Genomic DNA, 88,876 nt, shown 5'->3' on the forward strand with positions numbered 1-88,876 from the left:
TAATAAGTTCATATAATTAAGTGGGGGTGAAATTTATGAAATTTAGGGTAATATTCCTAAGTAAAAGACATATTTACTTTTTATTGTTGTTATTGTTAATTATATTTCTATCTATAATTTTCATATCGTCCAGAAGTTCTTCTCCTTCATTTAACACTATTTCCAGCAGCAGAAAAATAAAAGCAGATCTCAATGGAGACGGAAATAATGATATATTGTATATTGTTCGAAACGGAAATAACTATTTGATAAAAGCTACCATAGACAGCAAAACTTTCAATTTAAGCACCAGTAAAAATTCTCCTGTAATACAGAGCTATTCGCCCTATTGGCCTCTGAGAATAACTCTTATGGACATATCCAGAAATAAAGTTCCTGAAATATTCATACAGGGTTCAGTGGAGAATAAATCTGTTCAGCGTATTTTTATGTACAATGGTACTGATTTTAAAAACATTATGTCAAATTCCAGCAACATACTTGGATTTATGGACTGCAAGAACAACAAAACTCCGAAGATCATCTCAGGCAATCTGGGAAAAAATTCTATATATCTCTCCAATTACATATTTTTAAACAACAAGCTTAAAAATTATAATTATGAATACAACAGTACATTTATGGGTCAGGATACCATTTATTCATTTGTAAAGCTTGTAGAAGGACTCCCTGAGAGCGAACCCTACAAGCCTAAGGATATATTTTCACCTAACATATCCAAGGAAAATCTAGCTCTGATAGGTAACTTGACAGGGGAAAATAATTCCTATCTATTTCAGGACGGCTTTTTCATGGAAAATAATTATGATAAAGATGGTAATGTTTCCGAGATATCCTGGTTCTTGAATTTTAAAGGCATTTCCAGAGCGGATAAAAATATGATAAAAAATTATACATTGAATCTGATTCTAACACGGGATAACAGCAGCACTAAAAATTATCTTTTCAAAATCACCTCAATGTATAGAAGCAGATAAAAAAGGGACCGTATAAGCGGTCCCAAGGGGGATGGGGGGTTATCACATCAAACAATATTTTATGTTATTTGATGCTAGGGAGAATTTTATCCGGCGGCATACTATTTCCAACACTTACAGTTGGGATATACAATCGTAAGCCTCTGGATACGCTTTTCCAAGATATAACGGAGAAAAATACTGCCTTCCGACAGACTCCCGTGCATCCTAGAATCACTTTATATCTCCCAATTACATTTATTATATTATCCTAATAAAGATAAATTATTCATATAAATTGAAATTTTTAATATTTTTTATACAATTCCTCTAATTCCAATTTTATATTTTTTCTCAATTTTTCAGGTTCAATTACCTCCGCATTTCTTCCAAAACCCATTACCCACTCTTTTACATCTTCAACATCATCCACATAAAAACTGAGAAGTACATTTCCATTTTCCAATTCAGCTACATTCTGATTTACAGTCCATTGTACCTCCTTTATAAAGCTGGATATATTTCTATTAAATTTTACTACTACCTTTATATTGCCCTCCATAAATAATTCCCAATGATCCCGCAGGTAATCTTTCAGTGAAAAGTTGTGAGGTCTGATATAGATATCACTGCTCACCTCTAAACTTTTTATTCTATTCAATTTAAAACTTTCCACGTCATCTTTCATATGACAATATCCTATTATGTACCAGTCTCCCTGTTTGAATATCAAGTTATATGGATCTACTTTTCTCATAGTCAGGTTGCTCTTATTTATTGAAAAATAATTTATATTCAAACTTCGGCCTTTATTCATAGAATAATTCACCTTGGATATTTTATTTTCTAAATTTTCCGTATTACCTATGTAATCCATCGAAAAATTTCCTGTATCATCAATATCATTTAAGTCCATTTTTGAATTTACACAGACATTTTTTATTTTATAAACTGCACTTTTAAGCTCTCTTTCATATACAAATTCATTTTGTGTTGTAAGCATTTCCGAGGCCATAAGAAGCGCTGTAAGTTCTTCTTTAGTTAAATCAACAGGTTTCATATAAAAATTTTTATCTATATAGAACCCGCCATATCTTCCCTTTTTAGTATAAACGGGTATATTAGCCTTATTCAAGCTACTTATATATCTATATACGGTTTTCTTATCAACTCCTAAGGTCTGAGCCAATTCCGATGCAGTAGTCAATCCTTTATACTGTATTATCATTATCATTTCTAATAAATTAGAAATTTTGGACATACTTTTTACCCCCAGTACAAATTTATAGTGATATTCACTTATATCGTTATTTTTCATGACTTTTTTAGTACAATTTTATATGAAATTAAATCATCATACTAACCCATAATGCTTTTGCATATATACACACTCATTTTTGTATCAAATTTATACCTTCTGAATAATATATAGTATAAATCCATTTATGACATGTATATAAATATAATTTACAAATTCTATTTAAAAAACAGGAAACATTAAAAAATGAGGTGAATATAAATGTCAAAACACCATCGAAATTATAACAATGGTTTCAATATAGCTGATATTTTAAATAATATAGATATACCCCAGCTTCTATCAATAATATCTTCATTGGGCGGTAACAGAAATTTTTCCAATGATCAGCTTGGATCTCTCATGGATAATCTGAATTCCTCCAAAGGATCCCAGAATACTTCTGCATTCAACGATTCCAATATAAAATCACAACTAGCAGCATTAGAGGATAGGTTATCAAAAATAGAAAGTGGGGGGACTATAAAAGAAGATCTGCTTCAGGCAATAAAAGAACTGAAAAATTCACCTGATGCGGCTAAGATATTAAATGAATATATAAACTCTAACGATTCCCGTAAAAACACACATAGGTGATAAATAAAATTACATTTAAAAAACACTATCAAAATTGTAGTTTCATTTTAATTCTGATAGTGTTTTTTAACTTATGAAGCTTAACTTAATTTTTGTAACAGCAGTGCCGCTATGGTTATAGAATTAAATACACAGTGGTTGAATACTGCATACCAATACCCCTTTTTATTCATCAAATAGCAATTATACAAGCCAATCCACAGTATTATTGGAAATGCATCAAGGCTAAAATGAATTATAGCAAATAAAAGACTGCTAAGAAAGGCTGCTAAATAAATTCCCACTTTTTTTGCAAATATCTTTTCAAATATAAGCCACCTAAATACAAACTCCTCCAGCACAGGTGCAAATATTATCACTATAGGGATCATTATCAAAAACTTTTCCAGAGGCATATTCGCCATATGTGTGACTATCTCCTGTTGTTTTAATTCCACTCTAAAATTGGAAAGTATTACATTCTCAACTGCAGATATGAAAAAGGATGCCAGATAGAATATAAATACCATTTTCAGAGCTTCAGGAATTTTAAAATTTTCAAAACTGAATCTGTAAGATTCATCTGTGTGTTTTATATACCATAAATTAATAATCACAAAAATAAACGGTATAAAATTTTCTGTAAATATGGAAAGTGCTATGTAAAATACACTGATAAGAATCAAGACTGCACTATTTCGCTTACTCTGCCTCCAGAACCTGGCAAACACCAAAAGTGGCGGTAGATAAACAATTACAAAGACCAGAATATTTTTTATAATATCAAATCCAAACATTATCAATTCTCTCCTTGTCACTTTTGATCCCACAGCTGCTGCTATCCCTGTCAAACCGACCTCCATAAATACAGTAAAACTCAACTCTAGGAAATAAAATCAAGCATGGAATCCAGAGTATTCCAGATTTCTTCTTTACCCTGTTTATTTAAAGCAGAAAAAGTCAATATTCTATCATCCTTTTCCAATTTCAAAGTATCCCTTATGATTTTTAAATTACCGTACAATTTATTTTTAGAAACTTTATCAATTTTAGTTGCCACTATAATGATTTTATAATCATAGTGCTTTATCCACTTATACATAGTTATGTCATCAGCGGTTGGTTTATGTCTGCAATCTAAAATAAGGACTATTACCTTAAGCTGTTCTCTATCATGAAGATATTCTTCTACTATGTTTCCCCAGCTTTCTATTTCTCTTTTAGAAACTTTAGCATAGCCGTAACCGGGTAAATCTACAAAATAGAATTGCCTGTTTATCAAAAAAAAGTTGATTAATCTAGTCTTGCCTGGAGTACTGCTGACTTTAACTAAGTTCTTTCTATTTACAAGTGAATTTATAAGGGAGGATTTTCCCACATTGGATCTTCCAACAAAAGCTATTTCCTCCCTGTTGTCTCTGGGGTACTGACTTGCATGAACTGCTGAAGTTATAAATTCTGATTGTTTTATTTCCATAAATAATATCACCTAATCTCTGTTTAAAAGCGAATTTTTTAATACCACATCTATATTGTCCGCCAATATATATTTCATTTTATTTTTAACTGTATTCGGAATTTTCAACAGATCCTTTTTATTTTTTTCAGGAATTATAACCGTATCTATACCAGCCCTATAAGCTGCCAGGCTCTTTTCTTTCAGCCCTCCTATAGGAAGTACTCTTCCCGTCAAAGTTATCTCACCTGTCATAGCCACATTGTGCTTTATCTTTCTCTTACTCAGAGCAGATATCATGGCTGTTACCATGGTCACTCCCGCCGAAGGTCCATCCTTGGGTACTGCACCTTCCGGAACATGTATATGCATATCATAATCTTTATAAAAACTGCTTTCAATACCGTACTTGTGTGAATTGGCTCTGATATAACTGTACCCGGCTCTAGCAGATTCCTGCATCACATCTCCCAGCTGGCCTGTCAATTGCAGTTTACCATTTCCAGGCATAATAGTTGCCTCTATAGGCAGGGTATCTCCTCCATATCCTGTCCATGCCATTCCCATAACCACTCCAACTTTGTCTTCCTCATTTGCCTTATCATAGGTAAATATTTCGGATCCCAGATAATACTTGACCTTGGTAACAGTTATATTTATGGAACTTTTATCCTTCTCCATCATTTCCGATATAGCCTTTCTTATGAGAGATGCAACTCTTCTCTCCAGGCTTCTGACTCCAGACTCTCTAGTGTAATTATCTATTAATTTATATATGGAGGAATCCGAGAAGGTAATCTCATTATTTTTAACCCCATTTTCCTCCAATTCTTTAGGTATCAGATACTTCTTACATATGTTGAATTTTTCTTCAGAAGTATATCCAGATACCTCTATTACCTCCATTCTGTCAAAAAGAGGCCTTGGAATAGTTTCCAAAGTATTTGCAGTAGTTATAAACATCACATTGGACAAATCAAAATCCAATTCAAGATAATGATCCCTAAAAGTACTATTCTGCTCGCTGTCTAAAACCTCTAAAAGCGCATCTGCAGGATCTCCTCTGAAATCATTGCTCATTTTATCTATTTCATCCAGTAGAAACAATGGATTCTTTGACTTTGCCTGCCTTATTCCATATATAATCCTTCCCGGAATAGCTCCTACATAAGTCTTTCTATGTCCCCTAATCTCAGCTTCATCCCTCACTCCACCCAGTGACATTCTCACAAAATTCCTATTTAGAGCATGGGCTATGGATTTGGCAATAGAAGTTTTACCCACTCCAGGAGGTCCTACAAGACAAAGTATGGGACCTTTAAGTGATTTGCTCATTTTCTTAACTGCTAAATATTCAATTATCCTGTTTTTGACATCCTTCAGTCCATAGTGATCCTTTTCCAGTATTTCTCTTGCCAGCTTTATGTCTAAATTATCCTTTGTTTCAGTATTCCACGGTAAACTCAATATCCAATCCAGGTAAGTTCTTATTACTCCTCCTTCTGAAGAATAGGGGCCTGTATTTTTCAGCCTATCCAGTTCATATAATGCTTTGTCTTTTACACTTTTAGGCATTTTAGCCCTGGTTATTTTATTTTTATACCTCTTTATCTCCCTTTTATCCTCGTCCTCTTCTCCCAATTCTTCCTGTATAGCTTTCAGCTGTTCTTTAAGGTAGTATTCCTTTTGAACTTTATCTATTTTATTTTTTACTTTAGTTCCTATTTTTCTTTCCAATTTCAAAATCTCTATTTCATTTGCCAGTATAGAAAGCAGTTTTTCAAGCCTTTTCACTACATCATAACATTCCAGAAGTTCCTGCTTTTTTTCCTGTTTAAGCATCAAATATGAGCTTATAGTATCGGCTAACCTTCCCGGGCTGTTCAGTTCATCCATGCTGATTATAGTTTCAACCGGTATACTGCCAGATAATTTCATATACTCATCAAAATTTTTTTCTATAGCCCTCACAAGTGCTTCACAATTTTTATTTTCACCATAATCCTTATCTTCTATTATTTGAATTTGAGCTTTGAAAAAAGGATCTTTGCTGACATATTCTTTAAGTTCCGCTCTGGATTCGCCCTCTACAAGCACTCTCACTGTATTTCCCGGCAATTTTAATATCTGTTTTATATTACAAATTGTCCCTGTTTTCAATATATCTTCTTCACCGGGTTCTTCGATCTTTGCTTCTTTTTGTGCAGTTAAAAATATCCTCTGATCTGCAAGCATAGCATCTTCCAGCGCAAGTATTGATTTTTCTCTGCCTACATCAAAATGCAAGACCATATATGGAAATATAGTAATACCTCTCAACGGAATTAGAGGAAGAATTTTTAAATTTTTGTCCATATACCTCTCCTCCTTTTAAAGGATTTTATAGTACAACAATAATCTTTACCAATAAACAGATTAATCTATTATAACTGTAAAATATATTTTTTTCAATTGCCATTCCTTTACTAAATAATAATTTTATATCATTAAATATAAGCAATCTAAAACTTACTCAAAAAAGAGTACCGAAATCAGTACTCTTTTTTTACATGAACCTATGCAGTTTCAGGACCCTTTCGCGTTCTTGATTTCTTTAGCTTAATGGGAGTCCTTTTTCCATTCTCTGCATTTATAATCTTAGGAGACCCTTTTCCCACTGCATCTTTATCTATTATCACCTTTGATATTTCTTCCTTTGAAGGAATATCAAACATTATATCCTTCATAGTCTCCTCTATGATAGCCCTGAGACCTCTCGCGCCCGTATTTCTCTCTAATGCCTCCTGTGCAATTGCTTCCAGTGCATCATCTTTAAATTCAAGTTCCACATCGTCAAATTCAAAAAGTTTTTTATACTGCTTAACAAGGGCATTTTTAGGTTCCTTTAAAATACTTATAAGCGCGTTCTTATCAAGGGCATCAAGAGTCACTATGATAGGAATTCTACCTACAAATTCAGGTATAAGACCATATTTCAGGAGATCTCCCGGCATTATATTCTTTAAAAGCTTTCCTATGTCCTTTTCCTTTTTAGACTGTATATTTGCACCAAATCCAAGAGTACTTATTCTAGTCCTTCGCTCTATTATACTGTCTATGCCATCAAAAGCACCCCCGCATATAAACAATATATTAGTGGTATTTATTTGAATAAATTCCTGATGTGGATGTTTTCTACCACCTTGAGGAGGTACCGAAGCTACCGTACCTTCCAATATTTTTAAAAGAGCCTGCTGGACACCTTCTCCTGATACATCTCTAGTTATAGATGGATTCTCTGACTTTCTGGCTATTTTATCTATTTCATCTATATAAACTATTCCATGTTCGGCCCTCTCTATATCATAGTCCGCATTTTGTATGAGCTTCAGCAATATATTTTCTACATCTTCTCCCACATAACCAGCCTCTGTAAGCGTAGTGGCATCTGCAATGGCAAAAGGCACATTTAAAAATTTTGCCAAAGTCTGAGCCAACAGCGTTTTACCGGAACCTGTAGGACCAAGTAAAAGTATATTGCTTTTCTGCAACTCTATATCATCATTATCCTTATTGGAATTTATCCTTTTGTAATGGTTATAAACTGCTACTGACAGTGATTTCTTTGCATCCTCCTGTCCTATAACATATTGATCCAGATAATTCTTTATTTCTATAGGTTTTGGAATTGAAGTCATGTCTATTTGTACATCTTCCTCAAATTCATCACTTATTATTTCGGAACAAAGTTCTATACATTCATCACAGATATACACGCCCGGTCCCGCAATCAGCCTTCTAACCTGATCTTGTGTCTTACCGCAGAATGAGCATTTAAGCTGCTTTTTTTCATCATTTTTTGCCATTTCTACACCTCACCAAAGGTTATTTCTTTTTTGTAATAACTTCATCTATCAAGCCATAATTTTTAGCTTCTTCTGCTGACATAAAATTGTCTCTCTCTGTATCATTTTCAACTTTTTCAAGTGGCTGGCCTGTTCTTTCACTTATTATGGTATTTAACTTTTTCTTTATCTTCAGTATTCTATTTGCATGAATTCCTATATCGGTAGCCTGCCCCTGAAATCCACCCAGAGGTTGATGTATCATTATCTCCGCATTTGGAAGTGCAAATCTCTTTCCCTTTGCACCAGCTGTAAGCAAAAATGCACCCATGGAAGCCGCCATGCCTATGCATATGGTGGACACATCTGACTTTATATACTGCATTGTATCATAAATTGCCATTCCGGAGGTTATGGATCCTCCTGGGCTATTTATGTAAAGATATATGTCTTTGTCAGGATCCTCAGCTTCTAAAAACAACAATTGTGCTACTACAAGACTGGCCGTTACATCATTCACTTCTTCACTTAACATTACTATCCTATCTTTTAAAAGCCTAGAATAAATATCGTAAGACCTTTCCCCTCTATTTGTCTGTTCTACAACTACTGGCACTAAACTCATAAATCTCTCCTCCTTTATACCATCTTTTATGATTAATATATATTAAAATAATTTATATCATCCCATATAAGGATACAAAACATTTTAAACCATTTGTACATTGAAAATCAACTGCTGAAAAATTTTCTCCTGCTCATTTCAAAATATAATCAATCTTCTGCCTTACCGCTGTCTGTCAATGCCTCACTGCTGTCTACCAGCATTTTTATTACTTTTCCATTTATTACGTCTGTCCTCAAATATTCCTTCTGGCTGTCAAAAATCAATTTTGACATCTTCTCGTTTTCTTTACTATTATATTGCTTAGCCATGTCTTTTGCTCTTTCTAAAAGTTCCTCATCTTCTGCCTTTATATCCTCTGCTTTAGCTATTTGGGCAACAACTAAATCCGTTTTAACTCTTTTTTCCGCTGTTTCTCTCATATAATCCCTGACTTTTTCTTCTGTATTATTTGTATATTTATAATAAGTATCCAGATCCAGTCCCTGATATTTTAATTTCATCTCCAAATCCTTCAACATATTGTCTACTTCTTTTTTGATCATGACTTCCGGTATATTTACCTCTGCGTTTGAACAAACTGCGTCTAAAACTGCTTCCTCATATTCTCTTTCTGCTTTTAATTGATTTGCCTCCTGTTTCTTGCTCTTTATATCTTTTTTAACTTCCTCTAAAGTATCAAATTCAGATATTTCTTTTGCAAATTCGTCATCAAGAGCCGGCAGTTCTTTAATCTTTATTTCCTTGACTGTAACTTTAAATACAGCTTCCTTCCCATTTAAATCTTCTCTTCCATATTCCTGTGGAAATGTTACATGAACATCCTTTGAATCTCCTGTTTTGAGTCCAATCAATTGATCCTCAAAATTGTCTATGAAGGTACCGGAACCAATCTCCAATTGATAATCCTTTCCCTCTCCGCCTTCAAATTCTTTTCCATCAACAAATCCTTTGAAATCTATTATGGCAATATTTCCACTTTCTACATTTCCATCCTCTTTTGTCTCTATTCTAGCATTTTTCTGCTGCATTGTCTCTAATTCTTTTTCAACTTCTTCATCTGTTACATCATATGTATTTTTTTTCACCTGCAGGCCCTTGTATTCTCCAAGTTTTATCTCTGGAAGTACGGTCACAGTTGCTGTATACACAAAATCTTTATCATTTCCTATCTGAACTATATCAATTTTAGGATAATCTACAGGCTTTACATTGTTTTCTTCCAGTGCCTCGGGATATGTATCATCACAACAGAAATTTATGGCATCTTCATAAAAGACTCCTTCACCATAGTATTTCTTTATTATATTCATAGGGGCCTTGCCCTTTCTAAAGCCCGGTATATTAAACTTCTTAGCATTCTTGGCAAATGCCTTTTTCATAGATTCATTAAATTTTGATGATTCCACGGTTATTTCTAGTTTTACAACATTTTCTTCTATCTTTTCCTTCTTAACATTCATTACAAAATTCCTCCCACTAATTACTCTATATGCTTATATCAACTATGCTATTATACCATATATCCATACACATTCATATATGATACCCTGCACTTTTATTCCTTGATAATAATTTAATTACAATACTGAAAATGAATTATTGATTATAGACTCATATTATATAGTTTATCACTAAAATTATATAGTTCTCAACTATTACAGATATTATAAATATAATCCCCAGCTTCTCTAAGCTGGCGGTAATTTTTATAATTATCACTATATACTTCAATTATACCCACTTTATTATATCCTATTTCCTTTAATTTACAAAGTATTTTTTTGTAATCCACCTCGCCCTTTCCCGGAAGAAGGCAGGAATTTTCATCATTCTTATCATTCAAATGCAGATTTTCCACATCATTTCCCATAATATCTATATACTCCTCAGGTGTTCTACCTGACCTATAGGCCTGTTTTATATCCAGAGTAAAATATATTGGATTAGTACACTTTTCCCTAAGCTCATACAAAAAATCAGTATCGCTGGACAAACACCAGAATACATTTTCCTGGCATAATTTTACTCCCTGTTCTCCTGCTGTATCTATAAGCTTATCATATATATCAAAGACAAAACTCCTATTGATTTCATGAAATTTTGTACTTCTCATACCATGAAAAGTATAACACCTGGCTCCCAGCAATCCAGCTATTTTACATACTTTTTTAAATCTTATAAAAGCATCTTCCCTTCTCCTCTTGTATCTATCAAATAGATAGGGTTCAAAAGAAGAAGAAAAAGCATGAATTGAATTTACAACAAAATCATTTTTCAACTTTTGTTCCAAGAGCATTTTTCCAAAATCCACTTCATATTCACTGTCGCTGTTTAAAAATATCTCTCCCAATTTAAAACCCAGGCTTTTCATTAAAGCTATGCTGTTTTCCGTATTCACATAGGGATAAAAACTGGCAGAAGACAATCCTATATCCATAATACCTCCACATTTATATTGCTGATATATGCTCTACCATAGAATTACTTGATAAGCAGTTGCTAAAATACCCAGCAGAAGACCTATGCCTCTACTGGGTGACAGAACCTGATGCATTTACATAAACAGCTACACCATCCTCAATTACCGTAAGCCCTTTCTCAGTTAATCCTTGAAATTTTATATCCTCTCCCTGTATATTCTGAACCATAATATGATTTTTACTCTGTATATTTTCTATCCATACATACTTTGAGGTCTTACCTATCCACGGCAGCTGACTTATATAGGCAATGTTATTGTCATCCAAAAATTTCGGTGAAGAACACCATATATAAGAAGGATTGGCAGCTATCTGAGCATCTTTTGTTATTACAGAACCACTAGTGGATACATACTGTGTATTTGTTACATCCTGTTTGTTCCCATTTATATCCACTAAAAGCATGCTTTGAGATTTGCTGTCAAACAGTACTACATTTTTAGCAGATGGGCTTATGTCATAGGCTACACTTCCATCTCCAGGAGTAACACTTTTATATTTCTTGTCATTACCGTCACCCTGATATACCAAATTCACACTTTTTCCATCACTTAATTCTATTTTATAGTTTTTCCCTTTCTGTGTATTTTTATCTGCTGATTTGGATTTATCTATTGAAGATGTTTTTTTATTCTCATCATTATTTTTCACATTTTTATTTTCAGTAGAAATGCTGCTTTTTATTTTGTCAGTTCCATTTACTACATCTTTAAATGCTCCTCTTACATAAATTGCAGCCAAAGCTATAGCCAATAAGCATGCTATAACAAGTATAATCAAATTTCTCTTGCGTCGTCGCATTTTTCTCTCATATTCTTTGCTAAAAATACTTGGCTTAACCACTCAAAAATTCCTCCTATACTCAGTATTGAAATTATAAATTCAAATGATTATTTATAATAACACAGGCATTCATCATTTATTATAACTCAAATTTCTAAGAAATAGTACTAATTTTTTGTGAACCTTTCCAGATATCTTCCACATAAAAAGATACATTTAAAAACCTACTTGAACACCCTGCTTCCGGGTTTTACATAATCAAGCCCGGCTTTGCACATAGGACACTCCTCCGCATCATAAGTGCTTATATCCAGCTTCACCGCACTGTATACGGGATATGGTATCTTTACATCCTTCGTCCTTCTGTCAACTATGCAGCATATTCCTATAACCTTGCCTCCAAGTTTTTCTATTACCCGGGCAACTTCCAAAGATGACTTCCCTGTAGTTACCACATCTTCTGAAATCAGAATTCTTTCTCCCGGATTTATTTCAAATCCTCTCCTTATAGTCATGTCTCCATTCTGTCTCTCTGCAAATATTCCGGGTTTTCCAGTTTGTCTTGCAAGTTCATAGGAAACTATCACACCGCCCATTGCAGGTCCCACTATTTTATCAAAGTCCACATCCTTCAGTTTATCCGAGATGACAGCAAGTACTTTTTCAGCTTTGTCCGGATACTGCAGAAGTTTGGCACATTGACAGTATTTATTGCTGTGCTTACCTGAAGAGAGCAAAAAATGTCCCTCCAGAAGTGCTCCCGCAGCTTTTAAAGTATCTATAACTAAATTATCCATAACTTTCCTCCTAAATTATTCCTCTTATTTCATTCAAGTCCTCTATATTTTCCTTCTCCATATATCCTTCTATGCCATTTATTATGTCCAGACATATGTCGGGTTTAATAAAATTTGCAGTTCCAATCTGCACTGCAGTAGCCCCTGCCATAATGAATTCCACAGCATCCTGCCAGCTGCATATCCCTCCCATTCCAATTACGGGAACTTTTACAGCCCTCGAGACTTCATATACCATTCTAAGCGCTATGGGCTTTATTGCGGCACCTGAAAGTCCCGCAGTTATATTGTTAAATACCGCCTTTTTATTTTTTATATCCACCGCCATAGCCTTGAATGTATTTACAAGAGATATGCTGTCTGCACCTGCCTGACAGCAGCTGCAGGCCATATCCACAATATCTTCCGCATTGGGAGACAATTTTACCATGAGAGGTTTCCTACAGCTTTTTTTAACGGCTTCCACCGTCTTATAGGCTACTTCAGATTTTATTCCAAAGGCCATGCCTCCGCTCTTTACATTGGGACAGGATATGTTGAGTTCTACAATATCCACCTCTGAAGCATTCAACTTTTCCACGGCCTCAATATATTCTTCTAAAGTACTTCCTCCAAGATTGGCTATGACAACCGTATCAAGTTTCTTCATTTTGGGCAGTTCAACTTCTATGAAATGATCCACTCCCGGATTCTGAAGTCCCACACTGTTTAATATACCGCCCGTAGTCTCAAAAACTCTAGTGCCGTTATTTCCCTCTTTTTTATGTAACGTGATACCCTTGGAGCATATTGCTCCCAATTTGGATACATCATAGATTTCGTTATACTCTTCTCCAAATCCAAAAGTTCCCGATGCCGCAATTACAGGATTTTTTAAATTCACACCGCATATATTAAGCAACTGATCAAGCTCCTTTCAACTTCACCATATTATTTCCCTGCCGGGGAAAACCGGTCCATCTTTGCATACTCTTTTATTTCCCTTTACCGTACTGCAGGTACACCCCAAGCAGGCTCCAATTCCACAGGCCATATGCTCTTCCATGGATACATATACTTTTACATTCTTTTTTGCGCATTCTTCCACAACTTTTTTTATCATGGGTCTTGGTCCGCAGCAAAATACAACATCGTAGGTTTCAGGCTGGAATTTATCTGTAACATATCCTCTGCTGCCCTGACTTCCAGTTTCTGTTGAAATATATACATTGTCAACATAAGGCTTAAATTTTCCTACAGAATACACATCATCTCTAAATCCTGAATACAAATCCAGTTCATAATCCTCCCTGTTTCCGCCGGCATTAAAATTTTGATTCTTCATATCCGCCGCAAGGTAAAACATTGGGGCAATTCCTATTCCACCGGTTACTACAGCAATTTTACCTTTTGGAACTTCTCTTTTAAATCCGTTTCCAAGAGGACCCAGCAGATTGATTTTATCGCCTTTTTTTAACCTGCGAAGTTTTTCTGTCCCTTTTCCTACCACCTGGTATAAAAAAGTTATTCTGCCTTCTTCCAGATCATGTATGCTTATAGGCCTTCCCAGCACAAGTTCCATATCCCAGCATCTCAGCATGTAAAATTGACCCGGGATTCCTTCAAAATTTCCCTCAATCTCAAGAGAGTATATATTGTGGGATATTTTTTTATTTTCATATACCTCTTTTGTCACATACTTTAAATTATTTTCCAATATATTTCTTCTCCATTCCTGTTAATTATCTCAATTTCCATATGTCATCTCTCATTTTAATACACTGTTTTCTCGCACATTCCCCATAATTTTCTTCGCCATTTTCTTCATTCCTATAAGCAAGGAGTATTCCTCTTGAAGAATTTACCACACCGCCATTTCCATCTTTAAGATAAATTGAAATATCCTCTGCAGTTCCACCTTGAGCTCCATATCCGGGTATCAAAAAAAATGTGGTATTCAAACTGCTTCTAAGTCTGCTGCCCTCCTCCTGGTGAGTACAGCCTATTACTCCTCCAATGGCACTATAGCCACAGTTTCCCATATATTTTTTCCCCATCTCATTTATCTTTTCTCCCACTACATGGTATAATTTTTTGTTTTTTTCCGTATTTAAGAATTGAAGATCCCTGGCACCTCTGTTGGAAGTTCGTATAAGTACAAATAACCCTTTATTTCTATTTGTCACGTAGGGTATATAAGGCTCTATGGTATCAAAACCCATGTATGGATTTACCGTTATGAAATCACTTTCAAAATCACCTTCAAAATGAGCTTTTGCATACATTTCGGCTGTTTTTGCGATATCGCCCCTTTTAATATCTGCAATGGCTATAGAATCTCTGCTTTTTATATATTTTAAAGTTCTGCTGTAGGCTCTAATACCCTCCATGCCCAGAGCTTCATAATATGCAATCTGCACCTTGTAGCAGGCTGCCACATCGCAGGTGCTGTCTATTATACTTCTGTTGAACTCAAATACTGCATCCCCCGTGCTTCCACAGGATTTAACCACATTGTCAGGTATATATTCCAGAGCCGTATCCAGACCTACGCATACATTTCCCTTTTCCTCTACTCTATCATATAATTTATCTATGATCACAAGCAATCCCTCCTAAAACATCAATTTTTCCGTTCAAACACAATCTTTCCTGCTTTTATGGTCTTAAGCACCCTTCCAAATACTTTGAAGCCTTCAAAAGCAGTATTCTTGCCTCTGGATTCAAATTCACTTCCATGTATTGTATAACTGTCATCTAAATCCACCAGTATCAAATCTCCATCATATCCCGGAGCTACAAGTCCTTTTTTCACCTGTAATATTTCAGCGGGGTTTTTAGACATCAATTCAGAAAGTCTATTTAATGTTATGTGCCCTTCTTTTACAAGTTTTGTATAACACAGGCTAAAGGCGGTCTCTATGCCGGATATTCCTGCAGCACCTTTATTCTTATCCTCTCTGGTATGGGGGGCATGATCCGTACTTATAGCATCCACCCATCCCCTTTTTATGCTGTTCACCAGATAATCCACATCGCCTTTATCCCTGATGGGTGGATTCACCCTGTAATTGTCTCCTGAAAGTATTATATGATGAGGTGTGACCTCACAGGTTACATTTACTCCCATGCTCTTTGCCTTTATTATATATTCCATGGACTCCCTTGTGCTCACATGAGCTATATGGACAGGGCATCCCGTATAATCGGAAAATTCTATATTCCTCCAGGTCATCATATTTTCAGCAAGTCTCATATCTATGTCCGAAAGTGAATGTTCTTCTGAATGGCACATTACTATCTTTCCCAACTTTTTAGCCTTAATCATGGCTTTCAGCATAATTTTTCCGTTCATAACATCTTTTCCGTCTTCGGATATTATTTTTACCTTTTCATCCAGCTTATCTAAATGGCTTATATCCTCTCCATCAAAATTATTGGTTATGGTAACACACTGATGTGCATCTATAAGTCCTACTTTTTTCACCTTTTTCAGTACATAATCTACAATTTTCATACTGCTGCAGGGAGGATTGGTATTTGCCATGAGATTTACCATGGTATAGCCTCCTTTAACTGCAGCCCTGCATCCACTTTCTATATCTTCTTTATATGTAAATCCCGGATCTCTGAAATGTACATGCAGATCTATCAGGGAAGGCATGAGAGTCAATCCATCCGCATCTATAACTTCACAATTTTCCTCCAAATTCTCCCCGATTCTGCTTATAGTCCCATTTTCTATATAAACATCCCCTTGAAAGCATCCGGAAGAATCCACTATCCTTGCATGTTTGATGAGAAGTTTCATTATATACCACCCTTTCATGTCAAGATTTCAGTTTTCACTTTACAAAGATGAATCCTGATATATCTGATCACAGTATGCACACCTGTATTCTCCAGTCTTTTCATCCACAAGATTGAAAATATGAGGTATATTCTTTTCCACTGAAGTCACGCATCTTGGATTTTTGCATTTTATTATGTTTTCAACCCTGGTAGGCAATTTTAATTTTATCTTCTTATATATCTTTTCGTCTTTTATAATGTCAATAGTTATATTTGGATCTATAAATCCCAGTACGGCAAAATCCATTTCCAGGTTGTTCTCTATCTTAATTATATCTTTTTTCCCCAGCTTGCTGCTTTCTGCATTCATTATGAGAGCCACAGAATAATCAGCCTTATCAAGTTCAAGATATTTATATATTTTCATACCGAATCCAGCTTTTATATGATCAATTACAATTCCATTTTTTATACTGTTTATAGTAAGCATTCTTTTCCCTCCTATTTAATTCCCAGTAATTCCATTATAAGTGCCATTCTCACGTACATCCCGTATTTCACCTGTTTAAAATAACAGGCTCTTGGATCCTGGTCAATTTCATGAGAAATCTCATTCACCCTGGGCAGAGGATGAAGAACTATCATATTGTCTTTTGCCCCGGTCATCTTTTCTTTATCCAGTATATAGCTGTCTCGCAATCTTACATAATCCTCTTCATTGAAAAATCTTTCCTTTTGAACTCTGGTCATGTAGAGTACGTCTAAAGAGCCTATGGCAGCTTCCAGGCTGCTGGTTTCAATGTATTCAATATTTTTATTATCCAATTCTTTTTTCACATAATCGGGAATCTTCAGTTCTCTGGGAGATATCAATGTAAAATTATTATTTTCATATCTGGACATGGCTTTGATAAGAGAATGTACTGTTCTTCCAAACTTTAAATCTCCACAGCATCCTATTTTTAGATTGGACATGGTTCCTTTCATGGATTTGATGGTTAAAAGATCTGCAAGCGTCTGAGTAGGGTGTTGGTGTCCACCATCTCCTGCATTTATAACCGGTATGCTGGAATACATGGAGGCAATTTTAGGTGCCCCTTCTTTGGGATGTCTCATGGCAGCTATGTCCGCATAGCAGCTAATTACCCTTATGGTGTCCACTATGCTCTCACCTTTTGAAACGGAGCTTGAACCTGCATCTGAAAATCCTATCACTTTTCCGCCCAGCCTCATCATGGCCGACTCAAAACTCAATCTGGTTCTGGTACTGGGTTCATAAAATAACGTAGCCAAAAGCTTTCCCCGGCACACCTGAGAAAATTTTTCCTCATCCGAAATTATCTCATTGGCCAATCCAAGTATCTCATCAAGTTCCTCTGTTGAAAAATCCATTATGTCAATCAAATGTCTTCCTTTTAACATTTTTATTCCTCCTTCTCAGTATCTCTGTACTAAAATTTAAAGGCTCAAAAAAAGTGTCTCCGCATCGGGAGGCACTTTGATACCATACTACAATAATATTTCAAACCACTACAGGCCTTCCCAGCTTCTCAGAACTAGTTTTAAAGGACTTTAAAGTATTTAATTTCACTGTAGCCTAGGATAGCATAATTTTAATTTAAAGTCAACAGTTTAATTTGTTATTTATTGCTAATAGGGAAAGGTGGTTCCTTTGCAACAGAACCTATTATATCAGACGCAGTTAAAAGTTGTGCATCTGTACCGGTAACCGCAATCCAATAACTACCTTCTGCACCATAAACCCCTCCTGCAGCAACAAGTTGTCCGGAAGCTCCTGTAAGAATTTCAATGGCTTCAAGCTCCGTTATGATGTTGCCGCTTATAGGAAGCAGCCTCAATCCAGTAGTAGATGGTGAATTCACCTTGGCTGCAATTTCTCCTATATTTCCGAAAACTCGTTTTTCCAATCCAACAGGAATTATAAGTTCTGTACGCTTTCCCATAACGGTTTGCAGAATAGGTCCGCTTGTCCCAAAAGTTGGGTTCGCAACCTGGATACCAGCCAATTTTCTTTCAGCATCAATGGCATTAGCACCTTTAAGTATAATATCTCCAAGTCCAAGATCTTGCACAACATCAAATATGGTCTTTCCCCTAATCCATTTTCCTTTTTCAATAACTATATCCATATTGAAATAAAACTCACCTTGGGTATTTATTTTTTTACCCGTCCCCAGGTTAACTCCACGGAAAAAGAATTCTTTGGAAAAATCTCCCCTTTGTCCCATTAATGATAATAATTCCTCGGCAACATAACCATTTGTAGTTCCTCCGACAATAACAATAGTATTGCTTTCCAATGCTTTTTGTATTTCTTCAAGAGAAACCACTGCCTTGGCAATCAATCTCTTGCCTGCAGGGACTGTAATTAGAAATTGTTTTGTCTTTAATTGATCACTTGACATCTTAATCCTTCTTCCCATATATTAATTTTTAAAAATAGAAACCGTATACTTATAAATACTTCTATTTTCCTCCAAGTTTTCTAGAAATCTCATTTGCTGCATCAAACAGATGCCCAACAATGGTTTCCTTATTTGAAACTATCCTTGCTTTTAATCCGGATATACTAATAGCTGCTTCTATGTTCTTATCCACAGTAGAAATTGTCGTGGCAATACAATATAACCCGTATTCACTTTCTTCATCATCAACAGCATAACCCTGGCGTTTGAATTGTTCTAGCTGTCTAATGAGCACATTCCTATCTGTAATAGTATGTTCGGTAACTGGAGTCAATTTAATATTGGATAGGATTTCATGCTGCTCCCTTTTATTCATAGATGCTAAAAAAGCTTTTCCTAACCCAGTATCATATAAAGGTCTATGATATCCAGGCTGAGCAGTTGTATTAACAGATCGATTTGAATCAATCTTTAATATATATACAACCTCATTCTGGGCACGGATAGCCAAAAAAGCTGTTTCCTGAACCTCTTTCACTAACTCTTGCAATATTGGCTTTGCCACAGCACTTATATCAAAGGATTCCATAGCCACTGATCCCAATTGAATTAACCTTACTCCAAGAACATATTTCTTTGCTTCATCTCGTGCAACATATCCTGAATTATATAACGTTTTAATCAAATTGGAAGTGCTGCTTTGTGGAATATCCAATTTCTTACTTATATCTGCTATAGACAATCCACTCTTATTTTTTGATAATAATTCAAAAATTTCTAATACTCTATGCGCTGATTTAACTGCCATTTTTTTCTCCTAAATTTAATATATTTTAATAATTCTACTCAAAGTAAAATAAATTTTTCGTATTTAAACCTAGCAAGGCAATAAGATAACTCTATTTTATTATTATACATGATTAAATTTAAAATTGGCAAATTAACTAAATATTCTATAATTATTATCAATAAAATGCATAAACAATATACCTGGATTTCATTTAAACAAATCCAGGTATATAAAAAAATTATATTTTCTCCCTATTCTAATCTACTAAGATTTTCACCAGTATTTTTTTTACTACTTGTGAATCATCAACTTCAATACCCGGCATATGTGCATCCTTTGGTGTAAATAATGCAAATTCGCCCTCATATATAGTTAAGAAATCACCTTGTCCATCCATAAATAGGATATCTTTTTTTTCATCATATTCAATTGTAGTTTTCATATAGTCGCTGCAGCAATAACCCATTTTTTCCTTTCCAGAAACAATACATTGTATATCAATATACTTTCTATGAGCTTCCCATAATCCTTCTTTGAGAGATTTTGTTTTATACTCAGAGACAACAGCAAAAACTTTATCATCTTCAATTGCATATTTTCCAGGTTTTATATCTGTTAAATCCGTATTTCGAATATATTTAAAGGCTTTTTCAATTCTAGGTGAAAGTTTGTAATACTGTTCAGCATTAACCACCTTATCTACTATCATAATTATTCCTCCAATACTTATTTTAATTATATTGTTCCGGGTTCGTCTTTTATTTCAATTTTTTTCTTTAAAAATACTCCATAAGTAATAGCACTTATAATTAACATCATGGAAGCTACAACAAATACAAGATTATATGATCCTGTCTTAGAAATAATTACTCCAGTTATTATAGGTGCTATAGTTCCTCCTAAATAGCCGGCAAAATTTTGAATGGCTCCCAAGGATCCCACTAGTTTTTCAGGTGCCACATCCGTAGCCAATGTCCATACAACTCCATTTGGCATACTGGAAAACAGAAAACCAATAGTCAATAATATTACGGATAAGGAGCCACTCTTGACATATGCAACTGGTGCAACAACAATAGAAGCTGCAATAACTGCTATTACCAACACTGTTTTACGTGCTTTAATAGGTTTAAAACCTTTTTTATCTATTAAATAATCAGATAAATATCCTCCCAGAGGCACACCAATAATTCCTGCAAAAAACGGAATTGCCGCAAGCCATCCAGTTTTCATCAGGCTAAATCCACGAGCAGTTTTTAAATAGGTAGGAAGCCATGTAAGATAAACCCAAAATACATATATTAGTCCAAAGTTACCTATCATCATCGCCCAGGTTGAAGGATGCTTTAGCAGCACAGCCCAGGAAACCTTTCCATTATTTTTATTCTCGGATGATTTAATATCTACCCTCTTCACTTTAGGATTGGATTTTTCTCTATAAAATGTAAGCCAAAGAAATGTAACTACAAAACCAACTAGGCCAAGACCCACAAACATTGATCTCCACCCAAATGATATCAATATAACTGTCAACAATGGAGGTGCAATTGCATTTGCAATAGGCGGTCCCATATTGATTACAGAAGTGGCCAATCCTCTGTTCCTGTCATCAAACCATTTTTTAGTTATCTTGGCACCACAGATAAAAAAAGGTGCTTCTGCAATACCTAACAATACCCTGGATGTATATAGAGATGAGTAAGTCTTGGAAAATCCTGCTGCCAGAGTGGCTATTGACCATACTATAGTTGCTATAGTAAATATTTTTTTTTCACCATATTTATCTGCAAGCCACCCTGCCGGTAGATTAGATATGGAATAAGGAAGTAACATTGCTGAAAATAATAATCCCATTTTTATTGGATTTATGTGAAATTCTCCTGAAATGGTAGTACCTGCTATACTTAAATTAACACGATCCAAATAGTTAACAACTGCTCCAAACAACATAATCCCTACAAGAATCCAGCCATAATTTATTTTTCTTTTTTCAATGTTCTCGTTTACATTAAAAGTTGACATAATTCTATCCTCCCCATCATATGGAATTTGTTTGATTTAAATTACATTTATTTACTTTATTCACAAATTCGGAAGCCTTCACTGTAAGTTCTTTTAAATATGCCTCATTAACAGTAATTTTTGAATTTACAAGAGAACCTCCAACACCTGCACCCGCTGCCCCATTTTTTATATAAGAATCTATGTTATCTAAATTTATACCTCCTGTAGGTAACAGTGGTATTTGATTAAGAGGTCCTTTAATATCTTTTATATAAGAAGGTCCAACAGAAGATGCGGGAAAAACTTTTATGATATCCCCTCCATTGACAAATGCATTTAAAATTTCAGTAGGTGTAAAGGCTCCTGGAATACTTACAGCGCCATATCGCTTTGTCATTTTAATGGTTTCTTTATCAACAGTAGGTGATAAAATAAATTTTGCACCAGCAATCAACGCATTTCGAGCAGTCTGAGGATCTAGAACTGTTCCCGCTCCAACAATCATTTCGTCCCCTAGTTCACATGACAATTGTTCAATAACATTAAGTGCTTTAGGTGAATTCATAGCCACCTCTATCAACCTGATTCCACCTTTATTTAGAGCTTTGGCTATTTCAACAACATCCTTGGCCTTAGAGCCTCGAATAATAGCTATAATCTTATAATTCATAATTTGTGATAAAACATTCATATTTATCTCTCCTCTTTTAGCGGTTAATTTCATTATAATTGGAACTTTCAACAAAATACTTTAATGTTTCTCTGTCTGGTAAACCTTCAATATCACCATTTACAGTAGTTACAATAGATCCAACAGCGCATCCTCTAGATACAGATTCTTTTAAACTCAATCCATCCAATAACCCTGATAAAACTCCGGCAGCAAAACCGTCTCCTGCACCAACAGGATCTACTACATGACTTATCTTTACGCTTGGAACAACTCCCCTATCATCACCACTCAAATAATATGCTCCTTTTTCTCCAAGCTTAATAATTACCTTAGATGCTCCATTGTCTGCAAAATCCTGTGCTATTGATTCATAATTTTTATCTTCAAAAACAAATTTACCCTCACTTAATCCAGGCAATACTATATCGGACATTCCCGCCAGCTTTAAAATAGTCTCCCTGGCATAAGCACCGCTCCAGAGTTTATATCTGATATTAGGATCAAAAACAACCTTTACACCGTTTTCTCTGGCAACTTCAGCAGCATAAAAAATGCTATCATAGCAAGATTGACTCAATGCAGGAGTAATTCCCGTTATATACAAATATTTAGCTTTTAAAATATATTGTTTATCAATATCTTTGGGAGTAATCTTGCTTGCAGCAGAACCTTTCCTATAATAATACATTCTTGTATCCTTTTCATTTACCACCCCTTTAAAAAATATTCCTGTAGGAGCAGATGAATCACATAAGACCTTACTGGTATCTACACCCTCGCCCCTAACAGTTGAAATTATAAATTCCCCCAATTCATCTTTTCCAATTTTACTAATCCATCCTGTTTTATGTCCCAAACGAGACAGTCCTATTAATGTATTTGTTTCAGCCCCAGCACATCTAGAAGAAAAATCTCTAGCATATCGTATTGAGCCATTTGCTTTTGGACTAAATAGAACCATGGTTTCTCCTATACCTACTACATCCATACTTTGTCCTCCCAATATATATTATTTAGTAATTTAACTAAAACCATAAATTTATATAAGATGTATAATCATATATGAGATTAATAATCTCATATATGATTTATATTTTTAATTTATCATATAGCTCTTATCTTGTCAATGTCTATTTGAATAATAAAACTCCAACTGATGAAGTTGGAGTTCTTTTTTTAATGTTTTTTAAAATATATTTATGCCTAAGCAAATACATCAATTATGTTGTTGGAATTTTTTGAATCTGTTTTATCCTGAGAGCTATTTTTCGAATTTTCAACCTGATTGCCAGAAGTCTGTTCTATTTTTTGTGACTGCTTCTGTTGAATTTGAGCCTGAAGCTGTTCCAATTTAGCCTGCAATTGCTGAATTTTAGCTTCCTTTGTCTGATCATCATCTTTACTTGAATTTTCCTGTTGTATCTGCTGCTGAATAATTGCTATCTGTTTTTCAAGTTGACTTGCATCATCACTGGTGCTCATTGATATATTCGAATTTGATACGGATGAAATGGATGAGATTGACATTTTTACACCTCCTTTTCAAATTAAACTATATGGAATATTTTAAAACAACTTTCTTAATATTTCCTTAAAAACAGCCAACCTACACAATACCACCAAAATTAATTACCTGTTTATAACTTTTATCTGCATTCCCTCCATGACATCAAAAGCCTTTTCATTTAAACTGTCATCATTGCTGGCAGTGCAGGATGCATCAACTATGATCTCGGCTTCTGGAAGTGCCGCTTTGGCTAAAACAGCATTGGATATGACACAGATATTGGACACAACGCCGACCAGTTCAACACTGTCATATCCATTTTTCTTGAGAAATTCTGCAAGCTCTATTGAACCAAAAGTAGGCTTTTCAAAACATCTGCTACTCTCATCACAGAGCTTGGCAATCTTGCCGTACAAATTCCATCCTTCCGTATTTACAATACAATGCTGAACTGGAAGATTTCTCCCTTCCTGGGTATATAGATAATTATCCTCATGAGTATCAAAGGTATATACCACTTCACAACCATTTCCCCTGTATTCTTTAATTTTCTGCTCAATTTTGTCTTCCAGGGCAACTGCCTTGTCAAATCCCAAACTGCCATCTACAAAATCTTTTTGATAATCCACAACCACCAGTATCCTTTTCACCGAAAATTCCTCCTCCATATACTCATATATTTCTCATTTTATAAATAATTATATAATATCATATCAAGCATTTGTAAAGTTCAGGTGGAATTTACCCATTCAAAATTGCATTGTAAATAAAATTCAGGAGGAAATGCATGAATAAAATAAAATTTGTCTACGATTTACTGGGAACAATTAAACAAAAAGAGAATATTAAAGGCAGTCTCAACATGACAGGAGTAAAGGGAAACACTAAAGTATTCGAGATGAACAACAATAATGGATTTCACATCCACTATAGCAATGATTTACACTTTCACAATGATTCTACACCAAATCATGAAAACAAATTAAATAAAATCAAATTCTTATTTGGTATGCTAAATCACATAAAGATTGAAAAAAACCCGGAAAGCGGCTACACCCTTTCTTTAATTTCAGATAAAATTTCTGAAGATCTTCAAGAGTTGTTATTTGAAGTAATAGACAATAATATAAAAAATATAAAAGTGGAAAATAATTATATCCACAACAATTATTCAACACATCTCAAGCACGATAATTTTCATAAAGATTTGAGTTTTGAAAAAAGGCCGGATGAATTTCATAATTTCATGAAACAACTTCACAAATCAAAAAATTTTAAATTCCAAATAGAGGTATCTGTAAATGACAAATATGAAGTAAAAAAATCTACTGTTAAAATAGAAAGTCCCCAGTTTAATATGAAGCTCAATGTAAACGTAAATTTGTCTTGAAAAAATTAGCTGTGTTTTAAAATAATGTTAAAACACATATGAATTTTTAGGGAAGCCATTTTGAACTTCCCTAAATTTACTCTTGAAGAAAATTGTGTCCTTAAACCTTTATTCCACTTTGAATATCTAACTCCATATCCAATATGTCCGCCACGTCTTAACAGTTCATCAGTCAATTTGTGACGAATAAAAACTTCTCCAATATAGTTGTTGTATACCTACAGTATACAACACAGCAGTAATCAAAAGCTCATAAATAACATTTATAAGTGAATAAGCAAACAATATTTAACATGTAAACCTTTTGAATATATAATTATAGATAGATTTTAAAACAAATTGTAAAAGGGGGATGAAATTTATCATGGGAAAAGTTATTCAACAAGGAAAAATATCTGTCTCTAATTCTAAAAGTATGTATGTAAAGCTTCTCATGGCCGTTGCTGTGGGAATAATAATCTGGTTTATACCAACTCCTGCCGGAGTAAAAACCAATGCATGGCATATGTTTGCTATTTTTGTTGCCACTATAATCGGATGTATATTGAAGCCGCTCCCTATTGGCGCAGTATCCATGATAGGGCTAACTATAACAGCTGCTACCAATACAGCAACTATAAAAGTGGCTCTTTCCGGATTCAGCCAGAGCAGTATATGGCTTATAGTTATGGCTTTCTTTATTTCAAGAGGTTTTATAAAAACCGGTCTGGGTTCCAGAATAGCTTATGAATTTGTACGATTATTCGGTAAAAAAACTCTGGGATTATGTTATTCAGTTTTATTCTGTGATCTTGCCATAGCTCCGGCAACGCCAAGCAATACGGCAAGAGCCGGCGGTATAGTATATCCTATAGTCAAGTCTCTTTCAGAATCTTTCAATTCAAGGCCGGAAGATGGTACGGAGAGAAAAATAGGATCTTTTCTTATATTTTCCGAGTTTCACGGAGACATAATAACTTCCGCAATGTTTATGACCGCCATGGCTGCAAATCCACTGGCTCAAACCCTGGCAGAAAGCCTGAATGTACATATAACCTGGTTTGGCTGGTTTTTAGCGGCACTTTTACCTGGTATTATATGCTTTATACTTGTTCCACTTATAATATACAAAATATATCCACCTGAGATAAAGGCCACACCTAATGCACCTGAAATAGCTAAAGAACAGCTGAAAAAAATGGGACCCCTCACCAAAGAGGAAAAATATATGGCTCTTATCTTCATAATAACACTGCTTTTATGGGTAACCGGAACCATAACCAAGATAGATGCCACTTTAACTGCTTTCATAGGATTGTCCCTGCTCTTGCTGCTCAATGTGCTCAATTGGAATGATATAAAAAGTGAAAAAGGAGCCTGGGATACTTTAGTATGGTTTTCAGTTCTGGTGATGATGGCAAATGAATTGAACGAATTGGGATTTATCCCCTGGTTCAGCAAATTAATCGCCGGGAGTGTAGCAGGCCTCAGCTGGCAGGTTATTCTATTGGTCTTGATTCTGGCTTATTTCTACAGCCACTATATATTTGCAAGTGCTACTGCCCATGTAAGTGCCATGTACTCCGCATTTCTTGCGGTGGCAATAGCCGGTGGAATACCACCCATGCTGGCAGCACTGACTTTAGGTTTCTTCGGCAATCTATTTGCATCCACAACCCACTACAGCAATGGACCTGCACCTCTTCTATTCGGATCAGGTTACGTAAGCCAGAACAAGTGGTGGAGTTTGAATTTCATACTGGGAATATTCTATATAGTGGTTTGGCTTGGAATTGGACCTATATGGTGCCACATCATAGGTGTATACTAAATACCATGTGAAATAATTTAAATAAGGAGTAAAGTCATGAAAAAAATTGAACTCAAATACAAAGATTCAGAGTGCATGATAGAGATTCCAGATAAAAATCTAGCTGGTATTCTAAATTCAAATGATCTTCCTGAAGTGAAAAATGCTGATGAAGAAATAATACATGCACTTGAGAATCCTATAGAATCAAAACCCCTGTGCGAACTGGCCAGAGGTAAACACAATATTGTAATACTTGTAAGCGACATAACCCGTCCCGTGCCATCATATATACTGCTCCCGCCTATAATAGAAGAGCTTATAAGATCAGGAGCAGACTATGATAACATAACTATAGTTTTCGGACTCGGCTATCACAGAAAACAAACTAAAGAAGAAATGGAAAAATTAGTTGGACATTCTATATACAATAAAGTAAAATGTATTAATCATGATATAGATGATTGTATCAACATAGGGACCACTTCCCGGGGTACTCCCGTAGATGTATTTCGGCCTGTAGCAGAAGCTGATTTTATAATTGCTACGGGGAACCTGGAATTTCACTATAAAGCTGGTTACAGCGGCGGCAATAAGGCTGTACTGCCGGGGGTATGCAGCAAGAGAACCATTGAAAGCAATCACATAATGATGATAAAGCCTGGAACCATGCCTGGAAAATGTGAAAAAAATCCCATGAGAGAAGATATTGACGAGGCAGGCACTCTTGCAGGAGTAGATTTTATGGTAAATGCCATACTAAACAGCCATAAAAAAATAGTAAAAGTAGTAGCAGGCCATCCTATAAAGGCTCACAGGGAAGGAACCCAATATATAGATAAAATGTATAAGATTAAATTGAAAAAGAAAGTTGATATTGTAGTTGCCTCCTGCGGAGGCTATCCCAAAGATATAAATTTATATCAATCTCAAAAAGGCCTGGAAAATGCCAGTTATGCCGTAAAAGACGGCGGCAGCATAATCCTTCTTGCAGAATGTAAAGATGGTCTTGGGGAAAAACTATTCGAAGAGTGGATGATAAAGGCTAAAAACACACACGAACCTGTAAAATGGATACAGGAAAATTTTATGCTGGGTGCTCATAAAGCCGCCGTTATCTGTACAGTTTTAGAAAGAATCAAAGTATATCTGGTTTCATCTATGAGTGATGAAATTGTAAAAAATATTTTCATGCATCCAGTAAAATCCCCTCAGGAAGGATTGGATATTGCCTTGAAGGAATATGGGGAAAATTCCAGCGTACTTGTTATTCCCTATGCAAATTCAGTACTGCCCTATGTAGAAGATTAAAAATATCAATTAATAAAAAGGAGTGTTTACAAGATGAGTAATTTGAAAGGACAGGATTTATTGAGAAATCCATTTTTAAACAAAGGAACTGCTTTTACAAAGAATGAAAGAGAAAAATACGATCTGACAGGTTTCCTTCCGGATACCGTGAGAACAATAGAAGAACAGGAGAAGCTGGCCTACAGTAGATCTAAAGACTTTGAAACCAATCTTGAAAAACATCTTTATCTCATGAATATATATGACACCAACAGAACTCTGTTCTATTATCTGGTGGGAAAGCATGTCGTTGAATTCCTGCCTATAATCTACACTCCGACTATAGGAGACGCTGTCATAAATTATTCCAAAAATTACGATACACCAAAAGATGCTGTTTTCTTGTCAGTAGATCACCCTGAAGACATAAAAAAATCCATTCAGGAATCCCTCAAGGATCTGGATGAAATAAAGCTTATAGTTGTAACTGACGGTGAAGGTGTACTTGGCATAGGAGACTGGGGAGTGCAGGGCGTTGACATTTCCATAGGCAAACTTGCGGTATATACCGTAGCTGCAGGGGTAAATCCCAGAAATGTCCTTCCTGTGGTAATAGATGCAGGAACCAACAATGAAAAACTTTTAAATGATCCGCTTTATCTGGGAAACAAGCACAAGAGAGTTACGGGCAAAAAATATTACGATTTTATAGATAAATTCGTCAAGATAAGTTTGGAACTGTTTCCTGAAGTACTTCTTCACTGGGAGGATTTTGGACGTGGAAATGCCAGAACTATTCTGGAAAAATATAGGGAAAAAATCTGTACCTTCAATGATGATATTCAGGGTACCGGGGTAATGATGAACTCCGCTATAAATGCTGTAGCCAGGGCTACGAATATACCTGTCAAAGAACATAGAGTGGTAATTTTTGGTGCAGGAACTGCGGGAATAGGTGTAACTGATCAGATATTCCTGGAAAAGGTACGAAATGGTCTGTCCGAGGAAGAAGCCAGAAAACAGTTTTATCTTGTAGATCGCCAGGGACTGCTCACCGATGACATTGTCGATCTTACAGAGGGACAGAAAAAATATGCAAGATCAAAAAATGAGTTTAAAAATCCTTTAAAGGATCTGGCTGAAATAATACGGGAGGTTAAACCTTCTGTTCTAATCGGAACCTCCGGCGTGCACGGTGCTTTTACAGAAGATGTAATAAAAGCCATGTCCCAAATAAATGAAAGACCTGCCATTATGCCCATTTCAAACCCTACCAAGCTTTGCGAGGCAACTGCAGAGGACATGATAAAATGGAGTAACGGCAGAGCACTCGTAGTTACAGGAAGCCCGTCAGATCCGGTGAATTACAAGGGAGTAACTTATACTATAGGGCAGGCCAACAATGCACTGCTTTATCCCGGACTGGGTCTTGGCATAATAGTTGCAAAATCAAAAATAGTAACAGACGGCATGTTGTCTGCTGCAGCACACGGTATTGCATCCCTTCAGGATCTCTCCAAACCGGGAGCTCCTATACTTCCACCGGTGGCCAAATTAAGGGAAGCTTCAAAGCTGGTGGCAACTGCCGTAGTAGAAGAAGCCATAAAGGAAGGGTTGAACAGGATACCTATATCCGACGCTGCAAAAGCAGTGGAAAATGAGATCTGGGAACCTCGCTACATGTAGGTTGAAAATATTTCAGAAATAACCGTACTGTGTATTATTTATACACGGTACGGATTCAGTTCCTATATTTTCACTATGATACAAATTTGATATTTCTGTCTATAAATGGAGAGAATCGTTACAGATAAAATTTCAAGATAATTCTGTATATTTATATTTTGGGGAGGGATTAGAAAATGAAAAAGGGATATATATTTATAATTTTAACTGCCATTTTTTACAGTACAGCTGAAGTTGCAGGAAGAATTCTGGCACAGACAGGCAGTATGGATCCATTTCAGGTCATGTTCATTGCATTCTTGATAGGGGCCATAATATTATGCCCTCTGGCCACCAAGGATATCAAAGCCAGAAAACTGAAAATAAAAGCTGATGACTTAAGATATTTTGCCATCTGCGGTATATCGGCAGTTACTATATCAATGGTACTGCTCCAGTTTGCAGTTACCTACACCAAGGCATCCACTGCAGCAGTTCTGTACTGCTTAAATGCAGTATTTTCAATACCTTTTGCATATTTCATGCTGAAGGAAAAAATTACAAAGGGAACACTTATATCCATGGTGGTTTCTTTAATTGGTGCCGTAATAATACTCAACCCTTCAGAAATTGTAGGAGGGCTTGGAAATCCCAGGGATATTATAGGAATGATCTTTGCACTTGGTTCTGCAGTGAGCTGGTCTTTTTATACAGTGTACAGCAAGAAGAGAGTTGATATATACGGAGGATACGTTTCCAATTTCTTTGGATTCTGTTTCGGAGTACTGGCTCTGCTGATTATTCTCGTGGCAACCGGGAGACCGATCTTTTCAGGAATAACTTTACAAAACATACTGGTATTATTATACATGGGCATTTTCATAAAGGCAATCGGATATATATGCTACATGGGTGCTATAAAGGAAACTTCTGCAATAACTGCATCAATGGTATTTTTGATAAAACCTGCACTGGCCACTATTTTTGCCATAATTATATTGGGCGAGAGTATAAAGATTAATATGATCATAGGTATAATATGCATAATTGCCGGTTCTTATGTTAAAATGAGCTCAGGTAAAAAAGAAAATAAAAAATTAATGTCCTCATCTAAAACAACATAGAATATAATTTTAATAAAGTTAGGTGTTGTAATATGAATATTAGAGATCTGGAATATTTCAATTCTCTCTGCATAACTAAAAGTTTCACCAAAACCTCCAGACAATTTTATATATCCCAGCCTTCTATAACTATGGCACTTCACAGACTTGAAAAAGAGTTGAATACAAAACTCATAATAAGGGATCATTCCCAAAATCAGATATCACTTACAAAACCAGGAGAGGTTTTAGAAAAACATATCAAAAATATACTGTCTGAAATAAAAGAAGCTAAATCAGAAATATCTCGTATAAATGGTGACAAGATAAAATTGGGAGTTCCTCCTATAATAGGAGCATACTACTTTCCACTAATTTTGAAAGACCTGGTTGAACACGGCCTGGATAAATGTTTCACTTTAGTAGAGACAGGATCTGTGAAAATGAAGAAGCTGTTGTTAAAAGGCGAGGTGGATATATGTTTTATAGGATCTGTAGTCCCTATAAAAGAAGACGCAATTAGATCCCATGTCCTGACAACAGATGAATTTGCCATATGTATAAACAGAAATCATCCTTTGGCAAAAAAAGACACTTTGGACTTCAAGGAACTTTCAGGAGAAAAATTTATTTCTCTAGGCGGAGATTACGTACACAATCAGGTGTTGAAGGAATTGTGCCGCAAAAATAATATATCCACAAGTTATTTTTACAATACAGATGAAATTCAAACTGCAAAATCTCTTATAGCATCAGGCTTCGGAGTTGGATTAATGGTGCGTAAATCCGTTAAGGATATAAATGCCATAAAGACATTATCTCTCAAGGAGCCCATATATTTTTATATATCCCTGGCATTTAAAAAAGATCACCATATGGTTTTGCAGGAGAAAAAGATCATAAATATAATACTCAATTCAAGTAAAAAAATTTAATACCCATTTTACACCGGGGATAGTGAATCTCCGGTGTAAAATTTTTATTATAATTTTTTCTTTTTTCTAGTGCTGTTAATTGCCGAAATTGCTAAAATCCATAAAATTATGAATATCACAGAAATTAAAATAACAGAAAAGAACCACTCTTTAAATGGTAATTTAAAAACTACATTTAACCCATATAATGGTGTTACAAATATAACATCAAACAATATACTTATTATGGAAAATTTAGAAAGTGCAACTGCAACTTGGGCATTTAACCTGGTAATTATTAAATCTTCTATAGATACACCCATCACCATTACCCAATATCCCAACATATATATAAATAATTAATTCTTTTTTAGTATAAAAGTATATACCCAAACCAATCCATACCAATAAATAAAAAAGCGAAAAAATAAAATTGAAATATGATGATGGGGTTCCTGTTTCAATGGGAAGATTTATCACTATGCCCATAATATTTAGGATAATTAAGATTAAAATTGCAGTTTTACTTTTCAAATCTATCATGCCTCTCTTATACAAATTAGTGCTTTAAGTTCAATTATAAATTAATGAAAATAGATGATAAAAATCCACTCTAGATTAAATACTTCTTATATTTCTCATAATCTGATTTTTTACACTCCAGAGACAAAAGTATGCCGTTATTTTCATAACTGCTTGACTTTACAACTGCATTATCATTGAAATAGGATACTATATCTCCCCTGCTATAGGGAATCAGTAATTTACAGCAGACATAGTCCTCAAAAATTTTTCTGCGGATTGTTTCCACCAATTTATCCATTCCTGATTTTTCTCTGGCAGAAATATATATACAATCCTCTTTATCCTCAGGAATTTTATCTTCCACCAAATCTATCTTGTTATAACAGTAGATTACGGGAATATTATCCGCCCCCAGTTCCTTCAATGTGTCCCTGGTAACGTCCATCTGCTTTTCATAATTGGCATTTGAATAATCCACCACATGAATGAGTACATCGGCTTCTGAAACTTCTTCCAGGGTTGAGCGAAATGCCTTTATCAAGTAATGGGGCAGCTTGCTTATAAATCCCACTGTATCCGTCAGCAGAAAAGATTTATTATCCGGCAGATCAATTCTCCTGACAGAAGTCTGCAGCGTTGCAAACAGCATATCCTTTTCGAAAACCTGCTTGTCAATCGACGGATTGAACAAATCCATCATGGCATTCATCACCGTGGATTTGCCTGCATTGGTATATCCCACCAGGGCAATTACAGGCATATCCCCCCTTTTACGCCTTTTTCGCTGATTCTGACGCTGGGATACAAGCACCTCCAATTCTCTATTCAGCCCGCTGATCCTGTCTTCAATTTTTCTGCGGTCAAGTTCCAGCTTTGTCTCACCGGCTCCTCTGTTTTTAAGAGACGAACCACCTCCCTGACGATCCATGGATTCTCCAAATCCGGTTAATCTGGGAAGCATATACTGGAGCTTTGCTATCTCCACTTGAAGCTGGGCTTCTCTGGTCCCGGCCCTCTGGGCAAAGATATCAAGAATCAAAGAGGTTCTGTCTATTATTGTGCAGTTCAATCTCTTCTCCAAATTGCGAATTTGAGAAGGAGACAGCTCATCGTCAAAAATCACCATGTCTGCATCTTTCTCCTCAATAAACCTGCACATCTCTTCAATCTTACCCTTGCCCAGATAATGAGACGAATTCACTTTATTCAATTTTTGTGTTATTTTCCCGACTACTTCTATATCACATGCCTCTGCAAGGTTGAACAATTCTTCCATAAGATTGGCAAAATTCCTGTCATTATTGAGATTCACCCCTGCTATTACGGCCTTTTTTCTCTGTTCCATATACATTCCTCCATTTTATTGAAATAAAAAACACAGGCCTGCTACCTGCGCGCTGAGTAAACGGAACATACGTACTATTCAGATGCATGCAAAAAGGAGTAGATTCCACTACTGCTCTTCTCAATACACTTTTCCATACATATACATACTATCCTATATCCATATATCAACAAGGTTTCTTAAAAATAGCCAGATCAATCCCGATTACCCTACAGACACAAAGTAGAGCCTTTAATCACTATAAAATTAGTTAAATAAAGCAAAAAATCGGAATCTGATACGCATTTTCAAGCAACCCTCCTCAAATTTAAGATCACCTTTATAATATCATAGATGTTAATGTTTTACAAGTTTACGACAAAATAATAATATATATATTGACAAACAGTTAAAATTACTATATTATAGTGTTGTACCTAATATATAACATAGTATATTAAAAGGGAGTAATTGTAAATACAATGCCAACACTACGATTGGAATTCTGATCTGGCATTGTATACCAGTCAATTGGTTATAAGACTTTTAATATAATTTCTGATTTTATCTGGAATTATTTAAAAGTCTTTATTTATTTAATGAGGCGGTGATTTTATTGGAAAATTTTTATGAAAAATCTACTTCGGAAGTTTTGAACATCTTAAAAACTTCACCTAAAGGATTAAATGATTCCGAAGTAGAAAGAAGACGGCAAAAATACGGATACAACGAACTGCAGGAAGGTCACAAAAAAAATATATTCCAGATTTTTCTGGAACAGTTCAAGGACTTGCTCATAATGATATTGATAGCAGCTGCCCTGGTCTCAATATTTTTAGACAACAGCGGAAGTGCCCTGGTCATATTCGCAGTTGTAGTTCTCAATTCAATTTTAGGAACCCTGCAGCAGGTTAAAGCTGAAAAATCATTGAAAAGTTTAAAAGCTCTTTCTGCACCCACTGCAAAAGTATTGAGAAACGGAATACAGGTAGAAATACCATCCAGGGAAGTTACCGTAGGTGATATCTTATATCTGGAAGCCGGAGACTATATAAGTGCCGATGGCAGGATTATAGAAAATTACAGCATCCAGGTAAACGAGAGTTCTCTCACCGGCGAATCCGAAAATGTGTCAAAAACCGAAGACATAATAGAAGGTGAGAACGTGCCTATAGGAGACAGAAAAAATATGCTTTTCTCCGGCAGTCTTGTAACCTACGGCAGGGCAGTTATGGTGGTAACCAATATAGGAATGGACACACAGCTTGGAAACGTAGCTTCCCTCTTAAAAAACACTGAAGAAAAGAAAACACCACTTCAAGTAAATCTGGATAATTTCAGCAAGAAACTCTCAACTGCCATATTGATCATATGTATTATAATTTTCATACTGGACGTATTTAGAGGATATCCAATCATGGATTCCATAATGTTCTCAGTGGCACTGGCAGTAGCAGCCATTCCAGAAGCTCTAAGTTCCATTGTCACCATAGTGCTTGCCCTGGGAACTCAAAAAATGGCCAAGGAAAATGCCATCATAAAAAAACTCAAAGCTGTGGAGGGACTTGGAAGTGTCTCTGTAATATGCTCAGACAAAACGGGAACTCTTACACAAAATAAAATGACTGTAAAAAAGCTTTATACGGACAATAGAACCTTGAACGCCGGAGATTTGAATCTTGATAATCAGGTAGATAAAATGGCTGTACTCATGGGCATATTATGCAACGACGCCTCCTCCTCCAATGAAGAAAAAATAGGTGATCCAACTGAAATAGCCCTGGTGGATTTAGGTAAAATCTACAATCTCAATGAACTGTCACTTAGAGAAAAATATCCTAGAATAGGTGAAATTCCCTTTGATTCAGAAAGAAAAATCATGAGCACTGTCCACAAGGTAAATGATAAAACCCTGATGGTAACAAAAGGTGCCTGTGATGTACTGATAAATAGGATTTCAAAAATACAGACCTGCCGGGGAATATCTCCTATAACGGAAGAAGACAAGAAAAAAATAGAAAGAGCAAATGAAAATTTCTCAAAAACAGGACTGAGAGTACTGGCTGTAACCTACAAGGAAATAGATATTGATAAAACTGCCTTAGATCCAAAACAGGAAAACGGGCTTACATTTGTGGCATTGACGGCCATGATGGATCCACCGAGAGAAGAATCCGCCCAGGCTATTTCAAGCTGTATAAAAGCAGGAATCAAACCTGTAATGATAACCGGAGATCATAAAATTACGGCTTCTGCCATTGCCAGGGAAATCGGTATTCTAAAAGATGAAAAAGAAGCTATGGAAGGCCGTGAGCTGGATCATCTAAGTGATGAGGAACTCAGGGAAAAAGTGGACAAAATATCTGTCTACGCCCGGGTATCTCCGGAACACAAAATCAGGATAGTAAAAGCCTGGCAGCAAAAAGACAACATTGTGGCCATGACCGGAGACGGCGTAAATGATGCTCCCGCCCTAAAACAGGCAAATATCGGAATAGCAATGGGCATTACAGGTACAGAGGTCTCCAAGGACGCAGCTTCAATGGTGCTCATGGATGATAACTTCGCCACCATAGTAAAATCAGTTTCCAACGGAAGAAATATATACAACAATATAAAAAACTCCATCAGATTTTTACTATCCGGAAATACAGCAGGTATACTGGCTGTGCTATATACTTCTCTGGCTGCACTGCCCATACCGTTTACTGCAGTCCATCTGCTGTTTATAAACCTTATTACGGACAGTCTTCCGGCAATTGCCCTGGGGCTGGAACCCTATAAGCACAATGTGATGAAGGAAAAGCCGAGAAATATAAATACTCCTATTTTAACAAAAGCTTTTGGCAGGGGAATATTGATTGAAGGATTTATTATAGCTGTATGTACCCTCTTTGCCTTCCATACTGGCCTGAAAACAGGAGATAATATGCTGGCAAGTACCATGGCATTTTCCACCTTGTGCATGTCAAGATTATTTCACGGCTTCAACTGCAGATCCAGAGAATCTATTTTCAGAATCGGATTATTTTCAAACAAATATGTATGGATTGCTTTTGGACTGGGACTGGCACTTTTAAGTTCAGTATTATTCCTGTCCCCGTTGAGAACCCTTTTTGAAATAAGGCAGCTTTCCTTAAATCAAATTGGAACTATATGTTTATTGTCTTTCATGCCATTTGCACTGATACAGACCTACAGGCTCATATTCGTCAAATCTGAAAAATCCAGTTAAAAAACATCCATCATAAAATACCCACTGATTTGCAGTGGGTATTTGGGTACCTTTGGATATTTGTGCATTTGACATGTATATGTTAAAGTGTTATGGTTATATGTATAACAATAAATATGAAAAATGTTACAATGTTACTAGCGCTTAATCAATTTGAACGGGAAAACCAATTTTGGGGTGAATCCTGCTGTAGGCAGGTAGGGTTAATTTCTTCGATCCGAATCCGTCAGCTAATCTCGTAAGCGTTGAAGGGAAGTTTTTGGTATACACGAATTTGTATTTTTTGATATACCTTTGAATTATGGCTTTATAAGCTGCGGAGACTTCTCTGCAGCTTATTGTTTTTTGATTATCCAGCAGCTTCCATGTAGCACAAATAATTCTTTATATTATATTGTTAACTTTTAAAAGGAGTGTTTGGTTTGAGAAGGAAATACTGGAATATACCACTATGGAAAGACGTCACAGAAGATGAGTGGAACAGTTGGAAATGGCAGATTTCTAACAGACTTACCACATTGGAGGAATTGGAACAGGTAGTGAATCTTACTGAAGACGAAAGAAACGGAGTAAAAGCTAGTCTCAAAAAACTAAGGATGGCAATAACACCTTATTATGCAACATTGATTGATCCGGATGACTATAATTGTCCTATTAGAAGACAAGCAATTCCCACCATAGAAGAGACCAAAATATCAGAATGTGATATAAATGACCCACTGCATGAAACTCTAGATTCCCCCGTTCCCGGATTAACCCACAGATATCCTGACAGAGTACTCATCCTTGTTACTGAAAAATGTTCTATGTACTGCAGACACTGCACAAGAAGGCGGTTTGCAGGGCACGATGATAATTCCCTATCAAACAATGATATATTAAAAGCTATAGAATATGTAAAAGCTCACAGCGAAGTTAGAGATGTATTGATATCCGGCGGTGATGCACTGTGTATTTCAGATGAGAAGCTTGAATTTATATTAAAGGAGATAAAAAAGATAGATCACGTTGAAGTCATAAGAATTGGAACCAGGGTACCAGTTGTCATGCCTCAGAGAATAACCAGCAGTCTGTGCAGAATGATAAAAAAATATCATCCGGTTTGGATTAACACACATTTTAACCATCCAAACGAGGTAACCGAAGAATCAATGCTGGCCTGCAAGATGCTTGTTGATTCAGGAATTCCCCTTGGAAATCAATCAGTACTTTTAAAAAATGTCAATGACTGTCCTTATATTATGAGAAATCTTGTACAGAAATTAGTAAAAAACAGAATACGACCTTATTATATATACCAATGTGATCTATCCCAGGGTATTGAACATTTTAGAACACCAGTTTCAACTGGCATAGAAATCATGGAGCTTTTACGCGGTCATACCTCTGGATTTGCAGTACCCACTTTTGTAATTGACGCTCCAGGCGGCGGCGGAAAAATACCTGTAGGTCCCCAGTATTTGATCTCACAGACACCTGAAAAATTAATACTCAGAAACTATGAGGGTGTATTGTGTACTTATACTGAGCCATCAGATAAAAGCCACCACTGCAAACATTGTGGACTATGTGAAAAATTTAAGAAGACTAAACGTGAAGGTCTGGAAAAATTGTTTAGAAATGAGAGAGTATGTTTGACTCCCAGCAATAATGCAAGAATGGAAAGGAGAAGACAATATAATGAGTGCAAGCAGTTGTCAGCTAAATAATTATTATATGAAAATAGGTAAGGATAAAATATGTGTGGACTACATCAACAGTCGTGTGAAAATAATCAAATTTCACACTATGTCAGTTCAAAATATAAAAAGACTTATTCATTTTGTTTCAAGACAGCGTCTTGGAAAAATCATATGCAACTGTGATATTGAATATCTGGATAATTTTATTAAAGCAGGTTTTGAATTGGAAGGTAAAATAGATGGCTATTTTAAAGGTAAGGATGCATTTTGTATGTCCTATTTCATCAACAAAAACAGAAGACTCTATAGTGAACATTCTAAAGAGGACCTGATTTTAAGACAGAGCTTGAATAAGAAGGACACTTTTATCTATAACAGCAGCAATTTCAACTACCACATAAGAAATGCAGCGGAAAGTGATATAAAGAATATGATAAAATTATTTTCCCAGATATTTTCCACTTATCCCTCTGAAATTTTCAGTGAAGATTATCTGAGAAACACTTTGAATAAAAAAGTCCTATATAAGGTGGCTGTGGACAATGACAGCAGAATAATCGGCATAGCTTCAGCGGATCTGGATAGAGAAAATTTGAATGCAGAAATAACCGACTGTGTCACTCATCCACATTATAGGAATAAAGGCATACTATCTAATATAATCTATTCCCTGGAATTGGAGCTTAAGAAAATGGGATTTATAACCCTATATAGTCTGTCCAGGGCTATACATCCGGGTATTAATTTTGTACTCAGCAAACAGGGCTATACATTCAGAGGAAAGCTTATAAATAATTGCAATATATGCGGTGGTTTCGAGAACATGAATATTTGGGTGAAAAATATCACCAAGGCCTGAAATTTACAGGACAGCATATAGATACTGAATATTTTTAATAAGCAGAGAAAAGCAAAAAATTTTCCCTGCTTATTTTTTCACAATACAAAATATCACTGACATGGCCCTTTAAAAGTTTATATTTTGTTTAGAATTAGTTTATATAAAGTAGAGACATGTATTTTAAAATATAATTAGGAGGTACTTCCAAATAAAATGTAAGGAGATGCAAAAATGAAAGTAGGGAAAAAAACGGCTATGGCAATAAGTTTTACTGTAGGAATAGCAATGTTTGCCACTACAGCTTTTGCTGAAGTCACATCCAAAAGCGGCTATGACCAGCTCAAGGATTCATTGAAGTATACGGCAAAAGCCTGCACCGGTGAACTTTCAAACTACACTGTAGACACATCCTTTGTCATAAAGGACGGCACCAATGTGGTATATTCCAGCAGTGATCTGTCCAAATACGATATATCTAATAAATCAAAGGAAGCTGTAAATTCAACTTACAACGGCTCAAAGAAAGCTGAAAGCTACTACTATGTAGACAAAAATACTAAAATAAATAAACCCGAGAATTCTTCCTCTTATTCTGTGACCAATTTTACAGATGGTACAAGCTGGAATATAACAAATCCTTTTGATGAAGACAGAGCTTCCGATCTTGAAAAAATAGCAGATGCCATTGTGGGGAATTTAAAAGATTCCGTTGCAGTCAATACAAAGCAGGATGGATCCAGAGAGCTTTCAGGGTCCTTGAACAATACCCAGATACCATCACTTATAAATGCACTGGTATCCTTTCAATTCAAAAACTCATTTGGAGGAAATACTGCTGCCAGTTCCTCCGGAGAAGAAGGAACTGATGGAAGATTGAACGTTCCCAGACTCGCGGACAATATATTTGTAAAAAATATCAAGGGAACTGTTACTACAGATAAGAATGGGTTGATCAAAACTGTACTTGGATCAGGGGTTCTTTCAGGTACCGATAAAAGCGGCCAAAATCACAATTTGACCTTCGAACTGCTGCTGAAAATAGATAATATAAATTCAACTACAGTAAAAAAGCCTGATCTTTCAGGTAAAAAGACAATAGTACAGACCGCCAACTCCTCAAACCCTGGTAAATTGTCCAACCCTGAAAAATATCTTGGAAAGTATACCCAAAATATCACAATTGAAAAAGATGGAAAATTCATAAAAATAGGTGAAGCCACAGTAACTATTGAAAAAATAGATAACAGTACTATAAGCGGAACCTATGAAGCAAAATATACAAGCGGCTATGAAGATGGAAATCAGAAATTGAATTTCAGCGGTAATTTTGACAAACAAAAAAATGGTGGTGATGCCTTCAATGCAACTGTTACTGCAACCGGGGATTCAAAGGAAACTGAAAAGGGCCATCTGTATCTGAACCCAAATTATGCAAATATAGACTTTAACCTGGAGACAAATGATCCTGTTTTTAATCCACAGTACGATAAGGTATTCGACTAATACAAAATATCAAAGTTCAAAGAATAAATATGAAAGGTGAAGATTTTCGGTGAATACCGGAAATCTTCCAACATTTGATATTTAAACTTCGACAATCGAGCTTTAAAAAAGGAAGGTGTATGAATGGAAAAAGCTATTGAAATCAAGAATTTGTGCAAGACATATAAAAACGGGAGGGGCATAGACAATATAGACCTGGATATTCAAAAGGGAGATATATTCGGATTTCTTGGACCCAATGGTGCCGGAAAAACCACCGCCATGAAGATAATGACAGGTTTAATGAAACCGGACCGCGGTGACGTAAAAATACTCGGTCACAGTATTCTAACGGAATTTGAAAAGGCAATCTACAATGTGGGATGTATCATTGAGACTGCAGAGGCCTATCCATATCTGACGGCTTTTGAAAATCTGAAGCAGTTTTCCAGATATTACAAAGATGTGGATGTCGGCAGGATCGAAGAAATCCTGGATATGGTGGGACTCTTAAAGCACAAGGATGAAAAGCCCGTGAGATTTTCCCTGGGAATGAAACAGAGACTTGGAATTGCAGCTGCACTTCTGTCCAGACCAAAAGTCATAATTCTGGATGAGCCATTAAACGGCATGGACGTGGAGGGAATGATAAATGTTCGAAATATCATCAAGAGCCTGGCAGAAAAGGAATCAACCACTTTCTTTATTTCAAGCCATCTCATTCACGATATTGAATTGACCTGCAAACATGTTGGAATCCTATACAACGGCAGGATTATCAACGTAGACAGTACAGAAAACATATTAAACAGTTATGCTTCCCTTGAAAATTATTTTGTCAGCGAGGTAGAGAGAAATGGTAGAATTTAAAAAAGCTCTAATAAATGAAATGGAAAAATTGTATAAAAAGAAAAAAGCCCTGGCAGCAGTTGTACTCTCCCTGATCTTTATTGTATTTGGACAGATTTTCATATCCATAGTGAGAAATAATTTCGGTGTTCAGGGGGTTTCCAGCAGCGAATTTCCTCTGCTTATCCTCTCCATAATTATAAATACACTGCTCCCGCTGTTTGTGGCACTTGTAACCATAGACAGCTTTTGCGGCGAATTTTCCCAGAACACCATGAAAATAACCTTGACCAGGCCCATTACCAGATTAAAACTGTATTCGGCAAAAATAGCATCTATATGTGTATTTATATTTTCGCTCCTGATGCTGTCCATGGTGTTTTCCATAATATCAGGTCTTATATTTAATTCAAACTCCTTCAATTTTTTAGATATATTCAAAATAATAATTTCCTACACAGTAACCCTACTGCCCATGGTAATTCTGTGTCTTGTAATTGTTCTATTTGCAAACATATTTAAAGGTGGAATAGCCGTATTTTTTCTGTCCATACTTGTATTTATAGCCTTTAAAGCCTTTGAAATTTTCATTCCTTCATATTCGGGCATTTTCTTTACATCCATATTTGGATGGTACAACCTGTGGATTATGGACAACATTCCTGTCTTTAAAATTTTCAGGGAATTTATGATGATGCTCAGCTATGCTATAATATTATTTACAGCCGGGTACTACGTATTCGATAATAAAGATTTCTAGCAAATAGAAGGGATAGAAATGGATATAAAAAAACGACTTATCATCTACAATAATTTAACCATAATAATTCCATTTATAATCACCGGCATAGTTGCCTTCATATTTGTATTTGTTTCCTCAAAATTCTTCAATACAAGTATAACCTACAGTGACTTCAAAAAGGCTTCTCTCACAAAATCGGAACTGTTGAATGTGTCCAAGGACATAGCAAAATCAAGCAGTAAAAGTATTAAAGACGACGATGAATTTCAGGAATATCTGGGAGAGAAGCTTTCGGCTGTAAATGGAAAAATTGTAATAGTCAAAGATGGAAATATAGAATTTTCTTCACCGGATCTGGGAAAAATTGATACTGCAAAATCTTTAATGGAGTCAGGCAATGCTTTAAGAAAATCCCTGCAGATAAAAGACACCCATTATTCAATCGACAGCTTTCCACTGGCATTTAAGGATGGATCCTCCGGTAAAGTCATATTCCTGGTTCCAGCTGCAGTGAAACCGGATATTTTTAAAAATTTCATCATCACCGTACTGCTTACCTTCTTTATCTGTTTTGCCCTGATGAGCATAATTATATCTTATGTATTTTCCAAAAAGATACTAGAACCCATCGCCCTTTTAAAAAAAGCTACGGCAGAAATAAGCCGGGGTGATCTGGATTTTGAAATTGCAGAAAGCGGAGATATGGAAATAAGGGAATTGTGTTCCGATTTTGAAAAGATGAGAATACAGCTGAAGGATTCTGTGAGAATGAGGATGAAATATGATGAAAACAGGAAAATGCTGGTGTCCAGTATATCCCATGACCTAAAAACTCCCATAACCTCCATAAAAGGTTATGTTCAGGGAATTTTGGACGGTGTTGCAAATACTCCTGAAAAATTAGAACATTACTTAAATACCATAAACATAAAGACACAGCAGGTTGACTCCATGATTGACGACCTGCTGCTCTATTCCAGGCTGGATTTAAAACAAATTCCATTTACATATGAAAAAACGGATATTCTGGAGTACTTCAGGTGCTGTATTGAAGAAAGCAGAATGGAACTTGCCAAATCAAACATAAAAATAGATCTTCAGAACAACCTGGATAATTCGCAATTTTTCAGGGTCGACAGAATCAGATTTATGAGGGTGATATTGAACATCATAGACAATTCCAGAAAATACATGAATAAAAAATCCGGCAGAATAAGCATAATTTTAAGAGAAACAAAGACCAGCATCATAATTGAAATAAAAGACAACGGATCCGGAATCGGAAAAGATGATATAAACAAAATATTCAACAGATTCTATAGAGCTGACTCTGCAAGGAGCAATGCCAGGGGAAGTGGATTGGGACTTGCCATAGCAAAGCAGATTGTAGAAGGTCATAATGGAAATATCTGGGCTAATTCCAATATAAATGAAGGCACAAGCATAATAATATCACTTGCCAAACTTTTTTAAAATCATAAAATCCATACATATTTAGATAATTTGATGAGCACACTAAATAAAAAAGAGGAGTGATATTGATGTTTAATCCATTTGACCAAAAGCCCATGCCCCTGGAAGATGGCATCATGGACTGGAAAACCATGTACCCAAAATCATACTCAAAGCAGACTGTTGATCCATACACAAGGATCCGTATTATTTTAATGAATGGAATCGAGGTGGAGGCAGCTCTTTTCTCCCATCAATTTCATCGTCACTGCAATAACAACGATCTGCGCCGTGAACTGGCAATGCTGCGCCGGGTGGAGCAGCAGCAGCAAAAACACATCAACTGGCTCAAGCCAATTGACGAGACACAGCTGGAAACCACCATTGGCTACGAACATGTTGCCGTGGATCTGACAGCCTGGCTTGCACAAAACGAACCGGATTCCAATGTAAAACAGTGCCTTGATTTCGCACTGCTGGAGGATTTCGATCACCTATACCGTTATTCCAATTTGCTGGATCTTGATGAAAATATTCCCTCCCAGCAGTTGGTGAAAAAATATGTAGACATAACCCCTGGACGGCCGACCATAGCGGAGCACCGCTGTCCTAAAGAGGAAGTCAAAAGATTTGTAGACTTTAAAAAAGCAGACATCCGTACAAAGCTGAATACCATGATCATAACTGCCGGGGAACAGCAGACCATGAATTTCTATATGAACTTAGGCAACACATACTACAATGATCTGGGACGTCAGCTCTATCTGGAAATTGCCATGATAGAAGAACAGCATGTAAGTCAATACGGAGGACTTATAGACCCCAACTGCACGTGGCTGGAAAGTCTTTTGCTGCATGAATACATGGAATGTTATCTCTACTATTCTTTTTATGAGGATGAAATAGATGCCAATGTGAAATCAATCTGGGAGATGCATCTTCAGCAGGAAATATCCCATTTGCACAAGGCAGCCGAACTTCTTTACAAATATGAAAATAAACAGTGGCAGCAGGTTGTACCGGGAGCTTTCCCAAAACTGCTTCAGTTTCATGACACAAGGGACTATGTACGAAATATTCTTGCCAGTCAGATTGAGCTGACTGCAGACAATGAAGATTTCAAAAATATCCGTCAGCTTCCGGCAGATCATAAATTCTTCTGTTACCAGAACAAAGTAAACCATGACATCAACTCAGTGGCAAGCCATATGGTAATTGAACAGCATCAGAGACAAAAAGGCGAGGACTACCGTGACGAATCCCAACCCAATCCAGTGCCGGATCTGTCAGACAGGAAACAGGACAATACCAGCATAGCAAGGACAAACAAATCCATGTCAATGGCTTAATTAAAAAAACAACATGCAGGTAACATCTCAAAAAATATTTTCTGCATGTTGTTTTATATTCTGCTGCTACTGATCTATGAATTTAAGTTGAGCTTCACAATAACAGGCAAATTTAAGCCTTTCTATTTTAAAATTTGCATCTGCAAATATCCTGGGCCAGCATTTAATATATTCTATTATTTTATCTTTTTTATCTTTTTCCAACTCATCCCAGGACACCATTGAAGAATTGGCATTTCTTTTTTCAGAGAGTCTATATTCATATTCACATTTTCCCAAAATATTCAACTCTTTTTCCGTAAAACCAATAATTTTAGGTTTTTCACTTTCAGACATTGAAATCAGATCATAATAAACTTTATAGAGCATATCAGGTATGTGCCTTACATAATCTCTAGTAGAATCTTTTTGTTCTTCACTTAGATTTTTCCAATACTCATCAGGTTTCATGACAATTTGATCTCTGTCATTGTAAATCATTATACGACTGTAGTTAAGTGCTCTGGAAAGCTGATCAATTTTCTCATTGAAAAATTCATCTTTCATTAAATAGCGGAAAAATTCATCCTCATCCACATGAAGTTTCAACTGATCTCTGGAAGGCAGATAGGATTGTTCCCACTTTTTTGCATTGCTCAACCTGCTCATCTCAAGTATAGCTTCCATGGATCTTGATTCGTGTTTGTACATGCTCACTTTTAAAAGTGCCCTCAGCACACCTTTGTCTATCTGGACCTGCTGTCTTTCATTTATGAGATGCGGAGCCTTGCGCTCCAAAAGGGATCTCAGCAGCATGGCCCTGCGGATAATAAAAAGCTGATCCCCTTCATCAGTTTGATTTGGCCCTAAAATATTTACATATCCTCTCAGCCTGCTCATGAAATCCGGTCCCTTTGCACTTTGAAATTCTTTGAAAAATTCTTTGTACTCAGTCCTGTCTTTAATATCTTCTCCACAAAATTCCTCAAATGTACTGCTTGTGCCCCCTGCAAATACAAATATGGCCTTTCCGATAGGATGGATGGAATTATCCTCTCTGAATACACCATCCTGCATAGGTGCCAGAAAATATTTCAGCCATCCCAGTTTTCTTTCAAAATTAGAATCAAATTCATCAAAAAACACCAGAGGAATTTTACCTTTAAGTGAAATATCTCTTATTTTATGAAAGCTTATAATCAAATCTGATACTTTTTCAAATTGTGATAAATTGAAATTCAGGCTTTCAATTAAATCTGGAGCTACACAGGAAGCAACTTCGGTTACACCAAAGGATTTCCCGGAACCCGGCGTTCCAAATACAGCAATAGAAAGAGGACGTACCACATTTTTAGAAGAAATGTATTCAGACATAAGATTTTTAATACTCTTATAAGCTTCAAATTCATCCCTGTCAACAGTTTTCAATTTGCCGAACTGCGCTATGGGTATGTATTTAAGAGCACTTTCTTCACCGTTTTTAACAATATCATAGGCTATTTCAGCCAGGTTGGCAGAGCTTTTATCCTTGATGATATACCAGCAGGATTGACAGCTGGTATCCCCTAAATCAGGCACCCTAATATCCTGTATGTATTCTTTATATATAAAATCATTTTCTCCTTCAATAAAAATTGAGGGATTGGGAAATACACTTTCCACAATGTTTTTACCAAAACCATGGGCAAAATACTTCTGTGCATCTGCAATTCCTTCACGTATGCCATCATCAATTGACTTGCTGAGAGAGATATTTTTAAGTTTTCCCGAAACAATGGATTTTGCCAGTCCGGCTACAAAACAAGAAGTAATTCCATACATCTTCCCCTGATTTTCTTTTATAAAATCACCCTCAAATGCATATGTCAAAAAATACAGCTGGGATCTGGCTTTTCCATCATTTCTATAGTATATGGCACCCTCCAGACCCAGAGGAACAATCAGGTGGCTGCATTTTGACAGAAAAGCAATCCGTGGATTATTTTTTATCTGCCATACAAAATCCAATGCCGTCCTTTCCCAGGAAAGATTTTCACTTATATTGACTTCCTCTGAACGCAGATCAGCTCCATTTATAACTACTATGGTATTTTCCATATGAAATTGTGTCAAATGTTTCCACAGTCTGGTAGAATCAGAAGGATTATCCATCTTATATATAATTATGGGATGTCTATCCTGTTCTTTTAGAGCTAAAGGCCAGAATTTTTCGTCATTGTTGAATCCATTATTTTCATCATCCAATACAACCATATCTGCATTTTTATCATCATGTTCAATGGGAAACAGTCCAGGTCCGCAGGGAAACAATTCTTTAAACCCTAAAAACTCCTTCACCCTGTACACTCTGTTCTTATATTTTTCATCCGAAGCTGGGGAAAAAAGCCCCAGCTGCATAACAGAGGTCAAAAGTCCTTCCGGCAGATGTTCATCATTATAATCTATTTTAGGTGAAATCACATTGGCCCCGGTAGAGAGAGATACAAATTCAGCTAAAAGCAGTGCTTCTCCCTCAATTAATCTATCATATAAATGTGGATAATGCTGCCAGCTCAGATCATTGATATATTCATTTGTTATCTGCCAGAGCAGCAAATTCACACACACATCACCGGATACCACAATATTGAAATTTTCAGCTTCCATAACTGCCACCTCTCTTACCTGATTATTTATTTAGCTGTTTTTACCAGCTCACTTTTTCATTAAAAATATTATAACACATATCAACAAAATATTTATGGAACTGAAAATCATCAGTTAGTTCGGGGTGAAATGAAGTGGCCAGCATATTGCCCTGTCTTACCGCTACAATGTTTTCATCAACTCTGCACAGCACATCCACATCACTGCCCACCTTGGTTATATAAGGAGCTCTAATAAAAACCAAGGGTATTTCCTCGTCACAGATCTCATCTATTTTTTTATATGTTAAAAAGCTGTCAATCTGACTCCCATAGGCATTTCTTCTAACAGTTATATCCATAACCTGCATATAATTTTCAACGTTATTTTCAATGTTTCCTGCAAGAAGTATCATCCCCGCACAGGTTCCCCACACCGGAAAACCGTCTGTTATTTTTTCTTTGAGTTTATCAAAAATGCCTGTTTGCTTCAGCAGTCTCCCCATAGTCGTACTTTCTCCTCCTGGAAGGATAATTCCCTGCAGATTGTCTAATTCTTCAGGCTTTTTCACTTCAACTGTTTCACAGCCAAGGGCTTTCAAGTGATTAATATGTTCTATTACTCCGCCTTGAAGCGCAAGCACTCCTATATTCATCTTAATTTTACCATCCTCTTTCTTCAAATTTACTGTCCAATTCACTGCAGTTTATACCTACCATTGCTTCTCCCAGATCTTCTGATACTTCAGCAATAGATTTAGGATCATTATAGTTTGTCGCTGCCATAACTATCGCTTTAGCTCTCTTTTCCGGATTTCCCGATTTAAATATTCCCGAGCCCACGAACACTCCTTCAGCCCCCAGTTTCATCATGAGTGCTGCATCAGCCGGTGTAGCTATTCCCCCTGCAGCAAAATTGACTACTGGAAGCCTGCCGTTTTCCCAGATAAATTCTATTAAATTAAAAGGAGCTCCAAATTCCTTGGATAAAGTCATCAGTTCTTCTTTTGGTGAATTCTTGACTCTTCTTATATCATCCATTATGCATCTCATGTGGGTAACAGCTTGAACTACATCTCCGGTACCAGCTTCCCCCTTAGTTCTTATCATGGCTGCTCCCTCTCCAATTCTTCTTAAAGCTTCACCTAAATTTCTTGCACCACATACAAAAGGAACATTAAATCTTGTTTTATCTATATGATATTTATTATCTGCCGGGGTCAGAACTTCACTTTCATCTATAAAGTCAATTCCTATGGCCTCCAGTATTTCAGCCTCCACAAAATGTCCTATTCTAACCTTGGCCATAACCGGTATGGATACCGATGCCTTTATTTCTTTTATCATTTTAGGATCGGACATTCTTGCAACTCCGCCTTGACTTCTTATATCTGCAGGTACTTTTTCAAGTGCCATAACTGCACATGCTCCTGATTGCTCGGCAATTATGGCTTGTTCAGCATTTACCACATCCATAATTACTCCGCCTTTAAGCATCTGGGCCAAATTTTTATTTAGTTCATACCTTGCCATCAACAACACAACTCCTCACTTATTTTTTAGAATAATTATAATATATAGATTTTATAATTCAAATGTACCCATACATTTAAAATAAGCATTTTGAATGACGGATGCTTATTTCTGCATATTCTATTTATTCCTCCATTGGTTTTCCAGCCTCGAACAGCACTTTGTTCTTCAGCATGACAAAGCTTTGCACCAGCATCAGCAGTCCTGTCACAAGGAGAAGCCACTCTATTTTAATAAAATCAGCAGCAGGTCCATAACCAATCATGGCCAGAGGCATTATTGAACTAGATATCATGGTCAAGACACCGAATACTCTCCCTAAAAAATCAGCTTCAACCTTTTGCTGCAGTAAAACGGTAAATGGCGTATTAAACACAGGCAGTACAAGCCCAATAATCCCCATCATAAATGTATAAATCCAGAATACATGAATAAGCCCAAGGACAAAAGTAGAAACTGCTATGACAAAGGTGGACAGCACCATGGTATGGAGTTTGTTTTTGAGACCACCCCAGGATGCCATGATAAGTCCTCCCAGCATCATACCCAGAGCATAGACAACCTCGATTATTGTAAGACGCCAGACATCATTTCCAAAACTGCGTGCCACCTGCAGCGGTGTTAAAAATGCCAGGGGAGCTATCAGAATAAAATAGACTGCACAGAATATAAAGAGCGTTTTAATAAAATTATGGTTTTTAATATATTTGATACCTTCATACATGTCTCCCAGATAGTTTAACTTTTGATCCTGAAGTGCTTTTCCATGAGCAGGCACATGTAAAAACAAAATCATAATAGAAACTGCCACAGCTGCTGTAACAACATCAACAAAAAATACAGCTTCAATTGCAGCAACAGTAAGCATTACTCCGCTGAGCATGGGAGAAACAAGTGTCACCAGTGACTGTATGCTGCTGTTTATTCCATTGACACGTGTCAATTTATCCATCGGTACAATAGCCGGAAGAAATGCTCCTACCGACGGCATCTGGACACCTTCTCCAATTGCACGTACTGCAGACACCACAAACAGCATCCATATTGAACCATATCCCATAATGAATAGTATGGCCATTATAAAAGTTGAGACTGCTATGAGAGAGTCCGATAAAATAATAAGCAATTTTCTGTCATATCGGTCAGCCCATACTCCTGCAAAAGGAGAAATAAAAAAAGTAGGCAGAAAACCACAGATAATGGATATAGTCATCATAATTCCAGACTGAGTTTTCAATGTAATATACCAGGTAATGGCATACTGAACCAGCATTGATCCCAAAAGTGATATATTCTGACTGGTCAAAAAAAGGATGGTATTTTTCTTCCAATTTTGTTTCATGTGGGACATAATTTCCTCCTATCCATCATTTACACAATGCACAATGTAAATAAACCAAAAATGGAGTGCTGTAAAATTATTTTAAATAACAGTTTTGCAGTACTCCACTTTGAATTTAATATTTTTTGTCTGATGCTGAACCTTCTGCCTATACTAATTCTTTTACTTCTTTTGGATCTCTAGTATAATCAGCAAGCTTCACAAATTTTGCCTTTATCCTGTATATGACGGAATCTCCAATATCACCTTTATCTACATTTTCCTTCAGCACCGGATATCTGACACTTATTCCGTTCACTGCGCTCTTAAAGTCATCATCACCCTGCAGTACTTCCGATGCCTCTCCAGTTACAGAAACACTTTTAAAAGTATTATAGGATTGATTCTCATTTTGAAAGTAAAAGGTAACTATTGGATTTTTCTTTATATGCTTTACCTTATTCGATTTTCTCCCCGTCTCAAAATACAGATTGGCTCCCTGGTTTGAAAATGCTCCCATAACCCTGGCATATGGTGCACCATCCTCACCTACCGTAATCAGCAGTCCTGTCTTGGACTGTTCTACATATTTGATGGCCTCGTCTAATACTTCACTCATATGTAAAATCCTCCTTTTTTTTATAATTATAGCCCAATAACAATATTAATACAATTACATCAAATATATTGCATTTACCAGCTATTTCATAACTGCGCACACTATGGTCCTGGCCCCGTCAAATTCATAACTGCAGGTATACAGAGTCAATATCTTTTTAAAATCATTATTTTTAATGTCCTTGTAATACATGGATTTTTGCTTTAAAAAATTTATGTATTTCTTATATTCTTCATCTGAAGCAAAATTGGTCCTGAGTTCATTTTTCTTTTCATCCACCACAAAAACGGAAAAGACTTCATAGGTATATTCTTTGTTGTCCTTTATTATTTTTATAGTCCCCTTTTTAAAGTTTTCTTCTTCTTTAAAATTATTTATTTTACTAAACATGGTGGCACTTTTCATATTATGCCCATAAATGATCATGTCCCTGTCCGAATCATGTTTATCATTATTTTCGACGAATATACTTCCCGATACACTTTTTTCTCCGTAAAAATTATTGTGAAGATAAAATTCATTGTCCTTTCTCTGGACAACCGGATAACTTATATCAGTGTTGGGGATATTGATACCAAAATATCCTATATCAGTGTCGGGAATGCTTATCCAGAATTTATAATCCGGATTAATCTTTCTCAGCTTTTCTTCTGCTGAATTTACTTTTGTATTATATTCAACTTTGGGCTTCAACTTTTGAATTTCAAAGTAATTTTTAATATCCCTGTAGTAGCCAAGGCATCTGTAGCCTATTGCGGCCACACAGGACACAATTACCGCAGCTAAAATTATATTTACTGCAATTTTTATATGTCTTTTCATAATTCACCTTTATATAAACTTTTTTATCAATTTTCCCGTAAGCAGCTTGCAGGTTATAAAAGATACTATAGGTACTGTTAAAATAACCCCAATACTCCCCGATATACCCTGCATGATCTCTATTCCAACGGAATACATGTTGATAATCTGATTGTATTTCATGTTGTAGGCATATATTAAAATAAGGGTGTTTATGGAGCCACCTGTAAATGCCAGTATAAGCGTATTCGACATGGTGCCCATCATGTCCTTCCCAACATTTATTCCGGAGACAAACAGTTCCTTGAAGCCCAGTTCAGGATTTTTTTCATGTATTTCGTTTATCGTAGATGCCACAGACATGCTGACATCTATCACTGCACCCAGGGATGCTATGAGTATTCCCGCAAATAAAATCCCGCCTATGTTCAAATGGGTCTTGCTTGATATGACCACTAGATCCTCTATTTCCGACACATTGTATCCTGATATTTTTGCAAAATACCCAAATGCTGCGGCCGCTCCCCCTGCAATGATGACTCCTGCAATAGTTCCCAATATCGCCGATATTGATTTTACAGTCAAACCATCTATAAGATACATTGTAACTATAGTAACCAGAATTCCTACCACAACTGCAGATAAAAACGGGGAGTATCCCTTATAGAGCATAGGTATAAATAAAAATACAATACATATGAATGTAAATGCAAGTCCAACAACGGACTTGAAGCCTTTTTTACCTCCAATTGCCCAGAGTATCAAGACAAAAATCCCTACAAAAGCATATACAATAGGCCCTCTGTTATAGCTGTACACAGTAGCCACATAATTGTTTCCTGATACGCTCAGCGAAACAACAACCTTCATTCCCACTTTACAATCGGCACCGTAAAGATATCCTGAAGTGCTGGTGGCATTTAGCACCCTTCCCTTATACCTGCCGCCCAGCATTTTGATTTTTACCGTCTGTCTTCCTACCCGGGAACCATCCTTCTGTATATTGTCCTTTACGATATCCACAACCACAGCCTTGTCAAAGGACACACCTTCCTTGTTGGAAAACTGTACCTTGTCTATCTGGTTAAAAGAATACAAAAAAGCAAAAAATCCCAATGCCAGTATTATTACAACTGCCCTTCTTATATTGGCAGCTCTGTGGCCAAACAATTTTGAAATCATAGTCCGCATCCTCCAGTTCATATTAAAATCACAGGAGCACATACATGCTCCTGTAATCTGAGTTAGTGTAAATTACATAATTTTAAAATTCTTGTTCGGAAGTTATTTTAATCTTCCCAATAATTTTCTTTTCTTGTTTATGAAAAGCAGTGCTGCAGCAGAAAGTCCTGCCAGAGCAGCAAGAGGATAGAATTTAAAATCATCTCCTGCCTTGAAGTTTGTCACTGCCTCATCCAGCTCTTGACGTGCCTTGTTTATATCTTCCTGTGAACTGTCACTTGAACCAAGAACAGCATTTGCCTTTTCAATTGCAGCTTTAACTGCATCTGCTTTCTCCTGCTTATACTGTTTGTCTCCAGTACCTATCTCGTCCTTGGTATCTTTCAACAGAGTATTTGCATCACTTACTGCAGCTTTAAGAGAACTATCTCCTATAATGCTGTCCTTGAAGCTTTCCACTGCTGAATTTAAAGTATCAGCTGCTTTGTCAAGTTCTTCCTGGGAACTGTCTGCCGAGTTAAGAACAGCTTGAGCCGCTTTTATTGCAGCATTAAGTGTGTCCTTTGCTTCCTGTGGACACTGACCATTCTCAGTACCTACTTTTGTGCCATCCGATAAAGTCTGTGCATCTTTTACTGCAGTTTCAAGCTTTGTCGTATCTCCCTTAGTCTGAATACCATTGATAGCATCTTTTAAATCGGCATAGGCTTTGGCAATTTCCTCTTCACTGGCTTCTTTTGAAACAGATTTTGCATCCTCAAGTGCAGTATTTAATTTCTCAAGGCTTTCCTTGGTATATTTGTCACCATCAGCAGCCTTTTTCTCTCCTTCTGAAATCAAATTCTGTAATTCATCAAAAGTTGCTTCACTGTTCTCTGATTTTACAATAGTAAAGGAATTGTCAATTTTATCTCCAGTTTTAGTTTCATAGGTATTTATAGTAAAGCTTGTATCATCAACATCAATAGTGGAATAAGTAGGAATATCCTCCTGCCACCTGGCAGCTACATAAGCCTGCTGATTTCTTACCAGGTCATAGTATTTACTACCTGATGCAGAATCCGCAGTCATGTACAATATACCCTTTGGATTCAAAACAGCCTTGTCATCTTCCACACTTGCAACATCTTCCAGTGTACTCTGATCCACATCTGTTCCACCATCTTTTATATCAACTTTTTGAACTGCCCCTGCATCTCCAATGCTTTCAGTATAGTCCTTATATGCCTGAGTTATCGGATTTTTATTTATCTCATAGCTTTCAAACTCAGTTTCAAATTCATCATCAGTTAATATCTTGGATGTGTCAGTTTTAGATGAGCCATCATTCTGGACTGCTCCGCCCTCTAACATGTATGATCTGGAATAAGTGTGGTCATGTCCTGTGAGAACAACATCGATTCCGTTATCTTCAAGAATAGGAGTCAGATTATATCTTTTATCAATTATTCCCGGTTCATTGGAGTGTTCACCAGGTCCGTATATGTCATGGTGGAGTGTTACCACACGCCATTTTGCATCTGGATTTTCAGAAATGGCTTTTTTAACAATCTGCTCATGCTCTGCCCAGTTTTCGCTGTTGGTGTTCAAATCAATGAACAATGTGTTGCCGTATGAATAGTAATAATCCCCACCGGCTACTGTTGTCCCCTTATCTGATGCATTAGGGTTGTTGAAGTGATATGTATAATTTGCATTTTTCGAATCGTGATTACCTATGGTAGTGGCAACGGGCAGGGATTTCAATGCCTCCGGGCTCAGATATCCTGCATATTCAATATCCTGTTTTTCAGTATCAGTTTCACTTGTAGTTTGAATCTGATCTCCTGCTGAAATCATAAAACTTACATTTGGATTCTGCTTTAATGCCGTATTTATAGTATTGTTCCAGTTGAAGCTGTCATTTCTTACAGCCGCATCCTGACCCTGTTCTGTACTAGCACCCGTGGCAGTATTGCCGCTTGAGGAACCTATCTGCGGATCTCCCACCAGCAGAAAAGAAAAACTGTCTGTACTTTGGGTTTTATATACTGTAGCATTAGTCCACTCTCCATTTACTGTATATTCATAATAATACGTTGTATTTTCTTTTAATCCTGTTGCAGTAGCATGATTATAACTATACCCATTTGCTGGAACATCTTTTGTAGTTACAATAATTTCTTCTGCATCACTCATATCTTGTTTTGTACCAATCCTCAATTTAGGAGCTTTATCATTCACTTCACTGTCTTTTGAATACCAGCCAAAATTCAACTCAGTTGCATCTTTTCCCGGTGTCAGTGACATCTGTGTAGGATCCTTCTTTACTGTCTCCCATTTATTTACCCAGTCTTCCCAGGCACCATTTTTTGCTGCTTCTGTCTGACTTGCTTCAGTCCATCCATCCCATTCTGCCGCCATAGCGGTAATTCCAGTTGATGTCAGCATAGTAGCCGTCAACACCAGAACTATCATTTTTTTGTTTCCTTTTAACATGTTGTGTTCCTCCTTCGTGTATTATAATTTCTTGAAGTGATTTGCCTTAATTATAGGTCAGATATAAATCTTTGTGAATAATTATTAAGAGAACTTTACATTAAAAATCATAATTTTACATTGGAGGCGCACTGCTTATTCTGTTCCAGATACTGCCATTTGTGCAGTAAATGTATCGTATCATCAGGCAATATATTCTAACATTAAACACCTTTCCATAATACATAACATATTATAATAATAAATTCTATATATGAGAGGAGAACAATATTGTATAATCCCTATAAAATATTTCCATGCCCTTACTGGGCCAACAATTATAGGCATAGACATCCCCCCTGTCCATATCGGGCCAATACCCAAATATACTATCCGGACCCTGCTTCCGGTAAAATAGATCACAATTCGGCAACTGATCTTATGCGTTCTGAAGCAGGTGACAACAGCTTGATAGAACTGAAAGACTATGGTCCGGAACCCTTTGCAGTCAATATTGAGGAAGCCGCCAAACAAAATGATACTTACCGTACTGCTTTATGGACAGGTAATCATCTGCAGCTCACCTTGATGAGCATCAACGTGGGAGAAGACATAGGTCTGGAAATCCATCCTCATACGGACCAATTCATTCGTATCGAGGAAGGAGAAGGACTTGTCAAGATGGGAAATAGAAGAGATAACCTGGATTTTCAGAAAAGAGTGCAGGACGGCTTCGCATTCATCATTCCTGCCGGTAAATGGCATAATCTGGTAAATACAGGCAGCATACCCATTAAATTATATTCCATATATGCACCTCCCCAGCATCCTCACGGCACGGTTCATGAAACCAAAGCAGACTCAGAAGCTGCCGAGAATAACCAGCACTGATATCAGATGAAATGACAAAAACAGCTTTTTATGATAAAATCTCAATATTGTGAGAAGCTGTTTTTTAGTATTTAGAAGATTTCCACCAGTTATGCAAAATAAATTGTATAATATTCTGTATAAATATACATCTGAATTGTAATACTAACTGCAGAGGTGATATATATGTCTAAAAGCAAAAAAAATCTACAGCAGAAATCCGGCAGTGCAGATAATCTTATTCCGAAAAATAATCGAAATCAAAATCACAATACCAAAAAACAGGCACTGGGTCCAAATACAAAGAGATGACGGATACATACAATTTATACCTAAATATTGAAAACAGCCTGCTTCATGATTTCAATCCATCAGTTTATTTAGAAAAAGTATGCACCAATCCAACATTTCAGCAATACCCATTTAGTATGCTGTACAAACTGAAGACTACGGAACAATCAAAAAAATATCATCCAGAAGGCAGTGTATGGAATCATACTCTCCTGGTAGTAGATGAAGCTGCAAAAATAAAAACAAGAAGTAAAAATCAGAAAGTACTCATGTGGGCAGCACTCCTTCACGATATAGGAAAGCCTTCTACAACAAAAAAGAGAAAAGGCAGAATAACCTCCTATGATCACGACAGGGCTGGAGCTGAATTGTCAAATGAATTTCTGTCATGTTTTACAGGTGACAAAAATTTTATCCATGATGTCTGCAATCTCATAAGATACCATATGCAGGTACTTTTTGTAGTAAATGCTCTTCCCTTCGCAGACATACAGGGTATGAAACATGACACGGATATTCATGAAGTGGCTCTGCTGGGTTTATGTGACAGAATGGGAAGATTAAACGCAGATAAATTAAAAGAGCAGAAAGACATCGAAAAATTTCTTATAAAATGTAAAAATAAATGACTCCAGCTCTGAAATCAAGTTGGAGTCATTTATTTCATCATTTCAAATTGTATCCACTTTTCATAATGCAACTTTCCGGATTCATAACAATTTCATGTAGACAATTAAAATTCTTCATAGGTTCTAGGATCCTGATTTTTATTTCTTCCGGATTCACGGGTAAGTCCACAAATTGTATTCATTTCCTCTTCTGACAATTCAAAATCAAATATGTCCATATTTTCACGCTGATGCTGACTTGAAGATGCTTTTGGAATTGGAATTGCCCCAAGCTGCAGGTGCCAGCGTAAAATCACCTGTATAACTGTCTTTTTATGAGATCTTGCTATTTTAACGATACCTTCTTCTTTAAGTACACTGTTCCCTCTTCCAAGCGGACTCCATGACTCTGTCACAATTTTATGTTCTGCATTCCACATTCTCTGCTGCTGCTGATTAAAGTAAGGATGGAGTTCAACCTGATTTATGCTTGGAGCTGTACCTGTTTCCTTTATCAATCGCTCTATATATTCCGGAACAAAATTACAAACTCCTATTGATCGAATTAATCCCTGTTTTTTTAATTCTATCAAAGCCTGCCATGCCTCTACATATAAATCCAGTCTTGGGTTGGGCCAGTGAATCAGATACAGATCATAATAATCCAGTCCAGCCCTAAACAATGACTCCTGAACCGTTATAATTGCCTGCTCATATGCGTGATGGCGCCCCGGCAGCTTGGAAGTGATCAAAAGCTTATCTCTTGACACAGAACTTTTCCGAATCGCTTCACCTACGGCTCCTTCATTTTCATAATTAAATGCAGTATCAATCAATCTATACCCCATATCAATTGCATTTTTTATTACCTCTGCTCCACGAGTACCATTCAACTTATAAGTTCCAAAGCCAATGGAAGGTATTTTAAGTCCGTCATTCAATTCTACTTCTTTAATCTTTTCCATTTGATGTACATGCTCCTTAACCTCTATAATTTTTCTGAATTCTTCTTTACATATCTATATCTAAGTCATTATCCCTTGATATTTATTATAGTTCAATAATAATACTAAAGCAATTATCAAATTGACTTGTTGTGTTAATTGAATTCAATAAAAATAAAAGACGGCTCATGAATTTTACACATAAGCCGATCTTTAATTTATATCTTTCTAAATCATTTTATTGACTGAATGATACTGTCAGCAAGTTCTTCCATCAAATCAAGTTCTTCCTTTTTCATACTGGAACTAAGTGACATATCCTTATCCAAAACAGTCATTTCCTTCATTCCATCCAAGAACTTACGTATCAATTTGCCCGACTGAGGAGCCCAGGAACCATTTTCTATGATGGCAAAAGTACGCTTTTGAAGATTCAATGCTTTCATATGCTCCAGATAATCAAGCATTGGCGGATAGATTTTGAGGTTGTAGGTTACACATGCAAGAACCACATGACTGTATTTGAAAGTTTCTGAAATCAAATAGGATACATGGGTTTTTGAAACATCATACACAACAACATTTTTCATGCCTTTTTCCACCAGTTCAGCCGCCAGGCTATTGGCAGCAGATTCCGTATTGCCGTACATTGAGGCATAAACTATCATTACACCCTTTTCTTCAGGTTCATAACTGCTCCACTTGTCATATTTATCAAGAAAATATCCCAGATTACTGCGCCATACCGGCCCGTGCAGAGGACAGATAGTCTTGATATCCAGCTTGCTGGCTTTCTTCAAAAGTGCCTGAACATGAGGTCCATACTTACCTACAATATTTGTATAATACCTTCTGGCATCATCAATCCAATCCCTGTCAAAAGCTGTTTCATCATTAAACAGCTTTCCACCCAGAGCGCCAAAACTGCCAAATGCATCTGCAGAGAACAGTACACCATTTGTAGTATCATAGGTAACCATGACTTCCGGCCAGTGAACCATTGGGGCAGTTACAAATGCCACCTTGTGCTTTCCAAAAGACTTGGTGTCCCCTTCTTTAACCTTCTCTACTTTTTCACCTAAATTGAACCCAAACTGATTTAAAAACATAAAAGCTTTTTCAGTACATATAATCTTTACATCAGGATAACGAAGAATAATTTCTTCAATGCAGGCTGCATGATCCGGCTCCACATGATTGATTACCATATAGTCAAGAGTTCTGTCTTTAAGAACTGCTTCCAAATTTTCAAGGAACTGACGGCATACTGCCCAGTCAACAGTATCAAAAAGTACAGTTTTTTCATCCAGAAGCACATAGGAATTATAGGAAACTCCTCTTGGAATCGGATGAATGTTTTCAAATAAAGCGAGGCGATTATCATTTGCCCCAACCCAGTACAGATCTTCATTTACTTTTCTAACACAATACATGTATTTAATCCTCCCCCTATGTTTATTAATTATCAAGTGATTCTTAGGCTCAGTTGAGTTTGCTAATAAGGAATGCTTTCTCTATCTGAACCTTAGAAGAACTTATCCAGGCGCATAGCAGTGCTTATCTCCCACTTTAAGAAAAGCAGATGTCCCAAATCTTTGATTTGGTGACAGTCGCTTTCACAGAGTGCGTTGGGAGTATTAGCAATGGTAGCATTCGGATAAATCAGCATTCTATAAATGCATTTTTTTCTTCACCGCAAGCAGGACAAACCCATTCCTCTGGTATATTTTCAAAAAGTGTACCTGGAAGTACTTCACCTTCAGGATCTCCCACAGCCGGATCATATTCATAGCCACAGCCATTGCAGACATAATGCTTCCAGTCTGGAACAACTTTCTTAGGAACTGCCCTTTTCATCTTCTTCATAGGTGGTGCCTCCTTTTTAGGCTGACCATTATCCAGTGCGGCAGTGAGAAGCGGAACAATTTCAACTAAGTCGCCAACTATACCATAATCTGAATTCTTAAAAATTTTGGCATTAGGATCTATATTTATAGCAACAATTGTGGAAGCATCCACTATACCTTTCAAATGCTGGACCGCACCGGATATGCCGCAGGCAATATACAGATTCCCCTTGAATTTTTGCCCTGACATACCAACGTAGCGGTTCAATGGTAAATACTTGAGAGTTTCAGCTACCGGACGAGAAGAACCTATAGCTGCACCTGCTTGTACTGCTAAATTTTCTATAAGCTTCATATTTTTTTTCTCTCCTACACCCATGCCTATACTTACTACTCGTTCTGCCTTATTTATAGGAGTATCCATCGGAATTCCAACTGTAAAATCATATCCATCTTCTTTAAGAGCTTTTACAAGGGCATCAACTTTTTCTTTGGAAGTTCCTTTATCAAAAATAATTTTCTTACGATAACCCGTTGTCGGTGTGTGTTGTGAAGTTTTAACCGCAGTTTGTCCTCTCGGTGTCTTACCAACGATATGGGCGGCAATAACCACTCGCTGAATCTCATTGGTTCCTTCATATATAGTACAGATCTTGGCATCTCTGTAAGCACGTTCAACCTCCATGCCTTTCATATAACCGCTGCCTCCGAATATCTGAAGAGCATCATTTACAATTTCGAGGCAGGAATCCGATGCATATTGTTTTGCCATAGCCGACTCCATACTGTAGGATTCATGATTTCCCTTTAATTCTGCTGCACTATAGATAAGCAATCTGGAAGCCCTGAGCTTTGTAGCCATGTCTGCCAGCTTAAAAGCAATAATCTGCTGTCGGCAGATTGGTTTCCCAAACTGTACTCTTTCCTTGGAGTACTCCAGAGCATTCTCGTATGCTCCCTGTGCTATACCAAGAGCCTGAGCCGCAATACCAATACGTCCGCCATCCAAAGTGGACATTGCGATCTTAAAACCCTGGCCCTCCTTACCTAAGAGGTTTTCCTTGGGAACCTTCACATTGTTGAAAACAAGCTCCGCAGTAGCCGAAGATCGAATACCCATCTTGTCATAATGTTTCCCAAAACTAAAGCCTTCCCAGCCTTTTTCCACAATAAATGCACTTATGCCATGGGTACCTATATTCGGCGTAGTAACTGCAAAGACTATATAAATATCAGCTTTTCCCGCATTGGTTATAAATATTTTTTCACCATTTAAAATATAGTGATCACCTTCCAATACAGCAGTAGTCTCTGTGCCGCCAGCATCACTGCCTGCATTTTCCTCGGTTAAACCAAATGCCCCGAGCTTTTCACCTTTAGCCAGCGGAACTAAATACTTTTGCTTTTGTTCTTCAGTTCCATAAGCAGCAATGGGATATGTGCCCAGGGATGTATGTGCAGAAAGAATTACACCTGTCCCACCATCAATTCTCGACAGTTCCTCAACAGCTATAGCATAGCTGATTACATCCAGACCAGCTCCTCCATATTCTTTTGGATATGGAATCCCCATAATTCCCATATCAGCCATTTTATGAACAATTTCATCTGGAAATTGATTCTCCTGATCAAGCATAAATGCAATAGGTTTGACTTCTTCTTCAGCAAATTTTCTGATTTTCATTCTCAAATTTTCATGTTGCTCCGTAGTTTTAAAAAACATTTACATCCCTCCCTTTTATTAAATAATATTCCTCAATGTTAATCTAAAACCTCTACATTAATTATAGCCTTCAGTATATTTCTTAACAATCTTAATACCCAGCCATTTTTCTTATAAATCTCCATTAAAATGGAAATAAAATTTATTCTGCCCAACTGTCACCTCCTCTCTTCTTATTTCTTTTATTTTTAGAGTTTTAGTATTATTTAAAAAAAATTATTTATTAATAGTTATTCTGTGAATACTTTTATTTAGAAGAATTAATTGACTGAACAATACTGTCCGCAAGCTCTTCCATAGGATTGGTCTCATCTTTTTTCATGCTGGATCTCAATGATACCTTCTCATCTAGAACAGTCATTTCTTTCATTCCATCCAAAAACTCGTGCATCAATTTGCCTGACTGAGGAGCCCAGGAGCCATTTTCTATAAGGGCAAAAGTACGCTTTTGAAGATTCAATGCCTTCATATGCTCCAGATAATCAAGCATTGGCGGATAAATTTTCATATTATAGGTTACGCATGCAAGAACCACATGGCTGTATTTGAATGTTTCAGAAATCAAATAGGATACATGGGTTTTCGAGACGTCATACACAACAACATTTTTTATGCCTTTTTCCACCAGTCTGGCTGCCAGATTATTAGCAGCAGATTCTGTATTGCCGTACATTGAGGCATAAACTATCATCACGCCTTTTTCTTCAGGTTCATAACGGCTCCACTTGTCATATTTTTCAAGGAAATATCCCAGATTACTGCGCCATACCGGCCCGTGCAGAGGACAAATGGTTTTGATATCCAGCTTGCCGGCTTTCTTCAGAAGTGCCTGAACATTAAACCCATACTTGCCTACAATATTTGTGTAATACCTTCTGGCATATTCAATCCAATCCCTGTCAAAATCAACTTCATCATTAAACAATTTGCCACCTAAAATACCAAAGGTACCAAATGCATCGGCAGAGAACAATACACCGTTTGTAGTATCATAGGTAACCATAACTTCCGGCCAGTGAACCATTGGGGCAGTTACAAACATTACCTTGTGCTTTCCAAAGGATTTGGTATCTCCCTCTTTAACCTCTTCCACTTTTCTGTCTGCAATAAAACCAAATTGTTTCATAAATACAAAGGCCTTTTTGGTGCATATAATCTTTACCTCAGGATAACGCAGTATAATTTCTTCAATGCAGGCTGCATGATCCGGCTCTACATGATTGATTACCATATAGTCAAGAGTTCTGTCTTTAAGAACTGCTTCCAAATTTTCAAGAAACTGACCGCATACTGCCCAGTCAACAGTATCAAAAAGTACAGTTTTCTCATCCAGAAGCACATATGAATTATAGGAAATTCCTTCTGGAATTGGATGAATATTTTCAAATAGGGCAAGACGATTATCATTTGCCCCAACCCAATAAATATCTTTATCTACTTTTCTAACACAATACATGTATTTAATCCTCCCTGTTATGTTTATTGTGAAATTTAAACTTTTTTCGTATATTGTATGTTTTTTAACATTAGTTTTAGTATACTATAAAATCCGGGCAAATTGAATCCTTCAAAAATATATTAATTTCAACATAATCTACCACCTGCTTAAACTAAAAACAAACAGCAGAATCAATTTCTCCTGCTGTTTGTCTCTAATTTATCTAATAAAATTTGTCATGATATGACCTTCATCATAAGGTAGAGGAAATTTTTCCTTTCCGTCATGAACTACCTTGAGAAGCCAGGCCATGGCTCTTGCATTTTTACGAAGTGTCTGTATTCCCTCGCCATCTTCCATAACCTCACCTTTATCCATACCATAGGCGGAAGTCCAATATTGGGACGGCGGTAAAATTGTTTCCGCCAGATTGAGATAGTTATTCAGCTGATGTACTACATCCACACCTCCTGCACGTCTTACCACAGAAATAGAAGTTGCCACTTTAAACTTAAAATAGCCTGAACTTGTAAAGAACACCCTGTCTAAAAAAGATTTCATGGCTCCTGCAATTCCGGCATAATATGTAGGTGATGCCAGAATAAATCCATCTGCCTCTCTCATTTTTTCTGCTGTCTCATTGACAATATCATCCTTAAAAACACATCTGTTTTTCTCGGAAGTTGAACAGTATCCACATGCTGTACATCCATGGATATCCAAATATCCAACTTGAATAATCTCCACATCTATGTCCTGCTTTTGCAATTCATCTGCCATTACCTTTAAAGCCTGGCTCGTATTTCCGCCCTTTCGAGGACTTCCATTTATAGCTACAACTTTCATAATTCAACCTTCTTTCAAATATTATTATTACAACTATAAACCTTTTAGATGGCTGTAAGTCAATAGTATACAACAAAAAAAGTTTATTTGTTCTTGCATTTGCCTTAGAGTTAACTGTAAGATGTATAATAATAAAATAAAACATGATTTGAGGTGATTAATTTGGAATACACTATTTCCCAGGCAGCCAAAAAAATGAATTTAACCACATATACATTAAGATATTATGACCGGGAGGGATTGCTGCCTTCTATCAAAAGAAACAAATGGGGAAACCGTATCTTCACTCAAGATGATCTGGAAATGCTTTCCGTTGTCTGTTGTCTGAAAAATACGGGAATGAGCATAAAAGATATAAAACAGTTTACAGACTGGCAGAATCAAGGAAATTATACACTACATGCCCGCAGTGACATGCTCCTAAGACATAAAGAAAATGTGCTGAAACAAATAGACTCTTTAAAGAAAAATCTCATTTTAATTGACCGCAAACTCAGCTACTACCAAAATGCCTGCAGTGCCTATGATTCAGGTCTGCCTGTCCCTCACTGCTGCGGTTATTCAGAAAAAAATCTGGATTAAATCAACATGATTGATCCATGATGAACATGCAAATAATTCTGTGTCCTGGATATACTTACCTGGGGAATCTAAAATGACCTGTTATTCTAGGCATCCAGTACATAATTTCATCACCTTCTCTGGCATAGGGCGGTGTACTATGTATTATATAGGGGATGCCATCTGATCTCCTTTTATCGGAAACTATAGCTATGTGTTCAGTGTGATCAAAGGTCAATATATCTCCCGGCTGCCACTGCCTTAAATTTTCAAAATCATTAGGTTTCAGCTGGGTGGTAATACTGGCCGCATGATTTTTAAAATAAACATAGAGGATGGACACTCTTCTGAAATCTATGTTTGAATCCGGCCTGCTCTGAATTTCCCTATAATTTTCAGGATGCTCTTTCATATCTTCGTCCACCATATCCTTAAGATTATACCCTGCATCCTTAAAGGCTCTCCAGACCAGGTCGGTACACACCCCCTCATTTTCCGGAGGATATCCGCCTACATAATACCCACTTTTATATTTTACTTTTTTACGGGCTTCTTTTCTCGCTCCGAGAAGTATATCTTCCTGATCCTTTATGCCATCTCCGTCTTTATCCGAATTCTCAAAAACTATTGTTTTCCTTAGTTTCTCATCAATTGCCTCATGCTTTTTTTCATTAACTATGTCTTTACTCTGTACCTTTGCTGTATTATTACTATGAAACACATTTTTATGTGTCAAAAATTCAAATCCTGCAATAGCCAAACAAATCAAGCCCAGAAATACTATAAAAAATTTTTTTCTCATTTATTAACCTCTTGCTTCTTAATTTTTTCTTTATAGATGCCAATTTTTCGCTCCAAATGCAGTATATTCTCTTCTATATTGTTTTTTTGAATATGCAGTCTATTCATCTGCTTTTCCAATAGCTTTAAGCGCTCTTTCAGAGTGATATCTCCCATATATCGAAGTTTGGAATAATATTGAATTTGTTTAATGGGCATATTTGTAGCTTTTAATCTAAATATAAAATTGAGCCAGGATATATCTCTTTCACAATATATCCGTCTATTGATGTCATCTCTTTCAGGATGGATCAAACCAATTTTTTCATAATATCGCAATGTATCAATACTCAATTCAACTTTTTTAGAAAATTCTCCAATGTGATAATTCAAATATATTCACCTGCCTATTGACATGGAGTTAACTCCAGCATGTAACATAATCTTATCAAATACAAGGAGGTAATTCAACCATGAAAAGCCGATATGAATTAGGAGTAAATAAGCTAAGTGAAGTTGATGGAACAGGCGGCACAGGAGTAGTAGAATCACTTAAAGATATTGCCCCGGATCTAGGAAAATATATTATTGAGTTTGCTTTTGGCGATATTTATACCAGGCCGTCATTAGATTTAAAACAGAGAGAACTAGTTACTTTATCTACACTTGCAGCACTGGGTGGATGTGAGAAACAATTAGATGTTCATATTAACGGAGCATTAAATGTGGGAATATCAAAGGAAAAAATAATTGAAGTTTTTATACAGTGCATACCTTATTTAGGTTTTCCCAAAGTGTTAAATGCCGTTTCAGTTGCAAAAAATGTTTTCCTGAATAGAGGTATATAAAATAATTACTGAGCACCGTACTATTCATACTTGAATTCTACGGTGCTCTTACTTCCATGATATTTCTATATGTAAATTTTAAGATCAGCATCCATTTTCAAATAATATTTATCATTAAGCAGTCCATTCAATGCTCTTTCAATGGTCTCATTCTCTTTTCTTCTAATATATGAGAAAGCCAACCAACAAAGCAGGGCACCAATAACCATTCCCGCAAAAAAATAAATCAACACAATCATCTCCTTTAATATTACAAGCATATTATTTTAATTAATTTCAAAACTTTTATTAATTTTTTTGCTATTTTAATAATAGTAGTAATGACTATTTACGTTATTGTCAATAAAAATTTCTTTCTGAATCACTTGATAAGAGTATTGATACTTATATATAATATTAAAAAAGGAGGTTTAATTGACTAATGTCAAAGATATATATTGATTCAACTATTTATACTACGAAACCAGCAGGTTCCCGATTACCCAAGGAAATGGCGGTTTACAATTTGCTTGAAAAGCTTGATATACCCTATATTCGTATAGATCACGATGCAACGGCAAGCATTGAGGACTGCTATGATGTAGAGAAGCTTTTGGGAATTGCCATCTGTAAAAATTTATTTTTATGCAACAGCCGGAAAACTGATTTTTATCTACTTATGATGCCCGGAAATAAAAAGTTTAAAACAAAGGAATTATCTTCACAGATTCAATCTTCCCGCCTATCATTTGCACCGGCAGTTTATATGGAAAGATATCTTGATATCACACCAGGATCCGTGAGTGTTATGGGACTTATGAACGATACAGAACACAAAGTAAAGCTTTTAATCGATGAAGACATCCTAAATGAAGAATATTTAGGATGTCATCCCTGTATTAATACCTCAAGCCTTAAAATTATGACAAAATACATTATAGATAGATTTCTCCCTTATACAGGCCATTCTCCAAAGTATGTAAAGCTAACAGGAAAATAAACATACATAAAATGAGTTAAGAAAAACATAGTGCAGTTAATGTGTAATTGGGGAAATATTCAAATTATTATTAAAGTAGGCACCTTGCGATTAGGTGCCTACTTTAATATTTACTCTTGAGGTACATAATATTTTTATCTCGCTAAGGTTTTATCCTTAGGACAATTATTATTATATACAATATTTGTTAAATATCAATGACATATTTGTAAATTTTATGGAAATAATCACCAGAACATAATTTCTTCCATATATCCAACAACAAGATGACTATTCTCTCTTTTCTCTAAGGCACAAATAAGTTAGTACCCAGAAAAGAATGAAACCAAACCCAGTCAGCACTGCTGCTGTAATTTTACCATCACTGCTTGACATCCAGTTCTCCGTCACGGGCAGCCTTGAAGCAATTCCAATAATACCTAAAATCCATATGAATGGTAGAAAAGGCCACCACATCCTTCCATCCTTCTTACTTCGGATAAATGCCAGAATAACACTGCCAATAAGCAAAATGGATATTATGAAAATTCCCAGATAATTTGACAAATATACAGTCAGCAGGGGTGGAATAAATATTTCAATCAATATAAATGAACCAATCATCAAAGAACAGATGAGCCATGTAAACAGAAAGGAAGCAACCTTTCCTCTAATAATTTTTGTATAAATACTTTTGTGTATTATAAAGAATACAATTTCTACAAATAAAAAGCTCAGCAGGCCGTATATAATCAATACGAGAAGGTTTATCCCCTTATCCGGAGATGCCAATGCACTCAGCAGTTCAAAAAAGGAGCTGATACCAAAAACCAGGCCTGCCAATTTCAATATTTCTTTTCTGCTGGATTTGCCAAGATTGTGAATTAATTCATCCGCCGCCAGCTGTGGACTTTTTCCAAAGAATTCTTCAGCAGATTGTCCATCCTCCTGGGCAGAAATTATATCTTGTAAAATCTGCAGTAATAAGTTTTCTATCTCATAATCGTCATAAAATAATCCGGCACTGCGGATGTATACCAGCAGCTGTTCATAGTACTTTTTATTCTCCTCCCTCAATTTTTCACGTAACTGATTATTTTGTTCAATAATTTTGTTCACAGAATCCTTTTGTTTATTCATGCAGTTTCTCTCCTTTCAGGCATATGAGATTATCAACCTTAGACGCCAAATCCTCCCACTGCTCAATAAAATCTCTGCAGTGAGCCTTTCCCCCTGGGGTTATACAATAATATCTTCTGTCCGGACCCTCCGGTGAAGGTTTTATTGTGCTGGAAAGATAACCTTGCTTTTCTAATTTTTGCAGCAGCGGATATACGGTACCGGCAACTATTTCCTTAAACCCGTGTTTTTTTAGCAGCTGAATCATCTCATATCCGTATACCTGATTCTCTAAAACAATCAAAAGCACGCATCCTTCCAGCACACCCTTCAAGAGCTGAGTCTGCTTCAAATTATCCCTCCTCACCTCATCTATTGTGCAATACATATTAGCTTTGATATTATTATATGCCAATTCACCTATTATGTAAAGCATAATAGGTGAAAAAATTTCTATGAGTATTTAAACAAGTTTTTTTCTTAAAGTATAACATATGCTAAATGCTAAAAACGCTAGGGATACTGTTAATACGGTTCAGATGTAAATAAGCATTTCTTATAAGCAAACTCCATCTGGGTCTAAGAATCACTTGATGTGCAGGAATTAGTAATTTTCTCATTTTTAACTCTTTTATTATTATATATAGATAAAAATATTACTAAAATTAAAATCAAAAGACTCCACAAAGCTGCTTTAAATAATAACAGCACAAATGATAGGATGAGTATGGAAATTGCAATTTTCAGCTTGATACTGTGCAGCAGCTTAAATCCAGCAGCTAATCCAATTATTGCATTAGATAGGAAAAATACATTGGCACAGGTTATAATTTTATCCAGATTTATGAGGTTTACAGCAGACAGGAATAAAACTACAAAATGTATACATACAAGTGTTATGATAGCATTAGTTGGGCTCCCATACCTGTTTATATATGACAGATATGCAGGCAGCTTATTGTTTGCTCCACGCTGTGCACTCATTCTTGAAACTCCCCCGACTACCATAAGATAGGTGCACATGCATAGTCCTGATGCAGCAGCAGTGATTACAGGTAAAGAAAATGAACCAAACAGCGGAGTCATGATTGCCAATATATCGTGATTGCTGGCAGACACATTTTGTATGGAAAGGGCAACAATAATATATAAGCTGATAATTACTATTAAGCTTACAGTCATTGCTTCAACAAGTGTTTTTTTAGGATTTTTTATATCTTCAATATAGTTGCCTACAATTTCCCATCCTATGATTGCCCAAAATAAAAGCAAGAGAGTATATCCAAATTTAGAAATTGAAAAGGACGTCTGGGGTACATGTACATTTGAAGCAAAAATCAGTGTATACATACTTCCGCAAAACAATAGTACAGCTGTAAATCCTGTTAAGATTAAGGTGACTTTTCCCAGAGCTTTTACACCATACATAAGAATCAGGGCACATATGATCTCCATCCCGAATGCGATTATCTCCACTTTTATATTTGAAAACAGGCTGAAGTTTTTTAAAAAGTCTGCAGCTGTAATCATCACTGCCGTAGGGCCAAAGCAAACTGCAGCTGTGAGAAAATTTGAAGTCAGTTCCCTAAAAAAATCTCCAAAGGCATTTCCAACTGCAATTGCAGCACCTTCATTTCCAGGGCTTTTCAGACTCAAGAATATAAAAACATAGGCAAATATAATACCCAGCAGCATTATAATAATCCAGGCAGCTATTGCCCACCCCCCAACCAGCCTGTAGGCAATGGGCGGCAGCAGTATTATTCCTGATCCCAGTACCGAGCCTGCTATGAGGCCGGAAAGTGTTATTGTTCCAATATTTTTACTCATATTTTACATTTAGTGATAGGATTTAATAATCAAACCTTCACTAAACTTCACCCCCTATTTTTTCTAATCTTGTTGCAGCCAACTGTATTTTTTTAAAATTTAATTGAAAAATTCATTGAATTTCCAATAGATTTATATTAGCATAAGATTAACTATTAATAAAATTGAATTATTTGAAAATACAATTCGATTTTATTGAATTCACTGGAGGTATATTATGGAGTTTAGAAATATGATAACATTTTCGGAAATTGCCCATTTGAAAAGTTACACCAGGGCGGCAGAGGAATTAGGATATGCTCAGTCTACTATTACAACCCAGATTAAACTTTTGGAGGAGGAGCTTGGTGTAAAACTGTTTGAAAAAATCGGAAGAAAAATACATCTTACTTTAAAAGGCGAAGTATTTCTCAAATATGCAGAAAATATAATAAGTCTTACAGAAGAGGCCAGGGAAGCGGTGAGCGGTGTAGATATTCCCCGTGGAATTTTAAGAATAGGAATTGTGGAGTCCCTGTGTACTATGAGACTTCCAGAACTGCTCAAAAATTATCATATGAAATATCCTGAAGTAGAAATCATAATTAAAGTTGGAGTTTGTTCGGATTTAAGAAGTATGCTCAAAAACAATATAGTTGATCTGGCGTTTATTCTCGATAAAACAACTGTTGATCCAGATTTGATATGCTGCATATCCTGCAATGAACCCATGATATTTCTTGCCTCTCCAGTAAACAGGCTTGCTGACAAGAAACAGGTTACAATGGAAGATATTAAAGATGAGCCTTTAATTGTAACGGAAAAGGGCTGCAGCTATAGAAATATTTTTGAGAAAATGTATCAAAAATCAGATCTGAAACCTAATATAGCTTTGGAAGTTGGAAGTATTGAAGCAATTAAAAGTTTCACCATGAGTAATCTAGGAATAACCCTGCTTCCCGTTATGACTGTAGAGAAAGAAATCCAAAATGGACAGCTTGTCGGGTTTGATCTGGATGGATGTGAATTTAATATGGCAACACAAATACTATATCACAAGAATAAGTGTGTAACAGCTGCAATGAGGGCTTTTATATCAGAAGCCAGGGGCTAATCACTCAATTATGAGAGTAGGTATGGGGAGAGAGATACCCACTCCCAAAGGCCATATAACTCCCAGCAGATGTTTAAACCATATTTTCCGGCTTGATAATATGGTCAAACTGTTCTTCTGTCAAATATCCCAATTCCACAGCAGCATCTTTCAAACGGATTCCTTTTTTATGGGCAAGCTTTGCAATCTCTGCTGATTTATCGTAACCGATGTATGGATTAAGTCCGGTTACCAGCATCAAGGACTTATCCAGATTTTCCTTCATTTTATCCACCTTAGGTTTTATCCCCGATGCACAATTATTGTTAAAGGATACAATTACATCTGACAACAGCCTGACAGATTGTAAAAAATTATATATGCACACTGGCATGAACACATTCAGCTGGAAGTTTCCCTGTGAAGCACCAAAAGAAACTGCAGTATCGTTGGCAATTACCTGGCAGGCCACCATAGTTACAGCTTCGCACTGTGTCGGATTTACCTTGCCCGGCATTATAGAGCTTCCAGGTTCATTTTCAGGAATAGTTATCTCCCCAAGGCCGCATCTGGGGCCGCTGGCATACCATCTGACATCATTGGCAATCTTCATCAAATCTGCTGCCAATGCCTTTAAAGCACCATGGGCATAAACCAAATCATCCCTGCTGGTTAAAGCATGGAACTTATTTTCGGCAGTGACAAAATTCGTATCAAGATAATTGCTGATTTCCTCCGCTGCAATTTTCCCAAAGTCAGAAGGTGCATTGAGTCCCGTTCCCACAGCCGTTCCTCCCAGTGCCAACTCTCTCAGGCCTTCTATAGATTGTTTTATATTTTTATCTCCCTTGATGAGCATCTGCTTCCATCCGCTTATTTCCTGAGAAAATGCTATGGGAACGGCATCCTGCAAATGAGTCCTTCCTGTCTTTATAACTTCCCTGTTTTCTACCTCAAGACATTCCATGGTGTCTTTCAGTATATGTACTGCCGGCAGTAATTTATTTTCTATTTCCACTACAGCAGCTATATGCATAGCCGTTGGAAAAGTGTCATTTGAGCTTTGGGACATATTTACATCATCGTTGGGATGAATGAGCTTTTTCCCCAATATCTGATTTGCCCGGTTGGCAATGACTTCATTTACATTCATGTTGCTCTGGGTTCCGCTGCCTGTCTGCCAGACCACCAGTGGAAAATTATCATCCAATCTGCCTTCATAGATCTCATCGCACACCTGCTGAATAACCTTCATTTTTTCATCATCAAGCTTGCCCAGTCTATTATTGGCCCTTGCAGCTCCCTTTTTTAAAACACTGAATGCCCTGATCACTTCTATGGGCATTTTTTCTATACCTATTTTAAAATTTTCAAAACTCCTTTGGGTTTGGGCACCCCATAATTTATCGGATGGGACTTTCATTTCTCCCATTGTGTCCTTTTCTATTCTATAATCCATAAAAATACCTCCTGTTTATTTTTTTGCTAAATCCCCAGTATGTTGGTTCATAAAATAAGAATAATATGTTATAAAACTGTATCGGCTAATCTCAATTAAGGTATAATACCAAATCCTATAACAATTAATATACAGTATATAAATAAAATTATATTCCCACCAAATCCTACCTTGGACAAAACTCTAACAACCTTATTTTCTTGTATATTTGAAGGTTTGGTATAACCTATCCCTAATACCCAGTAAACAAATAATAGAAATAAATTCAAACTACTTGAAACCATTAATGGCAGCCATTCAGAATCGCTTATTCTTAATTTCACCGCCCAGGCATATATACTAAAAACAAGTAATAAGCATGATAAAATAACTAAAGTGGTTCTAACAAATTTAATAATCTTTTTAATAATAACACCTCCTAAAATTCATATTTTTTGGGGCTGGTACATAATACCTTATATATTAAAGCCCCAGATGATCCATCGTTTTATTCTTTTAGAAAATTTTCTATTTACATTTCTCTATGATACCTGGAAAAATATATCATATAAACTACAAAAATAATTAAATATGCTATAAGTGCAAATGAAATTATAAGCAAGTTGACCTTTAAAAAGCCATATACAATCACAAGAATACCAAATACTATTCCCATAATATCAAAAGCTTTTGCTTTGGATTTGTCTTCAATGCTGGCATCCCGTTCATCCTTATCTTTTTTCCCAACAAAAAATTTATGATATATCCCGCTTATGACCAAATATACCGATGCAGATATTAAAATTGCAGATATAGTCTCCAGAGTATATCCTCCTACAAAAAACATACCCACCGATGAACTGATCAACAGTATAACTAATATTGCAATAAATACATAGTTAAAAGTTTTCATTTTCCATCCCCCTCATAAATAAAAATTTCTTCAATGCTCATGTTAAAATATCTTGCTATCTTAAAGGCCAGTATTATTGACGGATTATATCTGCCATTTTCAAGAGAGCCTATTGTCTGTCTTGATACTTCAAGAGCTGCCGCCAAATCCTCCTGTTTCAAGCCATGTTTCTTTCTTATTTCTTCCAGCCGGTTTTTCACATTCTGCCCCTCCTTATGGAAAGCAGCCTTTCCATATGTCAAGTATATCAGAATCATTCTTAATGTCAAGCACACTTTCCATAAAAATGACAGATAACCTTTCAAGACTCCCACAAATCAGCAGCATTTACATACTTAGAGCCAAATAAAATTCTACCTGAAAATAAAAAGCTGGTTACATGTCCTGATAGCACAGGTAAACTTGCCAAAGATCCCGATTGACTTGCTGAAAAACGCAGCTGGTATAAAGATGCAGTTAAAAAAGATGGACAGTCTGTATGGTCGGCTCCCTACATAGATTCCACAACGAAAAAACCTATGATTACTGTTTCAAAAACAGTAAAAGATAAAAAGAAAACACTTGTAGGCGTAATGGCAATAGATTTTTTTCTAGATAGCATATCTAAGGAGGTTGAAAATTATAAAAGCATTGACAAAAGCAATCTATTTATTCTGGATAATAAAAGCGGCAAATACTTTGTTGTTCCAAGCAATGATAAAAGTATTAATAATATGGAAAATAAAAAAACAACATTAATTAATTCAATAAATAAAATTTCTGCAGTTTCTGAAAACAATGTTTCTAGCTCTGAAGAAATCAATTCATCAATAGAAGAATTTAGCTGCTACTATTCAAAATATTTCAGGTTCTATAGAAACATTTTGAAAGATGGCTAATACTCTTGAAAATATATACTTCTATGCCAAATTCTTTTTCACATCTTCCCTGCTTTTCTTTTTTGAACCCAGTGCTTTATAAATAATTCCAAGCATTATAAAGCATACAGGTGTTACAAATAGAGCTACACGAGTTTCACTATTGAGGGCCAGTACAACTAATACAAAAGCAATAAATGCTAGAATTCCATAGTTGGCAATTGGGTAAAAAGACATCTTGAATTTGCCTCTGGCCGCAAATGCAGTGTTGGCTTTGCGATATTTCAAATGACAGATCACTATAATAGCCCAGATAAAGCAAAATGTAGATATGCTGGTAATAAGTACAAACACACCTTCCGGCATAATATAGTTCAGAATAACTGAAATCAAAATAACTGCTGCAGAAAACATCAAAGCATTAGAAGTACTTTATGAGAAGTCAATTTTCTCATTGAATCAGGTGCATTGCCTTCTTTAGAAAGAGAGTAGACCATACGGCTTGTACTAAATATACCGCTGTTGCAGGCAGAAGCTGCCGATGTCAGCACAACAAAGTTTATAATACTTGCTGCTGCTGCAATTCCCACTCCAGCAAACACCTGTACAAAAGGGCTTTTATCCGGATTAATTGAATTCCACGGATATATGCTCATGATGATGGCAAGTGCTCCGATATAGAAAATAATAATTCTAATTGGAATATTGTTAATGGCCTTTGGAATAACATGCTCCGGATCCTCAGTTTCACCAGCTGTCAAACCTACCAGTTCAATTCCCGTGAAGGCAAATACAACCATCTGGAATGAAAGTATAAAACCACCTGCGCCATTTGGAAACCAGCCTCCATGATTCCACAGGTTTGCAAAGCTGGATACACCTGCATTTGTAGAAAATCCCCTTATAATCATAAATGTACCCACTGCAATCAATGATAAAATTGCTTAGAATAAAAATATTATTATGCAAAGTCATTCTACCAGCAACAAATTTCTTATTCTCCAAAAGGTATATAATTAAATTTCACAAAAGAAAACTTGAAATTAACTTCCATTGGTGATAACTTAATCTATGGATACTTTAAAAATATATAAATTGTAAAATAAGAAATGGTGTATTTATGAAAAATGATATGAAAATCAACAGATACCTGAAAAAAGCAGAAGAGGCTTTTGAAGAGGACAACCTAATTAAAGCACTGAATCTATACAGGAGGGTTTATGAACTTTCAAAGGGTAAAGATATAGATGCAATAATCAACCTGGCATTGATATATGACTTCTGGGGAAAATCAAAAAAAGTAAAGGAATATTACAAAGAAGCTTTAATCATAAATGACTGTGAAGAAAGGGCTTATTATGGGTTGGCTTCAATATATGATGAGGGAAATTATGAAAAAGCTATAAAATTATATAAAAAAGCCATTTATATAAATCCCTGCTATTATAAGGCCTACTTTTTTCTGGCAAATTCATATGATGTATCCGGCAAAAAAGATCTGGCAATAAAAACTTATAAAAAGCTGTTGAGTTTGAACCCCACTGATTTTTGGGCGAATTTAAACTTGGGAAGCATTTATGAAGAAAAAGATCAAAATGAGCTTGCATATAGGAGATTCTCAAAAGCTTTGAAAATAGACCCGAATAATTATCTGGCCCTGTTCAACATGGGTGTGATCTGCCGTAAATTCAACATGTCGGAAAAAGCTGTCAGATTCTATGAAAGATCTATTGAAAAAAATAAAAATTATGAATACAGTTACTTGAATTTAGCAGTAATCTATAAATATAAAGATACAAAAAAAGGCATAAAAATTTTATCCTGTGGAATCGACAACTGCAGTGAAGTTCATTTTTTATACTACAACAGAAGCTGTTTCTACGCATTGATAAATGAGGAAAACAAGGCCTGTGAAGATATAATAGAAGCTTTAAAATTACATCCTCAATTTTTAAAATATATTCTGGAAGATGAAGAACTTGAAAGAGTAAGACAATTGAATTCATTTAAAAAATTCATTGGAAATACCACATAAAATTTATATTTTATTATCATATTTTATTTAAAAAATCTACCATGATCTGAATAAATTTATCTGGTTTTTCGAAATGAATATCATGACCGGATTTTATCTTTACCATTTCATTTCCCTTGAGCAGACTATGTACATTTCTGGCATCTTGGTCACTGTTGGCTGCATAAAGCACTCCATCCTTTCCATATAATGTATTTGCCTTAATATATACTGAGGGGCAATTTATCTTAGATAAAATTTTCTCCTGATTAATTCCTTTAAACCAGGAACCTGTATAAAACGTTTCCGAAAAATCCAAATCAAAGTCATCTATATAAAGGGTACCGTGAATCCATTTATATGGTACATACCATAATTTCAGAGGTTCTCCACTATGCTTTTCTCTATAGTTTCTCGTACTTCTTGCTATAATGGATCTCAAATTTCCAAATAGTCCCCAAATATAACTATTTTCCATATAATACACTACATAATCTTTAATTTCTGTTTGACTTTTAAAATTATGTACTGTTTCAAAATTCTCCCGCCAAACAAAAGTGTTTTTCATCTCTTCCGGTTCCACACTAAAAAATGGCGAATCCTCCAGAACTACTCCCAATACATTTTCCGGTGAATTGGCTGCAATCCACGCTGCCAAAATTCCTCCGGAGGAGTGACCTGATATTACAACCGGATTTCCAATAACATCTTCAATAAACAGGATAAAATCCTGCCCCATAGCAGCTCCTGTATATTTTGAGGAATCATGACTGGATTTCCCATGTCCATGACAATCAACAGCATACACGTGATAATACTTAGCTAATCCCGGGAGCACTCTTGAATAATCCTCCCACTTCATAGACTGCCCATGTATCAATAAAAGAGCCGGTCCATTATCAGGTCCTTCAGCATAATTCAGCAGAGTTCCATCATCAAGAGCTATGCGTTTTTCCCTATATCCAGTGCTGTACGTTTCCTTCAACGGTTTTTCATCGTAATGCATGTTCTTATAAGCATAGATGCTGACAGCAACTACTGCAGCAGCAACAATTACAACTAAAACAATCAAAAATATATTCATATTCATCTCCTTTTGTATTGAATAAATTACCTACACCTTAATTATCTCCTTGCTTTTCCGGAAATATGTTCAATATTTATTTTTATCACTTTCACTTTTGAATTTGCCTTTTTCAGGTACTCTCTGCCTTTTTCCACATATTCTTTTGAATACTTTTCCAGCATTTTCAGCATGGCCGCATTTTTTTCATCATCGAAAATCTCTTCCGCCCTTCCAAATATAATTACACTTTCATAATTGGTAGTGAATTTATCCGGCAGAACATAATTTTTCCCGACTACACAAAAAGAAACTTTGTTTTGGTTTACTATATTATCCAATTTATGTCCCTGTTCAGCACTGTGAAAATATATGGAATTATCGGCATAGACATAATTTAATGGTACTCCATAAGCATATCCATCTTCACTCACTGTAGATAAAACACCATATTCACAGCTCTTTAATATTTCTATAACTTCAGTATGCCCAATCTCTCTGTCTTTTCTTCTCAAATCTCTAAACATAATTATTCCTCCATATCATCGGGATATAATTTTAATTTTACACCATTTCATCTTTTAAATAAATCTCAAACTTATGTCCAGAGCTTTTACCGAATGTGTAAGGGCACCTATTGATATTATATCCACTCCTGCAGCAGCAATACTCCGCACATTTTCTTCAGTGACATTTCCTGAAGCTTCCAGAACAAATCTTCCATCTATAAATTTTACAGCCTTTTTCATCTCATCCACGTCCATATTATCCAGCATTATTACATCCGCTTCGGTATCAGCTGCTTCCTGGAGCTGCTGCAGGTTTTCCACTTCCACTTCTATCTTGACAGTAAAAGGCAGGCTGTTCTTTATTTTTGCAACAGCTTTCTTTATGGAACCCACTGCCTTTATGTGATTGTCCTTTATCATCACATAATCTGAAAGATTCATCCTGTGATTATACCCTCCTCCCACCTTAACCGAATACTTGTCCAGCATCCTGAATCCCGGGAGTGTCTTTCTGGTATCCACTATTTTAACATCATAGTCTTTTACAAGTTCCACCATTCTTCTGGTTTTGGTTGCAATGCCGGACATCCTCTGCATTATGTTGAGGGCAACTCTCTCCCCCTTTAATATGGATCTGGAACTGCCCTTTATCTCCGCAATGACACTGCCTTTCTCAACCCTATCACCGTCTTTTATTTTTGCAGCAAATATTATGCTGTCATCTAAAATTTCAAATACTCTTTCTGCCACGGCAATACCTGCAGCAATACCAGATTCCTTTGAAATAAATTTACCCTGTGAAATCTGGCCCTCAGGTATCAAATTATCAGTGGTTACATCTCCATAATCTATATCCTCCAGAAGTGCTTCCTCTATCAATTTGTCAACCATTAAAAAATTCAAGCAAATCACCTCAAAACCTTATCGTCTTTAAAATAATTTTCAACATAATTGCTTCCTATGGAAGCTTTGGATTCAAGAATTGAAATCACAATATTTCTGGCTACCTGATACATATTATATGTTTCTACGGATTCCACACTTTTAAGACTTGAAGTTTCCAGCTTAGAAAGTCTGTCCTCGACAATATCCAATGCTGCTTTAAGATCATCTGTATTTCTTATTATTCCAGCATGTTTTTCCATAAGAATTTTTAAAGATCTTTTAAACTCATCAAAATAAACTTCTTTATTTTTTCCATTCAGGCTGTCTTCATTTTTCAATTTCGGCAGGGTGCATACTTCTCCACATGAAATTTTTTCAGAGATATCCCCTGCGGCTCTTTTCCCAAACACAAGAGCTTCGAGAAGAGAATTGCTTGCCAGCCTGTTGGCACCGTGTACTCCAGTGCAAGCACATTCACCTATGGCATAAAGTCCTTCCATGCTTGTTCTGCCAAAGAGATCCACTTCAATTCCGCCCATGAAATAATGTTCCGCAGGAGTCACAGGTATATAGTCCCTGTACATTTCTATGGAGTTGTTTTCACATTCCCTGTAAATCTGTCTGAATCTGTTCTGAAGAAAATCTTTATCATACATGGTGGCATCCAGGTATACATATTTAGATGATGATTTATTCATCTGATCGAATATGGCCCTTGCAACAATATCCCTGGGTGCAAGTTCCATTTTTCTGTCATATTCTTCCATAAATCTCTTTCCCTCTATATTTCTAAGTACTGCACCTTCTCCTCTTACAGCCTCGGATATGAGAAACAATCTGTCATTTGTATTTCCTGAATAAAACGCTGTAGGGTGAAATTGAACATATTCCATGTCCTTGAGTTTCACATCTGCCCTTATTGCCATGGCAATTCCGTCTCCAGTGAGCACATCCACATTTGTGGTTTTTGAAAACAGCTGGCCTATTCCTCCTGATGCTATTATACAATACCGGGAGGTCAAATACACTGATCTGCCCTTATAAAATGCCGTTACGCCGCAGCATTTTCCCCTATTTTCCACAATATCCAGAGCAAATATATCTGATATTATTTCTATATTGTCAGCACTTTCAGCACCTCTTATAAGCACGTCCATTATACCCTTGCCCGTGGAATCGCCATTTACATGGAGTATTCTGGGTATGGAATGATTCCCTTCAAAGGATCTGTAGAAATTACCCTGATCATCCCTGTCAAAATTCACGCCAAGTTCAATCAAATTCTCTACGGCCTGCTCGGATTCATCTACAAGCACCTTCACGGCTTCCACATTGTTCACATAACAGCCTGCATTTACAGTATCCTTTACATGGAGTTCCCTGTCATCATCTCCTATGCTGGCGGCAATACCTCCCTGGGCCATGTAGGAATCCGAATCATCTATTTCTTTTTTACTGAGCACTGCTATCTTCAATTTTTTTGGAAGCATCAAAGCAGTATAGAGACCGGCTATTCCAGCCCCTATTATGACAATATCAAAATATTTACCTTCACAGAGTTCATTTTTAAAATCAACCAAATATCTTTTCAATTCATATCACCAGCCTATTTTATAATCACTTTATCCAACACCGCCGCTTTACTCAATACACAACATTTTCTCCAGGGAGTTCTCAGCTTTTTTCCTGATATTTTCAGGCACTGATACTTCGTATTCCATGTTGAGAAGACATCTATAAACACTTTCAAGAGATGTCATTTTCATATTTTCACATACAAGTCTGGGGCTCATGAGATAAAATTTTTTATCGGGATTATCCTTCTTCATTTTATGAAGCACACCTATTTCAGTACCTATGATAAATTCTGTATTTGAAGATTTACGGGCATGATCAATTATCTGTGAAGTGCTTCCCACAAAATCAGAACTTTCCCTTATTTCCTCGGAAACTTCAGGGTGAACCAGTATTTCGGCTTCTGGATGCTCTTTTGATGTTTTTACAAGGTCCTTCACTGTTATTCTGGCATGGGTTATGCAATGTCCAGGCCAGGGTATTATATGTTTCCCACTTACTTTTTCAGCTACATAACCGGCAAGATTTTCATCAGGCACAAACAGCACTTCATCCTCCTTTAAGCTTTCAACAACCTTGACTGCATTGGAAGAAGTACAGCATATGTCACTTATGGCTTTAACTTCTGCTGAAGAATTCACATAACATACAGCAGCTGCACCAGGATGTTTGCTTTTCATGGCCTCAAGCTGTTTTGCAGTTATGGAATCTGCCAGAGGGCACCCTGCATATTTTGAAGGGATCAGCACTTTCTTGTCCGGAGAAAGTATCTTTGCACTTTCCGCCATAAACCTGACACCGCAAAACACTATAATTTCCTTGTCCATTTTCGCTGCCGCCCTGCTGAGAGCAAAGGAATCACCTACAATATCCGCTATATCCTGAACTTCAGGCACCTGATAATTATGTGCCAGTGTACAGGCATTCCTTTCTGTTTTCAGTCTTTTTATTTCATTTATTAAAAAACTTCTATCCATTTTGTACTCCTAAAATAATATTTTATAATTACTGTATATACATTAGTATATACCTTTTTTATTTTTTAAACAATATTATCAATGATACTTAGTGCAACATATTTAAATGAATAAAAAACAGTAGACCTTTTAAATCTACTGAAATAATTTCACCGTTTAAAGAACAGCACAAAAGTCAAGGTATTGTCCTTATAAACTGCATTTATTGCCAATTTAGTTCTTTATTTTGTAGTAATAAATTTAATAACCTCCTCTCAGCAATGGTGTAACCTTACCTAAATAGTATATGCATAAAGCATGAAGTGCTCTGGTGCAAGCAGTATAGAGCAGAAGTCTTTCTTCCTCACAACCGTAATTTTCATCGCCTGCGTTATATATAAGCACCGCATCAAATTCTAATCCTTTAGCAAGATAGCCTGGAATAACCAAGGTATCACTTACGAATTCGTCATCATCCTTCATTATGGCTTTGACAGAAATCTTGCCTTTTAGGAAACTGTATACCTCCTGTGCTTCCCTTACAGTCCTTGTTATGATACCAATTGATTTACACCCTTTTTCTTTATATATTTTAATATCATCAAAAAGTCTATCTTTTATAGCCTCTTCATTTTGAAAGCCAAGAACTAAAGGTTCCTCTCCTCTTCTTTCCACGCACTCATCTGTAATCTCCTCATTAAGCAGCCTTCTTGAAAACCTGGTAATTTCCATTGTGGATCTGTAACTCTTTGTTAAATTTATTATGCAGGTATTATCTTTTGGAAATATATCTGATATATTACTATAATCTCCTACATTCATAAATGGATTGATGGATTGATGTAAGTCGCCCAGTATGGTCATATTTGCATGCTGAAAAAGCTGATGAAATATCTCATACTGTAACGGTGTATAGTCCTGTGCTTCATCAATAATAACATATTTGATTTCTGAGGTTTTTAGAAAGTCTCCAATGGCACCTTTTAGATATAGAAGGGGAGGCTGATCCTCATAATTAAGTATTCCAGTGTTCAGATTTTCTAGAGTATAGCTTTTGATTTCATCAATTTCCGTCCCACAGTATTTATTATTTGGACCTGAGTAAAAAAACTCGAGTTTCTCAAAAAGTTTTTTATAAATATCCACCAAATCAAGTTCTGTGATCCTATTGATTTCATAATAAATATTCTTCATTTCTTCCTTTACAATAAGTGTACTTTGCTTCATAATTTCTGCTTTATCTTTAAAAGAATCCGAATCCTTAAGATCGCTAGCCACTTCTTCCACCCATAGTTTTTTATAAGGCTCTACAAGGAACAAAATTCTTTTTCTTATCTTTTCAAGCCTTCTTTTCAGCGGAAGCCCTGCATAATCTTTAGAAAATAATTCTTGTATATCCTTAGAGGAAATTATCAAATTACCTCTGAAAATGATATCCGTAAAATTTCTATCCATCTTTTCCAGATAGGATACATATCCTTTTAATATATCTAAAAATTCCATGGAAGACTTAAATTTTATATTGCTGATTCTCCTTTGGTAAGAATCCTGCTTTTTAGAGATAAGGATATATTCCATCATCTGGCAATAGTTTTCCTTTATGAGATCATTGCCTAAGGCCCTCTGCATATATTCCTTAAATGTAGTCTGGTACATATTGTCTTCTCCAAGCTGCGGCAATACATTGGAAATATAATCATTAAAAATATCATTTGGAGATAATATCACTATATTTTCAGGCTTTATTTTATCCCGATGTTTATATAAGAGATATGCAATTCTATGAAGGGCAACAGAGGTCTTTCCACTTCCGGCAGGACCTTGAACAATCAAATTTTTATATTCCTCATTACGAATTACTTTATTCTGCTCCCTTTGAATAGTTGTTACTATTGTCCTCATTTTGCTATCAGTGCTTTTACTCAAGATATCCTGCAGCACTTCATCGTCTATCTTAAGATTGCTGTCAAACATATACTCAATTTTACCATTATTAATTTTATACTGTCTTTTGAGTGTAAGCTTCCCATCTACAATTCCTTCAGGACACTGGTAACCAGCCTCTCCAATTTCGTAATCGTAAAACATACTGGAAACTGGTGCACGCCAGTCATATACGAGAATATCATAATTATCATTAATAAGATTTGAAATTCCAATATAACACTTTTCAGCTTTCTCCTCTCCATTTTCAAGGAAATCAATTCTTCCAAAATAGGGTGATAAAAGCATTTTCTCATATTTTTTCTCAAGTTTTCTTGTAAACTCATAGCTTCTCTTCTCTATTTTCATTGTATTGATAAATTGCATAAAATCTACAATCTGTTCCAATCCATTGCTTACGGAAACAGCACCTATATCCTGCCACAGTTCCCTTTGTGTTTTAATGGCCTCCTTTTTAAATCTTTCTTTAAAATCATGTTTTTCATTAAACTGTTTTCGAGTTTCTTTAAGCACCTCCTGCAGCCATTCATTTTCAAGTTTCCATTTAAGATCATTCTTGTTCATAATATACCCCCTCCTTTTTGACGAATAACTAAGTAAGATTTTTTTCAAATACTGTTGACATCATTATTATAAGGATGTATAATATAATTAGATAGTTATGTTATTCTTTATTTATAATGATGATACTGGTTTAATATATCACTTTTATTTTGTTGTGTCAATGAGAGGGGCTGCTACACAATTGAATTTGTGCAACAGTTTATTTTTTTGCTCAAATATAGAAAATGCAGGGCCCGAAAACCCTGCAAATATTCTATAATTAATTTATGCAAAAAACAAATTACCAACATAAAAATTATACCGAAAAGTATTCCCTTCGCTCATTTATATACATATCCCTTAAATCATCTATTATTTCATTTATCTTATTCTGACTCTCTTCTTGATTTAAACTGTTAAAGTCATAATCCTGCTGCAAATAATTGTATATTAACATCTCTATTGTATAACCTACAACCTTTAGCCTCCAAGCAAAAAATATTTATCTTCTTATATATTTTCTCATCTTTAAACGTCTTATCATAATACGCTATATCAGCTAAACTATCATCCTTAGTATTTCTAACTGTCATGGTTTGTGATGGAATATTTTTTTCTGTTTTTGCAGAATTATCAGTTTGAATCGGTTTAGGTTTATTTTCTGATGTCTTATTTTCAGTAACATACATTCCAAATAAAATAAATGTAACAATTAATCCTATTCCATAATATTTGAACACACTATGGATAAAGCCTTTTTTAATATTTCATTTTTCTCCTGGACCATAGCATTTTTTCTAAGAATTTCTTTAATATTTTGCTCTTTGACTTCTGTACCATTGTTTTTATTTTTATCCTTAAGTAGCCACTGCCTCATTGTTGTTTTAGGTGTTCCATATTCGCTGTTAAGTTCACTTTAAAATTAATAATCTTTTTTAACTGTGTCCTCTTCATATGGTTCTAGATGTACAATGACATCTGCATTGTTATTTAATTCTTTTCTTAGTGCATCTTGAATTTTATGATTAAGTCTATGCGAGTCTTCAAGACTCAGCTCAGAATCGGCTAGGATATGCATATCTATGTGCATGTCATCAGTGGTTCCTCGACTTCTTATCTTATGAACTCCCTTTACACCTTCCTGAGCCAATGCGATTTTTTCTATTCTTGCTGTGTCAACTGCTGTAGTATCGACTAAAATTCCACTGGCTACTTTGAATATTTCATAGGCAGCATACAATATAAAACCAGCTACTATAACAGATGCTAGTGCATCAACAATTGGAGGTGCTCCTAGTTTTATCGCAATAATGGTAGTAATTACACCAATTGTTACGTATATATCACTTTTTGTATGCATTGAATCAGAAATAAGAATTGTACTGTTTAACACTGTACCCTTTCTATGTTCATATTTTGTAACAAATATATTAATGCAAAGAGTAATAATCATCACCATAAGACTTTCAATAGTAATTTCAGGTCTAACCGGATGCATGAATTTAGTAATTGCATCGGCTATAATTTTAAACCCCAGATAAACCAACATACCTACAATAAATAGTCCTGTAAGTGTTTCAAACTTTCTGTGCCCGTAAGGATGGTCATCATCGATAGGTTTTGCAGCTATTCCTATGCCAATGATTCCAATAATATTTGAAGAACCATCTGTAATTGAATGGAATCCGTCAGCTGTCATACTTGAACTATTTATAAGAGTACCAAAGATTATTTTTGCCACTGCCACTGCTATATTGGCAAACATGATAATCCACAGTACTTTTTTTACCTCCCTAAAGTTGTCTTTTATCAAAATAGCACCTACTTTCAATTAATAAAATTTAGTTGACTTATATATTTTTTCTCTCTTGTTCTTAAATATCCTTAAAATTCATACAATTATTACAGCATATTCTGTAGGTAATTTTTTGATATCTGGTGAAAGTCGTATTCAACATCAATAACGCTTTTATACCTCTCTTGAATACCAATAAGTTTTTTCAAAAATATCATTTCTTTTTCTGTCAATTCCAACTCATCATACCACGGCTTTGATTTTTTATTAGTTTTTTTGAAAGAAGAATAGTATAAATAAAGAAGTAAGTGACCCAAATATGAAAAATCCACAGAAGGCGTATACCTTTCATTATTTACTAATCTTGCAAGTCCAAAATCAATAAGATAAACATCTTCTTCATCAATAATCACATTTGGTAACCTTATATCCCTATGAACAATATTTCTCTCGTGCAGATACTTTATTATACCTATAAGCTTAATCCCTATTTTATAAATTTCAGCATTGGTAAAGATATGATTATCTCCAAAAATCATATCTTCTATTGTCTTTCCCTTTTTGTATTCCAAAATATAAGCATAGATATTATCATTTTTTATTGTATCAATTATTCTAGGAATTGATGAATGGTCAATAGATGAAAGTATTTCTTGCTCAAATATGATTTTGTTGCCACTTTTCTTAATAGCTTTAGGCTTAATCTCTTTTAGGATATATTTCTTGCCATCTAAATTAACCAAATAGCATATACCAAACCGTCCTTCACCTATTAATCTTATAACCTTATATCCACCAAGTAAACAACCTGGTGGATATATGTTTATTCTGAAAAATGGTATCATGACCATGAACCTTTAGATCTCCTTCTTCTATTATATTTTTGATCTGAATAATGTCTTTGATCTGAATTATGAGAATGATGGTTATTATATCCTTTGTCTGAATTAGAAAATGAACCAAACATTCTTAATATGCGGCTTAAAAATCCTTCTCTTTTATAATAGTTGCTACCTTGATGTTTATCTCCATAATGCCTTTTTCCTGATGATCTTGAAAAACTCATTCTAATACACCTCTTTCTAATCTATTTTCCATTAGATATATACCCTGTTAATTATCAATTGCAAATAGACTCTGTGTTTTTATATTATGATATAACTCCATATTTGTCAATGGTTTATAAAATAAATTTATATTTAATATTTATTATCAATTGATAATAGAATATAATTGATAACCTTTATTATAATTAGATATTTACTTTTCCTTATATAGCCTTACCACGCATTCTACGTGTGTTTTGATAGAAAGGTGATACTAACGCTCGAAATTATAGATTTCAAAATGGGAGGATGTTTTAAGGTATCCATGAAATTTTATGAAGTAATACTTTTATCCAGAGAGAATTTTCAACTGTACACCCTACTCTATCCCCAGTTATGGATATGAGCTCAGTTCCATATTTCTCAAACTAACATTTCATAATCTTTTAAGTAAATATTTCCCTTAAATATAACTATTATAAAGAAATACAACTGTGCATAGTGATTTATCATTAATGCAATACCATTACTCTATTTTTTACTCTTTTCAAAAAGCTTATTAATAATCTCTGCATCTAAGCCTCCTGAAATAGCTTTATTAATAGATTATTTATCCCAAACTACTGAAACAAATTTCCCAATTACATCTGAATCCTTAACTTCTATATTAAGTGCTTTGCAGTTTTCCTCATGTTCTTTTCTTAATTCTTCCGGAGCGTCTTTATAGGTATATGTTTTCAACGTTACTGTTGCGCTTCTCTTTGCTGCTGATTTTTTTCCTGCATAGCCATTATTGCTTTGATTAAATTTTTTTTCAGCTGCAGTATCGGTATTATTTTCCGAAGTTGTTGCTGATACCTCATTGATATTTAATGCAAACAGGGAGCCTCCTATAACAGCTAGTGATATAGCAACAGCTGCCATTCCTTTTTTTCTTGACTTTGAACTTAACATGTTTTCTACTCTCCTTTTCGTTATATTTACTTTTTTATTAGTTAACTGTGATGACATCATAGAAAGTTTTAGCGTATTTTTATATCTAGCAGATTTCACCAAAAGCAGTGCATATTCTTTAATATCCTCTGTTCTGGATTCACTAATAACTACTTCATCACAGGATAACTCACATTGTTCATTAAAAAATTTTCTAAGTATATATATTAATGGGTTAAACCAATGTAATGCTACTGAGAATATCATAAGAAGTTTTATAACATTATCTTTTCTTTTAAAATGAACTAGCTCATGTCTAAATATCCATTTTAAATCATTGTTTGAAAATTCTTGTTCCGGTATAATTATTATAGAATTTAGTATTCCTATTATAGCTGGCGAAGAAATTCCTTTTACTATTTTCACTCTTATATCCTTAGTTATATTTAAATTTATTTTTTCATTATTTAAAATTTCTTCTATTCTTATATCCTTTACAGAAGTCATATTATTTTTAACTTTTAAATAAAATTTTCCTTGAAAATAAGTATAAT

84 protein-coding genes, 2 pseudogenes and 1 riboswitch are annotated in these 88,876 nt (G+C 35.7%); of the genes and pseudogenes, 25 read left to right on the forward strand and 61 right to left on the reverse strand.

Going from position 1 to position 88,876, the window contains the following annotated elements:
- Positions 1-35: 35 nt before the first annotated feature.
- On the forward strand, positions 36-977 hold the full coding sequence (locus CLLU_RS04425) for an FG-GAP repeat domain-containing protein (protein ID WP_106008445.1): 942 nt from the start codon (positions 36-38) through the stop codon (positions 975-977).
- 286 nt (positions 978-1,263) lie between these two features.
- On the opposite strand, the gene CLLU_RS04430 is transcribed toward CLLU_RS04425, so the two are convergent.
- Positions 1,264-2,217: a helix-turn-helix transcriptional regulator gene (locus tag CLLU_RS04430; RefSeq protein WP_106008371.1), complete on the reverse strand. Its 954-nt coding sequence runs from the start codon at positions 2,215-2,217 to the stop codon at positions 1,264-1,266.
- Between the two features lie 258 nt (positions 2,218-2,475).
- On the opposite strand from CLLU_RS04430, the gene CLLU_RS04435 reads away from it, so the two are divergent.
- Positions 2,476-2,850, forward strand: a complete 375-nt coding sequence (locus tag CLLU_RS04435) for a hypothetical protein (RefSeq protein ID WP_106008372.1) — start codon at positions 2,476-2,478, stop codon at positions 2,848-2,850.
- 80 nt (positions 2,851-2,930) lie between these two features.
- Here CLLU_RS04435 and CLLU_RS04440 read toward each other — a convergent pair whose 3' ends face one another.
- The 23 genes from CLLU_RS04440 to CLLU_RS04550 form a co-directional block, all read right to left on the reverse strand.
- Positions 2,931-3,680, reverse strand: a complete 750-nt coding sequence (locus tag CLLU_RS04440) for a CPBP family intramembrane glutamic endopeptidase (protein WP_242977471.1) — start codon at positions 3,678-3,680, stop codon at positions 2,931-2,933.
- Between the two features lie 32 nt (positions 3,681-3,712).
- A complete protein-coding gene (gene yihA / locus CLLU_RS04445; RefSeq protein WP_106008373.1) occupies positions 3,713-4,306 on the reverse strand; it encodes a ribosome biogenesis GTP-binding protein YihA/YsxC in 594 nt (197 codons plus the stop codon).
- A 12-nt stretch (positions 4,307-4,318) separates the two neighbouring features.
- The gene (gene lon / locus CLLU_RS04450) at positions 4,319-6,640 is read right to left on the reverse strand and encodes an endopeptidase La (RefSeq protein WP_106008374.1); all 2,322 of its coding nucleotides are present in this window, start codon (positions 6,638-6,640) and stop codon (positions 4,319-4,321) included.
- A gap of 200 nt (positions 6,641-6,840) precedes the next feature.
- Positions 6,841-8,130 (reverse strand): ATP-dependent Clp protease ATP-binding subunit ClpX, encoded by a 1,290-nt coding sequence (gene clpX / locus CLLU_RS04455; RefSeq protein WP_106008375.1) that lies wholly within the window; start codon positions 8,128-8,130, stop codon positions 6,841-6,843.
- A gap of 19 nt (positions 8,131-8,149) precedes the next feature.
- Positions 8,150-8,734, reverse strand: coding sequence for an ATP-dependent Clp endopeptidase proteolytic subunit ClpP (clpP, locus tag CLLU_RS04460; RefSeq protein WP_106008376.1), 585 nt, complete (start codon positions 8,732-8,734; stop codon positions 8,150-8,152).
- Positions 8,735-8,883: 149 nt separating this feature from the next.
- Positions 8,884-10,197: a trigger factor gene (tig, locus tag CLLU_RS04465; protein WP_106008377.1), complete on the reverse strand. Its 1,314-nt coding sequence runs from the start codon at positions 10,195-10,197 to the stop codon at positions 8,884-8,886.
- 188 nt (positions 10,198-10,385) lie between these two features.
- Positions 10,386-11,174, reverse strand: coding sequence for a sugar phosphate isomerase/epimerase family protein (locus CLLU_RS04470; RefSeq protein ID WP_106008378.1), 789 nt, complete (start codon positions 11,172-11,174; stop codon positions 10,386-10,388).
- 91 nt (positions 11,175-11,265) lie between these two features.
- Entirely contained in the window at positions 11,266-12,060 is a 795-nt protein-coding gene (locus CLLU_RS04475) for a hypothetical protein (protein ID WP_207655942.1), read from the reverse strand.
- 164 nt (positions 12,061-12,224) lie between these two features.
- Positions 12,225-12,797 (reverse strand): orotate phosphoribosyltransferase, encoded by a 573-nt coding sequence (pyrE, locus tag CLLU_RS04480; protein WP_106008379.1) that lies wholly within the window; start codon positions 12,795-12,797, stop codon positions 12,225-12,227.
- 10 nt (positions 12,798-12,807) lie between these two features.
- A complete protein-coding gene (locus CLLU_RS04485) occupies positions 12,808-13,698 on the reverse strand; it encodes a dihydroorotate dehydrogenase (RefSeq protein WP_106008380.1) in 891 nt (296 codons plus the stop codon).
- Between the two features lie 21 nt (positions 13,699-13,719).
- Complete coding sequence (locus CLLU_RS04490) at positions 13,720-14,496, reverse strand: dihydroorotate dehydrogenase electron transfer subunit (protein WP_420536056.1); 777 nt, start codon at positions 14,494-14,496, stop codon at positions 13,720-13,722.
- A gap of 22 nt (positions 14,497-14,518) precedes the next feature.
- Positions 14,519-15,379, reverse strand: coding sequence for an orotidine-5'-phosphate decarboxylase (gene pyrF / locus CLLU_RS04495; RefSeq protein WP_106008382.1), 861 nt, complete (start codon positions 15,377-15,379; stop codon positions 14,519-14,521).
- A gap of 20 nt (positions 15,380-15,399) precedes the next feature.
- Positions 15,400-16,587, reverse strand: a complete 1,188-nt coding sequence (locus CLLU_RS04500; protein ID WP_106008383.1) for a dihydroorotase — start codon at positions 16,585-16,587, stop codon at positions 15,400-15,402.
- 39 nt (positions 16,588-16,626) lie between these two features.
- Entirely contained in the window at positions 16,627-17,058 is a 432-nt protein-coding gene (locus tag CLLU_RS04505) for an aspartate carbamoyltransferase regulatory subunit (RefSeq protein WP_106008384.1), read from the reverse strand.
- An 11-nt stretch (positions 17,059-17,069) separates the two neighbouring features.
- Positions 17,070-17,990 carry an aspartate carbamoyltransferase gene (pyrB, locus tag CLLU_RS04510; RefSeq protein ID WP_106008385.1) on the reverse strand — a complete coding sequence of 307 codons (921 nt, stop codon included), beginning with the start codon at positions 17,988-17,990 and terminating at the stop codon, positions 17,070-17,072.
- A 218-nt stretch (positions 17,991-18,208) separates the two neighbouring features.
- A complete protein-coding gene (locus tag CLLU_RS04515; RefSeq protein ID WP_106008386.1) occupies positions 18,209-18,994 on the reverse strand; it encodes a hypothetical protein in 786 nt (261 codons plus the stop codon).
- Positions 18,995-19,055: 61 nt separating this feature from the next.
- Positions 19,056-19,802 (reverse strand): IclR family transcriptional regulator, encoded by a 747-nt coding sequence (locus CLLU_RS04520; protein WP_106008387.1) that lies wholly within the window; start codon positions 19,800-19,802, stop codon positions 19,056-19,058.
- Between the two features lie 238 nt (positions 19,803-20,040).
- Positions 20,041-20,493: a NanQ anomerase/TabA/YiaL family protein gene (locus tag CLLU_RS04525; protein ID WP_106008388.1), complete on the reverse strand. Its 453-nt coding sequence runs from the start codon at positions 20,491-20,493 to the stop codon at positions 20,041-20,043.
- 26 nt (positions 20,494-20,519) lie between these two features.
- Positions 20,520-21,806 carry an MFS transporter gene (locus CLLU_RS04530; RefSeq protein ID WP_106008389.1) on the reverse strand — a complete coding sequence of 429 codons (1,287 nt, stop codon included), beginning with the start codon at positions 21,804-21,806 and terminating at the stop codon, positions 20,520-20,522.
- 16 nt (positions 21,807-21,822) lie between these two features.
- Complete coding sequence (locus CLLU_RS04535; protein ID WP_106008390.1) at positions 21,823-22,479, reverse strand: bifunctional 4-hydroxy-2-oxoglutarate aldolase/2-dehydro-3-deoxy-phosphogluconate aldolase; 657 nt, start codon at positions 22,477-22,479, stop codon at positions 21,823-21,825.
- Positions 22,480-22,495: 16 nt separating this feature from the next.
- Entirely contained in the window at positions 22,496-23,449 is a 954-nt protein-coding gene (locus CLLU_RS04540; protein WP_106008391.1) for a sugar kinase, read from the reverse strand.
- A gap of 215 nt (positions 23,450-23,664) precedes the next feature.
- The gene (locus tag CLLU_RS04545; RefSeq protein ID WP_106008392.1) at positions 23,665-23,988 is read right to left on the reverse strand and encodes a FlxA-like family protein; all 324 of its coding nucleotides are present in this window, start codon (positions 23,986-23,988) and stop codon (positions 23,665-23,667) included.
- Between the two features lie 102 nt (positions 23,989-24,090).
- Positions 24,091-24,618 carry a cysteine hydrolase family protein gene (locus tag CLLU_RS04550; protein WP_106008393.1) on the reverse strand — a complete coding sequence of 176 codons (528 nt, stop codon included), beginning with the start codon at positions 24,616-24,618 and terminating at the stop codon, positions 24,091-24,093.
- A gap of 137 nt (positions 24,619-24,755) precedes the next feature.
- Here CLLU_RS04550 and CLLU_RS04555 point away from each other — a divergent pair, with 137 nt between their 5' ends.
- The 6 genes from CLLU_RS04555 to CLLU_RS04580 all read left to right on the forward strand — a co-directional run bounded on the left by CLLU_RS04555 (position 24,756) and on the right by CLLU_RS04580 (position 32,140).
- Positions 24,756-25,358, forward strand: a complete 603-nt coding sequence (locus CLLU_RS04555; RefSeq protein ID WP_106008394.1) for a hypothetical protein — start codon at positions 24,756-24,758, stop codon at positions 25,356-25,358.
- A gap of 364 nt (positions 25,359-25,722) precedes the next feature.
- On the forward strand, positions 25,723-27,168 hold the full coding sequence (locus CLLU_RS04560) for an anion permease (RefSeq protein ID WP_106008395.1): 1,446 nt from the start codon (positions 25,723-25,725) through the stop codon (positions 27,166-27,168).
- A gap of 36 nt (positions 27,169-27,204) precedes the next feature.
- Positions 27,205-28,458, forward strand: a complete 1,254-nt coding sequence (larAH6, locus tag CLLU_RS04565) for a nickel-dependent malate racemase, LarAH6 family (protein ID WP_106008396.1) — start codon at positions 27,205-27,207, stop codon at positions 28,456-28,458.
- A gap of 33 nt (positions 28,459-28,491) precedes the next feature.
- Positions 28,492-30,123 carry an NAD-dependent malic enzyme gene (locus CLLU_RS04570; protein WP_106008397.1) on the forward strand — a complete coding sequence of 544 codons (1,632 nt, stop codon included), beginning with the start codon at positions 28,492-28,494 and terminating at the stop codon, positions 30,121-30,123.
- A gap of 176 nt (positions 30,124-30,299) precedes the next feature.
- Entirely contained in the window at positions 30,300-31,226 is a 927-nt protein-coding gene (locus CLLU_RS04575; protein WP_106008398.1) for a DMT family transporter, read from the forward strand.
- Positions 31,227-31,258: 32 nt separating this feature from the next.
- Positions 31,259-32,140, forward strand: a complete 882-nt coding sequence (locus CLLU_RS04580; protein ID WP_106008399.1) for a LysR family transcriptional regulator — start codon at positions 31,259-31,261, stop codon at positions 32,138-32,140.
- 47 nt (positions 32,141-32,187) lie between these two features.
- Here the strand turns inward: CLLU_RS04580 and CLLU_RS04585 are convergent, their stop codons facing one another.
- Together CLLU_RS04585 and hflX are read right to left on the reverse strand one after the other, a co-directional pair.
- Positions 32,188-32,448: a hypothetical protein gene (locus tag CLLU_RS04585; RefSeq protein WP_106008400.1), complete on the reverse strand. Its 261-nt coding sequence runs from the start codon at positions 32,446-32,448 to the stop codon at positions 32,188-32,190.
- 284 nt (positions 32,449-32,732) lie between these two features.
- Positions 32,733-33,989: a GTPase HflX gene (gene hflX, locus CLLU_RS04590; RefSeq protein ID WP_106008401.1), complete on the reverse strand. Its 1,257-nt coding sequence runs from the start codon at positions 33,987-33,989 to the stop codon at positions 32,733-32,735.
- A gap of 595 nt (positions 33,990-34,584) precedes the next feature.
- On the opposite strand from hflX, the gene CLLU_RS04595 reads away from it, so the two are divergent.
- The 8 genes from CLLU_RS04595 (at position 34,585) to CLLU_RS04630 (ending at position 45,600) form a co-directional block, all read left to right on the forward strand.
- Positions 34,585-37,203: a calcium-translocating P-type ATPase, PMCA-type gene (locus CLLU_RS04595; RefSeq protein ID WP_106008402.1), complete on the forward strand. Its 2,619-nt coding sequence runs from the start codon at positions 34,585-34,587 to the stop codon at positions 37,201-37,203.
- Positions 37,204-37,334: 131 nt separating this feature from the next.
- Positions 37,335-37,463, forward strand: a riboswitch (cyclic di-AMP (ydaO/yuaA leader).
- Between the two features lie 162 nt (positions 37,464-37,625).
- Entirely contained in the window at positions 37,626-38,912 is a 1,287-nt protein-coding gene (gene kamA, locus CLLU_RS04600; protein ID WP_106008403.1) for a lysine 2,3-aminomutase, read from the forward strand.
- On the forward strand, positions 38,884-39,744 hold the full coding sequence (ablB, locus tag CLLU_RS04605) for a putative beta-lysine N-acetyltransferase (protein WP_106008404.1): 861 nt from the start codon (positions 38,884-38,886) through the stop codon (positions 39,742-39,744). The genes kamA and ablB overlap by 29 nt, the downstream gene beginning before the upstream one ends.
- A 213-nt stretch (positions 39,745-39,957) precedes the next feature.
- The gene (locus CLLU_RS04610) at positions 39,958-41,229 is read left to right on the forward strand and encodes a hypothetical protein (RefSeq protein ID WP_106008405.1); all 1,272 of its coding nucleotides are present in this window, start codon (positions 39,958-39,960) and stop codon (positions 41,227-41,229) included.
- Positions 41,230-41,352: 123 nt separating this feature from the next.
- Positions 41,353-42,078, forward strand: coding sequence for an ABC transporter ATP-binding protein (locus tag CLLU_RS04615; RefSeq protein ID WP_106008406.1), 726 nt, complete (start codon positions 41,353-41,355; stop codon positions 42,076-42,078).
- Positions 42,065-42,817: an ABC transporter permease gene (locus CLLU_RS04620; RefSeq protein WP_106008407.1), complete on the forward strand. Its 753-nt coding sequence runs from the start codon at positions 42,065-42,067 to the stop codon at positions 42,815-42,817. The genes CLLU_RS04615 and CLLU_RS04620 overlap by 14 nt, the downstream gene beginning before the upstream one ends.
- 18 nt (positions 42,818-42,835) lie before the next feature.
- Positions 42,836-44,272 carry a sensor histidine kinase gene (locus tag CLLU_RS04625; RefSeq protein WP_106008408.1) on the forward strand — a complete coding sequence of 479 codons (1,437 nt, stop codon included), beginning with the start codon at positions 42,836-42,838 and terminating at the stop codon, positions 44,270-44,272.
- Positions 44,273-44,340: 68 nt separating this feature from the next.
- Positions 44,341-45,600, forward strand: a complete 1,260-nt coding sequence (locus CLLU_RS04630; protein ID WP_106008409.1) for a hypothetical protein — start codon at positions 44,341-44,343, stop codon at positions 45,598-45,600.
- Between the two features lie 66 nt (positions 45,601-45,666).
- Here CLLU_RS04630 and CLLU_RS04635 read toward each other — a convergent pair whose 3' ends face one another.
- The 8 genes from CLLU_RS04635 to CLLU_RS04670 form a co-directional block, all read right to left on the reverse strand.
- A complete protein-coding gene (locus CLLU_RS04635; RefSeq protein WP_106008410.1) occupies positions 45,667-48,225 on the reverse strand; it encodes a Ryanodine receptor Ryr in 2,559 nt (852 codons plus the stop codon).
- Positions 48,226-48,265: 40 nt separating this feature from the next.
- Positions 48,266-48,859, reverse strand: a complete 594-nt coding sequence (pdxT, locus tag CLLU_RS04640; protein ID WP_106008411.1) for a pyridoxal 5'-phosphate synthase glutaminase subunit PdxT — start codon at positions 48,857-48,859, stop codon at positions 48,266-48,268.
- A gap of 7 nt (positions 48,860-48,866) precedes the next feature.
- Positions 48,867-49,742: a pyridoxal 5'-phosphate synthase lyase subunit PdxS gene (gene pdxS / locus CLLU_RS04645; protein ID WP_273336309.1), complete on the reverse strand. Its 876-nt coding sequence runs from the start codon at positions 49,740-49,742 to the stop codon at positions 48,867-48,869.
- Positions 49,743-49,860: 118 nt separating this feature from the next.
- Entirely contained in the window at positions 49,861-51,078 is a 1,218-nt protein-coding gene (locus CLLU_RS04650; RefSeq protein ID WP_106008448.1) for an MFS transporter, read from the reverse strand.
- A gap of 148 nt (positions 51,079-51,226) precedes the next feature.
- Entirely contained in the window at positions 51,227-51,676 is a 450-nt protein-coding gene (locus tag CLLU_RS04655) for a pyridoxamine 5'-phosphate oxidase family protein (protein WP_106008413.1), read from the reverse strand.
- A gap of 81 nt (positions 51,677-51,757) precedes the next feature.
- A complete protein-coding gene (locus tag CLLU_RS04660) occupies positions 51,758-52,498 on the reverse strand; it encodes a class B sortase (RefSeq protein ID WP_106008414.1) in 741 nt (246 codons plus the stop codon).
- A gap of 9 nt (positions 52,499-52,507) precedes the next feature.
- Positions 52,508-53,659, reverse strand: a complete 1,152-nt coding sequence (locus tag CLLU_RS04665; protein ID WP_106008415.1) for a YibE/F family protein — start codon at positions 53,657-53,659, stop codon at positions 52,508-52,510.
- A gap of 102 nt (positions 53,660-53,761) precedes the next feature.
- Positions 53,762-56,137, reverse strand: a complete 2,376-nt coding sequence (locus tag CLLU_RS04670; protein ID WP_106008416.1) for an FN3 domain-containing metallophosphoesterase family protein — start codon at positions 56,135-56,137, stop codon at positions 53,762-53,764.
- A 270-nt stretch (positions 56,138-56,407) separates the two neighbouring features.
- Here CLLU_RS04670 and CLLU_RS04675 point away from each other — a divergent pair, with 270 nt between their 5' ends.
- From CLLU_RS04675 to CLLU_RS04680, 3 genes are all read left to right on the forward strand, one after another.
- Positions 56,408-57,007 carry a cupin domain-containing protein gene (locus tag CLLU_RS04675; RefSeq protein WP_170065730.1) on the forward strand — a complete coding sequence of 200 codons (600 nt, stop codon included), beginning with the start codon at positions 56,408-56,410 and terminating at the stop codon, positions 57,005-57,007.
- Positions 57,008-57,172: 165 nt separating this feature from the next.
- On the forward strand, positions 57,173-57,298 hold the full coding sequence (locus CLLU_RS19290; RefSeq protein ID WP_273336316.1) for a hypothetical protein: 126 nt from the start codon (positions 57,173-57,175) through the stop codon (positions 57,296-57,298).
- A 116-nt stretch (positions 57,299-57,414) separates the two neighbouring features.
- A complete protein-coding gene (locus CLLU_RS04680; RefSeq protein WP_337955488.1) occupies positions 57,415-57,906 on the forward strand; it encodes an HDIG domain-containing metalloprotein in 492 nt (163 codons plus the stop codon).
- A 104-nt stretch (positions 57,907-58,010) separates the two neighbouring features.
- Here the strand turns inward: CLLU_RS04680 and CLLU_RS04685 are convergent, their stop codons facing one another.
- From CLLU_RS04685 to CLLU_RS04705, 5 genes are all read right to left on the reverse strand, one after another.
- Positions 58,011-58,850 carry an aldo/keto reductase gene (locus CLLU_RS04685; protein WP_106008418.1) on the reverse strand — a complete coding sequence of 280 codons (840 nt, stop codon included), beginning with the start codon at positions 58,848-58,850 and terminating at the stop codon, positions 58,011-58,013.
- A 212-nt stretch (positions 58,851-59,062) separates the two neighbouring features.
- The gene (locus tag CLLU_RS04690; protein WP_106008419.1) at positions 59,063-60,262 is read right to left on the reverse strand and encodes an FprA family A-type flavoprotein; all 1,200 of its coding nucleotides are present in this window, start codon (positions 60,260-60,262) and stop codon (positions 59,063-59,065) included.
- A 229-nt stretch (positions 60,263-60,491) separates the two neighbouring features.
- Positions 60,492-62,399: an acyl-CoA dehydrogenase family protein gene (locus CLLU_RS04695; RefSeq protein WP_106008420.1), complete on the reverse strand. Its 1,908-nt coding sequence runs from the start codon at positions 62,397-62,399 to the stop codon at positions 60,492-60,494.
- Positions 62,400-62,646: 247 nt separating this feature from the next.
- Positions 62,647-63,855, reverse strand: coding sequence for an FprA family A-type flavoprotein (locus CLLU_RS04700; protein WP_106008421.1), 1,209 nt, complete (start codon positions 63,853-63,855; stop codon positions 62,647-62,649).
- 201 nt (positions 63,856-64,056) lie between these two features.
- Positions 64,057-64,683: a flavodoxin family protein gene (locus CLLU_RS04705; RefSeq protein ID WP_106008422.1), complete on the reverse strand. Its 627-nt coding sequence runs from the start codon at positions 64,681-64,683 to the stop codon at positions 64,057-64,059.
- A gap of 162 nt (positions 64,684-64,845) precedes the next feature.
- Between CLLU_RS04705 and CLLU_RS04710 the strand changes: the two genes are divergently transcribed.
- Positions 64,846-65,265 (forward strand): MerR family transcriptional regulator, encoded by a 420-nt coding sequence (locus tag CLLU_RS04710; RefSeq protein WP_106008423.1) that lies wholly within the window; start codon positions 64,846-64,848, stop codon positions 65,263-65,265.
- Positions 65,266-65,320: 55 nt separating this feature from the next.
- Here the strand turns inward: CLLU_RS04710 and CLLU_RS04715 are convergent, their stop codons facing one another.
- Together CLLU_RS04715 and CLLU_RS04720 are read right to left on the reverse strand one after the other, a co-directional pair.
- Entirely contained in the window at positions 65,321-66,046 is a 726-nt protein-coding gene (locus CLLU_RS04715) for a DUF1287 domain-containing protein (RefSeq protein ID WP_106008424.1), read from the reverse strand.
- Positions 66,043-66,417 (reverse strand): MerR family transcriptional regulator, encoded by a 375-nt coding sequence (locus CLLU_RS04720; RefSeq protein ID WP_106008425.1) that lies wholly within the window; start codon positions 66,415-66,417, stop codon positions 66,043-66,045. Before CLLU_RS04720 ends, CLLU_RS04715 begins: the two co-directional genes overlap by 4 nt.
- A gap of 80 nt (positions 66,418-66,497) precedes the next feature.
- Here CLLU_RS04720 and CLLU_RS04725 point away from each other — a divergent pair, with 80 nt between their 5' ends.
- On the forward strand, positions 66,498-66,872 hold the full coding sequence (locus CLLU_RS04725) for a carboxymuconolactone decarboxylase family protein (protein WP_106008426.1): 375 nt from the start codon (positions 66,498-66,500) through the stop codon (positions 66,870-66,872).
- Positions 66,873-66,937: 65 nt separating this feature from the next.
- On the opposite strand, the gene CLLU_RS18655 is transcribed toward CLLU_RS04725, so the two are convergent.
- Positions 66,938-67,102, reverse strand: coding sequence for a hypothetical protein (locus tag CLLU_RS18655; RefSeq protein WP_158255874.1), 165 nt, complete (start codon positions 67,100-67,102; stop codon positions 66,938-66,940).
- 191 nt (positions 67,103-67,293) lie between these two features.
- Between CLLU_RS18655 and CLLU_RS04730 the strand changes: the two genes are divergently transcribed.
- Positions 67,294-67,851, forward strand: coding sequence for a prolyl-tRNA synthetase associated domain-containing protein (locus CLLU_RS04730; RefSeq protein ID WP_106008427.1), 558 nt, complete (start codon positions 67,294-67,296; stop codon positions 67,849-67,851).
- A 270-nt stretch (positions 67,852-68,121) separates the two neighbouring features.
- Here CLLU_RS04730 and CLLU_RS04735 read toward each other — a convergent pair whose 3' ends face one another.
- The 3 genes from CLLU_RS04735 to CLLU_RS04745 form a co-directional block, all read right to left on the reverse strand.
- On the reverse strand, positions 68,122-68,970 hold the full coding sequence (locus tag CLLU_RS04735; protein ID WP_106008428.1) for a DUF1129 domain-containing protein: 849 nt from the start codon (positions 68,968-68,970) through the stop codon (positions 68,122-68,124).
- Positions 68,963-69,301 (reverse strand): PadR family transcriptional regulator, encoded by a 339-nt coding sequence (locus CLLU_RS04740; protein WP_106008429.1) that lies wholly within the window; start codon positions 69,299-69,301, stop codon positions 68,963-68,965. The genes CLLU_RS04735 and CLLU_RS04740 overlap by 8 nt, the downstream gene beginning before the upstream one ends.
- 227 nt (positions 69,302-69,528) lie before the next feature.
- Positions 69,529-70,779: an APC family permease gene (locus CLLU_RS04745; RefSeq protein WP_106008430.1), complete on the reverse strand. Its 1,251-nt coding sequence runs from the start codon at positions 70,777-70,779 to the stop codon at positions 69,529-69,531.
- Positions 70,780-70,996: 217 nt separating this feature from the next.
- Between CLLU_RS04745 and CLLU_RS04750 the strand changes: the two genes are divergently transcribed.
- Positions 70,997-71,872: a LysR family transcriptional regulator gene (locus CLLU_RS04750; RefSeq protein WP_106008431.1), complete on the forward strand. Its 876-nt coding sequence runs from the start codon at positions 70,997-70,999 to the stop codon at positions 71,870-71,872.
- Positions 71,873-71,945: 73 nt separating this feature from the next.
- Here CLLU_RS04750 and fumC read toward each other — a convergent pair whose 3' ends face one another.
- From fumC to CLLU_RS04765, 3 genes are all read right to left on the reverse strand, one after another.
- The gene (gene fumC / locus CLLU_RS04755) at positions 71,946-73,310 is read right to left on the reverse strand and encodes a class II fumarate hydratase (protein ID WP_106008432.1); all 1,365 of its coding nucleotides are present in this window, start codon (positions 73,308-73,310) and stop codon (positions 71,946-71,948) included.
- A gap of 511 nt (positions 73,311-73,821) precedes the next feature.
- Positions 73,822-74,202, reverse strand: coding sequence for a DUF2178 domain-containing protein (locus CLLU_RS04760; RefSeq protein ID WP_242977472.1), 381 nt, complete (start codon positions 74,200-74,202; stop codon positions 73,822-73,824).
- Positions 74,199-74,402 (reverse strand): helix-turn-helix transcriptional regulator, encoded by a 204-nt coding sequence (locus tag CLLU_RS04765; RefSeq protein ID WP_106008433.1) that lies wholly within the window; start codon positions 74,400-74,402, stop codon positions 74,199-74,201. The genes CLLU_RS04760 and CLLU_RS04765 overlap by 4 nt, the downstream gene beginning before the upstream one ends.
- A 243-nt stretch (positions 74,403-74,645) precedes the next feature.
- Here CLLU_RS04765 and CLLU_RS04770 point away from each other — a divergent pair.
- Positions 74,646-75,080 (forward strand): annotated as a pseudogene (locus CLLU_RS04770) (PDC sensor domain-containing protein); the annotation flags it as partial.
- A 21-nt stretch (positions 75,081-75,101) separates the two neighbouring features.
- Here CLLU_RS04770 and CLLU_RS04775 read toward each other — a convergent pair.
- A pseudogene (locus tag CLLU_RS04775) lies at positions 75,102-76,003 on the reverse strand (amino acid permease); the annotation flags it as partial.
- 176 nt (positions 76,004-76,179) lie between these two features.
- Here CLLU_RS04775 and CLLU_RS04780 point away from each other — a divergent pair.
- Positions 76,180-77,094 (forward strand): tetratricopeptide repeat protein, encoded by a 915-nt coding sequence (locus tag CLLU_RS04780; RefSeq protein ID WP_106008435.1) that lies wholly within the window; start codon positions 76,180-76,182, stop codon positions 77,092-77,094.
- A 16-nt stretch (positions 77,095-77,110) separates the two neighbouring features.
- On the opposite strand, the gene CLLU_RS04785 is transcribed toward CLLU_RS04780, so the two are convergent.
- The 12 genes from CLLU_RS04785 to CLLU_RS04835 form a co-directional block, all read right to left on the reverse strand.
- Positions 77,111-78,157, reverse strand: a complete 1,047-nt coding sequence (locus CLLU_RS04785; protein WP_106008436.1) for an alpha/beta fold hydrolase — start codon at positions 78,155-78,157, stop codon at positions 77,111-77,113.
- Between the two features lie 41 nt (positions 78,158-78,198).
- A complete protein-coding gene (locus CLLU_RS04790; RefSeq protein ID WP_106008437.1) occupies positions 78,199-78,663 on the reverse strand; it encodes a pyridoxamine 5'-phosphate oxidase family protein in 465 nt (154 codons plus the stop codon).
- A gap of 54 nt (positions 78,664-78,717) precedes the next feature.
- Positions 78,718-79,548, reverse strand: a complete 831-nt coding sequence (gene nadC / locus CLLU_RS04795) for a carboxylating nicotinate-nucleotide diphosphorylase (RefSeq protein ID WP_106008438.1) — start codon at positions 79,546-79,548, stop codon at positions 78,718-78,720.
- Positions 79,549-79,553: 5 nt separating this feature from the next.
- The gene (locus tag CLLU_RS04800; RefSeq protein WP_106008439.1) at positions 79,554-81,122 is read right to left on the reverse strand and encodes an L-aspartate oxidase; all 1,569 of its coding nucleotides are present in this window, start codon (positions 81,120-81,122) and stop codon (positions 79,554-79,556) included.
- 48 nt (positions 81,123-81,170) lie between these two features.
- A complete protein-coding gene (nadA, locus tag CLLU_RS04805; RefSeq protein WP_106008440.1) occupies positions 81,171-82,082 on the reverse strand; it encodes a quinolinate synthase NadA in 912 nt (303 codons plus the stop codon).
- A 240-nt stretch (positions 82,083-82,322) separates the two neighbouring features.
- Complete coding sequence (helD, locus tag CLLU_RS04810) at positions 82,323-84,569, reverse strand: RNA polymerase recycling motor HelD (RefSeq protein ID WP_106008441.1); 2,247 nt, start codon at positions 84,567-84,569, stop codon at positions 82,323-82,325.
- A 401-nt stretch (positions 84,570-84,970) separates the two neighbouring features.
- Positions 84,971-85,288: a hypothetical protein gene (locus CLLU_RS04815; protein ID WP_106008442.1), complete on the reverse strand. Its 318-nt coding sequence runs from the start codon at positions 85,286-85,288 to the stop codon at positions 84,971-84,973.
- Entirely contained in the window at positions 85,267-85,425 is a 159-nt protein-coding gene (locus tag CLLU_RS18660; RefSeq protein WP_158255875.1) for a hypothetical protein, read from the reverse strand. Before CLLU_RS18660 ends, CLLU_RS04815 begins: the two co-directional genes overlap by 22 nt.
- Before the next feature lie 45 nt (positions 85,426-85,470).
- Positions 85,471-86,361 carry a cation diffusion facilitator family transporter gene (locus tag CLLU_RS04820; RefSeq protein ID WP_106008451.1) on the reverse strand — a complete coding sequence of 297 codons (891 nt, stop codon included), beginning with the start codon at positions 86,359-86,361 and terminating at the stop codon, positions 85,471-85,473.
- An 89-nt stretch (positions 86,362-86,450) separates the two neighbouring features.
- Positions 86,451-87,194, reverse strand: a complete 744-nt coding sequence (locus tag CLLU_RS04825) for a protein kinase domain-containing protein (protein ID WP_106008443.1) — start codon at positions 87,192-87,194, stop codon at positions 86,451-86,453.
- On the reverse strand, positions 87,185-87,409 hold the full coding sequence (locus CLLU_RS04830; protein ID WP_106008444.1) for a hypothetical protein: 225 nt from the start codon (positions 87,407-87,409) through the stop codon (positions 87,185-87,187). The genes CLLU_RS04825 and CLLU_RS04830 overlap by 10 nt, the downstream gene beginning before the upstream one ends.
- 586 nt (positions 87,410-87,995) lie before the next feature.
- Positions 87,996-88,829 (reverse strand): M56 family metallopeptidase, encoded by an 834-nt coding sequence (locus CLLU_RS04835; protein WP_242977473.1) that lies wholly within the window; start codon positions 88,827-88,829, stop codon positions 87,996-87,998.
- Between the last annotated feature and the right edge of the window lie 47 nt (positions 88,830-88,876).

Source organism: Clostridium luticellarii (genome assembly GCF_002995845.1).
In the GTDB taxonomy this organism is placed as follows: Bacteria; Bacillota; Clostridia; order Clostridiales; family Clostridiaceae; genus Clostridium_B; species Clostridium_B luticellarii.

What these genes read in the sequence shown, in the direction of transcription:
- CLLU_RS04695 (WP_106008420.1), bottom strand. Translation starts at nt 62,399, where the DNA reads ATGTTTTTTAAAACTACGGAGCAACATGAAAATTTGAGAATGAAAATC.
- fumC (WP_106008432.1), bottom strand. Translation starts at nt 73,310, where the DNA reads ATGGATTATAGAATAGAAAAGGACACAATGGGAGAAATGAAAGTCCCA.
- CLLU_RS04535 (WP_106008390.1), bottom strand. Translation starts at nt 22,479, where the DNA reads ATGAATGTTTTATCACAAATTATGAATTATAAGATTATAGCTATTATT.
- pyrB (WP_106008385.1), bottom strand. Translation starts at nt 17,990, where the DNA reads ATGTTAAAAGGAAGACATTTGATTGACATAATGGATTTTTCAACAGAG.
- CLLU_RS04670 (WP_106008416.1), bottom strand. Translation starts at nt 56,137, where the DNA reads ATGTTAAAAGGAAACAAAAAAATGATAGTTCTGGTGTTGACGGCTACT.
- CLLU_RS04715 (WP_106008424.1), bottom strand. Translation starts at nt 66,046, where the DNA reads ATGAGAAAAAAATTTTTTATAGTATTTCTGGGCTTGATTTGTTTGGCT.
- CLLU_RS04580 (WP_106008399.1), top strand. Translation starts at nt 31,259, where the DNA reads ATGAATATTAGAGATCTGGAATATTTCAATTCTCTCTGCATAACTAAA.
- CLLU_RS04425 (WP_106008445.1), top strand. Translation starts at nt 36, where the DNA reads ATGAAATTTAGGGTAATATTCCTAAGTAAAAGACATATTTACTTTTTA.
- CLLU_RS04650 (WP_106008448.1), bottom strand. Translation starts at nt 51,078, where the DNA reads ATGAAACAAAATTGGAAGAAAAATACCATCCTTTTTTTGACCAGTCAG.
- CLLU_RS04630 (WP_106008409.1), top strand. Translation starts at nt 44,341, where the DNA reads ATGTTTAATCCATTTGACCAAAAGCCCATGCCCCTGGAAGATGGCATC.
- CLLU_RS04520 (WP_106008387.1), bottom strand. Translation starts at nt 19,802, where the DNA reads ATGGCAGTTAAATCAGCGCATAGAGTATTAGAAATTTTTGAATTATTA.
- CLLU_RS04660 (WP_106008414.1), bottom strand. Translation starts at nt 52,498, where the DNA reads ATGAAAAGACATATAAAAATTGCAGTAAATATAATTTTAGCTGCGGTA.
- hflX (WP_106008401.1), bottom strand. Translation starts at nt 33,989, where the DNA reads ATGGAACAGAGAAAAAAGGCCGTAATAGCAGGGGTGAATCTCAATAAT.
- clpP (WP_106008376.1), bottom strand. Translation starts at nt 8,734, where the DNA reads ATGAGTTTAGTGCCAGTAGTTGTAGAACAGACAAATAGAGGGGAAAGG.
- pyrE (WP_106008379.1), bottom strand. Translation starts at nt 12,797, where the DNA reads ATGGATAATTTAGTTATAGATACTTTAAAAGCTGCGGGAGCACTTCTG.
- CLLU_RS18660 (WP_158255875.1), bottom strand. Translation starts at nt 85,425, where the DNA reads ATGAGGCAGTGGCTACTTAAGGATAAAAATAAAAACAATGGTACAGAA.
- pdxT (WP_106008411.1), bottom strand. Translation starts at nt 48,859, where the DNA reads ATGAATATAGGAGTGCTTGCGCTTCAAGGCGGAGTAATAGAACATATT.
- CLLU_RS04570 (WP_106008397.1), top strand. Translation starts at nt 28,492, where the DNA reads ATGAGTAATTTGAAAGGACAGGATTTATTGAGAAATCCATTTTTAAAC.
- tig (WP_106008377.1), bottom strand. Translation starts at nt 10,197, where the DNA reads ATGAATGTTAAGAAGGAAAAGATAGAAGAAAATGTTGTAAAACTAGAA.
- CLLU_RS04615 (WP_106008406.1), top strand. Translation starts at nt 41,353, where the DNA reads ATGGAAAAAGCTATTGAAATCAAGAATTTGTGCAAGACATATAAAAAC.
- nadA (WP_106008440.1), bottom strand. Translation starts at nt 82,082, where the DNA reads ATGGATAGAAGTTTTTTAATAAATGAAATAAAAAGACTGAAAACAGAA.
- CLLU_RS04665 (WP_106008415.1), bottom strand. Translation starts at nt 53,659, where the DNA reads ATGATTTCAAAATTGTTTGGCCACAGAGCTGCCAATATAAGAAGGGCA.
- CLLU_RS04730 (WP_106008427.1), top strand. Translation starts at nt 67,294, where the DNA reads ATGTCAAAGATATATATTGATTCAACTATTTATACTACGAAACCAGCA.
- CLLU_RS04705 (WP_106008422.1), bottom strand. Translation starts at nt 64,683, where the DNA reads ATGAAAGTTGTAGCTATAAATGGAAGTCCTCGAAAGGGCGGAAATACG.
- CLLU_RS04610 (WP_106008405.1), top strand. Translation starts at nt 39,958, where the DNA reads ATGAAAGTAGGGAAAAAAACGGCTATGGCAATAAGTTTTACTGTAGGA.
- CLLU_RS04825 (WP_106008443.1), bottom strand. Translation starts at nt 87,194, where the DNA reads ATGGTCATGATACCATTTTTCAGAATAAACATATATCCACCAGGTTGT.
- CLLU_RS04725 (WP_106008426.1), top strand. Translation starts at nt 66,498, where the DNA reads ATGAAAAGCCGATATGAATTAGGAGTAAATAAGCTAAGTGAAGTTGAT.
- CLLU_RS04505 (WP_106008384.1), bottom strand. Translation starts at nt 17,058, where the DNA reads ATGCTTACTATAAACAGTATAAAAAATGGAATTGTAATTGATCATATA.
- CLLU_RS04835 (WP_242977473.1), bottom strand. Translation starts at nt 88,829, where the DNA reads ATGACTTCTGTAAAGGATATAAGAATAGAAGAAATTTTAAATAATGAA.
- CLLU_RS04700 (WP_106008421.1), bottom strand. Translation starts at nt 63,855, where the DNA reads ATGTATTGTGTTAGAAAAGTAGATAAAGATATTTATTGGGTTGGGGCA.
- CLLU_RS04655 (WP_106008413.1), bottom strand. Translation starts at nt 51,676, where the DNA reads ATGAGTGAAGTATTAGACGAGGCCATCAAATATGTAGAACAGTCCAAG.
- CLLU_RS04735 (WP_106008428.1), bottom strand. Translation starts at nt 68,970, where the DNA reads ATGAATAAACAAAAGGATTCTGTGAACAAAATTATTGAACAAAATAAT.
- CLLU_RS04540 (WP_106008391.1), bottom strand. Translation starts at nt 23,449, where the DNA reads ATGGATGTAGTAGGTATAGGAGAAACCATGGTTCTATTTAGTCCAAAA.
- CLLU_RS19290 (WP_273336316.1), top strand. Translation starts at nt 57,173, where the DNA reads ATGTCTAAAAGCAAAAAAAATCTACAGCAGAAATCCGGCAGTGCAGAT.
- CLLU_RS04750 (WP_106008431.1), top strand. Translation starts at nt 70,997, where the DNA reads ATGGAGTTTAGAAATATGATAACATTTTCGGAAATTGCCCATTTGAAA.
- CLLU_RS04430 (WP_106008371.1), bottom strand. Translation starts at nt 2,217, where the DNA reads ATGTCCAAAATTTCTAATTTATTAGAAATGATAATGATAATACAGTAT.
- CLLU_RS04620 (WP_106008407.1), top strand. Translation starts at nt 42,065, where the DNA reads ATGGTAGAATTTAAAAAAGCTCTAATAAATGAAATGGAAAAATTGTAT.
- CLLU_RS04685 (WP_106008418.1), bottom strand. Translation starts at nt 58,850, where the DNA reads ATGGAAAAGATTAAAGAAGTAGAATTGAATGACGGACTTAAAATACCT.
- clpX (WP_106008375.1), bottom strand. Translation starts at nt 8,130, where the DNA reads ATGGCAAAAAATGATGAAAAAAAGCAGCTTAAATGCTCATTCTGCGGT.
- CLLU_RS04530 (WP_106008389.1), bottom strand. Translation starts at nt 21,806, where the DNA reads ATGTCAACTTTTAATGTAAACGAGAACATTGAAAAAAGAAAAATAAAT.
- CLLU_RS04525 (WP_106008388.1), bottom strand. Translation starts at nt 20,493, where the DNA reads ATGATAGTAGATAAGGTGGTTAATGCTGAACAGTATTACAAACTTTCA.
- CLLU_RS04780 (WP_106008435.1), top strand. Translation starts at nt 76,180, where the DNA reads ATGAAAAATGATATGAAAATCAACAGATACCTGAAAAAAGCAGAAGAG.
- helD (WP_106008441.1), bottom strand. Translation starts at nt 84,569, where the DNA reads ATGAACAAGAATGATCTTAAATGGAAACTTGAAAATGAATGGCTGCAG.
- CLLU_RS04680 (WP_337955488.1), top strand. Translation starts at nt 57,415, where the DNA reads ATGCTGTACAAACTGAAGACTACGGAACAATCAAAAAAATATCATCCA.
- CLLU_RS04545 (WP_106008392.1), bottom strand. Translation starts at nt 23,988, where the DNA reads ATGTCAATCTCATCCATTTCATCCGTATCAAATTCGAATATATCAATG.
- CLLU_RS04585 (WP_106008400.1), bottom strand. Translation starts at nt 32,448, where the DNA reads ATGGTGATGGGTGTATCTATAGAAGATTTAATAATTACCAGGTTAAAT.
- CLLU_RS04745 (WP_106008430.1), bottom strand. Translation starts at nt 70,779, where the DNA reads ATGAGTAAAAATATTGGAACAATAACACTTTCCGGCCTCATAGCAGGC.
- CLLU_RS04515 (WP_106008386.1), bottom strand. Translation starts at nt 18,994, where the DNA reads ATGTCAAGTGATCAATTAAAGACAAAACAATTTCTAATTACAGTCCCT.
- CLLU_RS04560 (WP_106008395.1), top strand. Translation starts at nt 25,723, where the DNA reads ATGGGAAAAGTTATTCAACAAGGAAAAATATCTGTCTCTAATTCTAAA.
- CLLU_RS04575 (WP_106008398.1), top strand. Translation starts at nt 30,300, where the DNA reads ATGAAAAAGGGATATATATTTATAATTTTAACTGCCATTTTTTACAGT.
- CLLU_RS04760 (WP_242977472.1), bottom strand. Translation starts at nt 74,202, where the DNA reads ATGAAAACTTTTAACTATGTATTTATTGCAATATTAGTTATACTGTTG.
- CLLU_RS04785 (WP_106008436.1), bottom strand. Translation starts at nt 78,157, where the DNA reads ATGAATATATTTTTGATTGTTTTAGTTGTAATTGTTGCTGCTGCAGTA.
- CLLU_RS04790 (WP_106008437.1), bottom strand. Translation starts at nt 78,663, where the DNA reads ATGTTTAGAGATTTGAGAAGAAAAGACAGAGAGATTGGGCATACTGAA.
- lon (WP_106008374.1), bottom strand. Translation starts at nt 6,640, where the DNA reads ATGGACAAAAATTTAAAAATTCTTCCTCTAATTCCGTTGAGAGGTATT.
- CLLU_RS04435 (WP_106008372.1), top strand. Translation starts at nt 2,476, where the DNA reads ATGTCAAAACACCATCGAAATTATAACAATGGTTTCAATATAGCTGAT.
- CLLU_RS04500 (WP_106008383.1), bottom strand. Translation starts at nt 16,587, where the DNA reads ATGAAACTTCTCATCAAACATGCAAGGATAGTGGATTCTTCCGGATGC.
- CLLU_RS04555 (WP_106008394.1), top strand. Translation starts at nt 24,756, where the DNA reads ATGAATAAAATAAAATTTGTCTACGATTTACTGGGAACAATTAAACAA.
- CLLU_RS04830 (WP_106008444.1), bottom strand. Translation starts at nt 87,409, where the DNA reads ATGAGTTTTTCAAGATCATCAGGAAAAAGGCATTATGGAGATAAACAT.
- ablB (WP_106008404.1), top strand. Translation starts at nt 38,884, where the DNA reads ATGAGTGCAAGCAGTTGTCAGCTAAATAATTATTATATGAAAATAGGT.
- yihA (WP_106008373.1), bottom strand. Translation starts at nt 4,306, where the DNA reads ATGGAAATAAAACAATCAGAATTTATAACTTCAGCAGTTCATGCAAGT.
- CLLU_RS04625 (WP_106008408.1), top strand. Translation starts at nt 42,836, where the DNA reads ATGGATATAAAAAAACGACTTATCATCTACAATAATTTAACCATAATA.
- CLLU_RS04635 (WP_106008410.1), bottom strand. Translation starts at nt 48,225, where the DNA reads ATGGAAGCTGAAAATTTCAATATTGTGGTATCCGGTGATGTGTGTGTG.
- CLLU_RS04470 (WP_106008378.1), bottom strand. Translation starts at nt 11,174, where the DNA reads ATGGATATAGGATTGTCTTCTGCCAGTTTTTATCCCTATGTGAATACG.
- larAH6 (WP_106008396.1), top strand. Translation starts at nt 27,205, where the DNA reads ATGAAAAAAATTGAACTCAAATACAAAGATTCAGAGTGCATGATAGAG.
- CLLU_RS04690 (WP_106008419.1), bottom strand. Translation starts at nt 60,262, where the DNA reads ATGTATTGTGTTAGAAAAGTAAATGAAGATCTGTACTGGGTTGGGGCA.